Source organism: Kribbella sp. NPDC048928 (assembly GCF_043197975.1).
Classification (GTDB): domain Bacteria; phylum Actinomycetota; class Actinomycetes; order Propionibacteriales; family Kribbellaceae; genus Kribbella.
The window spans coordinates 1-114945 of record NZ_JBICUC010000002.1 but is presented as its reverse complement, the minus strand read 5'-3'; the positions used below and the strand labels follow the sequence as shown (position 1 = coordinate 114945).

At 68.6% G+C, this 114945-nt stretch carries 102 protein-coding genes, 3 tRNA genes and 1 riboswitch (1 of these 106 only partly in view); of the genes, 62 read left to right on the top strand and 43 right to left on the bottom strand.

Annotated features, from left to right (window positions below):
• The 3 genes from ACGFI6_RS07335 to ACGFI6_RS07325 form a co-directional block, all read right to left on the bottom strand.
• On the bottom strand, window positions 1-246 hold the start of the coding sequence (locus ACGFI6_RS07335) for a ricin-type beta-trefoil lectin domain protein (protein ID WP_393115926.1). The gene continues 522 nt to the left of window position 1, outside the view; only the first 246 of its 768 coding nucleotides appear in the window; it begins with the start codon at window positions 244-246; the stop codon falls past the left edge of the window.
• Window positions 247-565: 319 nt separating this feature from the next.
• Entirely contained in the window at window positions 566-964 is a 399-nt protein-coding gene (locus ACGFI6_RS07330; protein WP_393115924.1) for a hypothetical protein, read from the bottom strand.
• A gap of 65 nt (window positions 965-1029) precedes the next feature.
• Window positions 1030-3339 carry a DEAD/DEAH box helicase gene (locus ACGFI6_RS07325; protein WP_393115923.1) on the bottom strand — a complete coding sequence of 770 codons (2310 nt, stop codon included), beginning with the start codon at window positions 3337-3339 and terminating at the stop codon, window positions 1030-1032.
• A gap of 237 nt (window positions 3340-3576) precedes the next feature.
• On the opposite strand from ACGFI6_RS07325, the gene ACGFI6_RS07320 reads away from it, so the two are divergent.
• The 5 genes from ACGFI6_RS07320 to ACGFI6_RS07300 all read left to right on the top strand — a co-directional run bounded on the left by ACGFI6_RS07320 (window position 3577) and on the right by ACGFI6_RS07300 (window position 9817).
• Window positions 3577-3906, top strand: coding sequence for an STAS domain-containing protein (locus ACGFI6_RS07320; protein ID WP_167217803.1), 330 nt, complete (start codon window positions 3577-3579; stop codon window positions 3904-3906).
• Between the two features lie 257 nt (window positions 3907-4163).
• Entirely contained in the window at window positions 4164-6467 is a 2304-nt protein-coding gene (locus ACGFI6_RS07315; protein WP_393115921.1) for a sodium-translocating pyrophosphatase, read from the top strand.
• A gap of 118 nt (window positions 6468-6585) precedes the next feature.
• The gene (locus tag ACGFI6_RS07310) at window positions 6586-7785 is read left to right on the top strand and encodes a DUF4142 domain-containing protein (RefSeq protein WP_393115919.1); all 1200 of its coding nucleotides are present in this window, start codon (window positions 6586-6588) and stop codon (window positions 7783-7785) included.
• A gap of 287 nt (window positions 7786-8072) precedes the next feature.
• Window positions 8073-9053, top strand: a complete 981-nt coding sequence (locus tag ACGFI6_RS07305; protein ID WP_393115917.1) for an ABC transporter ATP-binding protein — start codon at window positions 8073-8075, stop codon at window positions 9051-9053.
• The gene (locus tag ACGFI6_RS07300) at window positions 9053-9817 is read left to right on the top strand and encodes a hypothetical protein (protein ID WP_393115915.1); all 765 of its coding nucleotides are present in this window, start codon (window positions 9053-9055) and stop codon (window positions 9815-9817) included. Before ACGFI6_RS07305 ends, ACGFI6_RS07300 begins: the two co-directional genes overlap by 1 nt.
• Window positions 9818-9949: 132 nt before the next feature.
• Here ACGFI6_RS07300 and ACGFI6_RS07295 read toward each other — a convergent pair whose 3' ends face one another.
• Window positions 9950-10798: a hypothetical protein gene (locus ACGFI6_RS07295; protein ID WP_393115913.1), complete on the bottom strand. Its 849-nt coding sequence runs from the start codon at window positions 10796-10798 to the stop codon at window positions 9950-9952.
• Window positions 10799-10991: 193 nt separating this feature from the next.
• Between ACGFI6_RS07295 and ACGFI6_RS07290 the strand changes: the two genes are divergently transcribed.
• The 4 genes from ACGFI6_RS07290 to ACGFI6_RS07275 all read left to right on the top strand — a co-directional run bounded on the left by ACGFI6_RS07290 (window position 10992) and on the right by ACGFI6_RS07275 (window position 17432).
• Window positions 10992-11786 carry a DUF2785 domain-containing protein gene (locus ACGFI6_RS07290; RefSeq protein WP_393115911.1) on the top strand — a complete coding sequence of 265 codons (795 nt, stop codon included), beginning with the start codon at window positions 10992-10994 and terminating at the stop codon, window positions 11784-11786.
• Between the two features lie 331 nt (window positions 11787-12117).
• Complete coding sequence (locus ACGFI6_RS07285) at window positions 12118-13422, top strand: cytochrome P450 (protein WP_393115909.1); 1305 nt, start codon at window positions 12118-12120, stop codon at window positions 13420-13422.
• Between the two features lie 854 nt (window positions 13423-14276).
• Window positions 14277-15848 (top strand): diguanylate cyclase domain-containing protein, encoded by a 1572-nt coding sequence (locus ACGFI6_RS07280; RefSeq protein WP_393115907.1) that lies wholly within the window; start codon window positions 14277-14279, stop codon window positions 15846-15848.
• A 12-nt stretch (window positions 15849-15860) separates the two neighbouring features.
• On the top strand, window positions 15861-17432 hold the full coding sequence (locus ACGFI6_RS07275) for a diguanylate cyclase (protein WP_393115905.1): 1572 nt from the start codon (window positions 15861-15863) through the stop codon (window positions 17430-17432).
• A 37-nt stretch (window positions 17433-17469) separates the two neighbouring features.
• On the opposite strand, the gene ACGFI6_RS07270 is transcribed toward ACGFI6_RS07275, so the two are convergent.
• The gene (locus ACGFI6_RS07270; protein WP_393115903.1) at window positions 17470-18906 is read right to left on the bottom strand and encodes a methyltransferase; all 1437 of its coding nucleotides are present in this window, start codon (window positions 18904-18906) and stop codon (window positions 17470-17472) included.
• 136 nt (window positions 18907-19042) lie between these two features.
• Window positions 19043-22696, bottom strand: coding sequence for an NPCBM/NEW2 domain-containing protein (locus ACGFI6_RS07265; protein ID WP_393115901.1), 3654 nt, complete (start codon window positions 22694-22696; stop codon window positions 19043-19045).
• A gap of 155 nt (window positions 22697-22851) precedes the next feature.
• Here ACGFI6_RS07265 and ACGFI6_RS07260 point away from each other — a divergent pair, with 155 nt between their 5' ends.
• The 5 genes from ACGFI6_RS07260 to ACGFI6_RS07240 all read left to right on the top strand — a co-directional run bounded on the left by ACGFI6_RS07260 (window position 22852) and on the right by ACGFI6_RS07240 (window position 32370).
• Window positions 22852-24228, top strand: coding sequence for a hypothetical protein (locus ACGFI6_RS07260; RefSeq protein ID WP_393115899.1), 1377 nt, complete (start codon window positions 22852-22854; stop codon window positions 24226-24228).
• A 73-nt stretch (window positions 24229-24301) separates the two neighbouring features.
• A complete protein-coding gene (locus tag ACGFI6_RS07255) occupies window positions 24302-25546 on the top strand; it encodes an alpha/beta hydrolase family protein (protein WP_393115897.1) in 1245 nt (414 codons plus the stop codon).
• A gap of 249 nt (window positions 25547-25795) precedes the next feature.
• The gene (gene topA, locus ACGFI6_RS07250) at window positions 25796-28495 is read left to right on the top strand and encodes a type I DNA topoisomerase (protein ID WP_393115895.1); all 2700 of its coding nucleotides are present in this window, start codon (window positions 25796-25798) and stop codon (window positions 28493-28495) included.
• Between the two features lie 186 nt (window positions 28496-28681).
• A complete protein-coding gene (locus ACGFI6_RS07245; protein WP_393115892.1) occupies window positions 28682-29119 on the top strand; it encodes a Fur family transcriptional regulator in 438 nt (145 codons plus the stop codon).
• Between the two features lie 476 nt (window positions 29120-29595).
• Window positions 29596-32370: a glycoside hydrolase family 2 TIM barrel-domain containing protein gene (locus tag ACGFI6_RS07240; RefSeq protein ID WP_393115890.1), complete on the top strand. Its 2775-nt coding sequence runs from the start codon at window positions 29596-29598 to the stop codon at window positions 32368-32370.
• Window positions 32371-32459: 89 nt separating this feature from the next.
• On the opposite strand, the gene ACGFI6_RS07235 is transcribed toward ACGFI6_RS07240, so the two are convergent.
• The gene (locus tag ACGFI6_RS07235; protein WP_393115887.1) at window positions 32460-33872 is read right to left on the bottom strand and encodes a PLP-dependent aminotransferase family protein; all 1413 of its coding nucleotides are present in this window, start codon (window positions 33870-33872) and stop codon (window positions 32460-32462) included.
• Window positions 33873-33935: 63 nt separating this feature from the next.
• Here ACGFI6_RS07235 and ACGFI6_RS07230 point away from each other — a divergent pair, with 63 nt between their 5' ends.
• The 8 genes from ACGFI6_RS07230 to ACGFI6_RS07195 all read left to right on the top strand — a co-directional run bounded on the left by ACGFI6_RS07230 (window position 33936) and on the right by ACGFI6_RS07195 (window position 43653).
• Complete coding sequence (locus ACGFI6_RS07230; RefSeq protein WP_393115886.1) at window positions 33936-35033, top strand: pyridoxal phosphate-dependent aminotransferase; 1098 nt, start codon at window positions 33936-33938, stop codon at window positions 35031-35033.
• A 44-nt stretch (window positions 35034-35077) separates the two neighbouring features.
• Window positions 35078-37063 (top strand): dTMP kinase, encoded by a 1986-nt coding sequence (tmk, locus tag ACGFI6_RS07225; protein WP_393115883.1) that lies wholly within the window; start codon window positions 35078-35080, stop codon window positions 37061-37063.
• Window positions 37060-38268 carry a DNA polymerase III subunit delta' gene (locus tag ACGFI6_RS07220; RefSeq protein WP_393115880.1) on the top strand — a complete coding sequence of 403 codons (1209 nt, stop codon included), beginning with the start codon at window positions 37060-37062 and terminating at the stop codon, window positions 38266-38268. Before tmk ends, ACGFI6_RS07220 begins: the two co-directional genes overlap by 4 nt.
• Window positions 38269-38411: 143 nt before the next feature.
• Entirely contained in the window at window positions 38412-39080 is a 669-nt protein-coding gene (locus tag ACGFI6_RS07215) for a DUF4190 domain-containing protein (protein WP_393115877.1), read from the top strand.
• Window positions 39081-39107: 27 nt separating this feature from the next.
• On the top strand, window positions 39108-40034 hold the full coding sequence (locus ACGFI6_RS07210) for a DUF4190 domain-containing protein (RefSeq protein WP_393115874.1): 927 nt from the start codon (window positions 39108-39110) through the stop codon (window positions 40032-40034).
• A 102-nt stretch (window positions 40035-40136) separates the two neighbouring features.
• A complete protein-coding gene (locus tag ACGFI6_RS07205) occupies window positions 40137-40745 on the top strand; it encodes a DUF4190 domain-containing protein (protein WP_393115871.1) in 609 nt (202 codons plus the stop codon).
• A 170-nt stretch (window positions 40746-40915) separates the two neighbouring features.
• Window positions 40916-42076 carry a regulatory iron-sulfur-containing complex subunit RicT gene (gene ricT, locus ACGFI6_RS07200; RefSeq protein WP_393118074.1) on the top strand — a complete coding sequence of 387 codons (1161 nt, stop codon included), beginning with the start codon at window positions 40916-40918 and terminating at the stop codon, window positions 42074-42076.
• 65 nt (window positions 42077-42141) lie between these two features.
• The gene (locus ACGFI6_RS07195; RefSeq protein WP_393115869.1) at window positions 42142-43653 is read left to right on the top strand and encodes an alpha/beta hydrolase; all 1512 of its coding nucleotides are present in this window, start codon (window positions 42142-42144) and stop codon (window positions 43651-43653) included.
• A 6-nt stretch (window positions 43654-43659) separates the two neighbouring features.
• On the opposite strand, the gene ACGFI6_RS07190 is transcribed toward ACGFI6_RS07195, so the two are convergent.
• Window positions 43660-44289 carry a hypothetical protein gene (locus ACGFI6_RS07190; protein WP_393115866.1) on the bottom strand — a complete coding sequence of 210 codons (630 nt, stop codon included), beginning with the start codon at window positions 44287-44289 and terminating at the stop codon, window positions 43660-43662.
• 89 nt (window positions 44290-44378) lie between these two features.
• Here ACGFI6_RS07190 and ACGFI6_RS07185 point away from each other — a divergent pair, with 89 nt between their 5' ends.
• Window positions 44379-44717 (top strand): sterol carrier family protein, encoded by a 339-nt coding sequence (locus ACGFI6_RS07185; RefSeq protein ID WP_393118072.1) that lies wholly within the window; start codon window positions 44379-44381, stop codon window positions 44715-44717.
• A gap of 200 nt (window positions 44718-44917) precedes the next feature.
• On the opposite strand, the gene ACGFI6_RS07180 is transcribed toward ACGFI6_RS07185, so the two are convergent.
• Window positions 44918-45727, bottom strand: coding sequence for a hypothetical protein (locus ACGFI6_RS07180; protein ID WP_393115864.1), 810 nt, complete (start codon window positions 45725-45727; stop codon window positions 44918-44920).
• A 192-nt stretch (window positions 45728-45919) separates the two neighbouring features.
• Between ACGFI6_RS07180 and ACGFI6_RS07175 the strand changes: the two genes are divergently transcribed.
• Together ACGFI6_RS07175 and ACGFI6_RS07170 are read left to right on the top strand one after the other, a co-directional pair.
• Window positions 45920-47206 carry an MFS transporter gene (locus tag ACGFI6_RS07175; RefSeq protein ID WP_393115861.1) on the top strand — a complete coding sequence of 429 codons (1287 nt, stop codon included), beginning with the start codon at window positions 45920-45922 and terminating at the stop codon, window positions 47204-47206.
• A gap of 11 nt (window positions 47207-47217) precedes the next feature.
• A complete protein-coding gene (locus ACGFI6_RS07170; RefSeq protein WP_393115858.1) occupies window positions 47218-48210 on the top strand; it encodes a hypothetical protein in 993 nt (330 codons plus the stop codon).
• Here ACGFI6_RS07170 and ACGFI6_RS07165 read toward each other — a convergent pair.
• On the bottom strand, window positions 48190-49761 hold the full coding sequence (locus tag ACGFI6_RS07165; RefSeq protein WP_393115856.1) for a PLP-dependent aminotransferase family protein: 1572 nt from the start codon (window positions 49759-49761) through the stop codon (window positions 48190-48192). The genes ACGFI6_RS07170 and ACGFI6_RS07165 overlap by 21 nt on opposite strands.
• 28 nt (window positions 49762-49789) lie before the next feature.
• Here ACGFI6_RS07165 and ACGFI6_RS07160 point away from each other — a divergent pair, with 28 nt between their 5' ends.
• From ACGFI6_RS07160 to ACGFI6_RS07140, 5 genes are all read left to right on the top strand, one after another.
• Entirely contained in the window at window positions 49790-50590 is an 801-nt protein-coding gene (locus tag ACGFI6_RS07160; RefSeq protein ID WP_393115854.1) for a methyltransferase, read from the top strand.
• Window positions 50587-50727, top strand: a complete 141-nt coding sequence (locus tag ACGFI6_RS07155) for a hypothetical protein (protein ID WP_393115851.1) — start codon at window positions 50587-50589, stop codon at window positions 50725-50727. Before ACGFI6_RS07160 ends, ACGFI6_RS07155 begins: the two co-directional genes overlap by 4 nt.
• Window positions 50728-50747: 20 nt before the next feature.
• Window positions 50748-52238 (top strand): CHAD domain-containing protein, encoded by a 1491-nt coding sequence (locus ACGFI6_RS07150; RefSeq protein ID WP_393115848.1) that lies wholly within the window; start codon window positions 50748-50750, stop codon window positions 52236-52238.
• Window positions 52239-52276: 38 nt separating this feature from the next.
• Complete coding sequence (locus ACGFI6_RS07145) at window positions 52277-53107, top strand: AraC family transcriptional regulator (protein ID WP_393115846.1); 831 nt, start codon at window positions 52277-52279, stop codon at window positions 53105-53107.
• A 67-nt stretch (window positions 53108-53174) separates the two neighbouring features.
• Complete coding sequence (locus ACGFI6_RS07140) at window positions 53175-53756, top strand: dihydrofolate reductase family protein (RefSeq protein WP_393115843.1); 582 nt, start codon at window positions 53175-53177, stop codon at window positions 53754-53756.
• Between the two features lie 71 nt (window positions 53757-53827).
• Here the strand turns inward: ACGFI6_RS07140 and ACGFI6_RS07135 are convergent, their stop codons facing one another.
• The 8 genes from ACGFI6_RS07135 to ACGFI6_RS07100 form a co-directional block, all read right to left on the bottom strand.
• The gene (locus ACGFI6_RS07135; RefSeq protein WP_393118070.1) at window positions 53828-55459 is read right to left on the bottom strand and encodes a cation acetate symporter; all 1632 of its coding nucleotides are present in this window, start codon (window positions 55457-55459) and stop codon (window positions 53828-53830) included.
• A gap of 11 nt (window positions 55460-55470) precedes the next feature.
• The gene (locus ACGFI6_RS07130) at window positions 55471-55803 is read right to left on the bottom strand and encodes a DUF485 domain-containing protein (RefSeq protein ID WP_393115841.1); all 333 of its coding nucleotides are present in this window, start codon (window positions 55801-55803) and stop codon (window positions 55471-55473) included.
• 226 nt (window positions 55804-56029) lie between these two features.
• Window positions 56030-57577, bottom strand: a complete 1548-nt coding sequence (locus ACGFI6_RS07125) for a cation acetate symporter (protein ID WP_393115839.1) — start codon at window positions 57575-57577, stop codon at window positions 56030-56032.
• A 41-nt stretch (window positions 57578-57618) separates the two neighbouring features.
• The gene (locus ACGFI6_RS07120) at window positions 57619-57999 is read right to left on the bottom strand and encodes a hypothetical protein (RefSeq protein ID WP_393115837.1); all 381 of its coding nucleotides are present in this window, start codon (window positions 57997-57999) and stop codon (window positions 57619-57621) included.
• 13 nt (window positions 58000-58012) lie between these two features.
• Window positions 58013-58756, bottom strand: a complete 744-nt coding sequence (locus tag ACGFI6_RS07115; RefSeq protein ID WP_393115835.1) for a LytR/AlgR family response regulator transcription factor — start codon at window positions 58754-58756, stop codon at window positions 58013-58015.
• Window positions 58757-58766: 10 nt separating this feature from the next.
• Entirely contained in the window at window positions 58767-59897 is a 1131-nt protein-coding gene (locus tag ACGFI6_RS07110) for a sensor histidine kinase (protein WP_393115833.1), read from the bottom strand.
• Window positions 59898-59914: 17 nt separating this feature from the next.
• A complete protein-coding gene (locus ACGFI6_RS07105; protein WP_393115831.1) occupies window positions 59915-60652 on the bottom strand; it encodes a metallophosphoesterase family protein in 738 nt (245 codons plus the stop codon).
• A 56-nt stretch (window positions 60653-60708) separates the two neighbouring features.
• Window positions 60709-61872: a hypothetical protein gene (locus ACGFI6_RS07100; RefSeq protein ID WP_393115828.1), complete on the bottom strand. Its 1164-nt coding sequence runs from the start codon at window positions 61870-61872 to the stop codon at window positions 60709-60711.
• A gap of 109 nt (window positions 61873-61981) precedes the next feature.
• On the opposite strand from ACGFI6_RS07100, the gene ACGFI6_RS07095 reads away from it, so the two are divergent.
• The gene (locus tag ACGFI6_RS07095; RefSeq protein ID WP_393115826.1) at window positions 61982-63394 is read left to right on the top strand and encodes a serine/threonine-protein kinase; all 1413 of its coding nucleotides are present in this window, start codon (window positions 61982-61984) and stop codon (window positions 63392-63394) included.
• Here ACGFI6_RS07095 and ACGFI6_RS07090 read toward each other — a convergent pair.
• Complete coding sequence (locus ACGFI6_RS07090) at window positions 63391-64326, bottom strand: hypothetical protein (protein WP_393115824.1); 936 nt, start codon at window positions 64324-64326, stop codon at window positions 63391-63393. The two genes, ACGFI6_RS07095 and ACGFI6_RS07090, sit on opposite strands and share 4 nt — an antisense overlap.
• A gap of 119 nt (window positions 64327-64445) precedes the next feature.
• On the opposite strand from ACGFI6_RS07090, the gene ACGFI6_RS07085 reads away from it, so the two are divergent.
• Genes ACGFI6_RS07085 through ACGFI6_RS07070 form a run of 4 tightly spaced genes read left to right on the top strand, consistent with a single transcriptional unit; the run spans window position 64446 to window position 68617 of the window.
• A complete protein-coding gene (locus ACGFI6_RS07085) occupies window positions 64446-65780 on the top strand; it encodes a dipeptidase (protein WP_393115822.1) in 1335 nt (444 codons plus the stop codon).
• Window positions 65781-65823: 43 nt separating this feature from the next.
• A complete protein-coding gene (locus tag ACGFI6_RS07080) occupies window positions 65824-66948 on the top strand; it encodes an NAD(P) transhydrogenase subunit alpha (RefSeq protein ID WP_393115820.1) in 1125 nt (374 codons plus the stop codon).
• Window positions 66945-67250: an NAD(P) transhydrogenase subunit alpha gene (locus ACGFI6_RS07075; protein WP_393115818.1), complete on the top strand. Its 306-nt coding sequence runs from the start codon at window positions 66945-66947 to the stop codon at window positions 67248-67250. Before ACGFI6_RS07080 ends, ACGFI6_RS07075 begins: the two co-directional genes overlap by 4 nt.
• Entirely contained in the window at window positions 67247-68617 is a 1371-nt protein-coding gene (locus ACGFI6_RS07070) for an NAD(P)(+) transhydrogenase (Re/Si-specific) subunit beta (RefSeq protein WP_393115817.1), read from the top strand. Before ACGFI6_RS07075 ends, ACGFI6_RS07070 begins: the two co-directional genes overlap by 4 nt.
• 819 nt (window positions 68618-69436) lie before the next feature.
• On the opposite strand, the gene ACGFI6_RS07065 is transcribed toward ACGFI6_RS07070, so the two are convergent.
• Both ACGFI6_RS07065 and ACGFI6_RS07060 read right to left on the bottom strand, forming a co-directional pair.
• Entirely contained in the window at window positions 69437-70423 is a 987-nt protein-coding gene (locus ACGFI6_RS07065) for a hypothetical protein (protein ID WP_393115815.1), read from the bottom strand.
• Between the two features lie 4 nt (window positions 70424-70427).
• Window positions 70428-71447, bottom strand: coding sequence for a LuxR C-terminal-related transcriptional regulator (locus tag ACGFI6_RS07060; protein WP_393115813.1), 1020 nt, complete (start codon window positions 71445-71447; stop codon window positions 70428-70430).
• Window positions 71448-71673: 226 nt separating this feature from the next.
• Between ACGFI6_RS07060 and purF the strand changes: the two genes are divergently transcribed.
• Window positions 71674-73236 (top strand): amidophosphoribosyltransferase, encoded by a 1563-nt coding sequence (purF, locus tag ACGFI6_RS07055; RefSeq protein WP_393115812.1) that lies wholly within the window; start codon window positions 71674-71676, stop codon window positions 73234-73236.
• Window positions 73237-73391: 155 nt separating this feature from the next.
• On the top strand, window positions 73392-74465 hold the full coding sequence (gene purM, locus ACGFI6_RS07050; protein WP_393115810.1) for a phosphoribosylformylglycinamidine cyclo-ligase: 1074 nt from the start codon (window positions 73392-73394) through the stop codon (window positions 74463-74465).
• Window positions 74466-74662: 197 nt separating this feature from the next.
• Here purM and ACGFI6_RS07045 read toward each other — a convergent pair whose 3' ends face one another.
• From ACGFI6_RS07045 to ACGFI6_RS07035, 3 genes are all read right to left on the bottom strand, one after another.
• A complete protein-coding gene (locus tag ACGFI6_RS07045; RefSeq protein ID WP_131293116.1) occupies window positions 74663-74848 on the bottom strand; it encodes a DUF3073 domain-containing protein in 186 nt (61 codons plus the stop codon).
• 204 nt (window positions 74849-75052) lie between these two features.
• Window positions 75053-75859: an ABC transporter permease gene (locus ACGFI6_RS07040; RefSeq protein ID WP_393115807.1), complete on the bottom strand. Its 807-nt coding sequence runs from the start codon at window positions 75857-75859 to the stop codon at window positions 75053-75055.
• Between the two features lie 147 nt (window positions 75860-76006).
• Window positions 76007-76891 carry an ABC transporter ATP-binding protein gene (locus ACGFI6_RS07035; RefSeq protein WP_393115806.1) on the bottom strand — a complete coding sequence of 295 codons (885 nt, stop codon included), beginning with the start codon at window positions 76889-76891 and terminating at the stop codon, window positions 76007-76009.
• A gap of 142 nt (window positions 76892-77033) precedes the next feature.
• Here ACGFI6_RS07035 and ACGFI6_RS07030 point away from each other — a divergent pair, with 142 nt between their 5' ends.
• Window positions 77034-78221 (top strand): sensor histidine kinase, encoded by a 1188-nt coding sequence (locus tag ACGFI6_RS07030; RefSeq protein WP_393115803.1) that lies wholly within the window; start codon window positions 77034-77036, stop codon window positions 78219-78221.
• The gene (locus ACGFI6_RS07025; protein WP_393115802.1) at window positions 78218-78874 is read left to right on the top strand and encodes a response regulator; all 657 of its coding nucleotides are present in this window, start codon (window positions 78218-78220) and stop codon (window positions 78872-78874) included. The genes ACGFI6_RS07030 and ACGFI6_RS07025 overlap by 4 nt, the downstream gene beginning before the upstream one ends.
• Window positions 78875-79022: 148 nt before the next feature.
• On the opposite strand, the gene ACGFI6_RS07020 is transcribed toward ACGFI6_RS07025, so the two are convergent.
• Together ACGFI6_RS07020 and ACGFI6_RS07015 are read right to left on the bottom strand one after the other, a co-directional pair.
• Window positions 79023-79886 (bottom strand): NlpC/P60 family protein, encoded by an 864-nt coding sequence (locus ACGFI6_RS07020; protein ID WP_393115801.1) that lies wholly within the window; start codon window positions 79884-79886, stop codon window positions 79023-79025.
• Window positions 79886-80077: riboswitch (cyclic di-AMP (ydaO/yuaA leader) on the bottom strand. (Overlaps the previous gene by 1 nt.)
• Window positions 80078-80348: 271 nt before the next feature.
• The gene (locus ACGFI6_RS07015; RefSeq protein ID WP_393115800.1) at window positions 80349-81311 is read right to left on the bottom strand and encodes a pyridoxal-phosphate dependent enzyme; all 963 of its coding nucleotides are present in this window, start codon (window positions 81309-81311) and stop codon (window positions 80349-80351) included.
• A 96-nt stretch (window positions 81312-81407) separates the two neighbouring features.
• Between ACGFI6_RS07015 and ACGFI6_RS07010 the strand changes: the two genes are divergently transcribed.
• Window positions 81408-81770 carry a YciI family protein gene (locus ACGFI6_RS07010; RefSeq protein ID WP_393115799.1) on the top strand — a complete coding sequence of 121 codons (363 nt, stop codon included), beginning with the start codon at window positions 81408-81410 and terminating at the stop codon, window positions 81768-81770.
• A gap of 64 nt (window positions 81771-81834) precedes the next feature.
• On the opposite strand, the gene ACGFI6_RS07005 is transcribed toward ACGFI6_RS07010, so the two are convergent.
• Together ACGFI6_RS07005 and ACGFI6_RS07000 are read right to left on the bottom strand one after the other, a co-directional pair.
• Window positions 81835-82020, bottom strand: coding sequence for a YegP family protein (locus ACGFI6_RS07005; protein ID WP_393115798.1), 186 nt, complete (start codon window positions 82018-82020; stop codon window positions 81835-81837).
• Window positions 82021-82088: 68 nt separating this feature from the next.
• Complete coding sequence (locus ACGFI6_RS07000) at window positions 82089-82754, bottom strand: TetR/AcrR family transcriptional regulator (protein WP_393115796.1); 666 nt, start codon at window positions 82752-82754, stop codon at window positions 82089-82091.
• Window positions 82755-82847: 93 nt separating this feature from the next.
• Here ACGFI6_RS07000 and ACGFI6_RS06995 point away from each other — a divergent pair, with 93 nt between their 5' ends.
• From ACGFI6_RS06995 to ACGFI6_RS06980, 4 genes are all read left to right on the top strand, one after another.
• Entirely contained in the window at window positions 82848-84272 is a 1425-nt protein-coding gene (locus ACGFI6_RS06995) for a DHA2 family efflux MFS transporter permease subunit (RefSeq protein ID WP_393115795.1), read from the top strand.
• Window positions 84273-84312: 40 nt separating this feature from the next.
• Window positions 84313-84936, top strand: a complete 624-nt coding sequence (locus ACGFI6_RS06990; protein ID WP_393115794.1) for a tyrosine-protein phosphatase — start codon at window positions 84313-84315, stop codon at window positions 84934-84936.
• Between the two features lie 215 nt (window positions 84937-85151).
• On the top strand, window positions 85152-86204 hold the full coding sequence (locus tag ACGFI6_RS06985) for a serine hydrolase domain-containing protein (RefSeq protein WP_393115793.1): 1053 nt from the start codon (window positions 85152-85154) through the stop codon (window positions 86202-86204).
• 117 nt (window positions 86205-86321) lie between these two features.
• A complete protein-coding gene (locus tag ACGFI6_RS06980; protein WP_393115792.1) occupies window positions 86322-86795 on the top strand; it encodes a GNAT family N-acetyltransferase in 474 nt (157 codons plus the stop codon).
• On the opposite strand, the gene ACGFI6_RS06975 is transcribed toward ACGFI6_RS06980, so the two are convergent.
• Together ACGFI6_RS06975 and ACGFI6_RS06970 are read right to left on the bottom strand one after the other, a co-directional pair.
• Entirely contained in the window at window positions 86748-87944 is a 1197-nt protein-coding gene (locus ACGFI6_RS06975) for a hypothetical protein (protein WP_393115791.1), read from the bottom strand. The two genes, ACGFI6_RS06980 and ACGFI6_RS06975, sit on opposite strands and share 48 nt — an antisense overlap.
• Window positions 87941-89068 carry a hypothetical protein gene (locus ACGFI6_RS06970; RefSeq protein ID WP_393115790.1) on the bottom strand — a complete coding sequence of 376 codons (1128 nt, stop codon included), beginning with the start codon at window positions 89066-89068 and terminating at the stop codon, window positions 87941-87943. Before ACGFI6_RS06970 ends, ACGFI6_RS06975 begins: the two co-directional genes overlap by 4 nt.
• A 323-nt stretch (window positions 89069-89391) precedes the next feature.
• Between ACGFI6_RS06970 and ACGFI6_RS06965 the strand changes: the two genes are divergently transcribed.
• The 6 genes from ACGFI6_RS06965 (at window position 89392) to ACGFI6_RS06940 (ending at window position 93913) form a co-directional block, all read left to right on the top strand.
• Window positions 89392-90171 carry a hypothetical protein gene (locus ACGFI6_RS06965; protein WP_393115789.1) on the top strand — a complete coding sequence of 260 codons (780 nt, stop codon included), beginning with the start codon at window positions 89392-89394 and terminating at the stop codon, window positions 90169-90171.
• A gap of 208 nt (window positions 90172-90379) precedes the next feature.
• Window positions 90380-91648 (top strand): hypothetical protein, encoded by a 1269-nt coding sequence (locus ACGFI6_RS06960; protein WP_393115788.1) that lies wholly within the window; start codon window positions 90380-90382, stop codon window positions 91646-91648.
• Window positions 91649-91816: 168 nt separating this feature from the next.
• On the top strand, window positions 91817-92140 hold the full coding sequence (locus ACGFI6_RS06955; protein ID WP_393115787.1) for a hypothetical protein: 324 nt from the start codon (window positions 91817-91819) through the stop codon (window positions 92138-92140).
• Window positions 92141-92157: 17 nt separating this feature from the next.
• The gene (locus ACGFI6_RS06950) at window positions 92158-92568 is read left to right on the top strand and encodes a hypothetical protein (protein ID WP_393115786.1); all 411 of its coding nucleotides are present in this window, start codon (window positions 92158-92160) and stop codon (window positions 92566-92568) included.
• A 1-nt stretch (window position 92569) separates the two neighbouring features.
• Window positions 92570-92722: a hypothetical protein gene (locus ACGFI6_RS06945; RefSeq protein WP_393115785.1), complete on the top strand. Its 153-nt coding sequence runs from the start codon at window positions 92570-92572 to the stop codon at window positions 92720-92722.
• Between the two features lie 12 nt (window positions 92723-92734).
• Complete coding sequence (locus ACGFI6_RS06940) at window positions 92735-93913, top strand: hypothetical protein (protein WP_393115784.1); 1179 nt, start codon at window positions 92735-92737, stop codon at window positions 93911-93913.
• Between the two features lie 79 nt (window positions 93914-93992).
• Here the strand turns inward: ACGFI6_RS06940 and ACGFI6_RS06935 are convergent, their stop codons facing one another.
• Together ACGFI6_RS06935 and ACGFI6_RS06930 are read right to left on the bottom strand one after the other, a co-directional pair.
• Window positions 93993-94328 carry a hypothetical protein gene (locus ACGFI6_RS06935; RefSeq protein ID WP_393115783.1) on the bottom strand — a complete coding sequence of 112 codons (336 nt, stop codon included), beginning with the start codon at window positions 94326-94328 and terminating at the stop codon, window positions 93993-93995.
• A 90-nt stretch (window positions 94329-94418) separates the two neighbouring features.
• Window positions 94419-94940, bottom strand: coding sequence for a nucleotidyltransferase domain-containing protein (locus ACGFI6_RS06930; RefSeq protein ID WP_393115782.1), 522 nt, complete (start codon window positions 94938-94940; stop codon window positions 94419-94421).
• Window positions 94941-95357: 417 nt separating this feature from the next.
• On the opposite strand from ACGFI6_RS06930, the gene ACGFI6_RS06925 reads away from it, so the two are divergent.
• The gene (locus ACGFI6_RS06925; RefSeq protein WP_393115781.1) at window positions 95358-96026 is read left to right on the top strand and encodes a Type 1 glutamine amidotransferase-like domain-containing protein; all 669 of its coding nucleotides are present in this window, start codon (window positions 95358-95360) and stop codon (window positions 96024-96026) included.
• Between the two features lie 111 nt (window positions 96027-96137).
• A complete protein-coding gene (locus ACGFI6_RS06920; protein ID WP_393115780.1) occupies window positions 96138-97409 on the top strand; it encodes a Fic family protein in 1272 nt (423 codons plus the stop codon).
• 154 nt (window positions 97410-97563) lie between these two features.
• On the opposite strand, the gene ACGFI6_RS06915 is transcribed toward ACGFI6_RS06920, so the two are convergent.
• The 3 genes from ACGFI6_RS06915 to ACGFI6_RS06905 all read right to left on the bottom strand — a co-directional run bounded on the left by ACGFI6_RS06915 (window position 97564) and on the right by ACGFI6_RS06905 (window position 97894).
• Window positions 97564-97639: transfer RNA gene (locus ACGFI6_RS06915), tRNA-Phe, on the bottom strand.
• Window positions 97640-97685: 46 nt separating this feature from the next.
• A tRNA-Asp gene (locus ACGFI6_RS06910) sits at window positions 97686-97762 on the bottom strand.
• Between the two features lie 59 nt (window positions 97763-97821).
• Window positions 97822-97894 (bottom strand) — tRNA-Glu (locus ACGFI6_RS06905).
• Window positions 97895-97987: 93 nt separating this feature from the next.
• Between ACGFI6_RS06905 and ACGFI6_RS06900 the strand changes: the two genes are divergently transcribed.
• The gene (locus ACGFI6_RS06900; protein ID WP_393118068.1) at window positions 97988-98329 is read left to right on the top strand and encodes a metallopeptidase family protein; all 342 of its coding nucleotides are present in this window, start codon (window positions 97988-97990) and stop codon (window positions 98327-98329) included.
• A 99-nt stretch (window positions 98330-98428) separates the two neighbouring features.
• Here ACGFI6_RS06900 and ACGFI6_RS06895 read toward each other — a convergent pair whose 3' ends face one another.
• Entirely contained in the window at window positions 98429-99157 is a 729-nt protein-coding gene (locus ACGFI6_RS06895; RefSeq protein ID WP_393115779.1) for a polyprenol monophosphomannose synthase, read from the bottom strand.
• 63 nt (window positions 99158-99220) lie between these two features.
• Window positions 99221-99604: an STAS domain-containing protein gene (locus ACGFI6_RS06890; protein WP_393115778.1), complete on the bottom strand. Its 384-nt coding sequence runs from the start codon at window positions 99602-99604 to the stop codon at window positions 99221-99223.
• 185 nt (window positions 99605-99789) lie between these two features.
• Between ACGFI6_RS06890 and ACGFI6_RS06885 the strand changes: the two genes are divergently transcribed.
• The gene (locus ACGFI6_RS06885) at window positions 99790-100515 is read left to right on the top strand and encodes a DNA alkylation repair protein (RefSeq protein ID WP_393115776.1); all 726 of its coding nucleotides are present in this window, start codon (window positions 99790-99792) and stop codon (window positions 100513-100515) included.
• A 9-nt stretch (window positions 100516-100524) separates the two neighbouring features.
• On the opposite strand, the gene ACGFI6_RS06880 is transcribed toward ACGFI6_RS06885, so the two are convergent.
• Together ACGFI6_RS06880 and ACGFI6_RS06875 are read right to left on the bottom strand one after the other, a co-directional pair.
• Window positions 100525-101994: an MFS transporter gene (locus tag ACGFI6_RS06880; RefSeq protein ID WP_393115774.1), complete on the bottom strand. Its 1470-nt coding sequence runs from the start codon at window positions 101992-101994 to the stop codon at window positions 100525-100527.
• A 118-nt stretch (window positions 101995-102112) separates the two neighbouring features.
• Window positions 102113-102841, bottom strand: a complete 729-nt coding sequence (locus ACGFI6_RS06875; protein ID WP_393115773.1) for a hypothetical protein — start codon at window positions 102839-102841, stop codon at window positions 102113-102115.
• A 237-nt stretch (window positions 102842-103078) separates the two neighbouring features.
• Between ACGFI6_RS06875 and ACGFI6_RS06870 the strand changes: the two genes are divergently transcribed.
• The 3 genes from ACGFI6_RS06870 to ACGFI6_RS06860 are packed head-to-tail and all read left to right on the top strand — an operon-like array spanning window position 103079 to window position 105172.
• On the top strand, window positions 103079-103882 hold the full coding sequence (locus tag ACGFI6_RS06870) for a DUF4397 domain-containing protein (protein WP_393118066.1): 804 nt from the start codon (window positions 103079-103081) through the stop codon (window positions 103880-103882).
• Window positions 103883-103890: 8 nt separating this feature from the next.
• A complete protein-coding gene (locus ACGFI6_RS06865) occupies window positions 103891-104532 on the top strand; it encodes a sortase domain-bontaining protein (protein ID WP_393115772.1) in 642 nt (213 codons plus the stop codon).
• 22 nt (window positions 104533-104554) lie between these two features.
• A complete protein-coding gene (locus tag ACGFI6_RS06860) occupies window positions 104555-105172 on the top strand; it encodes an L-threonylcarbamoyladenylate synthase (protein ID WP_393115771.1) in 618 nt (205 codons plus the stop codon).
• Between the two features lie 4 nt (window positions 105173-105176).
• Here the strand turns inward: ACGFI6_RS06860 and ACGFI6_RS06855 are convergent, their stop codons facing one another.
• Complete coding sequence (locus tag ACGFI6_RS06855) at window positions 105177-106271, bottom strand: NAD(P)/FAD-dependent oxidoreductase (protein ID WP_393115770.1); 1095 nt, start codon at window positions 106269-106271, stop codon at window positions 105177-105179.
• Between the two features lie 92 nt (window positions 106272-106363).
• Between ACGFI6_RS06855 and ACGFI6_RS06850 the strand changes: the two genes are divergently transcribed.
• Both ACGFI6_RS06850 and ACGFI6_RS06845 read left to right on the top strand, forming a co-directional pair.
• Window positions 106364-106819, top strand: coding sequence for a MarR family winged helix-turn-helix transcriptional regulator (locus ACGFI6_RS06850; RefSeq protein WP_393115769.1), 456 nt, complete (start codon window positions 106364-106366; stop codon window positions 106817-106819).
• A gap of 32 nt (window positions 106820-106851) precedes the next feature.
• Window positions 106852-107499 carry a nitroreductase family protein gene (locus ACGFI6_RS06845; protein ID WP_393115768.1) on the top strand — a complete coding sequence of 216 codons (648 nt, stop codon included), beginning with the start codon at window positions 106852-106854 and terminating at the stop codon, window positions 107497-107499.
• Between the two features lie 79 nt (window positions 107500-107578).
• On the opposite strand, the gene ACGFI6_RS06840 is transcribed toward ACGFI6_RS06845, so the two are convergent.
• The gene (locus ACGFI6_RS06840) at window positions 107579-108088 is read right to left on the bottom strand and encodes a DNA polymerase ligase N-terminal domain-containing protein (RefSeq protein WP_393115767.1); all 510 of its coding nucleotides are present in this window, start codon (window positions 108086-108088) and stop codon (window positions 107579-107581) included.
• A 127-nt stretch (window positions 108089-108215) separates the two neighbouring features.
• On the opposite strand from ACGFI6_RS06840, the gene ACGFI6_RS06835 reads away from it, so the two are divergent.
• A complete protein-coding gene (locus tag ACGFI6_RS06835; protein WP_393115766.1) occupies window positions 108216-108392 on the top strand; it encodes a hypothetical protein in 177 nt (58 codons plus the stop codon).
• A gap of 22 nt (window positions 108393-108414) precedes the next feature.
• Here ACGFI6_RS06835 and ACGFI6_RS06830 read toward each other — a convergent pair whose 3' ends face one another.
• Together ACGFI6_RS06830 and ACGFI6_RS06825 are read right to left on the bottom strand one after the other, a co-directional pair.
• Complete coding sequence (locus tag ACGFI6_RS06830; protein ID WP_393115765.1) at window positions 108415-109476, bottom strand: serine hydrolase domain-containing protein; 1062 nt, start codon at window positions 109474-109476, stop codon at window positions 108415-108417.
• 30 nt (window positions 109477-109506) lie between these two features.
• Window positions 109507-110406, bottom strand: a complete 900-nt coding sequence (locus ACGFI6_RS06825) for a TIGR03564 family F420-dependent LLM class oxidoreductase (protein WP_393115764.1) — start codon at window positions 110404-110406, stop codon at window positions 109507-109509.
• A gap of 87 nt (window positions 110407-110493) precedes the next feature.
• Between ACGFI6_RS06825 and ACGFI6_RS06820 the strand changes: the two genes are divergently transcribed.
• Together ACGFI6_RS06820 and ACGFI6_RS06815 are read left to right on the top strand one after the other, a co-directional pair.
• On the top strand, window positions 110494-111336 hold the full coding sequence (locus ACGFI6_RS06820) for a LysR family transcriptional regulator (protein ID WP_393115763.1): 843 nt from the start codon (window positions 110494-110496) through the stop codon (window positions 111334-111336).
• A gap of 309 nt (window positions 111337-111645) precedes the next feature.
• Window positions 111646-114207: an MFS transporter gene (locus ACGFI6_RS06815; protein WP_393115762.1), complete on the top strand. Its 2562-nt coding sequence runs from the start codon at window positions 111646-111648 to the stop codon at window positions 114205-114207.
• Window positions 114208-114945: the final 738 nt, after the last annotated feature.

Genomic DNA, 114945 nt, shown 5'->3' with positions numbered 1-114945 from the left:
GCCCTCCTTGCCGGGCGCGCACGCCATCATGACCGCCATCGGGACCTTGTCGGCCGCGACGAACGTCAGGCAGTAGCGGGTGTCGGACCGGACGGCGATCTGCTGGGCCACGCCGACCGTGACGCCCGGAGACTTCGAACCGCCGGGTGCGGGGTTCGCTGCCTGGGCCGGTATGGCCGTGGCGATGGCGACGCTGACCGCGAGCACCACTACGCCGGTGCGGCTGAACAGCTTTCGGATGATCAAGACAACCTCCAGAGGTCGTGCTATCTCACGGCGTCAGGTCGTCGGGACCCGTGGCGCGAGCCGGTATGCCGGCAGTGACTCAGCGCGACGTTGACGCCACAACAAGTAATGCACAGGACCGGCCGTGGAGGTTATGCCGATTTCGCGAAACTTGATGCCAATGGCAACTAACTGCCAGGCAAACGTCGTTGCGCGAGGCATCGATATCGACTCGCCGGGTCGCTGTGCGATCACCGTGTGGAGGCTGTGAAACGTTCGAGATATTACAGCAATGCCAGGGATTTCCGGCAATGGCTGATGCCAACGGCAACGAGTGGGATCAGTGCGGCTGGTGGGTCTCCGAGGGGTCCTCGGCACGCTGTTGCGGCAACTCCGGCCGCTCGTCGGCGGGTACTTCCGCGCGCTCCGCCGGCACCTCGGCGGGCGTTTCGACGCGCTCCGCGGGCACGTCGGCGGTGGCCTCACCGTCGGTGACCTTCGCGCGCAGGTCGCGCATCTCCTTGCGCCGCCGCAGTCCGCGGCCGAGGCCCTTCTTCAGCAGCCACAGGCCGGCGACCAGGGCCGCGCCGGTGATCGCGCCGAGGAAGAACACGGTCGACACCGAGACGCCGAAGTCGACGCCGAACACCTCGAGCGTGGTGGACGCGCCCGACGTCACCGAGACGCCGAGTCCGAACAGCACCGCGAGGGCGATCAGGACGATTCCGAGAACGGCCATGGTGACCTGCCTCTCTGCCGGCCGGCGCCGGCCCTTCAGGCCTCACTGCTCAGAACTACTCAGAACTACTCAGAACTACTCAGCAATGCGGTGAGCAGCGCCACCGCGCCGCTCTTGTCCAGTGGGTTGTTCTGGTTCCCACATTTCGGTGACTGTACGCACGACGGGCAGCCATCCGTACATTCACAGTGTGCAATCGCCTGGCGTGTCGCAGTCAACCACTCGCGCGCCGCTGCGTACCCGTGTTCGGCGAAACCGGCTCCGCCCGGGTGGCCGTCGTACACGAAGACCGTGAGGCGGCCGGTGTCGGCGTGCTTGGCGGTCGAGACGCCACCGATGTCCCAGCGGTCGCAGGTGGCGAAGAGCGGGAGCAGTCCGATGGAGGCGTGCTCGGCGGCATGAGCCGCTCCCGGTACGTCAGCCAACCCGAGCGCTTCGACAACGCTGTCAGGGATAGTCCACCAGACCGCCTTGGTCTGCAGCGTCCGCTCCGGCAGGTCCAGAGGCTGTTCGTCGAGTACGTCCCCGGTTGCGATCAGCTTGCGCTGGTACGAGATGACCTGGCTCGTCACCCGTACCCAGCCGCGGGACAGCTCCGCCGTACCCCAGGTGCAGGTCTCCTCGGTCGCGAGGATGCTGATCTCGGTGACGTCGCGCGCGAACGTCGTGTAGTCCGGCGACGCCTGCTCGACGACCGCGGCGTGCTCCTCGAGGTCGAGCGAGCGCACCAGGTACGACTCGCCGGCGTGGACGTACACAGCACCCTCGTGGACCGACGAGTGCGCCGAGCCGCCGTCGACGGTGCCGAGCAGCCGCCCGGTCCGGTCCTCGACGATCTGCACGGTCTTCCCGCCCGCGGACCGGATGTCGATCGCGTCGACGGCCCGCTCCCGCCGGGTCCAGAACCATCCATGCGGTCGCTCGCGCAGCAGCCCCTGCCGGACCAGTTGGGCGATCACCTGCGGCGTCGTGCTGCCGAAGATCGCGTAGTCGTCGGCCGTCAACGGGACCTCCTGCGCAGCCGCGCACAACTGCGGCCCGAGGATGTACGGGTTCTCGGGGTTGAACACCGTGGCCTCGACGGGCCGGCCGAAGATCGCCCTTGGGTGTCGCACGAGGTAGGTGTCCAGCGGGTCGTCACGGGCGATCAGCAACGCCACCGCGTCCCCACCGGCCCGGCCGGCGCGTCCCGCCTGCTGCCACAGCGATGCGCGGGTCCCAGGCCAGCCGGAGAGCAGTACGGCGTCCAGCCCGGCAATGTCGATACCCAGCTCGAGAGCGTTCGTCGCGGCCACCCCGGTGAGCTCCCCGCTCTGCAGCATGCCCTCGAGCCGGCGGCGTTCCTCAGGTAGATAACCGGCGCGGTAGGCCGACACCTGGTCGATCAGCGACGAGTCGACCTCGGCCAGGTTCTCCCGGGCGGTGATGGCGACCGACTCGGCACCCCGTCGTGAGCGCACGAAGGCGACTGTGCGGACGCCCGAGACAACCAGGTCGCTCAGTAGGTCCGCTACCTCGGCTGTTGCGGACCGTCGTACCGGGGCGCCGTTCTCACCGTGCAGGGAGGTCAGGGGCGGCTCCCAGAGGCCGAAGGAGATACCGCCGCGCGGAGAGCCGTCCGCGACGACCTCCTCCATCGGCAGCCCGGTCAAGCGTTCGCCTGACACCGCGGGCTCCGCCACAGTCGCCGATGCACACACAAAGATCGGGTGGGCGCCGTACTGCGCGCACACCCGGCGCAGTCGCCGCAGCACGCCGGCCACGTGCGCGCCGAACACCCCGCGGTAGTGGTGGCACTCGTCGACGACGACGTACTGCAGACAGCCCAGGAACCGTGCCCAGCGTTGATGATTGGGCAGCACGGACCGGTGCAGCATGTCCGGATTGCTCAGCACGTACGTCGCGTGGTCGCGCGCCCAGTCCCGCTCCGTCAGCTCGGAGTCGCCGTCGAGCGTCGTGGCGCGCAGGCCAGGCACGGTGTACGACGAGACCGCTCGCAACTGGTCGTGCGCCAACGCCTTGGTCGGCGACAGGTACAGCACGCTCGCCGCGCGGCGATGTGGTGACGCGGCCTGCGCGATGCTCAACGTGGCAAAGGCGGGCAGCAGGTAGCCGAGCGACTTGCCCGACGCGGTCCCGGTCGCAACGACGACATGCCTCCCGCCGTACGCGGCCTCAGCGGTCGCGACCTGGTGGGTCCAAGGAGCCGTGATGCCGGCGTCCCGCAACTGGTCGAGGACCTCCGGCGGGACCCAGCGCGGCCAGTCGCACGTCTGCCCGGGACGCGGCGGGACCGACTCGACGTGCGTCAGCCGGTCGTCGCGACCGGCGGCCAGGCGCTTCAGAACGGCCGCTGCCTCACCACCGGCACGCATAAGCCGCCTCACCAACCGCACGCATACCGGGAGCGTAGCCGTCGCCACGGACAGCTCTTCGCCCAGTCTCGGCCCAGTCTCAGCTGAGTCCCCGCTGAGAATGCACGTTCCGATGCACGCGGCATTTTCCGGAGGGGAATCGACTTCCCCGGGCCGAGATGAAAGAGTTTTCCACAACGGGTCTACTCACGGTCCGTACATGGTTGAATGCAGCAGTTCACGGGATCGGAGGCCGAAGTGGATCTGTCGCTGACCGCGCGCGCCGAGGGCGGGCGGACCGTCATCGAGGTCGCGGGGGAGATCGACGTCTACACCGCACCGAAGCTCCGCGAGAAGATCGCCGCGCTCGTCGACGAAGGGGTCTTCGACCTGGTCGTCGACCTGGAACGCGTGGAGTTCCTGGACTCCACCGGCCTCGGCGTCCTCGTCGGCGGGCTGAAACGAGTGCGTACCCATGACGGATCCCTGTCCCTGGTCTGCACCCAGGAACGGCTGCTGAAGATCTTCCGGATCACCGGCCTGACCAAGGTGTTCGACATTCACCCGGACGTCGCGTCGGCCATCTGAACGGGTCCGAAGGCGCCTGCGCAAGCGAAAACGTAACTCCGATACTACGTTGAGTGACTCCAGTGCCCGAGTTCCGGCACGGGACTTGCCGTTCCGGTCCGGTATGGCGTAGACCACCCTGTCGTCAGGTCTGGTCGGGAACCGGTTAGAGTAACCCACCGCGCCAGTCCCCTGGCGCTGTGTCGTATTTCCCCAACCCTTCGGTTGCGGCAGACGGGGGCCGTCATGCCTGGATGGGTTGCCTACAAGGAGGACGGATGTCCGCGCTGCTTGCTCCACAAGCGGTGGATCTTTCGTCGAGCAACACCACACTGGTGATCGTTGTCGGGGTGATCGCGATTCTTGCGGTCGTCATCGCGATGGTCTTCCGGGGCCAGGTGCTTGCCGCGAACGATGGCACCGAGAACATGAAGACGATCGCCGCGGCGGTGCAGGAAGGCGCCTCGGCGTTCCTGAACCGGCAGTTCCGGACATTGTCGATCTTCGCCGTGGTCGCGTTTCTGTTGCTGTTCCTGCTGCCGGCGCACACCGACGGCGGCAACGAGACCACGCTGAAGATCTTCCGCTCCGTGTTCTTCCTGGTCGGCGCGGGCTTCTCCGCTGCGATCGGCTACCTGGGTATGTGGCTCGCGACGCGCGCCAACGTCCGGGTCGCCGCGGCCGCTCGCGACGAGGGCCGGGAGCCGGCCATGCGGGTCGCGTTCCGTACCGGTGGCACCGTCGGCATGATGACCGTCGGCTTCGGCCTGTTCGGCGCCGCGCTCGTCGTGCTGCTGTTCAAGGACGACGCCCCGACCGTGCTCGAGGGCTTCGGCTTCGGCGCCGCGATGCTCGCGATGTTCATGCGGGTCGGCGGCGGTATCTTCACCAAGGCCGCCGACGTCGGCGCGGACCTGGTCGGCAAGGTCGAGCAGAACATCCCCGAGGACGACCCCCGGAACGCGGCGACGATCGCCGACAACGTGGGCGACAACGTCGGTGACTGCGCCGGTATGGCGGCCGACCTGTTCGAGTCGTACGCCGTGATGCTGGTGGCCTCGCTGATCCTGGGCAAGGCCGCGTTCGGCGAGCAGGGCCTGATCTTCCCGCTGATCGTGCCGGCCATCGGCGCGCTCACCGCGGTCATCGGTGTCTTCCTGACCCGCCCGCGGGTCGGCGAGAACGGCCTGCGCACGATCAACCGCGCCTTCTACATCTCGGCGCTGGTCTCCGCGATCCTCTGTACGGTCGCCGCGTTCGTGTACCTGCCGAGCAGCTTCAAGGACCTGACCGGCGCCACCGACGCGATCGCCGCCTACGACGGCGACCCGCGACTGATCGCCACCGTCTCGGTGATCATCGGCATCGTGCTGGCCGCGATCATCCTGGCGCTGACCGGCTACTTCACCGGTACCGAGGACAAGCCGGTCAAGGACGTCGGCAAGTCGTCGCTGACCGGTGCGGCCACGGTCATCCTGTCCGGTATCTCGGTCGGCTTCGAGTCCGCCGTCTACACCGCCGTGGTGATCGCGGCGGCCGTGTACGGCGCCTTCCTGGTCGGCGGTTCCGGCGTGGTCGCGCTGTTCGCGATCGCGCTGGCCGGTTGTGGCCTGCTGACCACCGTCGGCGTCATCGTCGCGATGGACACCTTCGGCCCGGTCTCCGACAACGCGCAGGGCATCGCCGAGATGTCCGGCGACGTGGACGGCGAAGCGGCCCAGATCCTCACCGAGCTGGACGCCGTCGGCAACACCACGAAGGCGATCACCAAGGGCATCGCGATCGCGACCGCCGTACTGGCCGCGACCGCCCTGTTCGGTTCCTACACCGACGCGATCCGCATCTCGCTCGCCGACAACTACGCCAAGTTCGAGGCCGACGCGCTGGTGTTCAACCCGGGCACGCTGGTCGGCCTGATCCTCGGTGCCGCGGTCGTGTTCATGTTCTCCGGTCTCGCGATCAACGCCGTCGGCCGCGCCGCCGGTGCGGTCGTCTACGAGGTCCGTCGCCAGTTCCGCGACATCCCCGGGATCATGGAAGGCACCGGCAAGCCGGAGTACGGCAAGGTCGTCGACATCTGCACCCGGGACTCGCTGCGGGAGCTCGCGACGCCGGGTCTGCTGGCGCTGACCGCCCCGATCGCCGTCGGCTTCGGCCTCGGCGCCGCGGCGCTGGCCGGCTACCTGGCCGGTGCGATCGGCGCCGGCACGCTGATGGCGGTCTTCCTGGCCAACTCCGGTGGTGCCTGGGACAACGCCAAGAAGCTGGTCGAGGACGGCAACCACGGCGGCAAGGGTTCGGACGCGCACGAGGCCACCATCATCGGTGACACCGTGGGTGACCCGTTCAAGGACACCGCCGGTCCGGCCATCAACCCGCTGATCAAGGTGATGAACCTGGTCTCGGTGCTGATCGCGCCGGCGGTCGTCGGGATGTCGTCGATCGGCGACAACACCAACACCGCGCTGCGGATCGTGATCGCGGTCGTCGCCGTGATCATCCTGGCCGCGGCCGTGTACGTCTCCAAGCGCCGGGAGTCGGTCATCGCCGACACCCCGGCGGAGGCGAAGGCTGCTGCCTGACGCACTGCTGCAAACGCAACGGCCCGCCGGTCTCACCGGCGGGCCGTTCCGCATCTCTGGACCCGCGCCGCGTGCCCGTTTACTGTCGACGTACGACGGAATGCGGGGAGGTACCGTGATGTCTCGACGGCTACCGGCCTTGCTGTTCCTGGTCCTGGTAGGACTGCTGGCGACGGTGCAGCCGGCGAACGCGGCGACTCCGCAACCGGACTCGGCCTATCTCTACGCCGCGCATCAGCACAACCTGACGATCATCGCGGCCGCCCACGCGGCCACGACCCATGGCAGTACGTCGTGTGTGCGCAAGGCCGCCGCGCAGCTCGAGCGCGATCATCGCAAGCTCGCCGCGCAGGAGCTCGACATCGCCACCCGCTTCAGCATCGTGCTGGTGACGGTGCCCTCGCTGGCGCAGCGCAAGCAGCTCGAGGCCCTCGGTGCGAAGGCCGGGAAGTCCGGGTACGACGCGGCGTGGATGGCCCTGCAGCGGCAGGAACACCAGCAGTACCTGACGCTGGTCGAGGGCGACGTACCGAAGAACGCGTCGCCTGCTGTCGAGTCGATCGCCGACGGCGCCAAACCGGTGATCGAGATGGATCTGCGCCTGGTGGCGGGACCGTGCCGTACCGGGACCGGTACGCCGGTGGTGTCGACCGGGGAGGGCGGTCAGCACGCCGACCAGCAGAAGGCCCGTTCGCGGGCTGCGCTGATCCTGCTGGCGATCGGCGTGATCCTGCTGCTGGTCGGCAAGTCGATCTCGTTCCGGCGGCGCCTGCTCGGTATCGCGGCGCTCGCGGCCGGCCTTGTGATGCTGTTCGGCGGGCAGTCCTCCAACACCGGCAAGGTGCCTGATCAGGGCAAGCCGGCGTCCGATCGGGAGGCCGCCGTGCCGCCGGTGAAGCTGAAGCTGCCCGGATACCTCGAGGCGACGGTGCGTCCGGTCGCGACGGCCTCCAACGGGCAACTCGACGTACCGAAGTCGGCCGACGTCGGGTGGTGGGCCGCGGGTGCGGCGCCGGGTGCGTCCGGCGGTACGGTGCTGCTCGCCGGTCATGTCGACACGACGCGCGGGCTCGGGGTGTTCGCGCCGCTGTCGGAGGTGCCGGTCGGCACCAGGGTTGCCGTCACGGCGGGGACCGGTGACGTGCACTGGTACCGGATCGTGGCGCGCAAGACGTACCTGCAGAGCGCGCTGCCGGCGGACCTGTTCCAGGGAGCTGTGAAGCCACGGCTGGCGTTGGTGACCTGTACAGGCGCGTACAACCACAAGACCCATCGCTACAGCGAGAACCTCGTGCTCTACGGCGTACCGGTGGATTGAACCGTTTGGTGGTGACTTCCAGGTTCGTAGCCGGAAGTACGACGCCCGTCGACTTTCGGCTGATGTGCCGGGCCGCGGGATCGGGGATCGTCGGGGTTGTGGTCAGGGTTTCAACCGATGGCGACGGCCGCCGGGCGGACGGCAGAATCAACCCAGGGGTGGACACACCGGATCCGTCCGGGGTCCGATGCCTGGCCCCCTGTGGACCTGGATACTGATCTCATCAGCACCGACCCGCCCGCCCGGGGGAACGATTTTTCACGCCACACCGAACGAGGAGTACGGCGATGATCGAGGCAAAGGGCCTCACCAAGCGATACGGCGAGACAGTTGCCGTTGACAACCTGTCTTTCGAGATCAAGCCCGGCAAGGTGACCGGTTTCCTCGGTCCGAACGGTGCCGGCAAGTCCACCACGATGCGGATGATCCTCGGCCTGGACGCCCCGACGGGCGGGTCTGTCACGATCGACGGCCAGCTGTACCGCGACCTGAAGCGGCCGCTGACCAAGGTCGGTGCGCTGCTCGACGCCAAGTGGGTGCACCCGAACCGCTCGGCCCGCGCCCACCTGACCTGGATGGCGGCATCCAACAAGCTGCCGAAGGGCCGCGTCGAGGAGGTGCTGGGCCTGGTCGGCCTGACCGAGGTGGCCGGCAAGCGGGCCGGCAACTACTCGCTCGGTATGTCCCAGCGGCTCGGTATCGCCGGCGCCCTGCTCGGCGACCCGGAGATCCTGCTCTTCGACGAGCCGGTGAACGGTCTCGACCCCGAGGGCATCGTCTGGATCCGGCAGTTCATGCACCGGCTCGCCGACGAGGGCCGGACGGTCTTCGTCTCCAGCCACCTGCTGTCCGAGATGGCGCTGACCGCCGAAGAGCTGGTCGTGATCGGCCGCGGCAAGCTGATCTCCCAGTCCAGTACGACGGAATTCGTCGACCGCGCCAGTGGCAGCAGCATCAAGGTCCGCAGCCCGCAGCTCGACGAACTGCAGAGCGTCCTGCAGCAGAACAGCCTGAAGACCCGGATCGACGACGTCGAGGGTCAGGGACGGGTGCTGTTCATCGACGGCGAGGTGACCACCGACCAGATCGGTGAGACCGCCGCCGCGAAGGGCATCACGCTGCACGAGCTGAGCCTGCAGCGCGGCTCGCTGGAGCAGGCGTTCATGCAGATGACCGGTGACTCGGTCCAGTACCACGCGACCGATGCGACGCAGGTCCCGGCCGTCACGCAGACCGAGGCGATCGTCGCGCAAGAGGAGCAGATCTGATGTCCCTGATCACCGTGGAGCGGATCAAGCTCTTCAGCACCCGGTCGCCGTGGTGGTGCATGGTGCTCGCGCTGGCCCTCGCCGACGGGTTCGTCACGCTCGGCTTCATCTTCGCTCCGGACAACATCACCCGGGACTTCCGGCCGGTCGACACCATCAGTACGTACAACTTCGGCCTGATGGTGATGATGGTGATGGCGGCCCTCGCGGTCACCACCGAGTACCGCTTCGGCACCATCCGGACCAGCTTCCTGTCGGTCCCGCAGCGGACTCCGGTCCTGCTCGCGAAGACCGGCGTCGCGGCCGTGCTGAGCGGCCTGATCGGCCTGATCTCTGCCTTTGTGGCTCTGGGGCTCGGCAACATCCTGGTGCCGGACGCCGACCTCGGGCTGTCGACCGGCGCCGACTGGCGGGCGATCGTCGGTGTCGCACCGGTCTACCTGCTGTCCGCGGTGATCGCCGTCGCGGTCGGCATCATGGTCCGGCAGAGCGCCGGCGCGATCGCGATCGTGATCTGCTGGCCGCTGCTGATCGAAGGCATCGGCCGCGCGATCCCGAAGGTCGGCGACTTCATCGGCGACTGGGGCCCGTTCTCCCGCGTCGACTGGTGGCTGACCGGCGACCAGAAGCCTGGCGGGAACGCCGGTGCGCCGTCGGCGCACGCTGCGGTGATGGGTCCGACCTGGTCACTGGTGTACTTCGCCGCCTGGGCGATCGGCCTGCTCGTGATCGCCCTGGTGATCGCCAAGAAGCGCGACGCCTGACAAGAACGACCCCGGCCGAGGTTGAGGGGCCTCGGCCGGGGCCACGTGCCCGGCCGGGCTGAGGGGTCCTGGTCGCACCCGGCCCGTGGAGTTCCGGTACATCACCGGACCTCCACGGGCCGTTCTGTTGTGTCAGCCGCGACAGTTCTTTCCGTCGACGATCTTCCAGCCGCCCTGATTCGGCACAATGCGTTTCTGATAGCACGCATAGGCATTGATTTCGCCCAGACTCTTCAAGGCGTTCAGAACATTCTTGATAGTCGCTGCGGCGGCGACCGCCGGGACCTTGCAGAGCAGTTCGACGACCTTCTTCACTTCCGACGGAAGCTTCGCCAGACCCTTGCAACTCAGGTACGCGGCCGCCCCACCGCCGGCGATCAGGAACGCCAGCATGCCCTGCACCTCGACGCCGCTCAGGTTCAGGTAGATCCCCCGGCCGAAAGTCAGCCTCGGGTCGGCCGTGATCGGGTACGCCGCCCCCGCTGTGCCGACACGCTGCACGAGCCGGTTGCCCGGCGCTGTCTCGTACCAGGTCGGCAGCGAGCGTCCCGCCGCGTCGATCGCCCACGGAGCCGCCACGCTCCCCACGAGGTCCGTACCCGGTTTGGTGATCAGGAGCCCCGCGCCGGCCTTCTGCAGCGTCCACCCGGGCGCGAGCGCCACGTCGTACCGAATGCTGTCCCCGTGCCGCAGGACCGTGATGACCTGACCGCCGTCAGCCAGTCGGCGAACCTCCGAGTTCCGCCGGTCCGTTGCCCCGATGGTGTGCGTCACCCCACCGGCCACCACGCTGACGCTCTTCGCCCCGTCATCGATCCGGACCCCAGGACGCGCCTGACCAACCACTTCCGGTCCGCGAACCCCAAGCGCCTGCCGAACCACCTGCCCGGTACTCCGCGGCGCAGCCGCCGCTGCCTGAACGCCGGTCGCGGCGACCGCGAATGCAACGGCCGCGACAATTACATGCCGAATGATTTTCATCATTCCCCCTTTGTCGAAATTGACGATTCGAGATTAGGCCTGCGCTCGATTCGGGTGGCAAGGGTAATTGCAGCAACCTGCAATGAATCGCGGTACGGCGGTGCAATCGTGTCGCGTTCGCAATGCTGCTGGGATTGCGGTTGCGGCAGATGTGGGTAGCCAGGTGGGGTGGTGGGCGTTTAGCCTGCCGCGCATGACGGACTGGGCGCAGGTGTGTGAGGCAGGTTTCGCCGTACCCGAGGGGCGGCCGCTGGGCGAGTTGGTGGCCGAGCTGGTGGGGATGCTGCGGTCGCCGGATCCGGTGGTGCGGGACCGGCAGGCGTACTCGATCCTCGCCACCTGGGCCGGCCGCGGGGTGCTGTCCGAGCAGGAGTTGCGTGAGCTCGGCGACCAGATGATCCCGCGGTTCGGGGATGCCGAGCCGCAGGCGCGGACGTTCGCGCCGCTGATCCTGGACGTGATCGTCAGTTCCGGCGTCTACGAGCCGGAGTGGGTGCCGCCGTTCGAGCGCTGGTACGTCGCGGAGCAGGACCTGCGCGGGTACGACGAGAAGCTCGGCTGGCTGCATGCGGTGGCGCACGGGGCCGACCTGCTCGGGACGCTCGGGCAGCACCCGGCGGTCGAGCCTGTCCAGATGCTCCGGCTGGGGATCGGGCGGTTGCTGACGCCGACGCCGTACGTGCTCCGCGACCTCGAGGACGACCGGCTCGGGTACGCGCTTGCTGCGACGCTGACCCGGCCGGACCTGACCGACACCGACGCGACCGACTGGCTCGACCCGGCGATCCGGATCCTGGCGAACCCGCCGACCGAAGGGTTCCCGCCCGAGGTGACGAACACGCTGCGCACCTTGCGGGTCCTGTACGTGCTGGCCGACCACGGTCTACGGGTCGGCGATGCGAAGAAGCTCACACGGATCCCGCAAGCCGAACAGGTCAAGACCAAACTGATGGACGTGTTCCGGGTCGTCACGCCGTACTATCTCTGAGCTGACCGGCGTCGCCGTCGTCACGGGCAACAAACCGGTCGTTGCGGCCGTCCGATGAGTATGGCGCATCCGACTTTCGTCTGGACTTTCCCTGAATCCTCCCGGAGGAACGGCATGTCGTGATCCAGGGCGGAGTACAGGTGGTGTCAGGTGGCAGTCGGGGCTCGGTCCGTGGCAGGGTCTCTGCTGGCACGCCATGGCCCCCTCCCATGGTGGTGCCAACGCCACTACCCGAGTAGTGCCAACACCATCAGTTCTGGTCCCTGACGACGTTAACTTTGAGCTACAAGAGCCGTTCGGGGGCGCAGTCGAGAGAGGGCGCGTAGAAGTCATGGTTGCGACATACCTGAAGCGTTGGGTCGGCAACCGGATCCTCAACAGGACCACCCGTAAAGGTGGTCTCGATCTGTCGAAGATGCGGATGTTCCCCAGCGCGGTCTCGATGCCGCTGCGCAGGCAGGGTCTGGACCCCGTGCCCGAGCTCGGCGCCGTGCGGGAGACCGAGCCGGTGCACAAGCTGGCCCACCTGTTCGGGCTGAACGTCTGGGTCGTGAGCGGGCATGCCGAGGCCAAGTACGTGCTCTCCAACGAAGAGGACTACAGCCACGACATCCGCCCCCTGGTCGGCTCGGATCCGAACAAGCCGTCCGAGGGGATCGGCGGCCTCGGGTTCACCGACCCGCCGGACCACACCCGGCTGCGCAAGCTGCTCACCCCCGAGTTCACCAAGCGCAAGCTGGCCCGCCTGGAGCCGGCGATCGAGAAGATCGTCAACGACCAGCTGGACCAGATGGAGGCCAAGGGCTCGGTCGTCGACATCGTCTCGGACTTCGCGTTCAACGTACCGTTCCTGCTGATCGCGGACCTGCTCGGCGTCGAGGAGCAGGACCGGGACCGTTTCCGGGCGCTCGGGCCGGCCCGGTTCGACATGTCCGGCGGTGGGATCGGGCTGTTCGGGTCCGCGAGCGAGTCCCGCGAATTCCTGTTCGAGATCGTCCGGAAGCAGCGCGCACACCCGGGTGACGGGCTGATCGGGTCGATCATCCGCGACAAGGGCGACGCGATCGACGACGTCGAGCTCGGTGGGCTCGCCGACGGCGTGTTCCTCGGCGGGTACGAGACGTCGGCCAGCATGCTCGCGCTCGGCACCCTGGTGCTGCTGCGCGACCCCGAGAACTTCGAGCGGATCCGGAACGAGCCGGGTGCCGTCGACGTGATCGTCGAGGAGCTCCTGCGGTACCTGACCGTGGTGCAGGTCGCGTTCCCGCGGTTCGCCCGGCACGACCACGAGCTGTTCGGGCAGCAGGTGAAGAAGGGCGACCTGGTCGCGGTGTCGTTGTCCGGCGCGGATCGGGACAAGGGCCTGTTCGGTGCGGACGCCGAGGAGTTCTACCCGCGCCGTACGGTGTCGTCCGCACACCTCGCGTTCGGCCACGGCATGCACCGCTGCGTCGGCGCCGAACTCGCCCGGATGGAGCTCCGCGCAGCGTTCACCGCCCTTGCGCACCGCTTCCCGGACCTCGCCCTCGCCGTCCCGGAGGAACAACTCCGCTTCCGCGACTTCTCGATCGTCTACGGCATCGACACCCTCCCCGTACGCCTCCGAGCCACCACCCCCGAACAAGCCGCCGGCTAACCGCCCACCCCCACCCACCCGCACCCCCGCCCGCTCCGAACAAGCCGCTCTCCTCGCATCGCGGCGCACCCACCACGTGCGCGGTCAACCTCTGACCTTGTGGGTTGGCACTGGGCTTGCAGGCCGCCAACCCACAATCTCGGGGGTCAACCTCTGAGCTGGTCGGCGCGGCCCGACCCACGCCAGCCGGATGTGCCGGCCCCGGCCCGCGCCAGCCGGATGTGCCGGCCCCGGCCCGCGCTGGCCGGATGTGCCGGCCCGGGCCGGCCGGAGATGTCAGCCCCGGCCCGCGACCACGCCGGCCGGTACTTTCGAAGACCAACGCCCAACTCCCGACCCGCCATGGCCTGGATCAACCCGCTCCCGTCGCATCGCGGGCGAACCCACCGTCTCGGAGGTTGGCCTCTGCGTTTGCGGGTTGGCGCTTGGCATGCGCCTCGCCAACCCGCCACCTCAGAGGTCAAGCTCTGAGACGGTGGGCCTGGCGCGCGGGTCGGCTGACTCGAGCGGCCCCGAGATCGCGGCTAGCCCCCCGGGGAATGGCGATAGGCCATTGCTACTCGTAGGTCGCCGTCTGGTGATACCGGTGAGCGACGACGGCGCAGTTGGCGGTGCGGGCGCGCGCGGGTGCGGGTGCAGGCGTTTGGTGCGGGTTTGGGCTCGGCGGAGGGATTGGATGCGGGGTGGTGTTCGAGCGCTGTGATGGGGGGTGAGGGCGTACACCCTGTGCGGTAGTTGTGGCACTAGGTGGTCGTTGGCCGGATCGGGTCGTGACAGGACGCGGGGTGGGTGGTCACAATGGGCGGTCCGGCCCGAGGTACGGGTGTCGGATCAGGGAAGGGCCGTCGGCGGGTATGGGCAATGGCGAGATGGCGGTGGGTGCCGCACTGACCGCCCGGATCGCCGCCGCGATGACCGCGGCACAGTCGGGTGGGCACGAGAGCGCGGCCGCCGAGATCGACGCGATCCGGGCCGAGTTGGGCGGCGTACCGAGCTACGCGCTGGCGGCTGCGGAGTACGTGCGTGGTGTGACGGCGCACCACGCCAGCGACGCGGACGAGGCGCTGCGAGCCGTCGACGCCTGTGTCGAGATCGCCCGCGCGATCGACGAACCGGGCTGGGAGGCGAACGCCCTCCCGGTCCGCATCATCAACCTCGCCCGCAGCGGCCGCGGCGGCGACACCGTGAACGACCTGGTCGCGGCCGAGGCGGCGTTGAACCGGACGAAGGACGCCGGCCTGATCGCCTGGGCGCACACCGGCCTCGGTTACGCGTACGACGTGCTGCGGCTTTTCGAACTGTGCATTCCGCATTACGAGCTCGCCACCCAGTTGGACGACGACGTGTTCGACCTGGCCGAGTCCGAGGCGATCGACCGCCTGAACCTCGCCGAGACGTACCTGCGCTGGGCGCACGAGCTCGAGCGCCTCGGTGATCCCTTGTATACAAAAGAGATCGAGGAGCGCCTGGCCTCCGCGGCGTACTGGTCGCGGGAGGCCGAGCGGGTGATCGTCGACGACGAGAGCCAGGAGTTCTGGCGGCTCAGCGCGCGGCTCTGGCTCGCGGCGGCCGTCACCGCGGAGGATCCGGAGCAGGCGGTCTCGGACCTGACCGCGATCCGCGACGAGATCAGCAAGCTCGGCGAGACCGAGCGGCTCGCGATCGCCGGCGCCTACCTGGCCAGGGCGTTGCGCGCGCACGGGAAGACCGACGAGGCGAAGGCAGCCGCGGACCGGGCCGCCGACGACCTGATTCCGTTGGCCGATCCATCGACGCACATCCTGGTGCTGCAGACCCGTTCGGAGATGGCCGCGATCGACGGTACGCCAGGATCGGCCGCTGGGCTGGCGTACGCGCGTTCGGTCGCCCAGGGTTGGTGGAAGGAACGGCAGCGGGCGCTCAACGCCGTACGGCATGCGCTGGCGGCGCACGATCTGCCGGCCCGGCACGACGCCGAGTGGCACGCCGCGCGGCAGGATCCGCTGACCGGCGTGGGGAATCGTCGCGCGCTCGACGAACGACTGACCGCGGCCCGGGACTCGGGCCGCGCCGTGACGCTGCTGGCGATCGACGTGGACCGGCTGAAGGTCGTCAACGACACGTTCGGGCACGCCTGCGGGGACGAACTACTGCAGGTTGCTGCAAATCTGCTCGTAGAACAAGCGCGAGCGACCGATGCCGTGGTTCGATCGGGTGGCGACGAGTTCTTCGTGGTGCTCGACCAGCCGGACGCCAAGGGCGGTGCGCAGCTGGCCGAGCGGATCCGGGTCGCGGTCGAGGCGATCGCGGCGACGACGGACAAACCGTGGTTGCGCCGGCTCGGGCTGAGTCTCGGGTACGCCGCGACCGCCGAAGGACTCGGTGTCGAACAGCTGATCAACAGGGCCGACCTGCGGCTGTACGAGGACAAGCGCCGGAAGAGCTGAGAGGGGGGTGTGGTGCGCGAGACGTCGGGGGTGACGGCGCGAATCGCGGCGGCGATGACGCGGGCCCAGTCGGGCCACGCGGTCGAGGCGATGGGCGACATCAACGAGCTGCTCGCCGAGCTCGATCCGGATCCGAGCCACGAGCGGGCCGCCGCGGAGTACGTCCGCGCGGTCGCGGCGCATCACGCCACCGACTCGGTCGAGGCCCTGGATGCGGTCGACGGCTGTATCCGGGTCGCCCGCGCGATCGACGAGCCCGGCTGGGAGGCGAACGCGATCGCGCTGCGGATCGTCACGCTGATCCGGACCGGCGAGGGCGGTGACTCGGTCGCGGACCTGGTCGCCGCCGAGAATGCGCTTTCGCGGACCAGGGACCTCGGCCTGGCCGGCTGGGGACACACCGGCCTCGGGTACGCCTACGACCTGCTCCGGCTGTACGAGCTCTGCATCCCGCACTTCGAGCTCGCCGCCGCGGGCGACCACGATCCGCTGGGGCTCACCGAGTCGCCGGCGATCACCCGCCTGAACCTCGCCGAGTCGAACCTGCGCTGGGCACACGAGCTCGAACGGCTCGGCGACACGTCGTACGACGAGGAGATCCGGGAACGCAAGCGCGCCGCGCACCGCTGGGCGGGGGCGGCGGTCGAGGTGATCGTCGCGTCCGACCTGCTCGGGTACTGGCCGATGGCCGGACGGATGTGGCTCGCCGCGAGCAACGACGACAGCGACGCGGCCGGAGCAGCGGTGATCCTCAAGGACTGCCGCGATCAGCTGGCGAAGCTCGGTGACCTCGAGCTGGCCGCGATCGCGGGAACGTACCTGGCCAAGGCATACCTGACGCTCGGCCGGACCGGTGACGCGATGGAGACCGCCGATCGGGCCGCGAGCGACCTGCCGCTGACGTCGGATCCGCCCGTGGAGGCGCTGGTCCGGCACACCGTAGTCCAGGTGATCGCGGCGTCCGGGGACGACGGCGCGGCGACCGGCCTGCAGTACGCACGGGCGATCAGCCGCGGGTGGTGGGCGGAGCGGCTGCGCGGCCTGTACGCCGTACGCAGCGCCCTCGCGAACCACGAGCTCTCGATCCGGCACGACGCCGAATGGCGGGCGGCCCGCGAGGATCCGCTGACCGGTGTGGGGAATCGGCGCGCGCTCGACGAGCGGATGGCGGCCGCGCAGGCCTCTGGCCGTTCGGTCGGGGTGGTCGCGATCGACGTCGACAATCTGAAGGTGATCAACGACAGCTTCGGGCACGCCAGCGGCGACGAAGTCCTGCGCCGGGTCGGGTCGCTGCTGGTCGAGCAGTGCCGCGCGGAGGACGTGGTGGCACGCGCGGGCGGGGACGAGTTCGTCGTCGTACTGGACAATCCGGACGAGCGTGGTGCGCGGGAGCTGGTCGAGCGGATCAAAAGCGCGGCGGATCGGGTGGCGGAGCAGGCCCAGGCGCTCGGAAGCACGCCGTGGTTCGCGATGCTGCGGCTGAGCGTCGGGCAGGCGAGCAGCGTCGACGGTACGCCGATGGCGGAGCTGCTGCGCGAGGCCGATCGACGAATGTACGCCGACAAGCGCCGCCGCCGAGGTTAGGGCGCCTCTGCTATCCCGCGCCTACTGCGCTTGGCACTCAGTAGTTCAGAAAGCCTTCTACGACGAGGTTTCTGATCTGTGGGAGGTAGTCGGCGAGGACGTCGACGATCGGACGGTCCATCAGGTCTGCCAGTGCGGCGAGGATCTGGCCGGTGCTCAGCTCGCCGTCACACGCCCCGACGAAGCCGGCCAGGACGGTGTCGACCTGTTCCGCGCGGCGCATCCCGCGCTGCCGCCGGAGCACGATGGTCGCGGGGTCCTCGGCGCCCGGTTGGCCGGTCGTCTCCTGGATGACGTCGTCGGCGACCCGCAGATGCAGGGCGGTCAGGTCGGCCGGCAGGCCTTCGCGGCGTTCGAAGCGGTGCAGGACATGCGGGCCGATCGGGCGTTCGATCTCGTACGGCCAGGACTCGGCGTCGAGCGATCCTTCGACGTTGTGCAGGGTGATCCAACCCATACCGATCGCCTCGACGTTCTGCTCGTCGAGGTAGCGCGTCCACTCGTCGTACCTGGTCGTGTACTGCGGCGTGCCGTGCAGGCCGGCGTCGCGGAGCCAGAGTTCGACGTACTCCGACGGGTCGAGTTGCTCGCGCTGCACGGCCCACGCGGACCGGTCCGCCGTCCACGCGGCGATGCGCTCCTGCCAGTCTTCGCCGCGTACGCAGGTCCAGTTGGCGAGCAACTGGCACCAGCCGCCGTCGGTCAGGTGCTCGGGGGCCTGCCGGACGAGCTGCTCGACCACGGCGTCGCCGGTGAACTCGGTCTCGCGGTACGTGAGGCCGCCGCCCGGTGGGGAGATGACGTACGGCGGGTTGCTGACGATCAGGTCGAAGCGCTCGCCGCGGACCGGCTCGTACAGGCTGCCGTCGCGGAGGTCGAGGTCGATACCGTTGAGTGCCGCTGTCGCCGCCGCGAGTTGCAGGGCCCGCGGGTTGACGTCGGTCGCGACCAGTTGGTTGACGCGATCCGCGAGGTGCACCGACTGGATGCCGCAGCCGGTGCCGATGTCGAGCGCCCGGTCGGCCTTGACCGGCACGGTCAGGTGGATCAGGCTGAGGCTCGCGGGCGCGATGCCGAGCACGTAGTCGGAGCGCATCGGCTCGCGTCGCCCGTCGAGGCCCGGGGTGAGGTCGGCAACCACCCACCACTCCCGCTCGTCTTCCGCGAACGGCCGGACGTCCAGCAGCGCCTTGACGTCGGATCCGCTGCGCTCGAGGATGCCCAGGGCAACTAGATCGTCGGCCGGAAATGCTTTACTGACAAGATTTTCCGGGACAGCACGTTGCAGCAAGAACAGCCGGATCATCGTGTCGAGCGCATCGCCCGAGCCCGTCCGCCGCGCCGCCGGCGCCGTCTCGTTCCGCGCCAGCGCCGCATTCGCCCGCTCCCCGAGCCGCTCGGCGACCCCGTCCACGGTGTACCCCGCCCCGGCAAACGCCGTCCGCAAACCCTCCACAGCATTCCCCGTCAACATGCACCCATCCTCCCACCCACCGCGGCCGCAGCTCGACAGGTAGAGCACCGCGAGACACCGTACGCGGGCTGAGCTTTCACGCTCAGGTGCACTACCCGCGGGGTCCACACATCCTGTCGAGCTGCCGATCGCGAGGTTATGGATTGCAGGTGAGCTTGGCTTCGGCCCAGTCGGCGTGGTCGCTGGTGTTGCCGTCGCCGCCGTCAGTGACCTGGAGAGTCAGGGTCTGGGCGCCGGTGACGTCGACCGAGGTCGAGGCGGTGGGAGATGTTCCGGTCAGTTGATCGGAGGTGTATCTGGCGGTGCCGTCGGTGAGGACCTTGAACGTGACCTTGCCGCGGTCCTCCATCTCGTCGTCGATACCCAGCTTGCTGGTGAACGTCGTGCAGTTCCCGCCGAGCCGCACCGAGACCGATGAGGGCGCGTGGGCGCCGAGTCCCTTCGCGTACTGGGTGCCGTCGAGTGTGATCGGCGCACCGTCGCCGGCCGCGTCCTCACCGTTGCTGTGGTCGCGTTCTACCGGTCCCCAGCCGTTGGTCGAGTCGAGGAACTCCAGGTCGCTGACCCAGTTCTCCCCAGTAGGTGCCGGCGGCAACGGCTTGTCCGCGATCGTCGCCGCGAAGAATCCGAGTCCGCCGCCGGGCAACTCGATCGCCTTCACCGTCTTCCCCGGATCCAGTGGCACGGCGGTGTAGAACACCCGGTAGTCCGTCGTCGTATTACCCAAACCGCTCGGTGTGTAACGCCCCTTGACCGAAACGGCAAGCGCGGCGCCACCGGTGGTCGGGTCCTGGCAACACCAGTTCGGCAACTGGAAGGTGCCTTCGGACGTGGTGCCGTCGGTGTAGATGATCGTGACGGTCCCACGAGCGTTGAGGCTCGCGCCGGCGCCGAGTAGTGCGAGGTGCGAGCCGGTGCCCGAGACCAGGATCGGCGCGGACTGGTTCTTCACCACGTTCGGTGTACCCGGCGCTCCGGTCGGCCAGGTGAAGTCGGCGCCCTGGACCGTTACCTTGGCGCCCGGCGAGTAGCCGGCGGCCGCGAGTGCTTCGCCATTGAAGCTGTCACCGGATCCGTCGAAATTGCCTTGTGTATAGGTGTTTGCATCGCTGATGCCGACCAGGTTGGCTGCCTGGGACAACGATGCGTACGGCAGCTCGGCAGTGGCCGAAGCAGAGCTCGAGTAACTCTTGCCTTGAGCAACGTAACTTGCCTTGAGCTGCAGAGTGAAGCTCGCAGGCTTGACGTCCGCGCCGGGCGTCACCTGCAGCTTGGCGGTGACAGTCCGGCCGGAGCGGACCGAGGCGAACTGGTCGGCGCCGCTGACAGTCCAGCCGGCCGGAACCTGCACGGCCAGGGCAACGTTGCGGAGGGTGCCGGGCGTGTTGTTGCGGAACGTGGCGGTCACCTCCGTTGCCTGGCCAGGGGCGTTCCAGAGCGACGGTGTCATGAGCTCCGGGGTGCCGAAGGTGTTGCTGACATCCGGTCCGCCGACCGAAGAGGTGCCGGAGAGGCGAACCACGGCAGACCGTGAGGTGGCGATCGACCCGGTCTGTACGGTGACGACGCCGTTCGCGAAGCTCCACTTGGCGGGATGCCCGTCGATGGTGACGTCGTGCGGCGCGGTGCCGGTGTGCAGAGTCAACTCGTACGGGCGCGCCGTCGGCTTGCCGTCGTACGAACCGTTGCTGCGACCGATGTTCACGGTGATGTCGCCGCGGCCGCTGGTCGGCGCGTCGACCGCGAACGTCTGCGTCGCGGACTTCGTCGAGCGGGTCACGCGGTCGTCCTCATAGAGGTTGAACGACGACTTGCCCGACGGGTAGATGTCGACGCTGACCGGGTCGCCCGGCTTCTGTTCGGCGGCGTTGTTGATCCCGGACTTCCACATCGGCACCACCGCGCCCGCCTTCACGAACAGGGGCAGCGTGTCGAGCGGTGCGTGGTACCCGTTCACGGTCGTCGGGCCCTGGTACACCCGGCCGCTCCAGTAGTCGACCCATCGGCCCTTCGGCAGGTAGATCCCGTTCTTCACCTCGTCGGCGCCGTACATCGGCGCGACCAGGAACTCCTTCCCGGCCAGGAACTCGTACTTGGTCGTGTCGTCCCAGGTGTGCGGGTCGTCCGGGTACTCCAGTACCAGCGACCGGTTGAGCGGCGCGCCGGTGCGGTGCGCCTCGGCGGCGTACGTGTAGAAGTACGGCAGCAGCCGCTCGCGGAGCTTCAGGTACTTGCGGTTGATCGAGGTGTACGGGTCGCCGTACGCCCAGGGCTGCTTGTACGCCGGCGTCGACCAGCCGGACATGCTCATGAACGCCGGGTTGAACACCTTCCACTGCAGATCGCGGACGTACGAGGTCGCCGAGCCGCCGAAGATGCCGTCGATGTCGCCCGCGCTGTAGGCGATCCCGGAGTTGCCGGAGCCGGTGATCGCCGGGATCTGCCACCTGATCGCATCCAGCGAACCGCTGTGGTCACCGGTCCACTGCACCGCGCACCGCTGCGCGCCGGCCCAGCCCTCGACCATCCACGCGAACCCGCGGGCGTTGCTGTACTGCTCGATCCCGTCGTGCGCGGTGTCGCAGGCGCTCAGCGCGTATCGGTACCCGGGGCCGACCCAGGCGACATCGAGCTTCCGGACCCGTACACCGGCGTCGCCGACCTCGGCCTGCTGCCGGTCGAGATTGGACTGCGTCCACAGGCCCATCTGGAGGTTCCGGGCTCGCAGTTCGTCACCGGTCTGCTTCAGGGCGGGGATGTCGCGCTTGCCCCACCAGGTGCCGTCCACCTGCTCGGAGTCGGTGGTGGCGGAGTACCCGCAGCCGTAGTCGTCGTTGACGAGCATCCAGCCGCCGGGCATGTCCTCGTCGTGGAACTTCTGCGCGACCTTCACCGCGTCGAGCGTGGTGACCTTGTCCGGGTTGACCTTCCAGTCGTTGCTCGGATCCGGGTCGGTCGCGTAGTGACCGCGGTTGTAGCAGTCGGAGTCGCCGTACTCGAGTCCGTAGATCGGCGGCATGAACGGCCGGCCGGTGAGTTCGGTGTAGCGGTCCAGCGACGTCTTCAGGTCGCCGACGAAGTAGTACGCGTCGAAGCGCTTCTCGTCGTGACTAGTTACAACCGGACTAGTGAAGGTGTAACTACCCGGGCTGAACGTGTTCCGGAGAACGCCGTACCCGGCGGTGCTCATGTAGTACGGCGACGCGTTCGGGTTGCCGCCGTCCTCCCAGTTGAAGTCCTTGGAGATCTTGATCGTCTGGTCGCGGTGCGAGAACCGGCCGTTCTGCATCCCGCCGCCGAAGAACTGCTCGTTGGCGGCGCGGCCGAGCGTCTGGGTGGTGGAGGTGTCGGTCCACGACAGCGGTGCGGTCTCGGACCACACCAACTGCCCGTTGGAGCGGTAGAGCGAGAATTTCAGCGGGTGCTTCTGCGCCCGTACCTCGATCTTCCCGGTGCTCAGCGAGTAGTACGTGCCGCGGTCCCGCCACGTGGTCCGGGGCGTCCCGTAGTCGGTCTTGGTGACGATGTTCGACGCCGGAGCGCCCGGATCGGTCGGTGGGGTGTTCGCGGGGTCGGTGAAGTTCCCGTCCGGGGCCATCCACAGGCGGAACACGTCGTCCTTCAGGAACACGACGCGCACCTTCGCCGGACCGGCGCTGAGGGTGTACGTCGCGTGGTCGGCCGCGAACCCGGTCACGTCACCGAGCGTGGTCGCGGCTGCCTGGGCGGCAGGCGCGGTGTACACGAGTGCGCCTGCCAGCAAGGCCAGTGCGACTACTGAACGTTTCATGCGGACAAAGATGCTCATGATTGCCTCACTTCACGCACCAATGAACAAGATGCCCACAGTGAAGCTCACCGGCTGCGGATTGTCATCAGGTCAGCTTCATCAAGTTGAGACGGTGTCTCCATCACGGAGTGAAACAGGGCAATGACGATGAGCGCATGGTGAACTTGCGTCCCACGAGCCCCACTGACCCCGTTCTCACCAGGCGTCACCTGCTGACGGCGGGTCTGGCGGCCGGCCTCGCGGCAGGAGTGACAGCAGGCGCGCCGGGCCTGGCGCACGCGTCACCGTACGACCCAGGAACCTCCCTCGACGTGGGGAGCGCCGCCACCCCGGACGGGATACACGCTGCGGGCGACCCGGACTTTCACCCGGTGAAGTTCCGGCTGCCGGCGCCGACCGGGCGGAAGGCACTCGGGACGACCACGCTGCACCTGATCGACCGTTCCCGCCCGGACCCGTCGATGCCGAGCGGCCAACGCGAACTGATGATCAGCCTCTGGTACCCCGCGGAGATGTCCAGATCGCCGTACGCGACCTATATGCCGGCCCGCACCGCGGTCGCGGTCGACGACGTGTGGACAGGCGAGTACGGCCTAGCGCTGCCGCCCGGCTCCTTCGACTTCGGTAACACCGTGACGCATGCACGCGTCGACGCGCGCATGCAGCGGCTGCCGCACCCAGTCGTACTGTTCTCGCCCGGCTATCAGTACAGCCGGTTCGTGAACACTGCGCAGGTGGAGGACCTGGCCAGCCGCGGGTACGTCGTCGTGACGATGGACCACCCACACGAGACGCCGGTCGAGTACCCGGGCGGCCGATTCCTGCCGGGTCTCGTCTCGGACGAACCGCCACAGCCGTCGGACATCCGCGCGGCGGTCGAGACCCGGACCGCCGACGCGCGGTTCGTCCTGGACCAGCTGGAACGGATCGCCGACGGACAGAATGTCGATGCCGAGGGCAAGGAGTTGCCGGAGGGCGTAGCGGAAGGCCTGGAACTGCGCCGGACCGGGATGTTCGGCTTCGCACTCGGCGGCTACACGGCCGCGAACACGATGCTCGCGGACGAACGGGTCCTGGCCGGCGCGGACCTGGACGGCACCTTGCAGGACGACCGGCTGAGGGGCCCGCTCGGCGATGTCGCGGAGCACGGGCTGGATCGGCCGTTCCTGCTGTTCGGCTCCGGCGAGACCCAGCGGACCGAGCCGGGCAAGGACTTCTACGACAAGTCGTGGGCAACCTTCTGGCAGGCGCAGCAGGGCGGGAAGCTCAACCTCGCGCTGACGAACACCAAGCAGAAGGCCTTCACCGACTTCCAGTTCATCTTCTCCCAGCTGTTCCACGAGATCTACGGGACCGATCCGATCATCACCTCGGTGATGAAGGCGCTCGTCGGCAGTGCGAAGCCGGCCCGCAGCGTGCTGGCGCAGCGCGAGTACCTCGGGGCGTTCTTCGACCAGACGCTGCGGCATCGCCCGGAGCCCTTGCTGCGCGGCGATTCCGCGCGGTATCCGGAGGTGCGGTTCGTCCGGTGAATCCCTCGGGAGAGGAAGGTACTTCCCTCGCGGGAGTGATCCGCTCGAGGAGACGGTTGGACAGGGTTTCAGCATGACCACGATGACTCGCCGTACGATGCTCGCCCTGCTCACCGCCGGCGCCACCTCGGCCGCTGTCCCGCAACTGGCTCAGGCGGCGCAGACCACAGCCCGTACGGCCTATAGCCCAGTACTGCCCGAGCCGACCGGTGCGTACCGGATCGGAACCACCGAGCTCCACCTGGTCGACAAGTCTCGCCGGGACCCGTGGGTACCGGAGCGGGTGCGCGAGCTGATGATCAGCATCTGGTACCCGGCGCTGCCCGTCCTCGGCGGTCCTCGCGCCCCGTACGCCCCGGCGCACGCGGCCGGACCGCTGGCGGACCAGATCGGCGACGTACTCGAGCTCAAGCCCGGCAGCATCGACCTCGCCCGTACGCTGACGCACGCCCGGACCGGCGCACCGGCGCTCGGACGGCACCCGGTCCTTCTCTACTCGCCGGGCATGGGGACGTCCCGCCTGATGGGCACAAACCACGTGGAGGAGCTCGCCAGTCGCGGGTACGTCGTCGTCGCGATGGACCACACCGGTGAGGCGCCGGTGGAGTTCCCCGGCGGTCGTGTCGTACCGCTGACCATGCCCGCCTCCGAGGACGTGATCAAACCTGCGACCGCGGTCCGGGTCGCCGACACGCGGTTCGTCCTCGACACCCTCGACCGGCTCGCGGCCGGCGCGAACCCCGACGCCGAACGGCGGCCGCTGCCGATCGGTCTTGCCGCGGCGCTCGACCTGCGCCGGACCGGGATGTTCGGCTACTCGCTCGGCGGGTTCACCACCGGCGAGACGATGCTCGTCGACCGCCGGATCGCGGCCGGGGCGAACCTGGACGGCACCCTGCAGTACGGGCATCCGGCCCTGGAGCTCAGCGACGTCGCCAAGAGCGGTCTGGACCGGCCGTTCCTGTTGTTCGCCAGCGAGCACCACACCCACCTGCCGCAGCCCGGCTCGCCGTACGAGGACGGATCCTGGATCAGCTTCTGGAATCATCAGCGGGGCTGGAAGCTCGATCTGCGGTTCCCTGAGGGAACGCACGGTGCCTTCGCGGACTACCAGTTCATGATCCCGGCGATCGCGAAGGCGTCCGGCGTACCGCAGGCGAAGGTCGAGGAACTGCTCGGTAAGGTCGATCCGGAGCGCAGCGTGGCGGCGCAGCGGGCTTATCTCGGTGCATACTTCGATCAGTTCCTGAAGGGGCGGCCGCAACCGCTGCTGCGGCGCGAGTCACCCCGGTTCCCGGATGTGGAGTTCGTCCGCTGAGGGGGTTGACGGCGGTGTCTTCGGCCACTTTCTGAAACCCTGGGAGGCGCGCAGGCGGCTGCACCGGTTACCGTGCGTTGAGAGACGCGATGCGAAATGCGTTGCCGTCGGCCGTACTCTGTCCTCGGGCAGGTCGGTCTGTGCTCGGGGGAACAGACGTCGGGACAGGGGCGTTTCGTCAGGACGAGAACAGTAGGGAGCGCAGTGGCAGGGGCAGCAGGGACAAAGACAGCGGCAGGGACCCGTTTGGTGATCGTCGAGTCGCCGAAGAAGGCGCGGATGATCGCCGGCTTCCTCGGGTCCGGGTACGTGGTGGAGTCCAGCTTCGGCCACATCCGGGACCTGCCGAGCGGGGCGGACGAGATCCCGGCGAAGTACAAGGGCCTGCCCTGGGCACGGCTCGGGGTGAACGTCGACGAGCACTTCGATCCGCTGTACGTCGTACCGGCGGACAAGAAGGCGCAGATCCGTAAGCTCAAGGATCTGCTCAAGGGCGCCGACGAGCTCTTCCTGGCGACAGATGAGGACCGCGAGGGCGAGGCCATCGCGTGGCACCTGCTCGAGGAGCTGAAGCCGAAGGTCCCGGTCAAGCGGATGGTCTTCCACGAGATCACGCCGAAGGCGATCCAGGACGCGGTCGGCAACGCCCGGGACATCGACGAGGACCTGGTCGACGCCCAGGAGGCGCGCCGGATCCTCGACCGCCTGTACGGGTACGAGGTCTCCCCGGTGCTCTGGAAGAAGGTCATGCCGCGGCTGTCGGCGGGCCGGGTGCAGTCGGTCGCGATCCGGATGGTGGTCGACCGCGAGCGCGAGCGGATCGCGTTCCGCAGCGCCTCGTACTGGGACCTGGACGCCACCCTGGACGCCGGCGAGAACCGGAACCCGCGACTGTTTCCCTCCCGCCTGGTCTCGGTGGACAGCAAGCGGGTGGCACAGGGCCGCGACTTCAGTTCGATCGGTGAGCTCAAGGGCGCGAACACCGTCCACCTGAACGAGGCCGCCGCGACCGCGCTGGCCGGCGCGCTGCGGGACTCGCAGTTCACCGTCCGGTCGATCGAGTCCAAGCCGTACACCCGCAAGCCGTACGCGCCGTTCCGGACCACCACGCTGCAGCAGGAGGCCGGCCGCAAGCTCGGCATGTCCGCGTCGCAGACCATGCAGGTCGCCCAGCGGCTGTACGAGAACGGCAACATCACCTATATGCGTACCGACAGCGTCACGCTGTCGGACACCGCGATCACCGCCGCCCGGGCGCAGGTCCGCGAGCTGTACGGCGCGTCGTACCTGCCGGACAAGCCGCGCGTCTACACCTCCAAGGTGAAGAACGCCCAGGAGGCGCACGAGGCGATCCGGCCGGCCGGCGAGACGTTCCAGACCCCGGCACAGACCGGGCTGAGCGGTACCGAGTTCCGGTTGTACGAGCTGATCTGGATGCGGACCATCGCGTCGCAGATGCGGGACGCGATCGGCAACAGCGTCTCGATCAAGATCGACGCGACCGCCTCGACCGGTGAGAAGTGCGAGTTCACGTCGTCCGGCCGGGTGATCACGTTCCACGGATTCCTCAAGGCGTACGTCGAGGGTGCGGACGACCCGTCCGCGGGGACGGACGACCAGGAGACGCGGCTGCCGGACGTGTCCGAGGGTGACGTACTGCCCGCGTCCGAGGTGGTCGCTTCCGGGCACGAGACCAAGCCTCCCGCGCGCTACACCGAAGCCACGCTGATCCGCGAGATGGAAGAGCGCGAGATCGGCCGCCCGTCGACGTACGCGACCATCCTCGGGACCAACGTCGCCCGCGGGTACATCTACAAGAAGGGTCAGGCGCTGGTTCCGGCCTGGCTCGCGTTCGCGGTCGTCCGGTTGCTCGAGGAGCACTTCACCCGGCTGGTGGACTACGCGTTCACCGCGACGATGGAGGACGTGCTCGACGAGGTCGCCGCGGGTGACCTGCAGCGCGAGGGTGTGCTGGCGCGGTTCTACTTCGGCGACGACAACCTCGAGGGCCTGAAGTCGATGGTCACCGACCTCGGCGACATCGACGCCCGGCAGATGTCCACCTTCCCGGTCGGCGGTGACGACTCCGGGATCGTGCTCCGTGTCGGCCGCTACGGTCCGTACGTCGAGGACAAGGACGAGCGCCGCGCGAACGTCCCCGAGGACCTGCCGCCGGACGAGCTCACGGTCGAGAAGGCGCAGGAGCTGCTCGAGCAGCCGTCGGGCGTCGAGCACGAGCTCGGCAATGCGCCGGACACGGGCCTGAAGGTGGTCGCGAAGGCGGGCCGCTTCGGTCCGTACGTGACCGAGGTGCTGCCGGAGGACGCGCCGAAGGGTGCGAAGCCGCGGACCGGTTCGCTGCTGAAGTCGATGACGCTGGACGCGATCGGGCTCGACGACGCGATGAAGCTGCTGTCGCTGCCGCGCGTGGTCGGGAAGGACCCGGAGTCCGGTGACGAGATCACGGCGCAGAACGGGCGCTACGGACCGTACCTGAAGAAGGGCACGGACTCGCGGTCGCTGTCGACCGAGGAGCAGATGTTCGACATCACGCTCGAGGAGGCTCTTCGCATTTACGCCGAGCCGAAGCAGCGTGGCCGGCGGGCTGCGGCGCCGCCGCTGAAGGAGCTGGGCGAGGACCCGGAGTCGAAGAAGCCAGTGGTCGTGAAGGAGGGGCGCTTCGGTCCGTACGTCACCGACGGGGAGACCAATGCGACGCTCCGCAAGGACGACTCGGTGGAGACCATCTCGCTGCTCCGCGCGGCCGAGCTGCTGGCGGACAAGCGCGCCCGTGGCCCGGTGAAGCGGCCGGCCAAGAAGGCACCCGCCAAGAAGACCGCCGCCAAGAAGACTGCGGCTGCCAAGAAGACGACTGCCAAGAAGGCGACGACCAAGAAGGCCGCCGCCAAGAAAACCACCGCAAAGAAGGCACCCGCAAAGAAGTCCTGAGGACCTCACCACTTCCCGGAACGCCGGACGAACACAGGAGCGCGGATGACGAGTGCGGTGCAGGTCGGCGCGCTCCGGCTGGGGGAGCGCAGATGACTAGTGCGGTGCGGGTCGGCGCGCTCCGGCTGGGGGAGCGCAGATGACTAGTGCGGTGCGGGTCGGCGTGTTGCGGGTGGGGGTGCGCGGATGACTAGTGCGGTTGAGGTCAGTGCGCAGCGGTTGCGGGAGCGGGGGGAGCGGGTGACTCCGGCGCGGCTTGCGGTCGTTGAGGTGCTCGCGGGGACCGAGGAGCATCTGAGTGCGGAGCAGATCGGCGAACGGGCCGAGCAGCTCCGCCCGGGAATCCACCGCGCCACGGTCTACCGCGCCCTCGACGCGCTCGGGGAGTTCGGTCTCGTCACGCACGTCCACCTCGGTCGGGCCGGCACGACGTACCACCTGGCCGGCGACCTCGCCCCCCGGCACCTGCACCTGCGCTGCTCCGAGTGCGGCACCGTCTACGACGCCCCCGGCGACACCCTCGAATCAGCCCGCAAAAAGCTCGCCCGCGACCTCGGCTTCCACCTGGCCCCCGAACAAGTAGCCCTAGTAGGCACCTGCAAAAACTGCCAACCCCCAACCTAAACCCCACCCCCCGCCCCCGCGCCCGCGCCCGGGCCCCGCGCCCGCGAGCTCCGCCCGCGCGCGCCCCCCGCGCCGCGTTTCCGCTCAGCTCGGGTGGATATCCACTCGAGCTGGGGGTTCTTCGGTGGTGTACCGGTAGAGAACGCTCAAGGGGCGTGGATATCCGCTCGTGTTGGAGACCCGCGCCGCCGCGCCCCGCACCGCCGCGCCCGCACCCCCGCGCCGCCCGCGCCCGCGCCCGCCCCGCGCCGGCCGCGCTCTGCGCCGGGCCGCGGCGCCGCTCCCGCGCGGGTGGATATCCACCTGTGTTGGGGGTTCTTCGGTGGTGTGCGGGTAGAGAACGCTCAAGGGGTGTGGATATCCGCTCGTGTTGGGGACGTGCGCCGTCGTGCTGGGAGGATGGCCGGCGGGTGGGGTTGTCCATATCTGTTCATCGGTGTGGAGTTGTGAACAGTTTGGGCTTAGGGTCGACTTCTGTGACTGACTACGTCGAGGACTTTGGGTCCGGGGCGAATGTGCTGCCCCCGCGTTCGTGGCTGGATGACGACTCCGGGCGGGTTGCCCTCAGCGGGGACTGGAGCTTCCGGCGCTCCCCGACCGTGGCCGCCGCACCGGACGACCTCGACAACCCGGACACCTCCGGCTGGGACACGATCGTGGTGCCCGGCCACTGGCAGCTGAACGGGTACGGCAAGCCCGCGTACACGAACGTGGTGTACCCGTTCCCGCTCGAGCCGCCGTACGTGCCGACCGACAACCCGACCGGCGACTACGTCCGTACGGTGACGGTGCCGGACGACTTCGCCGGCGCCCGGATCGTGCTGCGCTTCGAGGGCGTGGACTCCCGGTTCGCGGTGTACGTGAACGGCGAGCAGGTCGGCTGGTCGTCGGGTTCGCGGCTCGCGTCCGAGTTCGACATCACCTCGTTGGTTGCTCCGGGCAAGGAAGCGCGGATCGCGGTCCGCGTCCACCAGTGGTCGACCGGCAGCTACGTCGAGGACCAGGACATGTGGTGGCTGTCCGGGATCTTCCGCGAGGTCAACCTGCTCGCGCTCCGCCCGGACGCGCCGACCGACGTCTTCGTCAAGGCCGCCTGGGACCACATCGACGGCGCGGGCACGCTGCTCGTCGAGTCCGACGTACCAGGCACGGTCAGCATCCCCGAGCTCGAGCTGGAGCTGCCCACCGGCGAGCACACCCGGATCGACGGCGTGCAGCCGTGGAGCGCCGAAGTACCTCGCCTGTACGACGCCGTACTGCAGACCGCCGGCGGCGCGGTCCGGCTGCGGATCGGGTTCCGTACGGTCGCGATCGTCGACGGGATCTTCACCGTCAACGGCAACCGGGTGCTGTTCAACGGCGTGAACCGGCACGAGTTCCACCCGGATCGCGGGCGGACCGTGAACGAGCAGGACATGCTCGACGACGTACTGATCATGAAGCGGGCCGGCATCAACGCGGTCCGCACCAGCCACTACCCGCCGCACCCGCACTTCCTGTCGCTCTGCGACGAGTACGGGCTGTACGTGATCGACGAGTGCGACCTGGAGACGCACGGCTTCGGGTACGAGCCGCAGCCGCCGAAGCTGCCGAACCCGGTGATGGATCCGCGCTTCCGCGACGACATGGTGCAGCGGATGCGCCGGACCGTGCACCGCGACAAGAACCACCCGTCGATCGTGATCTGGTCGCTCGGCAACGAGTGCGGGATGGGTTCGAACCTGAAGGACATGTACGACCTGGTGAAGGAGCTCGACCCGTCGCGGCCGGTGCACTACGAGCGCGACACCGAGGCGGAGTTCGTCGACATCTACTCGCGGATGTACACCTCGCCGGAGGGCTGCGCGGAGATCGGCGCCGACACGTCGAAGTACCGGAACCTGCCGTTCATCCTGTGTGAGTACGGGCATGCGATGGGGAACGGGCCGGGCGGGCTGCTGGACTACCGCGAGGTGTTCGAGAAGTACCCACGCTGTCAGGGCGGGTTCATCTGGGAGTTCATCGATCACGGTCTGCGGACGACGATCGACGGGCGCGAGGTCTACGCGTACGGCGGCGACTTCGGGGAGACGATCCACGACGGGAACTTCGTCTGCGACGGGCTGCTGTTCCCGGACCGGACGCCGTCGCCGGGCATGCACGAGTACGTGAAGGTGATCGAGCCACTCCGAATCGTTGCCGACGGCAACCGCGTGTCGATCACCAACCTGTACGAGGTGCTCGACACGAGCCACCTTCGCCTCCAGGCCCGGGTCGAGGCCGAGGGTGAGATGGTGGCCGACGGCAACCTGCCGTTCCCGGTGATCGCGCCCGGCGAGACAACCTCGATCGAGTTGCCGCCGGGGGTGCTGAAGCAGAGCGAGCGTACTGAGGCCTGGCTGACAGTCACGGCCGAGTTGGCCGAGGCGACGCCGTGGGCCGAGGCCGGTCACCGGATCGCCTGGGGCCAGATCCGCCTGGACGAGCCGGCGCCTGCTGCTCCTGTGGTTGCTGGTACTCCGGCTGAAGGTACAGCTGGTGTTGACGGGATCTCCGTTGCCGGTGTGCGGAATGCTCGGGTGGAGGTGTGGCGGGCGCCGATCGACAACGATGCGATTCCTGGGGTTGCGGCCAAGTGGCGTGAGGAAGGGCTGCACCGCGTGCAGCACCGGATCGTTTCGCAGGGCGAGCGCGACGGTGCCTGGGAGGTCGTGACGCGGACCGCGCCGCCGCAGCTGCAGTGGGGTCTGCGCAGCACTTGGCGCTGGACCGCGGTCGACGGCGCGGTCGTGCTGGAGCTCAGTGTCGTACCGGAAGGCCTGTTCCCGGAGGTGCTGCCGCGGTTGGGCATCACGTTCGAACTGCCGAAGGCCGAGCGCGTCGAGTGGTTCGGAACCGGCCCGAACGAGGCGTACGTCGACACCCGCGCCGCCGCCGCGGTCGGGAAGTACTCCGCAACGGTCGCCGAACTGCAGACGCCGTACGTCCGCCCGCAGGAGAACGGCCACCGCATCGACACCCGCTGGGCGACGATCGACGGCCTGCGCATCGAGGCGGTCGACCAGCTCTTCGGCCTCACGGTCCGCGACTGGACGACCCAGGACCTCGAGAACGCCAAGCACACAGCAGACCTGGTCGCCGGTGACACCACCTACGTCACGATCGACCTCGCCCAAACGGGCGTCGGCACCGCCGCCTGCGGCCCAGCCCTCCCCGATCGCGACAAACTCAAGACGGCCCCGGCCAACCTCACCCTCCGCTTCACCTCCTGACCTGGACCGCCACGCAGGCACAACCCCCGTTTTCGGCCCCGAAACCGGCCGAAACCGGGGGTTCTGCCTGCCTGGAGATCCGCCGCCGCTCAAATGGCGATGGTTGGGCGGGGGTGGGGGTGGGTGGCTGATGGGTTGTAGGTGGTCCAGGCCTGGGCCAGGCGGTGGACGGCTTCGGTGAGGGCGTTCGGGTGGGCTCGGTAGTGCAGGCGGATGTGGGCGTTGCTGGTGCCGGTGATGTCGAGGCCTGCGCCGGGAAGGATGGCCAGGCCGTGGCGGAGGGCGGTCTGGGCGAAGGACGTGCCGTCGCCGTACGGGAGGCGTACCCACAGGCACTGGCCGCCGTGGACGGTCGGGATCTCCCATGTGGGGAGCGCCTGGGTCAGCTGCTTGTACAGGTGGTCGTGGCGGGTCTTGAGGGTCTCGCGCAATTCCGGAGCGTCGAGCAGCGGTAGTAGGTGGACTGCGGCCAGCTGGGTCGGGATGTTGCCGCCCAGGTCGTGTACGGCGCGCAGGCGGGCCAGGCGGTTGACCAGTGGTGTCGCCGCGCGCACCCAGCCGATCCGCAGACCGCCCCAGATGCTCTTGCTCAGTGAGCCGATGGAGATGACCGCATCGCCGTACGCCGCGATCGGCATCGGCTCCGGCTCGCCCGGGAACCCCAGGTCGCCAGGCACCTCGTCCTCGATCAACGGCACCCCCGCGCCGGCCAGCCGCTGACGAGCCAGAGCGGACAGCACCGAGCCAGTCGGGTTCTGGTACGTCGGGATCACGTACGCCACCGCGGGACGCCGCTCCCGTACAGCCGCCTCGAAGCCGTCCAGCCCCACTGGCAACCCACGCAGTACAGCGCCCTGCTCCCGGAACACCTCCAGAGCACCTGGGTACGTAGGCGCCTCCACGAGCACCTGGTCGCCGGGCGACACCAGCGCGTGCGCCAGCAACGAGAGCGCCTGCTGGCCGCCGTTGGTCACCAGGATCTGCTCAGGTCTCGTAGGAACCCCACGAGCCGTGTAGCGCTCCGCCAGCGCCTGCCGGAGCGACGGGTGCCCGTACGGGTAGTACCCGATGTCGTCGTCCACGTGAGCCAACTCCGGCGCGATCCGTGCGAACGCCTCCGCCAGCTGCGGCGGCGGATCAACCGGTGCAGCACAGACAGCCAGCAGTACGCCGTCGTCGCGGGCCTCTAGCGAGTCGAGGAAGAGCGGGTCGACCGGGGCGTCCTCCTGCTGTCCGTCCGTCGCCACGCCGGCCACGCGGGTGCCACTGCCCTGGCGGCGGGTGATGCGCCCCTCGGCCCGGAGCAGGTCGTACGCCGCGACCACGGTCGTACGGCCGACTGCCAGTGCGCCGGCGAGCGCGCGGTCCGGTGGCAGCAGTACGCCGGGTGGGAGCTCACCGTCGTCGATGAGCCCGCGGAGCCGGGCCGCGAGCAGCACGTACAGCGGGCCGCGGCCGGACGACCAGCGGCCCAACCGGTCCACAACCTCGATTGGCCTCATCTGCGAACCAATTCTGCCGGATTGGCTCTCCAGTGGCGAGCGGATGCGCTGAACGATGGAGGCATGCCGACCTTTCCGCGCCACCAGATCATGTCCCTGACCGCCGAGCAGTCCCGGCACGAGCTGGGCGAGAGCTACGGACCGGACCTGCGGCTCGCAGACCTGCTGGGGTCGGAGCTGGACGGTCTCGAGCTCGGGTACGGCACCGCGGCCGGTGATCCGCGGCTGCGCAGCGCGATCGCCGAGCGTCACGGCGTACGGCCCGAGGAGGTGGTCGTCACCGTCGGAGGGATGCACGGAATCTTCCTGCTCGCGTACCTCCTGGTGGACCAGGGCGAGTTCGTCACGACGGCCCCGCTCTTCCCGATGACGCAGAGCATCTTCGACACGGTGGGAGCGTCGGTTCGCGTTGTACCGCTGGGGTTCGACGACGGATACCAGCTGACCGCCCAGGCAGTCCGGGCGCAGCTGACGCCGCAGACCCGCCTGGTCAGTCTGGCCACGCCGCAGAATCCGTCCGGTGTCGCCGTACCCAGGCAGGTGCTGCGCGAGATCGTCGAGGCGATGAACGAGGTCTGCCCGGACGCTTGGCTGATGGTGGACGAGACCTACCGCGTCGCGTCGTACGGCGAGGAGCCGATCGCGGAGACCGCAGCGACTCTAGGGCCGCGCGTGGTGGTCGCCGCCTCGTTGTCGAAGTGTCATGGGGCGGCAGGGTTGCGGATCGGATGGGTGATCAGCACGGATGCGGCGCTGGTGGAGAAGTTGACGACGGCTAAGTTCAGTACGGTCGTTTCTGCTTCCCCGGTGTGCGAGGCGCTGGCGGTGCGGGTCTTCGCGCAGGAGGACGAGATCCTCAGCCACCGCAAGAACTGGCTGGAGGAGAACCTTCTGATCACCCAAGACTGGGTTGCGGCCAACAGCGAGGTCGTGGAGTGGGTCCGGCCTGACGGGGGCGCGCTGTGCGTCGTGCGGCTGAAGGCGGGGCTCGACCTGGAGCGGTTCAAACGGGCCGCTGTCGAACTCGACGTACGGCTGGCGGACGGGGACTGGTTCGGGGACGATCCGCGGGTGTTCCGTCTCGGCTTCGGGTTCCTGCCCGCAGGCGAGCTGAAGGCCGCCCTGGATGCCCTGCGCGAGGCGCTGCACACTGCGCACTAGATGCAGTGCAGTGGGCTGTCCATGCCTCCTACTAGGCTGGCGCTGTGCCGGAGGCCTATGACCCGTTGACCGATCCTGCACCGGCGCACGACGTGCGCGCGGTGTTGCGGATCCGGGCGTTCCGGCGGCTCTGGATCGGGTTCGGGCTGTCCAGCCTCGGTGACTGGATCGGGCTGCTGGCACTGACCGCGATGGCGAAGTCCTTCGCCGGTGACAACTACCAACTGGCGAACTTCGCGATCGGCAGCGTGCTGTTCCTGCGCGTCCTGCCCGCGCTGGTGATGGGCCCGGTGGCCGGCTGGATCGCGGACCGCCTCGACCGGCGCTGGACGATGATCCTCGGCGACCTGATCCGGGCCGCGTTCTTCGTCACGATCCCGATCGTGCACACGCTCACCTGGCTGCTGGTCGCGACCGTGCTGATCGAGGTCGTCAGCCTGATCTGGGGCCCGGCCAAGGACGCCAGTGTGCCCAACCTGGTGCCCCGGCACCGGCTCGAGGCCGCGAACCAGATCAGCCTCATCACCACGTACGGCTCCGCGCTCCCGGCCGCCGTGATCTTCACCGCGATCACGCTGGTCACCCGCTGGGCCGGCGACTTCTCCATCGACCTGGCCGTGTACGTGAACGCCGCCACCTTCGCGATCTCCGCGTTCGCGATCGTGTCGGTCGCCGAGATCGGCCGCGCGGTGCACGACCACGAGGACCATCCGACGCTGTGGCGGACGATGGTCGAGGGCTGGTCGTACGTCACCGGTACGCCGGTGGTGCGCGGCCTGGTCGTGGGCATCTCCGGAGCGTTCGCGGCCGGCGCGGTCGTGATCGGCCTCGGCCGGACGTACGTCGAGGATCTCGGCGCCGGCGATCCGGGGTACGGCCTGCTGTTCGGTGCGGTGTTCGGCGGTCTCGCCCTCGGTATGGGGTTCGCGCAGCGGATCTTCTCCGGGCTGTCCCGGCGCCGGCTGTTCGCGGCCGGGCTGGTCGGGTCCGGCATCTGCCTGGCCGGGCTGGCGCTGATCCAGCAGATCGAGATCGCCACGATGATCGCGATCCTGCTCGGGTTCTGCGCCGGCGGCTCCTGGGTGTCCGGGTACACGCTGCTCGGTCTCGAGGTGCCGGACGCGGTCCGTGGGCGGACGTTCGCGTTCGTGCAGTCCGCGGTCCGTACGGTGCTCGCGGTCACGCTGGCGATCGCGCCGTTCGCCGCGGGCGCGATCGGCCGTCACACCTGGACGATCGGCGGCCGTTCGGCGACGTACAACGGCGCCTCGATGACGATGGTGATCGCTGCGGTGGTGGCCGGCGTGATCGGCCTGCTCGCCTGGCGGCAGATGGACGACCGGCCGGGCGTGCCGTTCTGGCGCGACGTCCGGCGGAGCTTCGGCAAGACCCGTGGCGACTACCCGACGACCGGGCTGTTCATCGCGCTCGAGGGCGGCGAAGGCGCCGGCAAGTCGACCCAGTCCGCGCTCCTGGTGAAGTGGCTGGAAGAGCAAGGCCAGCAGGTGCTGCTGACCCGCGAGCCCGGCGCCACCGACCTGGGCAAGACGCTGCGCCAGATCGTCCTCGACCCGGCGACCGGCGACATCTCCCACCGCGCCGAGGCACTGATCTACGCGGCGGACAAGGCCGAGCACGTCGACTCGGTGATCAAGCCGGCGCTCAAGGCAGGTGCCGTCGTGATCACCGATCGGTACGTCGACTCCGCGCTGGCCTACCAAGGCTCCGGGCGGGACCTCGATGTGTCCGACGTCGAGCGGGTGAATCGTTGGGCCACCAACGATCTCCGCCCGAACCTGACGATCCTGCTCGACCTGCCGCCGAAGAGCGGGCTCGGCCGGTTCAAGGAACGGGACCGGATCGAGGCGCAGGGCGACGCGTTCCACGAGCGCGTCCGGCACGCGTTCCTCGAGCTCGCCGCCGCCGAGCCGCAGCACTATCTCGTCCTCGACGCGTCCCAGGACCGCGAGGACATCGCAAAGCAGATCCGCGCCCGCCTCCAACCGATCCTTCCGAAGGTGACTCCATGAGTGTTTGGGACGATCTGGTCGGGCAGGAGCCCGCTGTGGCCGTGCTGCGGCGGGCCGTTGACGGAGCGGCCGCCGTGCTCCGTGGCGAGGGCGGAGCCGCAGTCGCCGGCATGACGCACGCGTGGCTGATCACCGGCCCGCCCGGGTCCGGCCGGTCCAACGCGGGTCGAGCGTTCTCCGCCGCGCTGCAGTGTGCGAACGACGGCTGCGGCGAGTGCAACGACTGCCGGACGGCTCTCAGCGGCGCGCACCCAGACGTGTCCTTGATCCGTACGGAACTGTTGTCGATCCGGGTCAGTGAGGTCCGCGAACTGGTCCGCCGCGCGGCGATGAGCCCGACGCAGGGCCGGTGGCAGGTGATGGTCGTCGAGGATGCGGACCGGTTGACCGAGCAGGCCGCCGACGCGTTGCTGAAGAGCATCGAGGAGCCGGCGCCGCGGACCGTCTGGGTGCTGTGCGCGCCGACGGTCGAGGATGTCGTACCGACGATCCGATCGCGCTGCCGGCTGCTGGTGCTGCGGACGCCGCCGGCCGCCGCGGTCGCGGAGATGCTCACCCGGAAGCTCGACGTGGATCAGGACCTGGCCTGGTTCGCGGCGCGGGCCGCGCAGGGGCACATCGGACGGGCGCGGGCACTGGCGCGGGACGCGGAGGTGCGCGAGCGGCGTACGAATGTGCTGCAGGTGCCGTTCGCGCTGCGGGACCTCGGGTCGTGCCTGAAGGCGGCGCAGCAGTTGCTGGACGCTGCCAAGGTGGAGGCGAAGGCCAGCGCCGAGAAGGTCGACGAGAAGGAACGCGCTGCCCTCGAGCAGGCGCTCGGCGTCGGCACGAAGGGCGCCAAGCCGCGGGAGGCGAACGCGGCGCTCAAGGAGCTCGAGGACCAGCAGAAGGCCCGCGCCAAACGCTGGGAGCGCGACGTGCTCGACCGCTCGCTGGTCGATCTGATGGCGCTCTACCGCGACGTACTGGTGGCGCAGACGCGGTCCGGGAGCGAGCTGATCAACGCCGAGCTGCAGCGCCCGATCGAGCAGCTCGCGGCCCGCACCACGGCCGAGCAGACCGTCCGCCGGATCGACGCGATCGGGATGTGCCGCGAGGCGATCGAGGCGAACGTGGCTCCGCTGGTCGCGCTCGAGGCGATGACGGTTTCGTTGTTCGAGGGCCGCAGCGACGGCTTCAAGATCCCGCGCCGCGTGCTGCGCTGAGCCTCCGGCGGTGAGCGGGTCGGGCGTGAGGCGTGCCTCACGTCCGATTACTGGGCGATCGGTGTAACACCGAGACCAGCGAGTCCGATGACTGGGTGTCCGGGCGAAGTGGACCGCCCGGCATTACTTTCGAACGGACAGCGATGGACCAGCCGCCCTCACCGATCCAGCCGGCACGGCAACCGTTGCCGTCGGCGGAGTCGTGGCTGGAGGGCGTCCCGGATCCTGTGCAGCAGCGACAGGACGGGTACGCGATCGCCGCGTTCGCGGTCAGCCTGCCCGGACTGGTGCCGATCGCGGTCGTACTGGCCGGGGTCGCGTTGCGCCGGATCAAGCGGCTGGGCAGGCGTGGCAAGCGGCTCGCGTACGGCGCGTTGCTCGTCTCCCTGTGCTGGGTACTCGCGATCGGTACCGCCGTCACGCTCAACCTGGTCGCCGAACACCGTCGCGGGATCGGCCGGACCGTGTCGATCTCCCAGGTCGACGTCGGGCGCTGCTTCGACGCGGACCTGGAGTCGCAGGCGCTCCGCCTGGTACGGATCGCGGACTGTGCGCAACCGCATACCGGCGAGGCGTACGCGAAGGTGCAGGCGGCCCTGGTCGGCCTGACCGCCGCGCAGACCGGCGCGACCGCGACCCAGCAGTGCGCCGACGCGTTCGTCGATTTCGTCGGGAAGCCCTACGAACGGTCGGAGCTCGACATGTATTACGTGGTCCTGGAGGACCGCGCGGTTGCTGACGGCAACGTCCTGTGCCTGTTGGGGATGCCGGGCATGCACCTGAGCGGTACGATGCGCGGATCGCAGCGTTAGCGCCCGCGGGGGATGTGGGGGGACAGCGTGACTCAGCCACCGTACGAACCGGGGCCTGTCGAGCCGAGGCCTCTTGACTCGGGGCCCGTTGAGCCGGGGTCGGTTGAGTCGGCGCGTCCGCAGGACATTCCGCACGATCCGACCCGCGGTTTCCCGACCTACGGCCGCCCCCAACCGCCACCGGCGCAACCGCAATACGGACAAGGGTCTTGGCAACCGCCGTATGGACCGGGCCAGTACGGGCAGCCGCAGTATCCACCGCAGTACGGGCAAGCGCCGGCCCCGTACGGGCAGCCGGCGGCATACGGCTACGGCTATGGGTACGGGCAGGCGCCGAGCGGGACGAACGCGCTGGCCACGGCGGCGCTTGTCTGCGGCCTCGGCGGGATCGTCTTCGGGCTGTCCGCGCCGGTAGCGGTCGGGCTCGGGATCGCGGCGCTCGTCCAGATCGGCCGGCGGCCGCAAGGCGGCAAGGGGATGGCGATCGCCGGGATTGTGGTCGGGGCGTTGGTGACGCTCGGCTACGCGCTGCTGATCGGGCTCGTGATCGCGATCGGCACCTCCGACAGCTCCTCCGGTGCACCCGACCCGGGTTCGTCCAGCGTGTACATCGACGAGCTCGACATCGGCGACTGCTTCGACGACACCAGCTCGGACGACGAGGTGACCCCGCGCGACTGCCCAGACCGGCACGACGCCGAAATGGTTGCGATCGTCAGCCTGCCGGCGGGTGCGTACCCGGGCGACAACGCCATCGAGAAGGCCGCCGACCGTGCCTGTGCGCCGCCGTTCGGCGCGTACGTCGGCAAGTCGCGCGACGAGTCCGAGCTCTATCTGTCCTGGTGGACGCCGGACAAGTACACCTGGAACTCCGGCGATCGGCGGGTGTTCTGCGTCGCCTACGGCCCGGACAACGACAAACTCGTCGGCACCGTCAAGAACAGCCATCGGTAGCGCGGTTGCCCGCGGCAACGTCGGCCGCCCGGGAACCCGCTGGACCGGTACGATGCGCGAAGCACAGCGTTCAACGGCCCGCTTGGTACCACTGGGAGTAGCGTGACTCAGCCACCGCACGGTTCGGAGCCAGAACGGCCGCAGGACCGGCCGCACGACCCGACCCGAGCCTTCCCGACCACCTCGGGCCAGAACCTGCCCGCCGTGCCGCAGTACGGCCAGCCTGGGCAACCCGGGCAACCCGGGCAACAGCAGTACGGCCAGCCTGGGCAACCCGGCCAACAGCAGTACGGCCAGCCTGGACAGTCGCAGTACGGACAGAGCCAGTACGGGCAGGCGCAGTATCCGCCGCAGTACGGGCAGGCGCCGGCCCCGTACGCCCAGAGTGGGTATGCCGGCTACGGCTACACCGGCTCGGGTGGCACCAACGGACTGGCGACCGCGTCCTTCGTCTGCGCCCTCGGCGGCCTCATCATCGGCCTCTCCGCGCCGGTCGCCATCGGCCTGGCCATCGCGGCCCTCGTCCAGATCAAGAAGCGCAACCAGGACGGCAAAGGCATGGCGATCGCCGGCCTCGTGATCGGCTCGCTGATCACCCTGGGTTCGATCCTGCTGTTCGTCTTCCTGATCGTCCTGGGCACCTCGTTCAGCGACACCAACTACGACGGTGCCCCCACCGCGCCGCAACCCACCAGCACCACAACCACCTAATGCCGCGTCAGCCCACGTCCTGGACGTAATGCCTTCGCGGGGACAGATCTGTGGGCGAGGAGCGGCCGGGCGAGAGCGTGAGGGCAGTGGTCTTACGACGCGTCCGTTTCTTGACGAAGCACTAGCCCCCACCCAGGTGGGGCTGGGGGAAGTAGTGTGGCGGGGTGGGCATGGTCATGGCGGTGTCGTTCGAGCGGTACGGGCGGCTGTATTACCTTGATCCGGGAGAGTTTCGGCCCCGGGTAGGGGACAAGGTGCTCGTGCCCACCGACGACGGACCTGAGGTCGCGGAGTGCGTGTGGGCGGCGCAGTACGTCACCGAGGAGGTCGGCGGGCTGCCGCAATGTGCGGGGATCGCGAGCGCGGGTGACCTCGAGCGGGACGAGCAGAACCGGCAGCGGCGTGCCGACGCGCGGGTGATCGCGAAGCGGACGATCCGGCAGCACGACCTGCCGATGAAGGTGGTCGGGATCGACTTCGTCGACCGGCGGCCGGACATCGACCAGTTGGTGATCGTGTACTTCTCCGCACCGCACCGCGTCGACTTCCGCGAACTGGTACGCGATCTGGCCCGCGCGCTGCGGGCGCGGATCGAGCTCCGGCAGGTCGGGGCCCGCGACGAGGCGCGGTTGCAGGGTGGGATCGGGCCGTGCGGGCGGGACCTGTGCTGTGCGACGTTCCTGAAGGACTTCGAGCCGGTCAGCGTACGGATGGCGAAGGACCAGGACCTCCCGTTGAACCCGCTGAAGATCTCCGGGGCGTGTGGGCGGCTGATGTGCTGCCTGAAGTACGAGCACCCGCTGTACCAGGAGTTCAACGCGAAGGCGCCGGCGCTCGGATCCGCGGTGGAGACCCCCGCGGGTGATGGAGTGGTGGTCGGGCACAACGTGCCGAGCGACACCGTCGTCGTCCGGCTCGCGGCCTCGGGACGGCGCTGTGCGTGCAGCCGGGCGGACGTCTGCTCCCCGCGGCAGCAGTACGAGGCCTCCGGTACGACGACCCCGGACGCCCCACCCGTCGTCCCAGAGAAGCCCGCCGCACCCGAACCACAACAGAACGCCGCCACACCCACCGCAATACCCGAGCACCGCTCGGAACCCGAGCACCGCTCGGAACCCGAGCACCGCTCGGAACCCGAGCACCGCTCGCAAACCGAGCACCGCTCCGAACCCGAGCACCGCTCGCAAACCGAGCACCGCTCGGAATCTGAGCAGCGCTCGGAGCCCGAGAAGGGTGTCGGCGAGCCGGAGAGTCGGGAGGAGCGGCGGGCCCGGAAGCCGCGCCGGCGCCGCCGGCTGCATCACGACGACGAGGGAGACACCGCCCAGTGAGATTCCGCACTCAGCCCACCCCTCGCTTCGCTCGGGGCGGGGTAGGTGGGTGGCCGACCGTACTGGTGGCAGCTTTTGCGGTGCTCGCGAGTGGGTGTGGGGTGGCGAGCCGCGCGCAGAACGCGGGCGACGGTGCGGTGCCGAGCATCGGCAGCAACCCGCCGAGCGGACCGGTGGGGCCGATCCCGGCCGGGCTGGAGAAGTACTACCAGCAGAAGCCGGACTGGGAACGCTGCGGCACCAACCAGCAGTGCGCGACCATCTCGGTCCCGCTGGACTACACCAAGCCGGCCGGTGAATCCATCGAGCTGCGCGCGCGGAAGGTGCTGGCCAAGGACCGCGGCGGCCGGATCGGCACGCTGTTCATCAACCCGGGCGGGCCGGGCGCGTCCGGGCAGGAGTTCGCGGCGCAGGTGCCGATGCTGTTCGGGTCGCCGCTGTTGCGGAAGTTCGACATCATCGGCTGGGATCCGCGGGGTGTCGGCGAGTCGACGCCGGTGAAGTGCCTTGACACGGCGGGCCTGGACGCGATGATCGCCTCCGACGGCAGCCCGGACAACGCCGCCGAGGTCGCGGACCTCGACAAGCAGGCCAAGACGTTCGCGGCCGCCTGCGAGCAGCGCTCCGGCAAGCTCCTCCCGCACGTGAACACGAAGGACGCGGCGCGCGATATCGACGTACTGCGCGGCATCGTCGGCGACCCGCAGCTGTACTACCTCGGCATGTCGTACGGGACATACCTGGGAGCGACGTACGCCGAACTTTTCCCGAAGAACGTCGGCCGGATGGTCCTGGACGGCGCCGTCGATCCGGCGACCACGTCCGAGCAGATGGGGATCGCGCAGGCGAAGGGGTTCGACAAGGCACTGGACGCGTTCGCGGAGGACTGCGCGCAGCGGTCCTGCAAGCTCGGCAGCAGCAAGAACGAGGTGCTCGCGAAGGTCGACCAGCTGATCAAGAACAGCGACGAGCACCCGCTGCCAGGTGACGGTCAGCGTCAGGTGACGCAGGCGCTGGTGATCCTCGGTCTGGTCTACCCGCTGTACCTGAAAGAGTTCTGGCCGCGGCTGGAGGATGCGGTCGCCGACGGGCTCGCCGGGAACGGTTCGCGGCTGCTCGCGCTCGCGGACGAATACACCGACCGCAAGCCGTCCGGGTACGCCGACAACTCGAACGAGGCGCAGATCGCGGTGAACTGCAGCGACCGGCCGGACTTCACGTCGATCGCGCAGATCCAGGCGAAGGCGCCGGAGTTCAAGGCGGCGTCACCGCGGTTCGGCGAGTTCATGGCCTGGTCGTCGGCGGCCTGCCTGAACTGGCCGGTGAAGCCGACGAGCAAACCGCACCCGATCAAGGCGGCCGGTGCGAAGCCGATCATGGTGCTCGGGACGACCCGGGACCCGGCGACGCCGTACGAGTGGGCGGTCGGCCTGGCGCACGAACTGGAAAGCGGTGTCCTGGTCACGCGGGACGGCGACGGACACACGGCGTACCTGTCCGGAAACGCCTGTGTGAAGAACGTCGTCGAGAGCTACCTGGCCCAGGGCAACACGCCCGCTGCCGACATCAAGTGCTGACCCGAGCTAGTTCGGGCGGTTGTCGCCGGGCGCCACGGGGAGCTTGAGGGTGTCGGTCGCGTGCTGCAGTACGGCGCGCAGGCCGGCCTCGTCCTGCGGGCGGCCGCCGACGGTGATCTCGACGGCGGTCGACTTGCCGTTGTCGAGCGAGATCCAGCGCGACAGCCCCATCCGCGGCCCGCGGGCCTTGTCGGTGTAGGTGTAGACGAGCAGGCCGTCGTCGCGGTTCAGCACCCGCAGGTCCTTCTCGTCGATGCTGCGCTCGCGGTTCTTGACCAGCTGGTCCGGGCTCTGCTTGCTGCCCCGGGTGTCGAATCGGAGCTGCCAGACCCCGGTCGGGTCGACGTACTTCGGCCGGGTCCCGCCCTGAGAGCTCTTCCAGCCGGTCGGCACCTCGGCCGACACCGGGTCGTCGTCGGTGCCGAAATTCTGCAGGACGTACTGCAAATTGTCGCCCGCCAGCCCGTCTCCGTGGCTCGGCGTACTCGACGGGCTCGGACTGACGATGCTCACCGGCGCATCATGCGCTGCGAACGGATTACCGCCGTTGACGGCGACGACGGTGCCGAACGCGACCACGCCGACGGTCATTCCCGCCAGCGTCATCAGCAGTGCCTGGTGCCTGGGCGTGAGCATCCCGACCTCGCTTCCCTCTCTCCCGCCCGATTATCGCCGACGAGAGGGGCGTCTCCGCAAACCGCCGCGTACGCTGGCACGTCGTGGAGATGTCAGACACCGCTTTCCAGCAGGCTTTGCAGCATTACGACGCCGGTACGGCCGAACGTGCCGAGCTGAAGCTGCTCACCAAGGAACTGCTGAACCGCCTGGTCGCGAAGGCGCCAGGGCATGCGGTAGAGGTACGGATCCCGCCGTACGGCGCGGTGCAGTGCATCGAGGGCCCGCGGCACACCCGCGGTACGCCCGGCGCGGTGATCGAGATGCCGCCGGAGCTCTGGATCGACGTCGCGCTCGGCCGGATCACCTGGGCGGATGCGCGGATGAGCGGCAAACTCCGCGCCAGCGGCGAACGCACCGACCTCACAGCCCTACTCCCACTGCTCTGACATTTGCCTGGCAGACCCACCAATTTGCCTGGCTGACCCATGAAATCGGGGGTTCCACACCCGGGCTGCGGGTGTAGAACCCCCAATTTGCTGGGTCTGCCAGGCAAATGGGTCTGCCGGGCGGAGGGGTCGGCCAGGCGAAGGGGGTCTGCCGGGCGAAGGGGGTCTGCCGGGCGAAGGGGGTCTGCCGGGCGAAGGGGTCAGCGGCCGCTGGTGTTGCTGGACCAGATGGGCGTACGGCCGTAGACGACCACGAGGTTGCCGTCGTCCTGCATCTGCAGTACGGCGCCGTGGCGGACCGTCTTCGTCGACCAGAGCGGCTTCTTCGCGGCGCTGTAGACGACGAAGTTCCCGTCGGTCTGCATCGTGGCGTACCCGCCCTTGCTCGTCGTCTTGGTGCTCCAGATCGGCGTCGTGGCGTTCTTCACGATCACCAGGTTGCCGTCGGACTGCATCTGCAGCCGGTAGCTGCGGTTGTGCGAGTAGAGCGCCGACGGCCAGGTCAGGTTGCGGCCCGAGCCGAGCGTGACCATCACCATGTAGCGGTTCCAGGCCGCCTTGTGCCGGACGTTGTAGATCACCAGGTTCGAGTCGTTCTGCACCTCGAGGTGCGCGCCGGTGCTGCCGTTCGTACCGGTGGCCCACACGGGCGTACGGCCGGAGATGATCACCAGGTTGCCGTCGGGCTGCATGATCAGCGTCGAGGCCTTGCGGTTGGTCATGCTGGCCCAGATCGCGGTCCGGCCCTTGATCAGGACCGCGTTGCCGTCGGTCTGCATGACCAGGGTGTACAGGTTGTTCTTGGACCGGCGGTACTGGCCGGGCTTCAGGTACTGCCCAGGCAGCAGCATGTCCGAGACGGCGGTCGCACCGGAAGCCGCCGAAGCAGTAGAGGCGGCCGCGGGAGCGGCGTGCGCGGCCGTCGGCACAAGCAGGGACGGAACAAGCAGGGTGGCACCGGCGGCGAGCGAGGCGAGCATCCGGGAACCGGCCGACTTGATCGAGATCATGCGGGGTGTCTTCTTCCTGTCAGCGAGAGGCCGGCCACAGGCGTTCCGGGCCGGCGAGATCGGCGCCGTGGGCAACCAATCGGTTCCACGCTAGGACGGAACCGGGTCCGGTCCGGATCCATTCGATACTGATGGAAAAGGTGGCGGACAATAAGGTTCGTCCAGGCCGGTCGGACCTGTCAGTATGTGACGGTGGCAGCAAGTCTCCGCACGCGTCTGGCCCGGTTGCGTGTCGATCTCACCCCGTGGCGCGGTTCCCGGGATTTCCGCATCCTGCTGGTCGCCGGCTCGGTCTTCTTCCTCGGCGGCATGGTCGGGTACGTCGCCCTCCCGTACCAGCTCTACCAACTCACCGGATCGAACTTCGCGGTCGGCGCGATGGGTCTGGTGACGATCGCGCCACTGATCGTGTTCGGCCTGTACGGCGGTGCGCTCGCGGATCATGTGGAACGCCGCAAGCTGCTCGTCGGCACCGGCCTGGCCCAGGTGCTGATCTCGGCGCTGATGGTCGTGAACACCCTGCTCCCGCACCCGCAGGTCTGGCTGATCTACGTCTGTGGTGCCCTGAATGCGGTCGCGTCCTCGCTGCAGCGGCCGTCGCGGGAGGCGCTCCTGCCGCGGGTGGTGAAGCACGCGGAGATCCCCGCCGCGGTCGCGCTGAGCTCACTGACCTCGCAGGTCGGCCAGCTCGCCGGACCGGCGCTGGGCGGTGTGCTGGTGGGTTCGGTGGGCGTGACCTGGGCTTTCTCGGTCGAGCTCACCGGCATCGTGTTCGCGACACTGCTCTACGCCCGCCTCGGGTCGTACCGCTCGCGCGAGCACGCCACGGCGCCGAGTCTGCGGGCGATCGGCGGCGGGATCGTGTACGCGTTCCGGCGCAAGGACCTGCTCGCGACGTACCTGGTCGACATGGTCGGGATGTTCCTGGCGATGCCGATCGTGCTGTTCCCGGCGTTCGCGACCGACGTCCTGAAGGAACCGAGGCTGCTCGGGCTGCTCTACAGCGCCGAGGCGATCGGGGCGATGTGCGCCAGCCTGACCAGCGGCTGGGCGAAACATGTCCACCATCAGGGACGGGCGGTGGTGCTGGCCACGATGGGCTGGGGCGCCGCGGTCGGGATCGCCGGGCTGGCGCCGAACATCTGGTTCGCGATCGGGTTCTTCGCGCTGGCCGGCGCCTTCGACATGGTGTCGGTGCTGTTCCGGTCGGTGATCTGGAACCAGACCATCCCGGACGAGATGCGTGGCCGGCTGGCCGGGATCGAGATGCTCGGGTACTCGCTCGGCCCGCTCGGCGGTCAGGCCCGCTCCGGTCTGGTCGCGGACCTCACCACCGTCCGGACCGCGATCGTCAGCGGCGGCGTGCTGTGCGTCGCGGGCGTGATCGCCACCTCGGTCTGGTTGCGCGAGTTCTGGCGGTACGACGCCCGCACCGACGAACACGCCGTCCGCGAAAGAGAGCTCCGCGCCGCGAGCTAGTCTCTGTCATCATGCGTATCCGCCGTGTAGTGACCGCTTCCGGGCTGGCCGCCGTACTGCTCGCGGGCTGTGGGAGTCCTGGGCAGGAGACCGCGCCGAGCGTGCCGCCGCTGGTCTCGGTCAGTACGCCCGAGGACACCCCGTCGGAGACGCCCTCGCAGACCCCGTCGCAGACTCCTTCAGGGACCCCGAGCGATCCGTCGAAGATCGCGGACACCCTCTGCGTACGGATGGATGCCACGCTCGTACGGACCACGCTCGCGACGCCTGTCGCGAACATCCAGCCCACGACGCCACCGGTCGACTTCGGCCTCCCGACGTACGACGTCTGTCAGTTGACGCTCAGCGCAAGCCGGAACGGTCCGGTGCTGAACGTCGAGACCTCGGTGCTCCCGGCAACAGCGGCGACACTGGCGGCGAGCCAGAAGGCGTACGCGGCGACGAAACGCGAGAAGGCGTTGCCTGCGGTCGTCGGCCAGGGCGGGTACGGGACGAGCACGTTCGTGGTGTTCTTGCTGGGCGGGAAGCTGTACAAGATCGCCGGGCCGAAGGCGACGCTCGCGAAGTACGTCGTCATCGCCCAGAACGCCGTCTCCCAGGTGTCCGGGCTGCCCGATCCGGGACAGTCGATCACTCGCCAGGAATGCGATCGCGGATCGTCCGCGGCCGAGAAGGTGATGGGTGCGCCGGCGATGTCGCGTCGCGACAGCCAGACCATCCTCGGCGACATCGTCTGCGGCTGGATCACCTCGACGAGCGTGCTGTCGACCTCGGTCCGCCGGACGCCGAACGCGAAGGCCCTGATCGCCCCGCTCGGCAAGGCCGCCACGTCGCAGTCCGTACCGCTCGGCGACGAGGGCTACGTCGACACCGCCACCGGCCGCACGACGATCCGCGTCGGCGACGACAAGCTCGTCGACCTGGTCCCGCTCCCGGCACGCGCGATCAACCCCGACCTGATGACCCAGTTCGCCCTCGCGATGTCATCGCTCTACACGCGCTGAGCTCAGCTTGCCGATGGTCTCGATCGCTTCGGTGATCTCGGTGGGGGTGCGGGCGGCGTAGCCGAGGACGAGGCCGGGGGTGTGTGGGAGCTGGCAGTGCCAGGAGAGCGGGTGGCATTTGACGCCGGCCTCCAGGGCTGCGGCGGCGAGGGCGGCGTCGTTCTCGTTCCCGGCAAAGGTGATCGTGAGGTGCAGTCCGGCGGCGGCGCCGTGGATGGTTGCTGTTGGCAAATGTTCGCGGATCGCGGCGACCATTGCGTCGCGGCGGGTGCGGTGCCGGCGGCGGAGGAAGCGGAGCTGGCGTTCGAGTTCGCCGGACTCCATCAGGTGCGCGAGCGTGAGTTGCGGGAGGCTTGCGTTGCCGAGGTCGGCGAGGCGCTTGCGGGCGATCAGTTCGTCCGAGTACTGCGGGGGTGCGAGCATCCAGCCGATCCGGAGCGCCGGTGCGAGCAGCTTGGAGACGCTGCCCAGATAGATGACTCGGTCGGGGAGCATTGCGCGGAGGGCCGGCACCGGCGGGCGGTCGTACCGGTGCTCGGCGTCGTAGTCGTCCTCGATGATCAGGCCGCCGTCGGTCGCCCACTGGATGAGTTCGCGCCGGCGTTCACCGTCGAGCACCACGCCGGTCGGGAAGTGGTGGGCCGGGGTTGTCATCACAACGGGTGCTTTGGACTCGCGCAGTACGTCGACGCGCAGCCCGCGGTCGTCGACGGGGATTGGTGGCGTCTGCATGCCCCAGCCCTGCAGGTGCTGGCGGGAGCCGAGCGAGCCGGGGTCCTCGACAGCGATCTCGTGGAAGCCGTGCCGATCGAGCACCTGCGCCAGGATGCCGATCGCCTGCGCGACCCCGGCGACGACGATCAGGTCCTCCGGGTCGGCCACGATCCCGCGGTAGCGCGCCAGCCACGCCGCCACTGCTCGCCGTAACGCCGGAGTCCCGGCGGGATCGCCGTACCCGAACTCTGCTGACCGCAGCTCCGTCAGCACCGCCCGCTCGGCGCGCAACCATGCTGCACGTGGGAACGCCGCCAGGTCCGGGACCCCCGGCGTCAGGTCGATCCGCGCCGGCGCCGACCGCAGGCTGTCGAAGATCTGGAGGTCATCTGCAGGAGGACAGGAGGTGTCGGTGAAATCGGCGCTCCCGGCCGCGGTCTCAGGCGTGCGAGCTCGTATACGTAGACGACTACGTCCTGTCGAGCGGTCCGCGACCGACGCGGCGCCAACGACTGTTGCCGGCCGGCTGCGGCTGGGGGTGATCGGTGCGGCGAGGACTACTGTTCCGGAGCGGCCGTGGCCGGCGACCTGGCCGTCTTCGGTGAGGCGTTGGTAGGACTCGGTGACTACGCCGCGGGAGATGCCTAGGTCGGCGGCGAGCGTGCGGGTCGCGGGCAGGCGGGCGCCGATCGGGAGGTGGCCGCTCGAGATCGCCGTCCGCAGGCGGTCGGTCAGCCAGTCGGCGAGGCCGCCTGCGGGTGCCTCCGATGGGTCGAGCTGAAGGAAGTCTGCGCCGCCTATGGACCTGCCACTTCCACCCGGATTGGACCTGTTCACAGGACCATTGTGGCGCGACCGTGGAGGTATGGGAACCGACTACGTCCACGGCTACACCCCGGCGGAGACCCGCCGGCTCACCGACCAGGCCGGTACGCTCGCCGACCTCCTGCACGGCGGCACGACCTATCCGCCCGGCAGCCGCGTACTGGAGGCCGGTTGCGGCGTCGGCGCGCAGACCGTCCAGCTGGTGACGCGCAACCCCGGCATCGAGCTGGTCTCGATCGACATCTCCGAGGAGTCGCTCGCCCAGGCGAAGGCCAGAGTCGCCGAGCACGCGCCGGACGCGACCGTCGACTGGCGGCACGCGGATCTCCACGACCTGCCGGACGAGAAGTTCGACCACGTCTTCGTCTGCTTCGTCCTCGAACATCTCGTCGACCCCGTCGCTGCCCTCACGCGGCTCCGGGGATTGCTGAACCCCGGCGGCACGATCACGGTCATCGAGGGCGACCACGGGTCGGCCTTCTTCCACCCGCGCAGTCCACGGGCGCAAGCGGTCGTCGACTGCCTTGTCGACCTACAGGCTGCGGCGGGTGGCGACTCACTCATCGGGCGACGGCTTCAGCCGCTGCTCGCACAGGCCGGGTACGACGACGTACAGGTCGGGCCGCGCACCGTGTATGCCGACGAGAACCTTCCGCACCTCGTCGACGGATTCACCCGGAAGACGTTCATCGCGATGGTCGGGTCGGTCCGCGAACGCGCGATCGCCGCCGGGCTGCGGACCGGGCCCGAGTGGGACGCGGGCATCCGCGACCTGGAGCGATCCGCCGAACCCGGCGGCACCTTCCACTACACGTTCTTCAAAGGAGTGGGCCGCACATGATCGGACTGGTGATCCTGATCGCGCTCGTCTGCTGGGGACTGAACCGCAACCGGCGCCGCCAACTCCGTCCTCCCGCCGGACCGGTCGCCGATCGCGATCTACAACGATTGGCAGACGAACTCAGGGAGTGTTCATGAACGGCTGGTAAACAAGGGGGATGGGAGCGACCGAGCAGCTCGAGATCGAGACGAAGTACGACGTCGACGACAGTGTGGTGCTGCCGGCGCTGCACGAGCTGCCCGGTGTTGCGAGCGTCGCGCAACCGGTCGAGCTGCATCTCGAGGCGGTGTACTACGACACCGCCGACCTCGACCTAGCCGCCCACAAGGTGACGCTCCGGCGCCGCACCGGCGGCGAGGACGACGGGTGGCATGTGAAGTTCCCCGGTGCGTCCGGCCGGCTCGAGGTGCATCATCCGCTCGGCCGATCCGTCCGTAAGGTGCCGATCGCCGTCGTCCGTACGGTCCGGGTGCACGTCCGCGACCGCGAGCTGCTCCCGGTCGTGACGTTGCAGACCTGGCGCATCGTTCACCGGCTGCTAGACGCGGAGGGCGATGTGCTTGCGGAGGTTGCCGACGACCAGGTGACGGCGACGGTCGAGGGCGACGAGCCGCAGACCTGGCGCGAGTGGGAGGTCGAGCTCGTCGGCGGTGACAACCTGCTGCTGGACGACGCGGGCGAGCTGCTCCGGTCCGCCGGGGCCCGTCCCGCGAGTGGTCCGAGCAAGCTGGCCCGGGCGCTCGGCGATCGTGTACCGGCGTACGACGATTGGGCGCTGCCGAAGAAGCCGCGGACCTCCGACCTGTTCCGCGCGTACGCCGGCGCGCAGCTGCAGGCGATCCGCGATCGCGACCCCGAGGTACGGCGCGACGTGCCGGACTCGATCCACAAGTTCCGGGTCGCGACGCGGCGCCTGCGGTCGGCGCTGGCGACGTACCGCCCGGTGATCGACCGCACCGCGGGCGACGAGCTGCGCGCGGAGCTGAAGTGGCTCGCGGGTGAGCTGGGTGCCGCGCGGGACGCCGAAGTGCAGCGCGAACACTTCGCCGCCGAGGTCGCGGAGCAGCCGGTCGAGCTGGTGATGGGCCGGGTCGCGGGACGGATCGACGATCATCTGCGCGCGGTGTACCGCGACGGACGCACCGCGGCGCTGGCCGCATTGGAGAGTACGCGCTACTTCCGGCTGCTCGACGCGCTGGACGAGCTGGTCGCGCAGCCGCCCGTCACGAGCGACGACCTGAAGGCCAAGCGCCAGGTGGGAGAGCTGCTCGCGCACGACTACCAACGGATGCGGAAGGCGGTCCTTCGCTCGCAGGACGCGGACACGGTCGCGGAGCAGGACCACGAGCTGCACGAAGTACGAAAGGCCGCCAAGCGCCTGCGGTACGCCGCCGAGTCCGCCGTACCGGTGCTGGGCGACGATGCGTCCGCTCTGGCCGCCCGCTCCGAGGAGGTCCAGGAGATCCTCGGCGAACACCAGGACTCCGTCGTCTCCCGCGAGCTCCTGCACGCCCTTGCCCTCGAGGTCTACGCCGAAGGCGGCAACCCCTTCACGTACGGCCGCCTGCACGCCACCGAGGAAGCCCGAGGCAACGCCTCCCGCAACGCCTTCTACGAACTCTGGCCCACCCTCGAATTCACCCTGTAGCACTCGATGGCGTCTGCGATGCTGTTGGCGTGGAGTACGTGTCCAGAGTGCCCCGGCCGCCGCTGGACGGGTTGATCGACGACCTCTACTACCTGGAGGGCGCGCCGCCGTACGCCCGGCTGATGCTGCCGCCGACGCCGTCGGCGTTGCTGATCGTCAACCTCGGGGCGCCGTTCCGGATCCGCGGCGGCCGCGATCTCGAGGCGGCCGAGTACGCGGACGGTTGTGTGATCACGATGCCCACCCATGCGTACGAGTTCAGCTACCCAAACCCGACGCGGTCCGTCGGCGTGCACTTCAAGCCGTGGGGTACGGCACCGTTCCTGCCGATGCCCGTGGGCGAGCTGTGCGACCGGCCGGTGACGATCGAGCAGGTTTGGGGCCGGTATGTCGTTGCGGAGCTGCAAGACAGGCTGGCCATGGCAGGCGGGCCGCACGAGATGCTGGCACTGCTCGAGGAGGAGCTGAGCCGCCGGCTGTCCGAGACCGCCGGCCTGGGGCTGGTCCGCGAGATGAGCAGCGTCATCGCGTCGACCGGTGGGGCAGTGGCGATCAGCGACCTGAGCGTGGCGGCCGGTGTCAGCAGTACTCATCTGGCACAGCGGTTCAAGGAGGTCATCGGCGTCACGCCGAAGCGGCTGGCCCGCTGCTACCGGTTCACCGCCACCGTGTTCGCGATCGACCCCGCTGGACCGATCGACTGGGGCGACCTGGCGGGTCGGGCCGGCTACTTCGACCAGGCACACTTCGGCCACGAGTTCCGCGAGTTCACCGGGCTCACTCCGACCCAGTACGTCGAGGTCCGGCGCCGGTTCCTGCGCGAGCATCCCGGCAGTGTGCTGAACAGCTGGTCGCTGCCGGCCGATTGATTTCTTACAAGAGCGACGGCTCCCGACGCGCTACTTTTTGGGACATCCCCAAGCTGAGGAGAGTTCCGTGGGCAAGGTTGTCATGTACAGCTCGGTATCGGTGGACGGCTTTGTCGCGGACGAGAACGATCAGCCTGGACCGCTGTTCGAGTGGCTGTCCAACGGTGACGTCCCGTTGGACGACAGCGGATTCGTGAGGGTGTCGCAGGTGTCGTACGACTACACCCGCCCGTACTGGGACCAGATCGGGGTGACGGTCGCCGGTCGGCACGTGTTCGACCTGACGGACGGCTGGGACGGGAAGCCGCCGGCCGGGATCGATCACGTGATTGTCGTGACGCACCGGCCGGAGCCGGAGGGCTGGGACCTCGAGGCGCCGTTCCACTTCGTCGACGGCGTCGAGGCCGCCATGGCGAAGGCGCAGGAGCTTGCAGGCGACCGCGTGGTCGAGGTCGCGGCCGGCGACGTCGGCGGCCAGATGCTGGCCGCGGGTCTGGTCGACGAGGTGCGCATGGACGTCGTACCGGTCGTGCTCGGGTCCGGCAAACGCTACTTCGGATCGGTCCAGGCGCAGCATCTGCTGGAGGACCCTGACGTGGTACTCCAGGGCAATCGGGTGCTGCACCTGAGCTATCGCGTACGCCGATAGTTGGGGCTGTCAGGCAGGACCGCGTCACTTCAGCAGGGCCTGCCTGACAGGTCTTCAGGGTAGAACACCTGCTAGTGCTGGACCGCCTTTTCGGCGCCGGCACCGGTGAGGGAGCGGACCTCCATCTCGGCGAACTTGTCGACGTCGACCTTCTCCTTGCTGGTCACGGTGCCGAGCCAGCCGAGCAGGAACGCGAGCGGAATCGTGACGATGCCCGGGTTGTCCAGCGGGAACCAGTGGATGTCGATCCCGGTGTCGGTGATCATCGACAGGCTCGCGCCGGTCTTCTTGTCCACCTTGCCGGAGACGACCGGGCTGAAGATGATCAGGATGATCGTCGAGGCCAGGCCGCCGTAGATGCTCCACAGTGCGCCGCGGGTGTTGAACCGGCGCCAGAACAGCGAGTACAGGATCGTCGGCAGGTTCGCACTGGCCGCGACCGCGAACGCGAGCGCCACCAGGAACGCGATGTTCTGCCCGTTCGCGAAGATGCCGCCGAGGATCGCGACGATGCCGATCACGACCGCGGTGTAACGCGCCACCCGGACCTCGCCGTCGCCGGTGATCTGGCCCTTCTTGATGATCTGGCCGTAGATGTCGTGCGCGAACGACGTACTCGCGGTGATCGTCAGCCCGGCCACCACGGCCAGGATCGTCGCGAACGCGACCGCCGAGATGACGCCGAGCAGCACCTCACCACCGAGCTCGAAGGCGAGCAACGGGGCGGCCGAGTTCGCCTTGCCGGGAGCTGCCTTGATCCGGTCCGGCCCGACGATCGCGGCTGCGCCGTACCCGAGGACCAGCGTGAACAGGTAGAAGATGCCGATGATCCAGATCGCCCAGCTGACGCTGCGACGCGCCTCCTTGGAGTCCGGCACGGTGTAGAAGCGCATCAGTACGTGCGGCAGGCCTGCGGTACCGAGGACGAGGGCGAGCGCGAGCGAGATGAAGTCCAGCTTGGTGATGCCGGTGACGCCGTACTGCAGGCCCGGGCCGAGCAACTTGTCGCCGGCGGCCGGGCTCTTGTCGACGGCCGCGCCCATCAGGCCGGAGAGGTTGAAGGTGTACTTCGCCAGCACCCAGAGCGTCATGATCCCGGCGCCGATGACGAGCAGTACGGCCTTCACGATCTGCACCCAGGTGGTGCCCTTCATGCCGCCGACCAGTACGTACGTGATCATCAGGATGCCGACGACGGCGATCACGAGTCCCTGACCGGTCTTGCCGTCGACGCCGAGCAGCAGGGCGACGAGACCGCCCGCGCCGGCCATCTGTGCGAGCAGGTAGAAGAAGCAGACGACCAGGGTCGAGATCGCCGCGGCCATCCGGATCGGCCGCTGCTTGAGCCGGAACGACAACACGTCGGCCATCGTGAAGCGGCCGGTGTTCCGGATCAGCTCGGCGACCAGCAGCAGCGCGACCAGCCACGCCACCAGGAAGCCGATCGAGTACAGGAAGCCGTCGTAGCCGTTCAGCGCGATCGCGCCGGCGATGCCCAGGAAGGACGCCGCGGACAGGTAGTCGCCGGAGATCGCGATGCCGTTCTGCGGGCCGGTGAACGAGCGGCCGCCGGCGTAGAAGTCGGCCGCGGTCTTGTTGTTCCGCGAGGCCCGGAACACGATCGCCAGCGTGGCCAGCACGAACAGCGCGAAGATCACGATGTTCACGGTCGGGTTGCCGATGTCTGTTGCCAGCGGCAACATCAGGGGGGCGGTCACTGCGGTTCTCCCTCGATCTGGTGGCGCAGCTTCTCGGCGTCCGGGTCGAGCCGGCGGTCCGCCCAGCGGACGTAGATCATCGTGATCGCGAACGTCGAAACGAACTGGCCGAGGCCGAACAGCAGCGCGACGGTGATGTTGCCGCCGACCTTGTGCGACATGAACCCGTGCGCGTAGTCGGCGAGCAGGACGTAGACGAAGTACCAGACCAGGAACAGTGCGGTCATCGGGAACACGAAGCGGCGGAACCGGCGGCGCAGCTCGGAGAAGTCCGGTGACAACTGGACATCCCGGTACGTCGACAGGTCCGGATCGCGGGTATCACTCATCGCGTGGGACCTCCAAAGGGGAACGAGCCGGGCGGAGTCGAGGCCGGCGAGGTTGCTGGCTCGTACTGTGGCCTGGGTCACGGCCGCTCGACAGCACCGGCGCGCACCGGTCGCTCAGCGGAGCAGACCAGTCGACCGGTGGATCACCCCGCTGCGACGAGCGGTCGGAACCACACGACGAGCGGCGGACGCCCAGCACTCACCAACGTCCGGCGGGCGGCGGTGTTCAGGCGTGCGGGGGCGGCCGGAGGGGGCCTGTGGCGCGGTTGATGAGTGCTGCAGGTCCGGGTCCGCGATCCACGTCGACCGCTTCCGGGGTGTGCAGGCGCACCATGCTGCGCTTGGCGCCGGCCGGGATGCGGTGCGGGGTCAGCTTGGAGACCACGATGACGGTGAGGAACGCGAGCGGCATCGTCCACGCGGCCGGCTGGCCGACGAGCGCCCGCGGCCAACCACCCTGCGGTCCACCGGACACGTTCACCAAGGCGGCCGCACTGGCAGCGATTCCGCCCACGACCAGCCCGGCCGCTGCGCCGGTCGTCGACATCCGTCGCCACCAGATCCCGAGCACTAGCAGCGGGCAGAACGTCGACGAGGCCAGCGCGAACGCGAGTCCGACAGTGTCCGCGAGGCTCAGCGCGCCGGTGCCCGTGAACGCGAGGTACGGCACGATCATCGCGAGCAGTGCCGCGATCCGGAAGCTGTTCACCGCGACGTAATCCCCACCGGTCCACCGGTGCAGCCTGCTCCGCAGCAGGTCCTGGTCGATCACGCCGGCGATCGCGACGGTCAGCCCGGACGACGTCGACAGGAACGCCGCGAACGCGCCCGCCGCGACCAGTGCACCGAGCAGATCCCCTGCTGTACCAGGGAAAACTCGCCCGGGCAGCTCGAGCACCACGGTGTCGCCACCGGTGGCTACGAGGTCCGGCGCGAACGTCCGGCCAAGTACCGCGTACATCGGTGGGAAGAGGTAGAACAGCCCGAGTAACGCCAGGACGACGACAGTTGTACGCCGGGCCGCGCGGCCGTCCGGGTTGGTGTAGAAGCGGACCAGTACGTGCGGGAGCCCCATCGTCCCGAAACAAAGGGCCAGGAGCAACGAATAGGTCGCGTACAACGGGTGGTCGCGACCACCCGCGCGGGACAGCGGCTCGGCCCACTCGGCGGCCGCTCCGTGCAGTGAGTCGAGGACACCGGTCGGCTGGTGCCAGAGGAGCAGGATGATGAAGATCGGCGCGGCCAGTGCGGTCAGCTTGAGCCAGTACTGGAAGGCCTGCACGAACGTGATCGAGCGCATCCCGCCCGCGGCCACGTTGATCACCACGATGACTGCTACGACCGCGGCTCCGACCTGTGGTGACGCCCCCGTGACGGTCTGGACGGCCAGACCGGCGCCCTGCAACTGCGGCAGCAGGTAGAGCGTTCCGATGCCGACGACGAGGCCGGCGCAGATCCGCCGTACGGCAGCTGACTCGAAGCGGATCTCGGCGAAGTCCGGCAACGTGTACGCGCCGGATCTGCGCAGTGGCGCCGCGACCAGGATCAGCAGCATCAGGTACCCGACGGTGTAGCCGACCGAGAACCACAGCATGTCGGCACCGTTCACCAGTACGAGTCCGGCGACGCCGAGGAACGACGCGGCGGACAGGTACTCGCCGCTGATCGCTGACGCGTTCCACCGCGGTGAAACCGCCCGGCTGGCCACGTAGAAGTCGCTAGTGGTCCGGGAGATCCGCAGCCCGAACAACCCGATCCCGATCGTCGCTGCCACCACCAATCCGATAGCAGCCACACTGATCGCCGGAGACATCTCTACTGCCTCCCTACGAACTCGGTGAACTCGGCTTCGATGCGTTCGGCGTTGCGGACGTAGATGCGCGCCGCGACGTACACCACGGGGTACACCAGGATGCCGAGGATCACCCAGGGGAGCGGCAGGCCCAGGACGGACAGCGTGCGCGTCGGTGGGACCAGCCAGAACAGCAGGGGGATGCTGCCGAGGACCAGTACGACACCGCCGATGACTGCGAGCGTGAGGCGCAGCTGCGACTGGATCAGCGACTGCATGTACACCTGGCCGAGACGGGTCTGCTCGTCGATCTCTCGCGTACCCGTGGGGGTGAGCGGGCGACGGGCGGCGCTCGCGCGCGGGCTGGTGACGCGGACCCGGCGCGGGCCCTCCGGGGTACTCATCGCGGCCGCCGTCTCATCGCAGTGAGGTCGAACGAACCAGGAGGTCGCGGAGCTCCCGCGTGTGCCGTCGACTGACCGGGAGCCAGTCGTCGCCCACCCTGACCGCGCAGCGGCCGCCGTCCACCCTCATCTCGTCCACGTGCTGCAGCGCGACCAGTGTGCTCCGGTGGATGCGTGTGAAGCCCGCATCGCTCCAGCGCTCCTCCAGTGTGCTCAGCGGGATCCGTACGAGGTGCGAGTTCTGGCCGGTGTGCAGGCGGGCGTAGTCGCCCTGGGCCTCGACGTACCGCACTGTGGAGCGCTGGATGAACCTGGTGACGCCGGCCAGCTCTACCGGGATCACCTCATCCTCTGTCTCGTCCGGTGACTGCAGTGCGGTCGGAGAGCCCTGTGTGACCACGCGGCGTACCGCTTCAGCCAGTCGCTCCTGCCGGACCGGCTTCATCACATAGTCCGTAGCCTCCAGGTCGAACGCCGCGACCGCGTGCTCGTCGTACGCCGTCACGAACACGATCTGCGGCCGGCTGGCGAACTTGGAAAGCACTCTGGCCAGGTCGATGCCGTCCAGACCAGGCATCTTGATGTCGCAGAACACCACGTCCAGGTCGGTCGCCTGCAGGATCTTCAGCGCGTCCGGCCCGTTCGAGGCCGTGCGGATCTCCCCGATCCGGCGGTCCTGCCCCAGCAGGTACACCAGTTCGGCCAGCGCAGGCTCCTCGTCGTCCGCAACCAGCGCGCGCAGGGGAGAGTCGGCCATAGAGCGCACTCTAAGGGGACGCATGCACTCCTGAGGAGTATTTGGGGATCCGGAACGTCACCTTGGTCCCGGCGTCCACGGCGGTCTCGACAACCAGCCCGTACGCGTCGCCGTACACCTGCCGCAGCCGCGCGTCGACGTTGCCGAGGCCGACCGAGTCGCTGCTGGACTCGCCGGACAGCGCCGCGCGGATCACCTCGGGGTCGCTGCCGGCGCCGTTGTCCTCGACGCTGATCTCCGCCTCGCTGATCCGGTCATGCGCGCGGATCGTGATGTTGCCGACGCCGCTCGTACCTTCCAGACCGTGCCGTACGGCGTTCTCGACGAGCGGCTGCACGACCAGGAACGGGATGACCACCGGCAGCACCTCAGGAGCGATCTGCAACGACACCTTGAGCCGGTCCCCGAATCGGGCCTGCTCCAGCACCAGGTACCGCTCCACGTTGCGCAGCTCGTCCGCCAGCGTGGTGAACTCGCCCCCACGTCGCAGTGCGTACCGGGAGAAGTCAGCGAACTCCAGGAGCAGCTCACGCGCCCGCTCCGGATCAGTGCGCACGAACGACGCAATAGCGGCGAGCGCGTTGTAGATGAAATGCGGGCTGATCTGCGCCCGCAGAGCGCGCAGCTCGGCCTCCATGGCGCGGGTGCGCTCCTTGTTCAGCTCTGCGAGCTCTACCTGTCCTGAGACCCAGCGAGCGACCTCATCAGTCGCCCTGACCAGTGCGGCCGACGTGCTGTTGCTGTAGGCGACCAGTACGGCAACGACTCGCTCCTCCGTGACGATCGGTGTGACCACCGCAGTACGGATGGGGCATTGCGGGTCGCCACACGCCACGTCATGCGCACCCAGTACCGCAGTACGGCCCGAGCGGAGCGTCGGCGCGGCCAGGTCCTTGGCGTCGCGGCGGTGGTTGCTCTCGTACGGCCCGCCGACGCCGTCCCAGGCCAGTACGCCGGAGGAGTCGCAGATGGCGATGGCCGCGGTACCGAGGAGGTCCCTGAGGTGGCGGCTGGCCTTACCGGCCGCGGCGGGCGTCAGGCCTTCGCGCAGGTGCGGGCTGGCCAACGAGGCGGTATGCAGGGTCGCATACGTCGCCTTGTCGGCCGGAGTCCCGAAATGCTTCCGCCGGCGCGCGAACACCCCCTGACGGTAACCGCTCAGACCTCCGCACGCGGCCTGAACGCCTCCAGCGCCTCCGTGTCGGAGTAGGTGCTCAGGAGGTACTCCTCCACCCAGCCGGTACGTCCTGGGTAGGTCGACTCGCTGACGGTCCGCTGTGCTGCCTTAGACGCGTCAAGCGCAGCCCTTCGCAGCTGTACGCCGTTTGACGTCAGGAGCGCCCAGGACGGACCAGGTGCGCCGTACGGCATGCCGACGCTGCCCGCGTTCACCACGAGCCGCCGGTCGACCTGACGGGCGAACGGCATGTGCGTATGCCCGCACACCACCGTCCTGACCTCGTCCGGCAGCCCGGTGAACACCTGTTCCCATCGGGAGATCGGACTGTCGACGAGCACCATCTCCTCGTCGTCCCGCGGAGTGGCGTGGCAGAACAGCACGTCCCCGATCGTCACCGTGGTCGGCAGCGCAGCCAGTAGTTCCACGTGGTCCGCATGCAACTGCTCAGCCGCCCACGGGCTCACCGCGTCCGGCGGCTCCGCGGCGTACGTCCCGTGAGCCATCTCCACGAGCTCCCGGTCCGCGTTGCCCCGTACCCACACCACGCGGTCGCCCAACGAGGTCAGGAGGTCCAACGTCTCCACGGGCTGTGGCCCACTGGCAATGTCCCCGGCCAGCACGATTGCATCGGCCGACCGTACGTCGTCCTCCGCAAGCACCGCCTCCAACGCAGGCAGTACCCCATGAACGTCAGCAAGCACAGCGATCCGCTCCATGCGCGCCAGTCTGCTGCCAAACCCCTTGTTCTGCTGGGACATCTGCTCAGGGCAGATCAGGCGCCGATCCGCAGGTCGCCCTTGGCGAGCGGGGTCGCGAGCTCGCAGGCGCCGCTGGAGATCGTGCAGCGAATGATCGACGCCGGGGTCTGTTCGCCGTCGTCGGCGAGCAGCAGAAGGTGCTGGTCGTCCTCAGGAATCGCCTGCCGGAACACGCCGGACCACTCGTGCAGCGGTGCGCCGTTCTTCGCGTCGAGAACAGCCGCGATGCCGTCGCCGTAGCCGTCCTGGTACTTCGGGCCGGCGATCACGGTCGCCGCGTCCGGCGTGAAGCCGGTGATCATGTAGTCGCAGGTCCGCCACAGACGCGTGCCAGCCGGAACGGCGAGGAGGCTGCTGCAACTGTTCTGGTCGGACAGCGTGGTCAGCGAACCCGCCGTACCCGCGCTGGACATTGCCAGCGCATTCGGGATGCTCTTGATCGCGATGGCCTTCGGTTCGCCGGGCTTCCACCGATAGAGAACGGTGGCCCCGGACTGCGTCGGTGCCGCGTCGAAGTAGACCGTGCCGTCGAAGTAGCCGTGGATCCTGGCGTTCCAGACGCCTGGGACGGTGATCGTCCGCGGCCAGACGTCGCTGTTGGCCTCCTCGGCGTAGACGGTGGCGCCGGCCGTCTCCTCACCGGTCTCCTTCACGTGCGTGGCGATGTACGCCGCGGCGCTGCCGTTGTCGGTGGTGACGATCTGGGTGACATCAGGCGTTCGGCGGGTGACTTCGCCGGTGACGTTGTTCAAGGTCAGCAACTCGGTGCCGAACTTCTTGGTGACGACGGCGAAGGAGGAGCCGCCGAGGCGGGCGACCGCCTGGATCTGGGCGGTGCCGGGGACCTTGACGTCCTCGCCGGCGCCGCCGCGGATCGTGCGGCCGGCCAGGTACGTGATCTGGGGTGCCCTGCCCTGGGTCAAATTCTTCAGGACGATCTTGGTCTTCACCAGGCCGGTCGGTGTTGTGGAGGGCGGCACCTTGGTAGGCGTCGGCTTCGCCGTGGTGGTGGTCGGTGCCGGCGTACTGGGGGCGGTCGACGGGGACGTCGAGAGCGGGGTTGCGGAGCCGTTCGCGTCGGCCGGGCCCTGGCGGGAAGCGAGGGCGCCGCCGCCGGTGATGGCCGCGACGGCGACAGCTGCGACCAGGGCGACCAGGCGGCCGTTCTGCACGCTCATCGGTGTTCTCCTAGGAAATTCCGTCGGTACTTCCTGGTCGGACGCCGGAAAATGCTCCTTTGTTCACTCCAGCGAACCGGTCGCAGAACGGATCGAGCATAATTGCGCCATGGACCAGCCACCCCGGATCGGCCGGTACTCCCTGGTCCGCCGGGTGGGTGCCGGAGGTTTCGCGACCGTCTGGCTGGCCCGCGACGAGCAACTGGACGCCGAGGTAGCGGTCAAGATCCTCTCCGAGAACTGGGTCGAGGACGAGGATGTGCGCCGCCGGTTCCTGGCCGAGGGCCGGTTCCTGCGCAAGGTCGACTCGCTGTACGTGGTCGGCGTCCACGACATCGGTGAGGCCGACGACGGCCGCCCGTTCATGGTGCTGACGTACGCCGACGGCGGCACGCTCGCGGACCGGATCAAGGCCGGGCCGCTCGAGTTCGGTGAGGCGGTCCGGATCATCGGCCAGGTCGGCCGCGGCCTGAAACACCTGCACGCGCGCGGCGTCCTGCACCGCGACGTGAAGCCGGCCAACGTCTTGTTCCGCAGCGATCCGAACGGCGACCGCGCAATGCTGTCCGACCTCGGGCTGGGCAAGTCGCTGGCCGAGGTCTCCCGGATCACGATGCCCGGCGGCACCCCGGCGTACGTCGCTCCGGAACAGGTGATGGGCGAGCGCCTCGACCACCGCGCCGACCTGTACTCGCTCGGCGCGGTCGCGTACGCCGCCTTCACCGGCCAGGCCCCGCACGGTGTCGCCACGCTCGGTGCCGTCATGCAGATCGAGAAGCCACCGCCCTCGATGAGCACGCTGCGCGAGGACATCCCGGACGCGATCGACGTCGTCGTACGGCGTGCCCTCGAGCCAGACCGGGACCAGCGCTGGCCGGACCTCGACAGCTTCCTCAACGCGCTGCGTGAGGCGTACTCCACCGGCAAGGTTCCAGCCAGGCTGGTGCCGGCCGCAGAGATGCCCGCGCCGACCGGGACGACCGCACCGGTCGACCAGGCGACCGCCCTGGCCGGCTCCAACGAGCCAACGGTCGCCGCGAAGCCCAAGCGTTCCCGCCGAGCCGGTGTCCTCACAGCACTGGCCGCCGTGGTCCTGGCTGCGGGCGGTGGGTACGGCGGCTACGAGTACGTCCTGACCCGTCCGGTGAAGGTCGAGAACCCACCACTGTCCGTGAAGGTCCCTCGCGAGTGGGACGAGAAGGCCACCGGTGACCAGTCGTTGCTGGTCAGCACGGACGCCGCCGACTGGCAGTCGGGTACGCAGACCGAAGGCGTCTACCTCGGAGTCGTCAACGCCAACCAGCTACCGGTGAACCCCACGGTCCCCGAGGGCTGCAGCTCAGCCGACCGGGAGCCGTCCGGGAAGGTCGTCACCTTCACCTACACCTGCGACAACCTCTCGCCTGTTGTGGAGCAGTACGAGCTGGTGAAGAACGACACGCTCCTCCTCCGGATCCAGGTCCGGGCCAAGGACGACAAGACCCGGCAGCAGGTGCTGGACTCCGCGCAATACACCCCCTAAGGGACCAGGGACGTCAGCGAGGAGATGGTTGCCTTGTGCATGCGCGGGATGACGTTCAACGTGGCCGGGTCAGACGCGTACAGGTGCGACCCGGACTCGTAGACGACGTACGCGGTCCCGTTGTACTCCGTGATGCCCTCGGTCATGCTCGGCGCGCGGAAGCAGCTCAGTGCGGCCGCGTCGAGGTCCTTCTGACCACGCTTGACCACGTAGATGTTGCTGCGATTCCCACGCCCGTACGAGGTGCTGTAGATGAAGTGGTTCGCGGTGACGGTCAGGCCCTGCGTCTTGGTCGGGATCTCCCAGGCGCCGGCCATGGTGGTCAGTGTGCCGTCGTCGGCGATCTTGTACTCGTACATGGTCCCGCGGCCGGTGTCGTTGAACGTCCCCGCGAACAGCGAGTCGCCGTAGCTGCCGATGAACGACGAGCCGGCCACGTCCCGTGCAGTACCGACCTGTCCGAGGTACGGCGTACCGGCGGCCTTCAAGGCGTCCCGGAGCTCAGTCAGCCGGTACTTGCGGATGCTGCTGCCGGCGCCGGACACGAACGCCCAGCCCTTGCTCACAGTGATCCCGCCGACGTGCGACTCCGCGATTGCGACCACACCGACCGTGGACCCGTTGGCCGGGTCGATGCCGTAGATCTCGGAGTCGGCACCGGCGCGGTACGCCGCGACCAGCAGCAGGTTCTTGCCGGAGCCGTCCCAGTTGTACCAAGTACCGGCGCCTTGTGGGGTGTACGTACTGAGGTTGGGGATGCTCGCGCTGTTGCTGAAGCGGGCGTCGTACTTCTTCGACGCGGACGGTCCGTCGTAGAACGTGGACCCGCCGGTGGTCGCGGTGTCGCAACTGATCGCGGCGTACGACGGTGTGGCGGCGGTGAGTCCCGCGGCCAGGACCGTGACGACGATGGCAAGGGGGCGGTTGACCATGGTGATCCTCTTCGGTTGTGGGCGAAAACCTACGAGAATTTCAGAGTAAATCGGTAACGAGTAACGCGCGAGGGCCAACTGGGCGTCAGCTCCGCGAACGGACGCCGTACGGTTGTCGCATGACCGATCTGTCAGCGGCGATCGACCGCGTTCTGCCCAGCGTCCGTGCCGACCTCGAGGACCTCATCCGGATCCCCTCGGTCAGTTACGAACCGGCCCGTGCGGCCGACGTCCAGCGGTCCGCGGAGGCGACCGCCGCGTTGTTCGAGGCCGAGGGCTTCACCGTGAAGATCGTCCGGGCCGGCGACGGTGCCCCGGCCGTGATCGCGAAGAAGCCGGCCCCGGCCGGGAAGCCGACCGTCCTGCTGTACGCGCACCACGACGTCCAGCCGACCGGCCCGGTGGAGCAGTGGACCTCCGACCCGTTCGTCCCGACGGAACGTGACGACCGCCTGTACGGGCGGGGCGCGGCCGACGACAAGGCCGGGATCGCCGCGCACCTCGCCGCCGTACGGGCCTTCGGCAACGATCTGCCGGTGGGCGTGACGGTGTTCGTCGAGGGCGAGGAGGAGATCGGCTCGCCGACCCTGCTGCAGCTGCTCGACGAGTACACCGAGGAGCTCGCCGCGGACGCGATCGTGATCGCCGACTCCGGCAACTGGGAGGTCGGGCACCCGGCGCTGACCGTCTCGCTGCGTGGCCTGGTCGAGGCGTACGTCGAGGTTCGAACGCTTGATCACGCAGTGCATTCGGGCCTGTTCGGCGGCCCGATCCCGGACGCGCTGTCGACGCTGTGCCGGCTGCTCGCGACCCTGCACGACGACAAGGGCGACGTCGCGGTCGACGGCCTGCACGCCTCGCGCGCGGCCGACGTCGTGTACCCGGAGGACCGGCTGCGGGCCGAGTCCTCGGTGCTCGACTCCGTTCGGCTGACCGGCTCGGGTTCGCTGGTCGACCGGCTCTGGACGCGTCCGGCGGTCGCCGTGGTCGGCATCGACGCACCGTCGGTGGCCGAGGCGAGCAACACGCTGGTGCCGGTCGCGCGGGCGAAGGTGAGCCTGCGGGTGGCGCCGGGTGACGACGCCGCGAAGGCCAGTGACGCGTTGCGTGTCCACCTGGAGAACCACGCGCCGTGGGGCGCGCAGGTCACCGTCACCGAGGGTCAGAACGGCCAGCCCTGCAGCGTGAACGCGCGCGGCGCCGGCTACGAAGCGGCCCGTTCGGCGTTCCAGGAAGCCTGGGGAGTGGCGCCGATCGACATGGGGATGGGCGGCTCGATCCCGTTCATCGCCGAGTTCCAGCAGGCGTTCCCGGAGGCGACCATCCTGGTCACCGGCGTCGAGGATCCGGACACCCGCGCACACGGCATCGACGAGGGCCTGCACCTCGCCGAGTTCCGCAAGGTCTGCCTCGCCGAGGCCCTGCTGCTGCAGAACCTCGCAAACCAGTCATGACCGGGCTTTCCGGCGACCCAGTGTTTGGCATAGGTTTCGGCGAGTGAAGATCGCAGTCGTACGGGAGACCAGACCGGCCGAGCGCCGGGTCGCACTGGTGCCGGAACAAGTCGCGAAACTGATCGAGCTCGGCTACGAGGTCGCGGTCGAGCCGGCCGCCGGCGAACGCGCGCTGTTCTCCGACGACCAGTACCGCGACGCCGGCGCCGAGGTTGCCTGGGGCGCCGACCACGCGGCGACCATCGTGGCGTCGGTGCAGCCGCTGGAACGCGAACGCCTGCTGCGGTTGCACGCCGGTACGGCGCTGATGTCCTTCCTGCCGACGAACCCGCCGGATGTGGTCCGCACCGCAACGCGGGCCAAGCTGACGGCGTTCGCGATGGAGCTGGTGCCGCGGATCTCCCGGGCCCAGTCGATGGACGCGCTGTCGTCGCAGGCCCTCGTCGCCGGCTACCGCGCCGCGATCGTCGCCGCCGAACGCCTGCCCCGGTTCTTCCCGCTGAACATGACCGCCGCCGGTACGGTCCCGCCGGCCCAGGTCCTCGTCCTCGGCGCGGGCGTCGCGGGCCTGCAGGCGATCGCCACCTGCAAGCGCCTCGGCGCGGTCGTGAAGGCGTACGACGTCCGGACGGCCGCTGCCGAGGAGATCGCCTCGATGGGCGCCGTACCGATCGAGCTCGAGCTCGGAACCCTCGACGGGCCCGGCGGCTACGCCCGCGAGATGACCGCGGAGCGTGCGCAACTCCAGCGTGAGCTGCTCACGCCGTACGTCGCCGCGGCGGACGCGCTGATCACCACCGCCTCGGTCCCGGGCCGGACCGCCCCGATGCTGGTCTCGCGCTCGATGGTCGAGCAGATGAAGCCCGGCTCGGTGGTCGTCGACCTCGCGTCCGAGCAGGGCGGCAACGTCGAGGGCTCGGTCGCCGGCACCGAGCTGACGATCGGCGACGCACTGGTCTGGGGCGGCGCGAACGTACCGTCCCAGATGGCCGGCCCGGCCTCCCGCCTGTACGGGCAGAACATCGCGAACCTGATCCGGTTGATGACGCGGAACGCCGCCTTCGACCCGGACTTCGACGACGAGATCGTCCGCGGCTGCTGCGTCACTCACGACGGCGCCGTACTGCACGAGCCAACCCGCGAGCTCCTGAAAGGAACGGCCTCGTGAGTGAATCGATCGCGTTGCTGACGATCTTCGTCCTGGCGGCGTTCGTCGGGGTCGAGGTGATCAGCAAGGTCTCCTCGACGCTGCACACCCCGTTGATGTCCGGGGCGAACGCCATCCACGGCGTCATCCTGGTCGGCGCCATCATCGTCACCGGCGCGACCGACTCGGTGATCGTGATGATCGTCGGGCTGCTGGCCGTCGTGCTGGCGACGGTGAACATGGTCGGTGGATTCGTGGTGACGGATCGGATGCTGGAGATGTTCAGGGGTCCGGCGGCACGCAAGAAGGAGCTGCACAAGTGATCCCCACCTGGGCCCAGATCGGCTATCTGGTCTCCGCGGTCTGCTTCATCGTCGCGCTGAAGGCGCTGTCCTCGCCGCGGAGCGCCCGGACCGGCAACCTGATCGGTGCGGCCGGCGCGGTGCTCGCGGTGATCATCACGTTCGCGGCGTACAAGCCCGACCACCTGGCGCCGATCCTGATCGCGCTGATCATCGGCACCATCGGCGGCGTGATCGGCTCGCGGCGGGTGCAGATGACCCAGATGCCGCAGCTCGTTGCCTTGTTCAACGGTGTCGGCGGCGGTGCTGCCGCGCTGGTCGCGCTGCTCGAGCTCGACGAGGTCTCCGCGGACGCTACCGTTGCGGCGATCGCCACGGCGTTCACGATCCTGGTCGGCGCGATCAGCTTCTCCGGTTCGGTGGTGACGTTCGCCAAGCTGCAGGAGTTGATGACGACCCGGCCGGTGACGTTCCCGGGGCTGCCGGTGCTGTTCGTCGCGTCGTTGCTCGGCGGTATCGCGCTCGGGGTGTGGCTGGTGTCGGACCCGCGCGTGTGGGTCGGCGTACTGCTCTGCCTGATCGGTCTCGCGATCGGCGTGATGCTCGTCCTGCCGGTCGGCGGTGCCGACGTACCGATCGTGATCTCGTTGCTGAACGCCTTCACCGGTCTGACCGTGGCCGCGGGCGGTTACGTCCTGGGCAACACGCTGCTGCTGGTCGCGGGCACGCTCGTCGGCGCGGCCGGTACGTTGCTGACGAAGCTGATGGCGGACGCGATGGGGCGGTCCGTGTTCAACATCCTGTTCGGGGCTGTGCGTGGCGGGTCGACGTTGGGTGCCGGTACGGCGTCGGATCGGCCGGTGATCTCCGCCGGGCCGGAGGACGTCGCGATCCTGCTCGGGTACGCGAACAAGGTCATCATCGTGCCCGGGTACGGTCTCGCCGTGGCGCAGGCGCAGCACACGCTCCGCGACCTCGTTGAGGAGCTGCAGGGCCGGGGCGTGAAGGTCGACTATGCGATCCATCCGGTGGCGGGGCGGATGCCTGGTCACATGAACGTACTGCTGGCAGAGGCCCAGGTCCCGTACGAGCAACTGCGCGAGATGGACGACATCAACGGCGACTTCAAGACCACCGACGTGGTGCTCGTCGTCGGCGCCAACGACGTCGTCAACCCCGCCGCCCGCACCACCCCCTCGGCCCCCATCTACGGCATGCCGATCCTGAACGCCGACGAGGCGCAACGCGTCATCTTCCTCAAACGCTCCATGCGCCCCGGCTTCGCCGGCATCGAGAACGAACTCCTCTACGACCCCCGAACCACCCTCCTCTTCGGCGACGCCCGAGACTCCCTAACCAAACTCCTAACCGCCCTAAAAACCGTCTAACCCCACACCCCCGCCCCGCGCCCGCGCCCCGCACACTCGGGGCGCAGCGCACCCGGCGCCTCGCGCGACCAGGTACCCGCCCCACGCGTCCCGGGGGTACCCGCCCCCAACGCGTCCTTGGGAGCACCCACCCCATGCGCTTCCGGGGTGCCCGCCCACGCCTCCGGTGGTCCCGGGACATCGGCCCCGCGACCCACCGGCGCTCCCGGGGGTACCCGGCCCAGGCGCTACCGGGGTACTCGCCCCCACTCCTCGCGCTCCCGGGGCCTCGCTCTCGTCCAGCGCAGCCGGGCCAGGCGCACCGGGGCTCGCGGGCCCGCGCCCGCCTCCTGCGCCCGTACTCGCGCCCTGGGGGCCTGCGGTTTGTGCGTCCTGCTCGGGCTTGTGCGGCTCCCGGTTGGGTGTTGGGTTCTCGGGTGGGGGATGGGGATCTTTGCGGAAACTTTTGTGCGTCTGCTGGCAAGAATGTTCCGCAAAGGCGACCTGGGCGGGGGCGGGGTGTGGTTGGTGCGCTTGGCGGGTGGGGTGTGCAAGGTGAACAGGACGTATACGTCTACTGGCGGGCAATTGGGATGGTGCTCAGGCGGGCGAACAGCAGGTGCCAGTCATATACGTCCTGTCCACCCTGCAGGCACCTGGCCGCCCCCGGCCAACGACCTCCCCCGGCCAGGGCGCTCCGTTGCCCGCACCCTGATTCATCTGTTTGACTTCGATACCGAGAGTCCGGGTGGCGCACCCATTCCTCTCGCCCTTCCCGCGCCCCAAGGAGAACACTTTGTCCTGCCATGCGTTGTCCCTTTCCCGAGCCTGGGACTGGGGCTAATCCACCCACCCGCGCTGCGCCGCCCGAACCCCCAACTCGAACCGCCCCGAAGCCCCCACCTGCTCACTCAACTTAGCCGCAATCCGCCGCACAGTCCGCAACGAAACCCCCAACTTCCGCCCCACCTGCTCATCAGTAGCCCCATGCACCAGCAGCCGCAAAAACTCAGCCTCCTGCCCGCTGATCCCACCCTCGCGAGCCCACTGCTCGCCCGCAAACGGCGTGAACCCCTGGTCCCACAGCCCGAGGAACAGTTCTTCCGCCATCCGCACCACAGCCCGGCTGTGATGAACGACAGCGCCGACAGCGTTGTCTTCCGGATCGATCCCCATCACCGCCGACTCGTTGTCGAAGATGATCAGCCGGAACGGAATCGACGGGGCGATCCGGATCTTGCCGCCCAGGCCCGCGATAAACTCCAGAATCTCCCGGGCACCCGGCCGCTTCCAGTACGACTCCGCGTAGATATATCGCATCTCTACGCCGTTCTCAAGATGATTCCTATCGGGAAAAGCCTCGGGATTCCAGTTAGCTGTGCTGCCATCTTGCATGAGTCCCCACATTGACTTCGTGGGGCGGAATCGTTGCATTCTTTGATTCGCGAGTTCGCGTCCTTGAAGAATCTCGACGTCGCGCGTCGTCCGTTGGACCAGGAAATTCGCAAGGTTGGCGGTGAACTTGCTAGCGGCGAGTTGATCGGTGCGAAGTTGCGCAGTCAGCTCGTCAATCTCCTGCTGCCGGTCAGCTGCCAGCTGACCGAAGGTAACCGCCGGATCCAGCGGGTACTCAAAGCCCTCAATCATGCTCGGGACAACGAAACCGAGGTCCCGCAATCTCTGCAGATCCCGCGAGGTCTTCTCGACGGTGAGTTCGAGCTCGGATGCGAGCTCGTCCAGGTGCTTTGCGTGACCGAGGTCCGGTCGTTGCAGCAGGACCCGGTACACCGCAAGCAGGTCCTCAGTCAGACCCGACGAGTCGAACAAGGCGTTAGACCCAGCCGCGTTTGGCTGCGGCTACTCCGAGTTCGAAGCGGCTGGCGGCGTCCAGGCGTTCGGAGAGGTTGGCGGTGATGCGGCGGGCGGTGCGGAGGGAGATGCCTAGGAGGCGGGCGACCTGTTCGTCCTTCGCGCCACCGGCGAGGAGGCGCAGTACTTCGGACTCGTGGGGCGTGAGGGGGGTTTCGTCGTCGCGGTCCTCGGGATCGAACATCTCGCTGGCACGGGACCAGTAGGAGTCGAAGAGGGCGAGGGCGACGGAGACAACTGCCGGCGTGCGGTGGATGACTGCGCCGGCGGTCGGGTTGTCCGGGTCCATCGGCATGACCGCGATCTCCTGGTCGAAGAGCAGCAGCCGCATCGGGAGTGTCGGAGTCACCCGAACTTCGCCTCCCAGACGGTGCATCGTCGCGGCGTACTCGATTGCCAGTTTCGACGCTGTCATGCTCTGGAGGTAGACAGTTCGCATCTTGAGGCCGCGGCCCAACAGCTCGAAGTCAGGCGATCGCTCCGACTTCGGCAGCGAGTCGTCGAAGTGCGCAGGAACCAGACCCCAGAAGGTGTCCTTGGCTTTTAGCGCCAGCTCCTCGATCCGGCGCGCCGCGTTCGCGCGGCCTTTGAGTACCTCAACGTCTCCGCTGCTCCGGGACGTCAGCAGCTCGTTGTACTGCTCCGCGATGATCTCTGCGGATGCTTCGGCCTCTTTGAGTTCGCCGAGGGCTTTGGTCAGCTCGGTGCGGCGGCGCTCAGCCAGACCGCTCAGCCCGACGCGAGGGTGAACTGCGTGCTCGCCATCGGGATTCGTCCAGGTCGGGACCAGGAGCTCCAGCCTTCGGAGCCTGTCCATCAACTCCTCGACTTCGCCGGTCGAACGCTCTACTAGCGCTGCTATCTGCTCGGGCGTACTGTCGGGACGGCTGAGAAGGGCGTGATAGACCGCGAAAGTGGCTTCGTCCACCCCCAGCGGTTCAAGCACGATCCCTCTTCTCCAGAACTTGTCGGAACCGACCATATACAGACAGCGTCGACAAAGTGCACACGATGGGCGGTTCCGGATTGTTTCGAAGGGAAGAATTGTGATCAAGAAGTTGCTGACCGTAGCCGCGATCGCGGTACTCGGGATTGTCGTCCCGCCGTCGACGGCGTCGGCCGTCGGTGCGAATCCAGCCTGCCAGCTGATTCAGACCTGCTGGTAGACGTTGGTCGTTGGGCGGTGTGGCGTCCCGTAGACTGCGGGGGTGGCTCGTGGCGATGGTCGGCTTACTGATGAACTCGACCCGCAGGATCTGGGTCCGCAGGACGCTTGTGGCGTCTTCGGGGTCTGGGCGCCGGGTGAAGAGGTTGCCAAACTGACGTATTTCGGTCTCTACGCCCTGCAGCACCGGGGGCAGGAGTCGGCCGGGATCGCGGTCAGTAACGGGAACCAGATTCTTGTCTACAAGGACATGGGGCTGGTCAGTCAGGCGTTCGACGAGGCGACGCTGGCGTCGCTGCGCGGGCATATCGCGATCGGTCACTGCCGGTATTCGACGACCGGGTCCAGCGTCTGGGCGAATGCGCAGCCGACGTTCCGGTCCACCGCGACCGGTTCGATCGCGCTCGGTCACAACGGGAACCTGACCAACACCAGCGAGCTCGCCGCCAGCCTGAACGGTGAGGGCGACCTGGATCTCGGGCTGGACGCCGACGTCGATCACGCGAAGGCGAACGCCAAGCACGGCGCGTCCTCCGACACCGACATCCTCACCTCGATGCTGGCCGGCTACCCGGACCTCACCATCGAGCAGGCCGCGGCCAAGATCCTTCCGAAGGTCAAGGGCGCGTACAGCCTGATCTTCATGGACGAGAACACGCTGTACGCCGCCCGCGACCCGCAGGGCATCCGCCCGCTGGTCCTCGGCCGGCTGGAGCGCGGCTGGGTGATCGCGAGCGAGACCGCCGCCCTCGACATCTGTGGTGCGAGCTTCATTCGTGAGGTCGAGCCGGGTGAGATCGTCGCGATCGACGCGGACGGCCTGCGGTCGACGAAGTTCGCCGAGCCGGACCCGAAGGGCTGCCTGTTCGAGTTCGTGTACCTGGCCCGCCCGGACACCCAGATCTCCGGCCAGCGGATCTACTCGACCCGGGTCGAGATCGGCCGCAAGCTCGCCAAGGAGCACCCGGCCGAGGCCGACCTCGTCATTGCCACCCCCGAGTCCGGTACGCCGGGCGCCATCGGGTACGCCGAGGCGTCGGGCATCCCGTACGGGTCCGGCCTGGTGAAGAACGCCTACGTGGGCCGTACGTTCATCCAGCCGAGCCAGACGATCCGCCAACTCGGCATCCGCCTGAAGCTGAACCCGCTCCGCGAGGTGATCGAGGGCAAGCGCCTGGTGGTCGTCGACGACACGATCGTCCGCGGCAACACCCAGCGCGCCGTGATCCGGATGCTGCGCGAGGCCGGCGCGAAGGAGATCCACGTCCGGATCACCGCGCCGCCGGTGAAGTGGCCGTGCTTCTACGGCATCGACTTCGCCAGCCGGGCCGAGCTGATCGCGAACGGGCTGAACACCGAGGAGATCTGCCGCTCGCTCGGCGCCGACTCGCTCGGGTACATCAGCCTGGACGGCCTGGTCGAGGCGACCACCGTCCCGATGGACCGGCTCTGCCGGGCCTGCTTCGACGGGGTGTACCCGGTCGCGCTGCCCGAGCCCGAGCAGCTCGGCAAGCACCTGCTCGAGGAGCCGGCGCGGACCGACGCGGACGGTTTGGCGACGATCTCCGGCGGTGCCGGCGCGGCGGACGCGCTCAGCCGCCCGTAGCCGCCCGGAAGCGCTGGAGCCGAAGGAACCGAACCGGGACCGGGCGAGCTGCAAGCCGGAGGAATCGGACCGGGCGCCGCGCCGTGGGGATCCGTCCGTCAGACTGGATGCCGCCAGGAGGATGTCGTGACAGGCCGTGACAGGGAGACAGAACAGTGAGCGAAGGGGCGAGCTACGCCGCCGCCGGGGTCGACATCGAGGCCGGTGACCGGGCCGTCGAGCTGATGAAGGAGTGGGTGGCGAAGGCGACCCGCCCCGAGGTGGTCGGTGGTCTCGGCGGTTTCGCCGGGCTGTTCGACGCGACCGCGCTGACGTCGTACCGGCGTCCGCTGCTGGCGACCTCGACCGACGGGATCGGGACCAAGGTCGCGATCGCGCAGCAGCTCGGCAAGCACGACACGATCGGGTTCGACCTGGTCGGGATGGTCGTCGACGACCTGGTCGTCTGCGGCGCCGAGCCGCTGTTCATGACCGACTACATCTGCACCGGCAAGGTGGTCCCGGAGACGATCGCGCAGATCGTGAAGGGCATCGCGGAGGCGTGTGTCGAGGCCGGTACGGCGCTGGTCGGCGGCGAGACCGCGGAGCACCCGGGCTTGCTGGAGCCGGACGAGTACGACGTCGCGGGCGCGGCGACCGGTGTGGTCGAGGCCGACGAGGTGCTTGGCGCGGAGCGCGTCACAGCGGGTGACGTCGTCGTGGCGATGGCCTCGTCGGGTCTGCACTCGAACGGCTACAGCCTGGTGCGGCATGTGTTCTTCGACCGGGCCAAGTGGACGCTGGACCGGGTGGTGCCGGAGCTCGGTACGACGCTCGGCGAGGTCCTGCTGACGCCGACCCGGGTGTACGCGAAGCACTGCCTCGAGCTGATCCAGGAGCTCAACGGCGACGACGACAAGCCGCTGCACGCGATGTCGCACATCACCGGCGGTGGCTTCGCATCGAACCTGGCGCGAGTGATCCCCGACGACCTGTCCGTACGGATCGACCGGTCGACGTGGACGCCGGCGCCGATCTTCGGGCTCGTCGGACTGCTCGGCGACGTGGCGCTGCCCGAGCTCGAGAAGACGCTGAACATGGGCGCCGGGATGGTGGCCGTATTGGACCCGGCGTCCGCGGACGCCGCGATCCGGGCACTGGCTGCCCGTGACATCCCCGCCTGGGTCTGCGGCGAAGTCACCGCAACCGCCGGCGGCACCGTCACCCTCGAAGGCACCTACGCCAAATAGCGCGGCAGTCCACCTACGCCAAGAAGTGCACCGCGGCCACCTGTGGGCGGGTCTCGATCGGGCAGTCCGACGCCTCGGGCTCCCCGGTCTGATGATCCGCCACAGGTGGTGCTGGTGTGATGGAACACGTCGGGCGCACGGTGAACTGCTCAGCCACCCGCTAGGGGGCGCCTGAGCAGCTCAGCCGGGCTGATGTCTTACCGACGGGGGTGGTAGTCGTCGGCGTCGTCTCCGTCGCCGTCGTTGTCACCGTTTGCAGAACGGTCGCCACCCTGGTCACCGGACAGCTCACGCTTGAGCTGGTCCAAGTCGGTGTCCCAGGTGCGGTACTTCAGGTCGCGTGCGACCTTCGTCTGCTTGGCCTTTGCACGGCCGCGCCCCATAGCGTCGACCCCCTCGCACAAGTCAACCGGGTACGCTGCGTGGCGCCCACGGATCAGTCGTCAGTAATCGTGGTTCAAGGATACCCGGAGCGGCGGATCGACACACGCACCGCCCCCTGCCGAACCCCCGGAGAGGTCCGATCACAGCATCGGCGGGGTGGGCCGATCCCCTCAAACCGGCCCACCCCGCCGCGTCCGACCCCGTTACTTGACCTCGCGACGTGAGCTTGCCCACAGTCCGACGACGGTCGGGAGAACGATCCAGACGCCGACCGCGACCAGCGTCTCCGGCACCATCCCGTGCAGGTCACGCTCCGCGATCCGGCCGAGCGCCCCGAACACGTCCAGCCAGTTCGCGTTGTCCTTGAACAGCGCCGGCCCGGCCAGCGACCAGGCGGTCGGCGCGATGAAGTACGCGAGAATCGCGACCGCCGTCTGCGGGATCACCGCACCGAACGCGGCACCCATCACGACGTTCAGCGCGACGGCCAGGTACGCGCCGGCGAGCTGCCCGCCGAGTCCCGCGTACGACGCTGTGTGGTCGGTGAGCGCACCGGCCAGCGCCGTGCTCGCCAGCGCCAGCGCGACGACAACGGTCATCACGACCGCGGTCAGGACCACCGCGGAGACGAACTTGGCCAGCTGCACGCGGATCCGCCGCGGCGACAGCGTGAACGTGGTCAGCGCCGTCCGCTGCGTCCACTCCGACGTCATCGCCATCACGCCGATGACAGGAAGTAGCAGCAGTACGCCGGTCGACGCGGCGCCGATGAAGCCGTCGAACCCGGCCGGGCCCTTCGGCAGGTGGGTGAGCTGCCACGCCAGCGCGGCGAGTGCGATCAGCAGGATGGCGGCGATCAGGACCCGGCCGCTGCGGGTGTTGACGGACTTGCGGAGCTCGATCGCGACGAGCTTCAGGAACGACTGGCCGCGTGCGGGCGGCAGGCTCGTCGCCACCTCGCTGCGGTGCTTGGCGGTCGTCGCGGGCGCGACGTCGGTCACGGTGGTCATCGGGCCTCCTGGCCTGGACTGAGGAGCGTAGGGAGCGAAGCGACTGGAGCGACGAGGGGAGGCCAGGAGGAAAAGCCCGATGGCCCGCCGCGACGGAGTCGTGGCATCAGTACTGTCATAGAAGTCTCCCGGAAGAAAGTCGGTGGGTCAGGCGGCAACGGGCAGTTCGGTCAGCTGGAAGAACAGGTCCTCCAGGCCGGCGCCGTCGCTCTGGCGAAGCTCGAGAAGGATCTGACCGGCAGCGGCGGCGGCGCGCCCGACCTGCTCGGCGGTGGCATCGACGCGCAGTGCGCCGTCCTGGGCCGGCTCGACCGGCAGGCCGGCGGCGGTCAGCGCCTGGCTCAGGCCGGCCGGGTCGAGCCCGCGGACGAGCGTGCCGGAACCGGCCAGCAGCTCCTCCAGTGAGCCGTTGGCGACGATCCGGCCGCCGCCGATCACGACCAGCCGGTCGACGGTCGCCTGGACCTCACCGAGCAGGTGGCTGGACAGGATCACGGTGCCGCCGCGGGCCGCGAAGTCGTGCAGCAGCCCGCGCATCCAGCGGATGCCCTCCGGGTCCATGCCGTTCGCGGGCTCGTCAAGGATCAGTACGGCAGGATCGCCGAGCAGTGCGCTCGCGATGCCGAGCCGCTGCCGCATACCGAGCGAGTACTGTCCGACGCGGCGCTTCGCGGCGTGGTCCAGGCCGACCGCTTCGAGCATCTCGTCGGCGCGCGCCTTCGGCACCCCGAGCAGGCTGGCGTTCAGCAGCAGCGTCTCGCGGCCCGTACGGCCCGGGTGCTGCGCGGCGGCGTCGAGCATGACCCCGACCACGCGACCCGGGTTCGGCAGGTCGGCGTACCGCTTGCCGGTGATGGTGGCGGTGCCGGAGGTCGGCGGCGTCAGCCCGGTGAGCATCCGCAGCGTGGTGGACTTGCCGGCCCCGTTCGGCCCGAGGAAGCCGGTGATGCTGCCCGGCTGGACGGTGAACGAGACGTCCTGGACAGCCGTGGTGCTGCCGTAGCGCTTGGTCAGGTTCTCGACGGTGATCATGGCAACGAGTCAACCGTGCGTGACCCCTGCCGCACATCGGACGACCGGCTGCACCGACCCCCTACGAAAGTTGTCGATCGGGGTCTGGAACCTAGCCGCAAGAGGGAGGAGATCACGCCAGGCGCCGAACTACAGTGACGGAATGCGACGGTTGCGCCGGTGGTACGCCTGGTGGGTCAGGCATGCCCCGCGCCTCCGCGACATCCTGTACGTCTGCTTCAGCTTGCTGACGATCGTCCTGCAGGCGGCGTCCGGTCCCGGAGGCTGGAGCCCGCACGACTGGTTCGTGCTGGCGGCCGGAGTGGTTGCCTCGGGCGCCCTGTTCTGGCGCCGGCGCTTCCCGGTCACGGTCACCGCGATCACGGTGCTCGCGATGCTGGTCGCGTCGATCTTCGTCCCGATGGGCCTGGCCCTGCTGACGCTGGCGATCCGCCGCCGCGACCTCGCGCTGGCGATCCTCGGCCTGGCCGCGTACGTCGCCTACGTCCTGAACAGCTGGGGCGGCGACGGCCAGCTCTGGGTCTCCCTGTTCACCGGTCCGTTCCTGGTCGGGACGTGGATCGCGATCGGTGCGTACGTCGGTGCGCGCCGCGACCTGATGGCGTCGCTGCGGGACCGCGCCGAACGGGCCGAGGCCGAGCGTGAACTGCGCAGCGAGCAGGCCCGCCTCGGCGAGCGCTCCCGGATCGCCCAGGAGATGCACGACGTTCTCGCCCACAAGGTCTCGCTGATCGCGCTGCACGCCGGCGGCCTCGAGGTGAACCCGACCGTCGGCCCGGACCGGGTGGAGGGCTCCGCACGGCTGATCCGCGAGACGGCGCGGCAGGCGATGGAGGACCTCCGCGAGGTTCTCGGCGTACTGCGGACCGACGTCAGCGTCGACGGCGCCGACCTGTCGCCGGTCCCGAAGGCGGCGGACCTCGAGCGGCTCATCAGCGCCTCCCGGGACGCCGGCGTGACCGTCGGGTACGTCGGTACGCTGCCGGACGACGTACCGCCCGCGGTCGGACGGACCGTCTACCGGGTTGTGCAGGAGTCGCTGACCAACGTGCACAAGCACGCTCGCGGCGCCGCGACCGACGTACGGGTCCAGGGCGCCCGTGGCGAGGGAGTGACGGTCAGGGTGACGAACGTCCGGCCGGTGGCTGCTGGTTCACTGCTGCCAGGTGCCGGTGCCGGGCTGGTCGGTCTGCGCGAACGGGTGCAGCTGGCCGCCGGCCGGTTGACGACCGGGCCGACCGCGGACGGCGGGTGGCGGGTCGAGGCGTGGCTGCCGTGGGACGACCATCGGCAGGACAGCGAGCCTGTGCTCGTGGAAGGAGAACGATGACACGGCTGCTGATCGTGGACGACGAGGCGCTGGTCCGGGCGGGACTGAAGATGATCCTCGAGTCCGACGACGACCTCGAGGTGGTCGCCGAGGCGGGCGACGGCGCGGACGCCGCGGCGATGGTGAAGGAACACCGCCCGGACGTCGTACTGATGGACATCCGGATGCCGCGGCTGGACGGCCTGGCCGCGACCCGAGAGGTGCAGGCGCTGCCGGATCCGCCGAAGATCGTCGTCCTGACGACCTTCGACCTGGACGACTACGTGTTCCGGGCGTTGCAGGCCGGGGCGAGCGGGTTCCTGCTGAAGGACACGCCGCCGCGCGAGCTCGTACAGGCGATCAAGGTGGTCGCGGCCGGGGACGCGATGCTGTCGCCGGCGGTCACCCGGCGGCTGATCGGGCACTTCGCCGGCGACCCGCGCGCCGACCGGCGACGGACGGCGCAGGCGCGGATCAGCAAGCTCACCGACCGGGAGCGGGAGGTGCTCGTCGCGGTCGGCCGCGGTCTGCAGAACGCCGACATCGGCCGGAGGCTCTTCATGAGCGAGGCGACCGTGAAGGCCCACGTCTCCCGGGCCCTGGTGAAGCTGGACGCGACGAACCGTGTCCAGGTCGCGATCCTCGCCTACGAGGCCGGTCTGCTCGACGACTGAGGAGCGGGCAAAGGAAACCGGCCCGTGCCGTCGGAGGGGTGGGGGGGTCGACGGCCCGGGCCGGTTCCGGGAGTCAGCGTGCCTGGGGGAGAGGACGCTGACGACCGGCCGGCGCCCAATGGGGGGAAGGGCGCCGACCGGTCAGGACTCAGATGCGGCCGAAGGCCACGCTGCTGGTCCAGATCTTCGCCTTGGCAACCGGGCGACCCGGCTTCGAGGCGTGCCACAGCATGTTCCCGCCGGCGTAGATGCCGACGTGGTACACGCCGCCGCCACCGTTGCGGAAGAACACCAGGTCGCCGGGCTTGGCCGAGCTGCGGCTGATGTGCTTGGTGGCGCTGTACTGCTGGCGCGACGTACGGGGCAGCTTGTGGCCGGCCTTCTTGTACACGAAGCCGGTGTAGCCGGAGCAGTCGAAGCCGCGGCTCGTCGTGCCGCCGTAGCGGTACGGCGTGCCCTTGAGCTTGGCCGCCTCGCGCAGCACCTTGGTGCGGAACGTACCGACCGAGCCGCTGGACTTGCCGTACGGACCGTAGAGCACCTTGTGCTTCGCGGCCCAGGTCAGCCGGCCCCAGGTCTTCTTGTCGGTGTAGCCGGTGGCCTTGAGACCCCAGGAAGTCTGGAACTTCTTCAGGATCCGGACGGTGCTGTTGCCGAAGTAGCCGTCCGGACCGAGGTGCAGGGCCTTCTGGACGTACTTCACGGTCGGGCCGCGGTCGCGGAACCGAAGCAGCGGCCGGCTCGGAATGCTCCAGTACCCACGCGGGACGCTGGTCGCGGCCGTGGTGGAGCTGGTCGCCGCCTGAGCGGTCGGCGTGGTCGTCACGGAGAGCGCGGCTCCACCGCCAACAGCGAGACCGACCGTGAGAACGGCGGCTGCGGCCCGGGGAGCACCCGGACGGTTGGACTTGCGGTGCTTCGCCAGGGTCCGGCCGATCGGCCGGTCGGTACTGGATTCAGCGGGCTGGCTGACGGCGCGCGAAAGCGACGTCCGTCGGGCAGTGACGGGCATGGTGGTCTCCCGACGCCTGTGAAGTTAGCTGTCGGGTTCGGGCTGGGATTCATGGCCCGGTCCGCTCCCGCGGACTTCACCCCAGGGTTTCGACCACTCACGGTCGAGACCCAACTTCCTGGGTCCCCCACCTCTGCCATTGGTATTCGAGGGGAGCACACGGGCCTGGCAGAGCTCGGCGTTGACTCGCGTGCGGTTCGTGTTATTTACCGAACCGCCGACGACTGTATAACAGGATGATCACGACGCAAACCCTTAGATCGGCAGACTCGTTGCTGAATGGGCCTGAAAGGCTCGCTGACGGATCAGCGAGCCCGGGTGAACACCAGGTGTCCTGAGCGCGTCTGAGCGGGGCGCAGGGGTCGACTGGCGGCTTCGATGTGGCCTCGGTCACATTCGACGGTGGCTTTCTGTGACAACCGGCACAGAGGGTGGTCAGGGCACCCTAAAGTCCTTGCGAATTCAGCTACTTCCGAGCAGCTCGCGGAACCGCTCCAGGCCGACGTTCCCGCCTGACAGCACCACTCCGACGCGCTCCGGCAGGCCGTGGATCCGCCCGGCCAGCAAGGCCGCCAACGCGGACGCCCCGCTCGGCTCCAGGACGATCTTCAGCCGCTCGAACGCGAATGCCATCGCAGCCACGATCTCCTCGTCGCTGACCAGCTCGAACGACTCCACCAGCCGCCGATTCACCGCGAACGTCAGTTCGCCCGGCGTCGCGATCGCCTGACCGTCCGCGATCGTCCGCGGGATGCCGATCTGGACCCGCTCGCCGGCCGCCAGCGATCTGGCGTGGTCGTCGCCCGCGGCCGGCTCGACCCCGATCATCCGGATCCCCGGCGACATCAGCGTTGCGGCGGTCGCGCAGCCGGCCATCAGTCCGCCGCCGCCGACCGGAACGAGCAGCGCACCGAGGTGCCCGACCTCCTCGATCAGCTCGAGTGCCACCGTCCCCTGCCCGGCCATCACGTCGTAATGGTCGTACGGCGGGATCAGCGTGCACCCACGTTCCGCGGCGAGGGCCTCGCCCAGCGCGGTCCGGTCCTGGGTGTACCGGTCGTACGTCACCACCTCGGCGCCGTACCCACGGGTCGCGGCGAGCTTCGTCGGCGGCGCGTCCTCGGGCATCAGGATGACCGCGGGCGTACCGGCGAGCCGTGCCGCCAGCGCGACCGCCTGCGCATGGTTCCCGGACGAGTACGCCGCGACGCCCGCCGCGAGCTGCTCCGGGCCGAGCCGGCTGACCGCGTTGTAGGCGCCGCGGAACTTGAACGCACCGATCCGCTGGAAGTTCTCCGCCTTCAGGAACACCTGCGCGCCGACGCGCTCGTCGAGCGTCCGCGAGGTGAGGACCGGCGTCCGGTGTGCGACCCCGGCGAGCCGGCCTGCAGCGGCCTGGACATCTGTGAAACTCAGCCCATTCATGGGAAGAAAGTTAGAGCATGTCAAGACGCACCGGACTGCTCCGTACTGATGGATGAAGGCGCCCGATCCGCGGGGGCCGGGTCTGAAGGAGACATCGTGAAGTACCTACTGGTCCTGAATGTGAACCCCGACGTGATCGCCGCGCTGCCCGAGGCGGAGCAGCAGGCGATCGGTACCGGTCACCAGAAGTTCATGGACACCATCAAGGCGTCCGGCGAGTTCCACAGTACGGTCGCGCTGCAGCAGCCGGCCGACTCTGCGGTGGTCCGGGTCCGCAACGGCGTACCGGCGGTCACCGACGGACCGTTCGTGGAGTCCAAGGAGTTCCTCGGCGGCTACTACCTGATCGACGTGGCGTCCCGGGAGCGGGCCTGCGAGCTGGCCGCGATGATCCCGGACGCGAGCATCGAGGGGCTCGGCGTGGAGATCCGCGGGGTCGAGTTCGCGGACGGTCTCTGAGCTCCCGGCAGGCCAAGGGGGTTTCTCCGGTACGCCGGCGAAACCCCCTTGTTTTCTTGGGTTCTCAGTCGGTCTGGTCGTCGACGTTGGCCTCGGCCGCGTTCCGCTTGATCGAGTCGATCCCGTTCATCGCGGAGGACTTGGTCTTGTAGCTTTCGCTGCTGGTCGCGATGACCTCGCCGTTCCCGGCCTTCAAGCGGAACCGGAACTCCCCGGACTTGTCCTTGTACAGCTCGAACTTCCCCGCCATCGGTGTACCTCCATATGCAGTGGTATCGCTCCGTTCCGGAGCGTAGTCCTCTCCTGCCGTTCAGGCACTCAGGACACGAGCAGGCCGCGAATTCCGGCAACGGCGAGCTCCACGCCGATCAGGTAGTACCGGTCCTGCGACGCCGGGCAGATCAGTGCGCCGGCGGCCGAGGTGATCAGCGGGTACTGCTCCGGGGAGAGAGCGGCGAGCCCTGCGCGCTTGCGGCGCAGTGAGGCCTCGCGGGCCTCCGGGTCGCTCACCTCGCGGGCGACCGGGTCGGTGGTGACGAGCGCGATCAGCGAGCAGATCGACTGCCGGCCGATCTCGGCGGCGTCGTCGACCGGGAATCCGCCCTCGATCAGCAGTTCCAGCGCACGCTCGGCCAGCGCGAGGCCCGGCTCGGTGACCAGAATCCGCGCCAGGGTGAGGTCCGCCAGCCGCGGATGGGCGCGGAGCGCATCGACGAAGGCGGTCAGCAGCGCGTGCAGCTGCATGTCCCACGGCTCGTCGGTCGGCTCCGGCAGAACGATGTTGGCCAGCACGCGGTCGCCGAGCGCCGCCAGCAGGTCGTCCTTGTCTTTGAAGTGCCGGTACAGCGCCATCGGCGTGACGTCGTGGTGCGCGGCCAGCTTCCGGAACGAGACGGCGGCCGGTCCCTCGTCGTCGGCGATGGCCAGCGCGGTCTCCACGACCCGCTCCGGATCGAGCCGGCGGGCGGTCTCTTTGGTGATCACGTTGACAAGTCTACACCGTAGACCTACTGTCTACTCCGTAAGCTTACAGCGTATACATACACCGTAGACAAAACTTCCGAATGAGGTACGGCGATGCGACGCAGTCCTTGGGCCACCCTGGCGGTACTGGCTCTCGCGCAGTTCATCGTGGTGCTCGACGTGACGATCGTGAACGTCGCGCTGCCCCACATCCAGGCGGACCTGAACTTCTCCGCCGACTCCCTGCAGTGGGTGATCAACGCGTACACCCTGCTCTTCGGCGGCTTCCTGCTGCTCGGCGGCCGGATGGCCGACCTGCTCGGCCCGCGCCGGGTGTTCACCGCGGGCCTGGTGCTCTTCGGCGCCACCTCGCTGATCGCGGGGCTGGCCAACTCACCTGAGTTCCTGATCGCGGCGCGGGCCGTTCAGGGTCTCGGCGGCGCGCTGCTGTCGCCGGCGGCGCTGGCAATCCTGACCATGACCTTCGCCCACGGTCGCGAGCGCAATATCGCGATGGGCGTCTGGGGCGGTCTGGCCGGCCTCGGCGGCACGCTTGGTGTGGTCGCGGGCGGTGTGCTCGTCGACTCGCTCAGCTGGCAGTGGGTGTTCTTCGTGAACGTTCCGATCGTGATTGCACTGATCGCGCTGATCCCGGTCTTCGTACCCGATCTTCGGCACAGTGCCGGTCGCCGGACGTTCGACACTCTTGGGGCTGTTCTGGGTACAGCGGGGCTGATGGCGGTTGTCTACGGCGTGGTGCGCTCGGAGCCTTCCGGATGGGGTTCGTTCGAGGTTGTCGGCGTACTGACCGCGGGGGTCGTGCTGCTGGCCGCGTTCGTCTTCGTGGAGACCCGTTCGGCGGCGCCGCTGGTTCCGCTGCGGTTGTTCCGGTCGCGGGCGCTGAGTGTGTCGGGTGCGACGCTGGCGCTGAATGGTGCCGGGTTCTTGTCGATGTTCTTCCTGACGGCCATCTACCTGCAGCAGGTGCGCGGCGACAGTGCGCTCGACGCCGGCATTCACTTCCTGCCGATGGGCGGCGCGGCGATCGTCGGCGCGGTGCTCGCGTCGCAGCTGGTGCAGCGGCTCGGTACTCGTACGGTGCAGTTGATCGGCGCCGTACTGAGTGTTGCGGGTCTGCTGCTGCTCTCGCAGGCCGACGCAACCGGCAGCTATGTCAGCCAGCTGCTGCCCGGGCTGATCGTCTTCGGCTTCGGCATCATCGGCGTCGGCGTACCAGGGCAGATCAACGCGGTCTCCGAGGTCCGTCCGGTCGAGGCCGGCGCAGCGTCGGGTGTGGTGAACGCGATGTACCAGGTCGGCGGTGCGCTCGGGCTGGCCATCGTCACCACGCTGTCCATCACGCACACCACGAACGAGCTCACGCATGGTGCGACTCAGCTCCAGGCACTCCAGGCCGGGTACGAGCGAGGTCTGTTCGCGGCCGCGGTGTTCGCCGTCGCCAACGTCCTGCTGACTCTCGCCACTCCGCAGCTGCAGCCGACCTCGGAGCAGCTCACCGAGGCGACCGCCGCCGCATAACTTGCCGACGGCAACCTCTCCTCGTCCTAGAGTGGTTGCCGTGCGCAAACTGAACTGGCCGGACTGCAGCAATGTCAGGGATCTCGGTGGACTGCCTGGAGCAGCCGGCGAGGTGCAGGTGGGGAGGCTGGTTCGAAGCGACAACCTCGACCAGCTCACCCCCGCCGGCCTCGCCGCCATCGAGGAGTACGGCATCACCAGGTTCGTCGACCTGCGGAGCGTCTGGGAGTGCGAGAAGTACCCCTCCCCGTACGGTGCGGACCCCCGCTGGCGGAACCTCCCGCTGTGGGATCCGGCGGACGAGGACGTTTCCGGGTTCGACCTGTACGAGCAGTACCGCATCCTGATCGACGACTTCGCCGATCGGGTCGCGCCCGCGGTCGCAGCGATCGCCGACGCGCCGCCTGGCTGCGTGGTGGTCAACTGTCACGCGGGTATGGACCGCACCGGCATCGTCGTTGCCCTGGCCCTGGATCTGATCGGCGTACCGCTCGACCTGATCACCGCCGACTACGAAGCCTCCGGCTCCCCAGGGGACCACATCCGCCGCCTGCTGACCCACATCCGCCAGCAGTACGGCAGCACCGAGGAATACCTGCTCGGGTCCGGAATGACTGCCGAACAAATCGAAGCAATACGTCGCCGGTTGCTCCTTGTTTCGTGAATCCTCGAAGTGTTCGAGAAAATCTCTGCGCCCGCCGGACGCGAACCCTGATGGCTGTTTCGGGGTGCGACATGCCTGCCGGGCCCTGCGATCCGGCTCCCCGGGTGCCGATCGAGTTCGGCACTCCCTGAGGTGAGCCAGGGGCATTCCTGATGTGGTGGGCCGTTCGGTGCCCTGATGCTTGAGGCAACGGATGGACGACAGAGGAGATCGGGATGTTGATGGCATGGGTGACTGCCGCGGCGCTGGCGGTGGGACCGGCGGTTCCGGCAGGCGAGCTGCAGAAGGGGCTCGACGGCGTCGTGGCGATCGGGGCGGTTGCCGAGGTACGGGACAACGGCAAGGTCTGGCGGGGCAGTAGCGGGGTCGCGGAGCTGGGCAAGACGCGAAAGGCTCCGGTGGCGGGACGCTTCCGGGCCGGCAGTATTTCGAAGACGTTCGTCGCCACCGTCGTACTGCAACTCGTTGCCGAGGGGCGGATGCGGCTCGACGATCCGGTGGAGCGGTACCTGCCCGGTGTCGTACCGAACGGCGAGAACATCACCGTGCGGCAACTGCTCAACCACACCAGCGGTTTGTACGACTTCAAGAAGACGCTGGTGATGCCGCCGGGCGCGGAGTTCTACACCTACCAGTACCGGACCTGGACGGCGGCCGAGCAGATCGCCCGCGCGGTCGCCAACCCGCCGGTGTTCAAGGAGCCCGGTTCGCAGTTCGACTACTCGAACACGAACTACCTGGTGCTCGGCGAGATCATCGAGAAGGTCACCGGCCGGACGTACGGCGAGGAGATCGAGCGTCGCCTGATCCGCCCGCTCCGGCTGCACGGTACGTCGATGCCCGGTACGTCGACGCGGATCCCTGGACCGCACATGCACGGGTACGTACCGAAGGACGACGAGATGCTCGACTTCACCGAGATGAACCCGTCGCTGTTCGGGGCGTCCGGCGAGCTGATCTCGACGACGCACGACCTGAACACGTTCTTCGGCGCGCTGCTCGGTGGGCGGCTGCTCCCGGCGCAGCTGCTCGCGGAGATGAAGGAGGCGGGTACCGAGGACGGCACGTACGGGCTGGGGCTGTCGTGGCACGACACCGCCTGCAAGGTGCGGGTGTACGGCAACGACGGTGACGCGCTCGCGTACCAGGCCTACGCGTTCTCCACCGAGGACACCCGCAAGCAGGTCGCGGTGGCGGTGACCCCGAACCTCCCCGCGAACCCGGACGACTCCGTCGACGCGCTCGTCGACCGGGCGATCTGTGGCTGAAACCAGACACCGGGCGTGACTTATTGTGACATTGTCGACGCGGCGGTTTGGTGATCGGGCGAAACGGCGACACTGGTATGGATGCCTTGTTGCCATCTCCCGAAGGGGTCCGGGACCTTGGAACTCGCCTTGCTCGGTGCCGATGACTGGCCGCTCGCCCGGGAGGTTCGCCTCCGGGCTCTGAAGGATTCACCGACGGCCTATCTCGCGGACTACGAGATCGAGGTGACCGTCGGTGAGGACGGCTGGCGGGAGCGGTTCACCCGGATGCACTGGGTCGTCGCCCGGGACGCGGAGCGGGTGATCGGGATGGCGAGTTCGGTACGGGTGGTCGGCCGGCCACCGGACGAGCGGCACGTCGAGTCGGTGTGGGTCGACCCGCGCTACCGGCGTACCGGTGTACTGCGCGCGCTCCTCGGCCAGCTGGCGGCCGAGGAGCCTGCGGTCGGCGAGTGGCGGGTGTGGGTGCTGGACACGAACACGGTCGCGTTCGAGGTGTACGACCGGCTCGGGTTCAGCCCCACGGGAGAACGCCAGCTGCTGTCAGACGGCTCCGGCCGCCGCGAAATTCGTCTCCGATGCGGCCGGTAGGCCGTAACCACAGGACGCCCACTGGGAGAGCTGCAGCTCGGTCAGCGCGTCGCGGTTGCTCAGCCCGGACGGCAGGTTGCAGAGCATCTTCTGCCACATCGTCTCGTCCTGCTGCCAGCTGTCCACGAAGTCGGCGCAGAGCTCGGGTGAGATGCGGTTCGCCCACTCGTTCGCGGTGTCCAGCGACTTCTTCATCTTGGCGTACTCGACGACGTCGAGGCGTCCACCGACCCGGTCGAGCCGCTGGATCGTCTCCTCGATCGTCTGCAGCCGGTCGTCCTTGAAGTCCCGCCACAGGCGCGGTTTCGTCGCGGCGGTCAGATGCTCGTCGAAGCTCTCCGGACCGCGTTCGAGCTCGGCGTACAGGCCCTCGGCGAGCAGGTCGCCGAACTCCTCCCGGGCGGCCCGTTCATGATCCGCGAACGGGTCGTACTCCTGCTGCAGGGCATCACCGATCCTCGGCAGCTGTCGCTCCGCGGCGTGCCGGGCGAAGAAGAACCAGTCCTCGTTGTAGACGTCGGCGAAGAACGACAGCTCCGGATGCTTCAGGTTCACGCCGAGCGTGGCGCCGCTGACGAACACGTCCTGCCTGAACCCGACGATCCGTCGTGCGTGACAGACCACGGAGTTGTCCGGGAACTTGGTGCTGGCCATCGACGCGACCGGGTGCCGGTCGAGGTATCCGGCCAGCCGGCCGATGTCGCGCGGGCCGAAGCCGTACACGTCGTCGTCGAGGAACAGGATCTTGCTCCAGCCGCGCAGCCTGCCGAGCAGCAGACCGATGTTGCGCTTGGCGCTGAGATCGCTCGACCGGCCCGCCGAGGCGAGCTGAAACCTCTCGGCCGAGGTCAGCGGAGCGGGACACGGCGGCCGGTAGTCGTCGGGGACCTGGACGACCAGGGCGCGGGCGCCGAACGTCCTCTTGACGCGGTCGACGACCTGCGTGAGCTGTGCCTGCCTACTGCACAGGATGACGAGCGGTACGTTCAGCCGGGCGGACAGCTTGATCACCGGCAGGAGTGCGGACGCGGGCCGTGCCGTCGGTACGACGATCGCGTCCAGCCGGCTGTTTGCACTGGTGGCAACGGGTGCCGAGCCGTTCAGCAGCAGGCCGGCGTGGGAGAGCGCTTGGGTCTTTCTGGGGCTCATGTGTCTGCATCCTCGGGAGACCACTCGAAGAGGCGGTTCTCCGAGATTTCCAGGTCGGGAGTGACAGCTTCACCATTGATCACTGGAACCCGCATGAGTAGACCGAAGATGCCGTTGGGGAACCTGTTGGCCAAGTAGGCCTCGTTCCGCTCGCGGACGGAGTCGTCGGTGAGCGTCCGGACAGCGCCGAGGACACCCCGGCTGTAGACGCCGTTGCAGATCGTGATGGTGCGGCTCTGATTAAAGGGGTTTGGAAGCCGGGCGAGCAGGGCGACGTCCTCAACGAGCTCCCGCGGTGAGTCGCCCTTCCAGGCATCCTGGGCCTGATCCGCCTCGAGCTCGGCCTTGGACGGCGCGTCGGGGTCGGCGTCCTTGATCGTCTCCCAGACCGGCAGGTACTCACGTCCGTCGCGGGACTTGAAGATCTCGCCGTCGGCGAGGTCGGGCACCTGCAGTTGCCGGATCGGCAGATTGTCGAGGACGCGAAGCAGCCGGCTGGTGACGTTGTTCCAGGCGATGCCGCCGATCAGGATGAGATGGCCGGACAGGTGGTCCGCGCTCACCTCCGACGGCAGCCGGTGCCGCACGCGGAGCTCCGGATTGGAGGCGCGTACGTGACCCCACATCTCGATCAGAGCATCGAGGTCGGCGTACTTGTAGAGACGGGTGTGGTTCGGGTTGGCGAGGTCCGCGAGCGGCGAACGCCCTTCTTCGGGGACTTCCGGGCAGATCAGTGTGATGCGACCGGACTCGAAGTCGAACGTGTAGGCACCGCCGGACGACGGGGCGGTACTGGTCTGATGATGGCGGATCTCGTCGCGGAAACCGACCAGTTCGCGGTGCAGGGAGGTGAAGCGTTCCCGCTCGTCAGCCGCCAGATCCTGCTCGCGCGGGATCCGGTTCGGCAGCGGGGACACCGCGAAGAGCAGGGCGTACGACCGCAGCCGCTCCTCCGGGGGGAGTTTCGGGTTGGTGTGCGACTCCCAGGAACTGATCGTCGCCACCGCGACCCGGCTGTCCGGGAGCGTCAGCGCGCGGGACAGATCCTTCTGGGTCAGGCGCGCGGACTCGCGGAGGTCGCGCAGGCGCCTGGCGAGTCGTACGGCCTCTGGTGAAGGGGCCACTCTCACTCCCGAAAATGGTTGATCATCGGTGCGGGCGGCGGACCCGGGCGATCCTACACCCAGCTCTACCGACTTCACCGAGCCCTGTTGTACTTCGGCCTTCGGGGGTCGCCCGACCGCCTTGCCGCGCATCGATCGGTACGTCCGCCTGCGCTGATCCCATCGTCGTTACTCTTTACAAACTGACGATTGACCCTGGTTACACCGTAGCTCTACCGTAGTACTGAAGTCGACCTGAAGCCAGTTGAAGTCAACGCGTGGCGCTGACAGATCGGAGAAGCCGAGGATTCGGACGGGGTTCGTTCAACCTGAGCAGGTGCCCGATGCGCAGATCATCAGCCACACCGACGATCGCCGCAGGCGATCTCGACGCGATCGGCGCATTGGAGTCAGGGAACTGGCGAGCGGCCCTGCGGATGCTCGGTCCGGGCCGGGTCGGCGATGCGTACGTCGGCGCGAACCTGCGGACCGTGGCGCGCGCGATGGCGTACCGAGCGGCCGGCGACCACAGCGGCGCCTGGGCGGCGCTCGGAGTCGCGGCGGCATCGATCGTCCGGGTTCGCCCCGGGATCCCGTTGGTCCGATCCTCTGCTCCTGGGGGGATGCCCGGCGGGGTGGTCAGGCTGGCGTTGCCGCCGGAGCACGACGGGTCGGCGTACCGGATCGTTCGGCTGGTCTGGCGTGAGCAGAGCGAGCTCGGCCGCCTGCATCGGCTGGCAGCGGATCGGCCGAGCGGGATGCCGCAGGACCGGCACATCCTGGTGCTCGCCTTCATCGAGTACCTGTCCTGGCTGGAGCTCGACCTCGAGACCGGCCTGACCGAGCCGGCCGAGGACGAAGGGCAGGTCTTCGAGCTGCGCGAGCGCCGCCGGGACGGGTTCCTCCGGAGTGCGACCGACCTGCGGCACCTGCCGCTGCCGCGCGCGGGATCGATGACGAAGACGGTCTGGGACCGCGCCGGCGGGTACCACGGCCTGCGCCGGCTGGCCCTGCTGGAGCTGGGGGATCGTCCCGAGCCGCCGTGGACCGACTCGCCCGCGCCCGCCTCGTGCCCGGCGCGCAGCGGTGCCCGGCTGGCCTGGATGCTGGCTCGGGCGAGCTAGGGCACGTCTCCCAATTCCACGCCTACTGCGCGGCACTCGGCGGGCACCTCGCCGAGCGCGTGCTCGCTACGGCTTGGAATTGGGAGACGCACCCTAACTGCTTTACCAGGGGATGTTGTGGTCTTAGTCTTTTGGGATCGTCTTCATCCTCAGGGATCGTTGACTTCGACAACGATGTCGAGCGGCGCGAAGGAGGGGGTCAGCCCTGATGCTCGCCCTTCAGACTGCGCCCGGGACCGACGTACGGCTCGCCTCACCGACCGCCGCCGACCTGGTCCGGACGACCGAACTCGCGCCCGGCCTGACCGTCGAGATCGACCTGGCGGATCCGTCGCGCTGGCATGCCGTCGAGGTACGGGACTGGGCCGCGGCGGATCCTGCGCTCCTCAATTCGGTGCTCGGACGGCCCGCAGTTCGGCTGCTGTCTTCGGGGATGCCGCACATTGGTGAACCCATCGACGTCGTTCCCGCACCGGCGTGGCGGCGGCTGGCGGTTCTGGATGCGTTGGACTGGTGGCTGCAACTGCCTCTGAACCAGGGGCTGCTCGATGCCGAGCGGGCGATCGCGCGGGCCCGTGCGGCGGCGTCGCTCCCGGCCGGGCTACTCCGGCATTCGCTTGTCGACCGCGCCGTCGTCCACGCCCGGCGATCGGCCGACGACGTGACTTTGTACCTGAACGGCCTCGGCGACTCTTCGTTGCCCAGGGCCCTCTTTTCCGGTTTGGCGCGCTTGGCGACCGGCTATGCCGCCTTACGACAGGAGGTCGACGGCCCGGACGCTGCATTGAGCGCTGTACTGACAGCCTGGAACCGCGTGAAGTCCACCGACCCAGTCGGTCATCCGTCGACCTTCGAGCTTGATGACGTCCGGTTGGCGGCGTCTGGGCCTGCTGTTGATCCGCGGCAGTTGCGCGCTCGCATCGCCGGCGACGTACAGCTGACTCCGGACCCGTACGGTACGTCGGTGCGCGTTGTCGTGCCGGCCTTCGTGCCGATGCCGTCGGCGCTTGTCGCGGATCGGGTGATGGTACGGCTGGTCGACCAGCGATCGGGCGAGGCGCAGGAGCCGATGCTACTGACGTTGCGTTCCGGCGCATTCACCGAGACAGTCCCGCTGCATGGCACGCCGGTGGAGTATGTGCGGGCGGACGTGTTCGATCCCGACAGCGCTGTGCAGCCCGCACAGCCGGCCGATCTCGTACGGGCACGGCGAGCGCAGCTCGTACTGAGCGAATGGCGGCGAGCGGTAGCGGAGTCGCGTCTGTCCCGCAGCGTGCGTGTGCGTAACCGGCGGATGGTGCGGCTGGCCGACGTGCCGTCCGAGGAGCCCTTGTTTTACGGGGGTCCGTCGACCGTGGATATCGCGCGCTTGATCAAGGGGCGGGGCGAGCACGCGTGGTTCCGCAGTACCAGCAGGGCCGGCGAGCCGCTTGTCGCGGAGCTCGCCGCCGTCTACGATGCCGCGGCGGCATCGTAGCTGGATCTGCCTGCATCGCCCGTCGCGTAATGGGGTCAGCCAGTTAGTGAGGAGCCCGACCCCATGGCCGTAGTAACCAGAAGAGCGCCCCGCCGCCACCTGACACCGGTCATCTCCGAAACCCCACGTCCGGTGCTGATCCCACGCCCACGCGTGAAACCACCCGTCATGCTGTGGTTCCTGATGTCCGCGGACCTGGCCACCGTGATCTGGATGTACACCCTCGGCCCGTGGCTCGACCACACCTCCAAGTTCACCGCGACCGCCACGCTCGGGGGCCACCACGTCATCCTTCTGGTCATCGCCGCCGTAGCCTTCCTCTCCCTGGCAACGGTCGCCGTCCTCACCGACGGCTTCACGACGTACGACACCCGCCTCTCCCTCGCCAAGAACCTCGCCTGCGTCATCTCCGTCATCGCCCTCACGGGCCTCGTAGCCCTCATCCTCGGGGCCCTCCTCAGCCGGCTTCTCTTCGGCGCGCTGCGCCCTTGACTGACTACGCTTCGGTTGTGGACTACGAGACTCTTGACGCCGAGATCCGGGCCCTGTCCGACCGGATGGAAGATGCCGACGAGGCCACGATCGCGGCCGAGGTCGAGCGGCTGAAGCGACTGGCGGCCCAGATTCCCGACGAGCTGGGCCGGGCCCGCGGCCTCGCCAGGGCAGAGAGACTCCCGGAACTGATCGTCGGCCCGGCCCCCGGCACCAGCGAGCAGTACCTGCGGGCGACACATCTGCTCGGCATTGCAATGGGCTCCGACGGTACGCCTGCGGAGCGTATCGACCTCGCCGAGCGGACAGCCACGGAGATCGCACTGCTCGCGGAGGCGGCGCCGTACCGCGAATCGAACACCATCCTCCGGATGAACTCCGCGCTGGCCCGCCTGATCCACGAGCTCAGCGCAATCCCGGAGAGTTGACATGGCGGTCGGCCCCGAGCTGACGCCGTCGTCACCGGAGTACCAGTGGGTCCAGTCAGTGATCCAGTCCGTCGAACGCCGTACCGGCACCTGGTCCCGCTGGAACGGACGCGTCTACGAAGAGCCCAACCCGAAGTACCTGGGTACGGCCTAGCCGGACGGCTCGATGACTGTCAGCCCTACGAAGGTGCTGGACCCGATCCGGATGGCGCACACGGAGCAGCGCGCGTTCACCCCCGACGAGGCCTTCGGCATCCGCGACGCCGCGGCCACCGTCACCCACGAGGCCGTCCACCTCACGTCCCACTTCGGCGACCAGACCGCCCCCGGCCGCCACCCCGTCGGCGACAACTCCGACCGCGCCCTCGAGGAGGGCCTCGCCGAGCTCTGGACCCACCGCAACCTCGATGACGTCCTGGCCGACGTCGGCCTCGACCTGGTGGCTCCGGAAGTGCGCACCGAGGAGACCGGAAACTCGTACCCCGCCTACATGGCTGCCGCGTCCAGATTCACCAAAGGCATCGCCACCCGCACCGGATCAACAAGCGACGACGTAGCGCAAGCTCTCATCTCGACCTCGAGAGCCGACCGCTGGAACAAAGCAGCCGACCTCCTCCTCGACTCCCACCTCCCCAACCGCATCCCTGAACCCGACCGCCAGTCCGCCCGCGACCAACTGATCGACGCGAGCCGCCCCGACTTCGCTCCCCTGGTAGCCATCACAGCCGACACCGCCCGCGACTTCCCCACCCAAGAATCCGCCGGCGCACAAACAGCCACCCAAGCCCTGACCCACCTGGACACAGAACTAACCACACTAGAAACCACCTATCCCCCCGACCCAGAGCCCGACCCGGACCCAGAGCCGGACCCAGAGCCAGAACCCGAGCCCGAACCTGAGCCGGAACCTGAGCCCGAGCCCGAACCTGAGCCGGAGCCGGAACCTGAGCCCGCGCCGGAACCCGAGCCGGAACCCGAGCCCGCGCCGGAACCCGCGCCGGAACCCGAGCCCGCGCCGGAACCCGCGCCGGAACCCGAGCCGGAGCCTGAGCCCGCGCCGGAACCTGAGCCGGAACCTGAGCCGGAACCTGAGCCGGAACCTGAGCCGGAACCTGAGCCTGAGCCCGCGCCGGAACCTGAGCCGGAACCTGAGCCGGAACCGGACCCGGAATCTGAGGCCGGTGCAGAATCAGAGGGCGCCGACACATACGAGGACCAGGCAACGTACGACGATGCGCGAGTCGCGGAGTCAGTGGAGTCAGAGGAAAGCGGCGGGTACGACGAAGGCGACTACGACTCCAGCAGCTACGAAGCCTCCTCCGACTCCGACATGGACTCCGCCTAACCCCAGCCCGCACCGCGAAACCCTCGGCCAGTTCCGCCGCAGGTTCCGACGCCCGAACGCCCCAACCTCAGGCCCCGGGTCAGGTCGCGGTGTGCCACTCGATGTAATCGGGCTCCGGATCTTCCTGAAAGCGGACCGCGTCGATCGCTGTCAGCCCGTTGAGCCAGGCCTTGGCGATGCGGTGACCACCGTCCATCAGCCGCCCGTCCGCCGACAGGATGACCGGATAGCTGAGATCGGCCTTCTGGATGCGACCGGCATGCCGAGCAACCATCCGGCACGTCACCACCGACCCGCCGAACCAGCAATCCTCGTCGAACTCCGCGATCGCATCGATCGGCACCCGCTCAACCGGAAGCCCGCGAGCCAACCCCCAAAGCCGCTCCGTCAAAAAGAACGCCCGCCCACCAGGCACCGCCCGCGAATGTCGCTCAACCATCCCGACAGCATCCCGCGCTCGCCCCACCCACCGCACACCCTTTCCCGCGGGGCGCCGGCCATACTTCTAGCGGAAGCCCTCCGGCAACTGAAGCCCGAAGTGTTCGCACAACACAGCGACATCGTGTCGATCGACCTCACGCTGCTGGTAGCCGGTGTGATTCTGCAACGCGAACTCAGCACGCTCGCATCGAACGGAAAGACCGGCAATCTCACCCTCGCCCGAGAGGTCCTCCTCGGCGAACAGGAACGGCGCGTTGACACTGCCGTACTGAAATCGGCCGTCGCTCAAAGTCTCGTACAGGTGCAGATCCACGCGCCGACTGTCCCCGTCATGCAGCACGAAGTTCCAGGGCCGGTCGCCGGGCCACGGGTAAAGCCGATCGACCCCGTGATCGACAAAGGCCGCGACAAGCCCTTCGAACTCGACCGCCTCCACCCAAAGATCCAGATCCGAATGCCGCCGAGTCTGCCGCCCAACCAACGCATCGACAGCCCACCCACCACCGACACAAGCATTGACCCCGTACGCCTGCAACTCCGCGATCAACGCACGCGCAGTCTCCGCCGGCATGGCGTACTCGGTCACGCCCTAACCCTCCCAGACAATGCAAGCAGATTCCTCACCACGCTCGACCACCCCGACGTCACGCCGGCCAACCGACCCCCGCCCGGCCCTTCCCGCCCGACCCCACGCCCCACGGCCCGGCCCGGCCCCGTCCCACGGCCCGGCCGGCCCCGTCCCACCGCCCGGCCCGTCCCACTGCCCGGCCCCCGCGTCCCTACGCGAGCGGATATCCGTTCGTCCGGTGGGTTCTCCACTCGCATACGAGCAGAGAACCCACCACGCGAAGGGATATCCCCGCACGGGGGTGTCGGATCTGGGACGTACCGTTCGTAGGACTTGTGAACGGTAGTCAATCGAGGGCAGGACAAGGAGTTAGGCGATGGTGCGTTCGCGGTGTCTGTGTCACACGAATCTGGCGGACTCGACTCGGGAGGCGTTGTGAAGCTTCTTCTTACATCTGGTGGCGTTACGAACGAGAGCATCCGTGATGCGCTCGTCGAACTGCTGGGCAAGCCGGTCTCCGAGGCCCGCGCGCTCTGCATCCCCACAGCTCAGTGGGGCCACCCGATGCTCGGGCCAACCACGGTGCGGAACACCATCACCGCCGAGCCTCCGTTTCACCGGATGACCGGTCTGGGCTGGGCGTCCTTGGGCGTACTGGAGCTCACTGCGCTGCCCAGCATCGGCGAGGACCGGTGGGTCCCGTGGGTCCAAGAGGCTGACGTACTGCTGGCAGACGGCGGTGACGCGACATACCTGCATCACTGGATGCGGGAGTCAGGCCTCGCGCAACTCATGCCGTCGCTGCCCGACACCGTCTGGGTAGGAATCAGTGCCGGCAGCATGGTGATGACACCGCGGATCGGCACCGACTTCGTCCGCTGGCCTTCCGCGCCCGACGATCGCACGCTCGGCGTCGTCGACTTCTCGATCTACCCGCACCTGGACCACGAACAAATGCCCGACAACACCATGGCCGACGCCGAACGATGGGCCGCCGACCTAGCGGCCCCCGCCTACGCCATCGACGACGAAACCGCCATCAAAGTAGCCAACGGCACCATCGACATCATCTCCGAGGGCCAATGGAAAGCCTTCCCCGCCTAACCATCCCAGCGGCCCGCCGGGAACGGTCAGGGTCGGGGATTAACCTGGACTAGTATTGCTGTAAGTCCAGGTTAGGTGGTTAACCTGGACTTAGCGACGAGGAGATCCAGGTTGAGTCAGCAGATCACCGCAGTCTGGCAAGCCAATCCAGATGCCTACGGACCGCGCAAGCACAGGCGCCCGTGCGAGTACACAGCGTACGTGCCCGACCTCCTCAGCGCCCACGCGTTGGATCTCAGTGCTGAACTCGCGGCGGATATCGTCGATGCCGAACGAGCCTTGGCAGCGTTTGGCGGACCCGGCGAGCACCACCTGGAGCAACTGGCGCGATTCTTGCTTCGAGCCGAGGCTGTCGCTTCGTCCAAGATCGAGGGCCTGCAGGTCAACAGCCGCCGGCTCGCCAGACATGAAGCGAGAGTCGCCTCCGGAGTGCAGGACAAGGATGCGACCGCCGACGCTGTTCTAGGCAACGTCAAAGCTATGAACCACGCAGTGCAGTCGGTTGCGGTGCTCGACAGCGTCGAGGTGAAGGATCTCCTCGATATCCACCGGGCTCTCATGGAGCACTCGGATCAGCCCGAGATCGCCGGTCTGATCAGAACCAAGCAGAGCTGGATCGGTGGCAACAACTTCAACCCGTGTCAGGCGGCTTTCGTGCCACCGCCACCCGACTACGTCGAAGCCCTGCTCGAGGACCTGTGCGCGTTCGTCAATCGCGACGATTTGCCCGGCACGGTGCAGGCCGGAATGGCTCATGCACAGTTCGAGACGATCCATCCCTTCGCGGATGGGAACGGCAGAACGGGTCGCGCCCTGATCCACGTGATCCTCAAGAGGCGAGAGCTGACAAAGGACTTCATCCCACCGATCAGCCTTGCGCTCGCGACTCGAGCATCAGCGTACGTCGACGGCCTCTCCAGCTTCAGATATATAGGTCCCCCCGACGGACGAGCGGCTCTCGATGGCCTCCGCGACTGGCTCGACCTGTTCCTGACCGCAACTAGGCGGGCCACCAATGACGCCGCCGCTCTGCAGGCAAGCCTCGCGGAGTTGGAGTCGGATTGGCGAGCAACACTCAAACCACGCAAAGGTAGCGCAGCCGAACGCCTGCTTCCTGAGTTGATCGGGCATCCAGTGATTGCCGCAGAAGACGTCATACAATTGACGGGGGCGAGCAGATCAGCCGCGTTCGCGGCCATGGAGAGTTATGTCGGCGCCGGAATCCTCCAGCCGATCGGTAACCAGCAGCGCGCTCGTCTGTACGAGGCTCCGAGGGTGTTCGCGATCCTCACCGACTACGAGCGTGCGTCCGCCACCGAGTCAGGCAGTACGCGGGGCGAGCAGCCGAAACGAGCGGTCCCTTATCGCCAGAACCATCCCTGAGCGCAGATAACTGAACGCAGCCACGAAGCCCCGCCGCCGCAAATCAGGCAGCCGCGTCAGCGCGGGAGTGGGGTCGTCGCCGGCGGCTCAAGCAGCGGAACAGGGCGCCGGCGCGTGGAAAGACAAAACCCTCCCCGGTGCGCGGAGAGGGTGGTGGTGGTCAGGGGCGGTCTCGAACCGCCGACCTTCCGCTTTTCAGGCGGACGCTCTACCAGCTGAGCTACCTGACCGGGGAGAAAGCTCGGCGGCGGTGTTGTGGACACCGCCGCCTTCTCCTGGCGACCCAGACGGGACTCGAACCCGCGACCTCCGCCGTGACAGGGCGGCACGCTAACCAACTGCGCTACTGGGCCAAATGACTCGATGATCCTACAGCATCTTCGAGGTACTTCTTGCACCGGCCTTTCGGCCGTATCCCCAACGGGATTCGAACCCGCGTTACCGCCTTGAAAGGGCAGCGTCCTAGGCCACTAGACGATGGGGACTCGGACCCGCGGGAGCCGAAGCTCCAGGGACAGCCGTAAGCATAGAGGAGACCGCGCCAGCTTCCAAAACGAGATACTGGCCGGGTGATCGAGATGAGCCGGGACGATTTCGAGCTGCTCGTGTCGCAGGCGCTGGACGAGGTTCCGCCCGAGCTGGCGCAGCTGATCGACAACGTGGCGGTGTTCGTCGAGGACGATCCGCCGGCGAGCGATCCGGACCTGCTCGGGATCTACGAAGGCGTCCCGCTGACCGAGCGCGGGCACTATTACGGCGGCGTACTGCCGGACCGGATCACGGTCTACCGGAACCCGACGCTGCGGATCTGCGAGAGCGTGGACGACGTGGTCGAGGAGGTGCACATCACAGTCGTCCACGAGATCGCGCACCATTTCGGCATCGACGACGACCGGCTGCACCAGCTCGGTTACGGCTGAGGCAGAGGGCCAGGCCGAGGACATGACCGAGGGCAAGGCTGAGGGCAGGCTGAAACCGCCGTACGGCGAGCCGGTACGGCGGTTGGTGCTACCCAGCGCTCAGGAGCGCCCGAAGAGGAGCTTCCACGGCATCAGCGCGGACTCGAGCTGGACCTTGAGGGACATCTTCGAGACGCCCTCGGTACGTTCCTCGAAGCGGATCGGGGTCTCGGCGATCTTCAGGCCGCGCTTGACGGTGCGGTAGTTCATCTCGACCTGGAACGAGTACCCGTTGCTGGCGATCGAGCCGACGTCGATCCAGCGCAGCGTGTCCGCCTTCCACGCCTTGAAGCCGGCTGTGGCGTCCTTCACATGCAGCCGCAGGATCGCGTTCACGTAGAAGTTCGCGAACGCGGACAGCGCCCGCCGGTGCCAGCCCCACTCGTCCGCGGCCGAGCCGCCCGGGACGTACCGGGACCCGATCACGACGCCGGCGTCGGTGGTCCGCAGCATGTCCACCATCGTCGGCACGACCGAGGCCGGGTGCGACAGGTCGGCGTCCATCTGGATGACGATGTCGGCGCCCTCGTCGAGCGCGCGGGTGATGCCGGCGATGTACGCGCGGCCGAGGCCGTCCTTCGCGGTCCGGTGCAGTACGCCGACCTTCTCCGGCGACTCCTTCGCCAGCTCGTCGGCGACGTCGCCCGTGCCGTCGGGGGAGTTGTCGTCGACAACCAGGAGCTCCAGGCCGGGCAGGTTCAGGTCGGACAGCAGTCCGGCCAGCACGGGCAGGTTCTCCCGCTCGTTGTAGGTCGGTACGACGACCACGATCTTCGCTAGCTCACCCATGACTTTCCTTCGTCGGAGACACCGGAGGCTACCGCACCGGGCGGCCCCACCGGTTCAACGACCTCACAAGTCCGCGAGTGCCTCAGCGGCGGTGCCGTAGATGCGGAACTGGCCGCCGAGACCGGTGACGGTGAGCGGGCGGTCGACCGGTCGACCGACTCCGACCAGGGCCAAGGGGATGTTGTGCCGGCCGGCGAGGTTGCGGGCCTCGACCAGGTTTCCGAGGCCGGCGGAGCTGCAGAACGTCACGGCGGAGACGTCGATCAGCACGAGCCGGGCGGGCGGCGCGACTGCCGCGCGGATCGCCTCGGCGGCGAACTCGGTGCTCGCGATGTCGATCTCACCGGACATCCGGACGAGCAGGACTCCGGGCTCCAGTTCCTCGGTGACGGCAGCGAAGGTGGTTTTGATCATGTCGCCGTCCCGCGGCTCTGGCTGGCTTGTCACGCGGGTGTCTCCCCCGGGTTTGCGCCACGAACGCGGGTCCTGGCGGAAATGGAACTGCCGTGCACTCACACCGTATGCCTGATCGCTCAGCAGTCACAACGGGTCTGTGGGCGATGGGCCCCGGAGCGTGACCTCAATCCTGTAAGCGCTGCCAGCACAAGGCTCCGACTGGTAAACATGGCGCTATGAGTACGGAGCAGTTGCTCGCCGACGTCGACGCAGCCGCGGATCCGGCGACGGCCGCGGTGCTCGCGCGCTACTTCAAGCTCGGCCCCGGTGAGTACGGCGATGGCGACCGCATGATCGGCGTGAAGCTGTCCACGATCCGCGGCATCCTCAAGCCGTACCTGCGCGCCGACCTGCCGCTGCCCGAGCTCGAGCAGGCCCTGACCAGTCCGGTGCACGAACATCGCCTGACGATCCTCTGCCTGCTGGCCGATCGGGCGTCGCGCGCCCTCAAGCCCCGGACCGCAAACCCGGCCGAGCTCGAGGCCATCTATCAGCTCTATCTGCGCAGTACGGCACACATCAACAACTGGGATCTGGTCGACTGCAGCGCCCCGCAGATCGTCGGTGGCTACCTGCTCGACAAGCCCCGGGACCCGCTCTACGTACTGGTCCGCTCTGCCTCCCTCTGGGAACGCCGGATCGCCCTCGTCGCCACGCAGTTCCTGATCAACCAGGGCCAGACCGCCGACACCTACAAACTGTCCGCGGAGGTCCTCGGCGACCGCGCAGACCTGATCCACAAGGCCTCCGGCTGGATGCTCCGCGAGGCCGGCAAGCGCGTCTCCGAGGACGAGCTTCGGACGTTCCTCGACCGGTACGCGACCCGCATGCCGCGCACCATGCTCCGCTACTCCATCGAGCGTCTCGACCCGGACAGCCGCCGGCACTACCTGCAAAGATAAGTCGACAAATCAGTTCTTGCTGTCGGCGAACGGCGGCGCCTCGAGGGCGCAGTGCGTGTGGTGCCGGACGACGTGCTGGAACGGCCGGCCGCGTTCGCCGAGCGTGACCCAGGCGATCACACCACCGGCCGCGGCGAGGACGGCGGAGATCCACAGCGCCTTGCCGAATCCGTTGTGGAAGGCAACAGGATCGCGATAGCTGTCGCCGGTGATGCCGGCTGCCATCGGGATCGCTGCGACCGCCATCAGCTGGGCCGACCTGGCGACGGCATTGTTCACGCCGGACGCGATCCCGGCGTGATGGTCCTCGACCGACGACAGTACGGTCGCGGTCAGCGGCGCCACCGTCGAGACCAGGCCGAGTCCGAGCAGTACGACGGCCGGCAGCACGGCGGTGAAGTAGTTCGAGTCGATGTTGATCCGGAGCATCAGCAGGAAGCCGCCGGCCATCAGTAGCGGTCCGACCGTCATCGGGATGCGCGATCCGATCCGATCCGACAGACCACCGGCGTACCCCGACAGCGCGAGCATCAGTACGGTCATCGGCAGCAACGATGCGCCTGCCCAGAGGGCGGAGTAGTGCAGTGCGGTCTGCAGGAAGACGACGACGAGGAACGTCGCCGTACCGAGCGCTCCGTACACGACGACCGTCACCAGGTTCGCGCCGGTGAAACGGGCGTTCGCGAAGATGTTCAGCGGCAGCATCGGGTACCGGCTGCGTCGTTCGACCTCGATGAACGCGGCGAACGCGAGCACACCGATCGCCAGGCTGGACAGGATCACCGGGTCACTGAAGCCGTGGTCGCCCGCGCTGATCAGTCCGTACGTGAGTCCGGCGAGACCGACGGTCGCTAGCAACGCTCCGTTGATGTCCAGCCGGCCGCCGGCCTGCTCGTCGCGGGTCTCGGGCACATGTCGCAGCGTGACGAGCACGGTCACGAGCGCGAGCGGCGCGTTGATGAGGAAGATCAGTTGCCAGTAGCCGCTGTCGACCAGGGTGCCGCCGACGAACGGGCCGACCGCGGCCGCGACCGACGTGAGGCCCGACCAGGTGCCGACCGCCTTGCCGCGATCGGAGTGCTGGAACGTGGTCTGCAGGATCGCCAGGCTGCCCGGAGTCAGCAGCGCGCCGCCGATGCCCTGCAGGATCCGGCCCGCGATCATCACCTCGAGGGTCGGCGCGATCGCGCAGACGATGGACGCCACCGCGAACCAGATCACGCCGACGACGAACGTCCGCCGCCGCCCGAGCCGGTCGCCGAGCGAACCGCTGAGCAGCACCAGCGACGCGAGCATCAGCATGTAGCCGTTGACGATCCACTGCAGCCCGGCCATGCCGGAGTTGAGGTCCGCCCCCATCGCCGGGAGTGCGACGTTGACGACCGTCCCGTCCAGGAACGCCATCCCCGACCCCAATGACGTCGCCGCCAGCACCCACCGGCCACGGGCCGTGCCTAGAGCAATTCGATCTTCGGTCATGGGGCCTCCCGGTCTGGACTGAGGAGCGTAGAGAGCGTAGCGACCGGAGCGACGACGGAAGACTGGGAGTCACCGCCCATGACCACGCCGGCGCCGAAGGCCCGGCCGACAGCACAGCTCAGCGTGGCAGATCGAGTTGCAGGACGACGAGGGCCTTGCCTGCTGGGATGCCGGACTCGATGGTGAGGTGGGGTGGATCGCCGGCGGCGCAGCGCGGTTCGGGTAGTAGCGGGCAGATGGCGTTCAGCAGGCCACTGGCCACCTTGACGTCGGTCGGCAGGGTGCTCGAGGCGTTCGCGGTCAGCGGCCGGATCGCGGCTCCGGCGCGGACCGACTCGGCCGGGGTGGCGAGGACGGTCGACCCGGACAGCCGGTACGTCAGCCGGATCCTGGTGGCCGCGACGCTCAGCGGTATGTAGTCGGCGCCCGGCACCGTGGTGTTCTCCAGCGGTACGGACTGGTCGTCGGCGAGCACCTTCAGGTTCGTCACTCGCGGCTCAGTCGCCGCCATCATCCCCGGGAGTTGGTCGCCCGACGGCGGCAACTGCAGCGGGAGCATGTCCGCGGGCGCGGACAGCATCACGTTCTCACTGACGTCGAACGAGCCGTCCCGATGCGGTACGACCGTGAGCTCGATCCCCGGGACGGTCGTGCCGGGACCAGGCGTGACCGTGGTCCCCACGCCGACCGGAGCGGCGGGCCGGGTCGTGTTCAGCCCCGGGCTCGGAGCCGTCGGTAAGGCGGAGTCGCCCGAGCAGCCGACAGCCGCGCTGTACCCCAGCAACAGCGCGGCCACCGCCACAGGCCTGGTCCCGGAACGCCGGCGCTCCTCCACCCCAGCACTCACCCCCCAGCGAGCCGATCAGGCCGTGCATTACAAGACCGCCGCGTCCCCTGGCGGCCGGGCCCAACAGTTGTTTACGATACGCCCGAATTCGTGGGGACGAACGTTTCTTTCACTATTTTCCGGTGAACTCCGAGGGGGAGAACAATGCGGAGACGGAGTGTGCCCGAGCAATTCCGGGCAGTGTACAAAAATGTTTCGAGAATTCGGGGTCCGGTAATTCGGAAGGTACTGCCGGTGATGCTGGCGGCACTCGTCGCGGCGGGCCCGGCGCTGGTCGCGGTGCCCGCCGAGGCCGCGGCCGGCGCGAACCTGTACTTCGTCCAGGGGCTGCCCGGTCGCACACTGGACATCAGTGTGGACGGGCGCCAGGTTGCTGCCGGTGTTGCCGGTGGCAAGCTGGTCGGGCCGTTCGCGGTCGGAGCCGGGAAGCGGATGATCACCGCGGAGCAGGGTGGCAAGGTGGTGATCCGGCGTGCGGTGACGGCGGGGTCCGGGGCGAGCCTGGACGTCGTCATTCATCAGCCGGTGTCGCCGACCGGCGCGCCGCTGCTGACGACGTACGCGAACAAGTTGACCGCGGTACCGAAGGACAAAGCCGGATTGCGGGTCGCACATGACGCCGCGGTAGGTCCGGCTGACATTCGGGTGAACGGAAAGGTACTTTTCCAGAACGTCGCGAACGGGGAATCACTCGATGTGGTTGTTCCGGCGGGGACGTACAAGGTCGACATCGTGCCGACCGGTGCCACCTCGCCGGTCGTGCTTGGCCCGCTGGATCTGCCGGTGCAGGCCGGCTACCTGACCCGGGTGTTCGCGATCGGAGCACCGAGCCAGAAGACGATGACCGTCGCCCTCGGCACCATCAAGGTCCCGGCGGCCGGGTCTGACAAGCCGGGCCTGGTGAACACCGGTACCGGTGGGCAGGCGGCAGGGCTCGACCAGGTGCAGAGCTCCGCCGGACAGTCCGGTCTGTTGATCATGGTGCTCCTCGGCGCGCTCGGGGTCGCGGTCGTCGCCGGCCGGAAGGTGGTCCGTCGCTGAAACGGTGTTTGCTCGCTACGACGCTGTGCTGTCTCGCCCTGGCCGGTTGTTCGGCCGGGGCGGGCAGCGCGCTGCCGACGCCGACCGCAACGTTCAGCTTCCAGACCACCGGCACGCCGTCGCAGCCGCCCGCGCCGACGACGCCGTTGTCCGCGCCGCCGGGACGGATCGGTACGCCCGCACCCAGCCAACGGATCCGGTTCGTCCCGCAACAGGTCGTACTGCCCGGCGGCGCGCACGCATCGGTGCTCACGGCAACTACTGTCGCGGGTCAGCTCCAGGTGCCGGCGAAGGCCCAGAACGTCGGATGGTGGGACGGCGGCGCCGAGGCCGGTGACCCGTTCGGTTCGGTCGTGCTCGCCGGACACGTGGACACCAAGACCGAGGGTCTCGGGTACTTCGCGCGGCTGCTCGACGTACGGCGCGGTGAGGTCGTCGTACTGAACGGATCCGGGCACACGGCGTCGTACCGGGTCGTCTCGATCGTGTCGGTACGGAAGGACGCGCTGGCGACCAGGAGCGGTGCGTTCGACCAGACCGCTGACCATCGGCTCGTGCTCATCACCTGCACCGGTGCGTACGACGCCTCCCGTGGTGGTTACGAGGACAACTTGGTGGTGACCGCTCTGCCGATCGGCCTGGCCAAGTAGCAGCGCAGTAGGCTCGACCGTCATGGCCAGGTATTTCGACATCCATCCCGAGAACCCTCAGCGGCGGTCGATCGGGCAGGTGGTGGACCTGCTGCGCGGAGACGGACTGATCGCGTACCCGACCGACTCCTGCTACGCGCTCGGCTGCCAGCTGGGCAACCGGGACGGCATCGACCGGATCCGCACGATCCGGCACCTGGACGACCGGCACCACTTCACGCTGGTGTGCGAGAACTTCGCGCAGCTCGGGCAGTTCGTGCACATCAGCAACGCGGTCTTCCGCTCGATCAAGGCGGCCACGCCGGGCAGTTACACGTTCATCCTGCCGGCCACCAAGGAGGTCCCGCGGCGGCTCCTGCACCCGAAGAAGAAGACCGTCGGCGTCCGCATCCCCGACCACATCATCACCCAGGCACTGGTCGCCGAGCTCGGCGAGCCGCTGGTCTCCAGTACGTTGCTGCTGCCCGGCCACGAGGAGCCGATGACGCAGGGCTGGGAGATCAAGGAAGAACTCGACAACCAGATCGACGCGGTCATCGAGGGCGAGGTGGGCATCGAGCCGACCACCGTCATCGACTTCTCCGACGACGCCCCCGAGATCGTCCGCGTCGGCGCCGGGGACCCCGCACCGTTCGAATAGCAGCTCAGCGGAACCGCTCGGCGAATCGTGCGGTGAACAGGTCGGATCCCTTGCGCTCGATGACCGCCTCCAGCGGCGCCGCCATGGCACCGCCGTCCGGGCGCGGAAGCTGGCCGACGCCGGCGCGGGTGCCCAACGGCAGCAGGATTCTCGGTACGTCGGCCGGCCGGTAGACGGATCCGGGCTGCTCGCCGCGGAGCTGGGCCCGGATGTTCTCGATGACGACCGGCGCCTGCGTCTGGGCGTGGGTCGCCATCTTGGCATCGGGCAGATCGGCGATGTCTCCGAGCGCGTAGACGTTCCGGCGGCCGGCCACGTTCAGATGCTCGTCGACCGGTACGGTCCTGCGCTCGGTGAGTTCGACCAGAGCTCCATCGTCCAGATAGCCGGTGTTCACGCGCGCGCCGAAGCAGCGGAACCAGATGTCTGCGGTGATCGATGCGCCGGTGTCCGTGGCGACGGTGAAGGTCGACGCGATCCCGGCCCCGACGGGCGGTGCGGCGATCAGGTTCGTTCCGAGGCGCAACTCGATCTTCAGCTCCTCGAGTTGGCGGTGGAGCTCCGCGCGGACTTCGGGGAGGAAACCCGGGAGCAGCTCCGGCGAACGGCCGACGACCGTGATGTGCCTGTCCGGCCACACCTCCCGGATCTCGCCCGCCAACTCGAGCCCGACCGGGCCGGCGCCGAAGATCAGCACCCGCTCGGCGCCGGCGAGCTGGTCGTTCGTGAGGCGCAGGTCCGCGATGGCCTGCGTGGCGCTGGTGGCTGCGCGCTGCGGATGGACCGGGTGCGCGTAGCTCGATCCGGTGGCCAGGACGAGATAGTCCGCCTCGACGCGGGCGCCGCCGGCCAGTGTCACGCCGGCGGGATCGGCCGACGTGACCGTGTCCCGGATCAGGTTCCCGTGCTCGAGCAGGGTTCCGTAGTCGAAGAACGGGTTGTGGGCCCACTCGGGTCGCACCAACGCCCGCAGCGAACCCGCGAAGTTCACGAACGCGTCCCGCGGATCGATGAGCGTGATCCGTGCGTCACTGTCCAAGGACTTCGCGACGAGAGTGCCGGCGTACCCACCACCGACGACCACGACAGCTGGGCTCATGGGCATGCCTTTCTGCTGCAATCAAGAGTTGATGTGACAACTCTATGAGTGATGAGTTGTCTCGTCAACTCTTACTCGCTAGAGTTGCAGTCATGGTCGAGACCGGGTCCCTGTCGCCGGACGAATGGGCGTTCTGGGACATCTGGATGCAGGCACAGCGGCTGCTGGCCAAGGAGGTCGACCGGGTCCTGCAGCGCGACTTCGGGATCTCCAAGGCCGAGTTCGGCATCCTCGTGAAGCTGCACGCGGCTCCCGACGGGCGGATGCGGGTCACCGACCTGGCCGACACGCTCGACTGGGAGAAGAGTCGCGTTGCACACCAGCTCACGCGGATGGAGCGCCGCGGGTTCCTCGAGCGCAGCGAGGCGGGTGCCGCCGGCCGTCGGACCGGGATCGCGCTGACGGCGTCCGGTACGGAGTTGGCCGCGCGCGCGATCCGCGTCCACGCAGACAACATCCGCCGGCTCGCCTTCGACCGGCTGTCGCCGGAGCAGGCTGCGGCGATCGCGACCTGGAGCGAGGACCTGATCGACCACCTCGCGCCCTGAGCCCGCGGCGTACTGCCTGTAGAAATGGTCGTGTGACCGAGACTTTGGACTTGAGCCCGGACGAACTGCTGACCACGACGCGGACGGTGCGGAAGCGGCTGGATCTCGAGCGGCCGGTGCCGATGGAGCTGATCCGGGAGTGCATCGAGATCGCGCTGCAGGGGCCGTCGGGGAGCAATCGGCAGACGTGGCACTGGCTGGTGATCACGGACGCCGAGAAGCGTGCCGCCGTCGGTGAGTACTACCGGCGCGCGGTGGAGTCGTACCTCGCCGGTCCGGGCGCCGCTGGGAAGCTGCATGCGGACGACCCCGATCGCGGCCCGGTGCAGCGTCGCGTGGGGGACAGCGTCGCGTACCTCGGCGAGCGGATGGGAGAGGTGCCGGTGCTGGTCATCCCGTGCCTCCAGGCCCGCACCCTGCCGGCTGGGAACCAGTCCGGACTGTGGGGTTCGATCCTGCCATCGGCGTGGAGCTACATGCTCGCCGCACGGGCCCGCGGCCTCGGTACGGCCTGGACGACGCTGCACCTGGCCTACGAGCAAGAGGTCTCGGAGCTGCTAGGTCTCCCCGAGGAGATCCGTCAGACCGTACTGATCCCGACGGCCTACTCGATCGGCACCAACTTCAAGCCCGCCGCCCGCCAGCCGGTCGACGAGGTCCTGCACATCGACGGTTGGTGAGCCGTAACGACAGGAGGTAGTCGCCTCCGAAGGTCCGAGTCCGCCGTGCTCAGGCGGGAACGGGTCTATACGTACACGACTACGTCCTGTCCTTAGGGACGGAGTCCGCCATTTCCTCGATGGTCAGGCCGCTGAGCACCGAGCGGGGTTGGGTGGCGGTGACGTCCAGGGCGGGGTCGGCGTCGGCGTCCTTCACCTTGACCAGCAGCCAGTCGGCTCCGGTCCGGGTGAACGCCCACGCGCCGTTCAGCTTCACGCCGTGCAGTTGCACCTTCAAGTGCCCGCGCTCGATCGCCTCGGCCGGGTCGACGAGCTGGTGCCGGTCGTCGCGGGTCAGGTTCGTGTAGACGCCGGCGTCCCAGACGATCACCGCTCCGCTGCCGTACTGCGCGTCGCGGTGCACGCCCTCGTACGACGCGTACTCCAGATCGTGGTCCGTGGTGAATACCGCGAGCCGCTTCACGATCGGGTCCAGCGACGGCCCGCGCGGCACCGCCCACGACTTCAGCACCCCATCCACCTCGAGCCGTACGTCGTAGTGCAGCCGCCTGGCATCGTGCAGTTGCACTACGAAAATCGGCTTCCCCACGGGGGCTCCTGACGAATAAGAGTTACGGCTAACGGTCTGTCACGTTGCGGTTGTAGGCTTGCCTCTGGTTGGGCAACCAACCTCCCAAACCCTCTCCATCATCCGCCCCTGTCCAGAAGCAGGTGCCATGCCCGTAGCCCCATCCCCGGCGCGGCCGATCGCCGTCCAGATCCGCATCGGCGGACGCTGGATCGCCGGCCAGGAGCTGGGTCGGCGCACCGGGACGGCCGGGACCGACGAGGTTCTCGTCAGTCACCACGGCCATCTCGTCTGGGTCGATCAGAGTTCCGTGCGCGAAAGCTGAAACCCTTTACCGCAAAGGCTTTTCAGCAAAGAGTTTTCGCAACCAGGTTGCCGATCTCGACCGCCGAGCCGGACCCGGTCGGGTCGAACAGCGCCCTGGTCAGCGCGAACGTGACGCCTGCGCGCGTGTCCGCCCAGGCGACGCTGCCACCCATGCCCGGCCAGCCGAACGATGCCGGGCTCTCCTCCGCGCTCGACCCGAGCCGCCCGATCGCGTAGCCCATCGCCAAGGTCGCGGGGTTGCCGAGCAGTTCGTCCTGCGCGGTGAGAGCCGGCCTGGTTACGCTCGGTACGGACTCCGGGCGGAGCAGCCGGACACCGTCTACCTCGCCGATCAGGCCGGCGTACAGCTTGGCGATCCCGTGCGCGTTCAGGATCCCGCTCGACGGGTCCTCGACCGCGAGTTGCTCAGGCTGGTTGAGTACGGCGGCGCGCGGCTGCATCGCCGGCGGCATCACCTTGGCGAACATCCCGGCCAGCGTCGTGAACGTCTCCTCCGCGTCCGCGGGTTCGACCAACGGAACGAGCCGGTGCCGTTGATCGGCCGGCAGCGCGAAGAACACGTCGTCCTGGATCCCGAGCGGGGTCGTGACCTCTCGCAATACGTCGGAGATCGTCCGACCGGTCGCGCGCCGGACGATTTCGCCGACGAGCAGCCCGAACGTCTCCGCGTGGTACGTCATCTTCGTCCCCGGCTCCCACCAGGGCTTCGCGGCCGCGAACCAATCCGCCTTGCCGGCGAGCGTCTCGCGGGTGGTGTCCGGCGGCAACGCGGGCAGGCCGACGGTGTGCGTCAGTACGTGCCGCAGCGTCGCCTTGTCCTTCCCGTGCGCGCCGAACTCGGGCCAGACGTCCACGATCGGCCGGTCGTAGTCCAGGACGCCTCGGTCCACCAGGACGTTCGCGACCGTCGCGGACGCGCCCTTGCCCGTGGATGCGGCGTAGTACAACGAGCCCGGCGTGACGCCGTCGCCGGCCACCGCATCCACCACCAGCCGACCATGCCGGTACGCCGCGACCTGCATCCCGAGCTCGGTCTCCACCAGTTCGTCGATCCGCCGCTGCACCACGTCCTGTAGCTCCATACCGGTACGTCGTACCAGAAGCTAAGCGCTCTACACGTATTCGAGGGCGAACCGGATCGTGCGTTCCCGATCCGCCTCGGTGCCGACCGGGCAGAACAAGAACTCCGTCGTACCGGCGTCCTTGAACTGCTGGAGCTGCTTCGCCACCGCCGCCTCGTCCCCGAGCACCGCGGTGTCCTCAGGGCCTGCGTTGCCGCCACGATCGAGCACTGCCCGGTACGCAGGCATGCCGCCGGCTGCTCCGTAGTTCGTCCGGATCCAGTCGCGGGCGCTCTCGGCGTCGTCCGTGACCACGACCGTCGCGCCCGCGATCACCTGTGGTTGCGGCCTCCCCGCCGCGGCAGCCGCCTTGTCGATCGTCGGGCGGATGAAGCTCTCGATCACGTCCGGCCCCGCCCAGCTGGTCGTCGTACCGGCGGTCAGCTCGCCGGCGGTCTTCAACATCCGCGGCCCGAGTGCGGCCAGGATGAGCTCCGGGGCCTCGGCGCCTGCGATGGTGATCTGGCCGCGGGCGGTCAGGCGTTCGCCGGCGTAGTCGGCCGGTTCACCGGCGAGCAGCGGACCGAGCGCCTCGACGTACTCGCGTACGTACGCTGCCGGACGCTCCATCGACTGCCCGAGCATCCCCTCCACCATGTGCGGGTGGCTCGCGCCAATCCCGAGCGTCAGCCGGTTGCCGATCAGCGCCTGCACGCTGAGCGCCTGCGCCGCGAGCGCCAGCGGATGCCGCGGGTACACCGGCACCACGCCGACGCCGAACTCGACACCCGACGTGTACGGAGCGACGCCGGCGATCAGCGTCAACGCGTCCCAGCCGAGCCGCTGACTGAACCAGATCCGGTCGATCCCGGCGTCCTCGGCGGCCTTCGCGGCGGCGCCGAGCTCGGGAATGCTCCGGCCTTCTTCGTCCATCCACAGTCCGATCCTCATGTCCACCAGTCAACGGTTCCGGGGCCCGCCAACCCAGACGCAGTTACGCTGTGCAGCGATAAGGAGTCGTGATCGCCGGAGGGTCCGATGGAGCTGCGGCAGCTGCGGTACTTCGTCACGGTCGCCGAGGAACTGCACTTCGGCCGGGCCGCCGAGCGACTGAACATCGTCCAGCCCGCGGTCAGCCAGCAGGTCGCCCGGCTCGAACGTGAACTCGGGCTCCAGCTCCTCGACCGGTCCTCGCGGCATGTTCGCCTGACCGGCGACGGTGAGCGGATGCTCCGCGAGGCCCGGGCCGTACTGGCCGCAGCGGACCAGGCGTCGGAGGTTGCCGCGGACCTCGCCTCCGGCCGGGACGGCTTGTTCCGGATCGGTGCCGCTCCGGGCCTCCGGGACCGTCTCGAACGCGGCCTCAGCACGCTCCGCGCCCGTACGCCCAACCTCGAGGTGCAGATCAGTTCCGCGTCGACGGCCGAGTGCCTGACCGCGCTGCGTTCGGGCGAACTGGATGTCGCGTTCGTGCGTGGTGAGGTCGCGGCGGCCGACCTGCAGGTCGTCGAGTTGTGGCGCGATCCGCTGTCGGTTCTGCTTCCCATGGAGTACCGGTGTGACGACGGGGTCAAGCTGATCGATCTGGCCGGGCTGCCGCTGCGGCTGGCCTCCGATCCGTGGTTGCGCGACGAGCTGGCGGCGGCCTGCCGGGCCGCCGGATTCGAGCCGACGATCGGACGGCCGGCGGACGATCTGGAGGCCGCGATCGTGGAGATGTCGACCGGAGCGCCGGCCTGGACGGTCGTCTACGGGACGGCGTGCGAGGCTGCGGAGGGCGCGCTCTGGATGGGGCCGTTCGCGCCTCCGATGAGTGCGCCGGGCCAGCTGGTCACAGGCGACGGCCACTGCCTCGACGAGCTGGTCGCAGCGTTCGGCTGAGGTTGGCTGAAGGGTTGGCTGAAGGTCTCCGGCGGGCCCTGACAGCTCCGCCGGAGACCGGTGTGTTGATTGCTCAACAAGCACCGGATCGTAACCGGGAAATCGTGTTCCGAGAAGTGTCCGTCTCATAATTCATCCGATGTCCGTTTGATGCCTCCCGGTGACGAGTTGCTGACAGCGCGGGATTAAAGTTGGTAGTTGCAACCAAATACTCGGGCTGGGTGAGGACCCAAGTCAGCCGTTTCCGCCTCGGGGCAGTGCACGCCACTGCCCCGGTCGATGCGTTCCCGCCGTACGAAACGGAAGCTGATGTCAGCCACCCAGACCACGCCGGCCACACCTCCCGGCACCACCTCACCCGGCGCCACACCTCCTGACGCCGAGTCACAGCGCTATCGATCCCGGTACGCTGAGCCGGAGACCTCACCGGCCACGCCGCCGCCACCCGCGCCGCCGTCGGCCGGCAATCCGGAGCTCTCGCACCGGGAGATCCTGGAGATCCTCGCCGGGCTGCTCGCGGCGCTGTTCACCGCCGTCCTGAGCTCCACGATCGTCAGCAACGCACTCCCGACGATCATCGCGGACCTCGAGGGATCCCAGACGCAGTACACCTGGGTGGTCACCGCCAGCCTGCTCGCGATGACCGTGTCGACGCCGGTCTGGGGCAAGCTGTCCGACCTGATCAGCAAGAAGCTGCTCGTCCAGCTCGCGATCGTCGCGTTCGTGATCGGCTCGATGCTGGCCGGCATCTCGCAGAGCGTGCCGTTCTTGATCGGCGCCCGGGTCCTGCAGGGCCTCGCGATGGGCGGGCTGATGGCGCTCGCGCAGGCGATCATCGGCGCGGCGATCCCACCCCGTTCGCGGGGCCGGTACTCCGGTTACATGGGCGCCGTGATGGCGGTCGCGACCGTCTCCGGCCCGCTCGTCGGCGGTGTCATCGTCGACACGTCGTGGCTCGGCTGGCGCTGGTGCTTCTACGTGTGCGTCCCGCTGGCCGTACTGTCGCTGATCATCCTGCAGAAGTTCCTGCATCTGCCGGTGACGAAACGGCGCGTACGGATGGACTACCTCGGGGCGATCCTGATCGCGGGTGCCGCGAGCCTGCCGCTGATCTGGGTCTCGTTCGCGGGCGAGCACTTCGCGTGGTGGTCCTGGCAGACTGGTGCGTACCTGGGCGGTACGGCGGTGCTGGCGATCCTGGCTGTCGTGGTCGAGACGCACGCGGCCGAGCCGCTGGTCCCGGTGCGGGTCGTCCGGCAGCGGACGACGGCGCTGGCGATCCTCGCCAGCCTCTCGGTGGGGATCGCGATGTTCGGCAGCGCGGTGTTCCTCGGGCAGTACTTCCAGGTCGCCCGCGGCTACAGCGCGACCGAGGCCGGGTTGCTGACGATTCCGATGATGTTCGGGTCGTTCCTCGGGTCGGTCGGATCCGGTCAGTTGATCACCCGCTTCGGCAAGTGGAAGCGGTACCTGGTGATCGGCGGGCTGTTCCTCACCGCGGGGCTCGGCGTACTCGGGACGATCGACCACGAGTCGCCGTACTGGTACGTCGGCCTCGGGATGCTCGGCATGGGCCTCGGGATGGGCATGACGATGCAGAACCTGGTCCTCGCGGTGCAGAACACCGTCGACGTCAGCGAGGTCGGGGCCGCGAGCGCGACCGTCACGTTCTTCCGCAGCCTCGGTGGTGCGGTCGGGGTGTCGGTCCTCGGGGCGGTCCTGGCGACGCGGGTCACCCACCTCATCACCGAGCACCTGCGCGAGCTCGGGGCGGGCGCCGCGACGCAGGGCGGGTCCGGCTCCGTACTGGACGTGAACTCGCTGCCCGGTCCGGTGCAGGAGATCGTGCGGCATGCGTACGGGGACGCGACCGGGCGGATCTTCGTGATCGCCGCGGGCGCTGCTGTGGTGAGCCTGATCGCGGTGCTGTGCATCCGTGAGGTGCCGCTGCGTCGTACGGTCGCGATGGGGGCCTCCGCCGAGGGCGCTGACGGGGCTGTCGGGGCTGACAGTGCTGACGGGCCTGGCGGTTCGGGTGCGGTGTCGTACCGGGAGACTGTGTCCGATGATCCGGCTGAGCGTGCGGCTGTTGTCGCGTTGGACGTGATCACCTCGGCCGAACGTACTGCGCGCGAGCGTGAACGTGAGGCAGCCGAGCGCGTCCAGGCGGCCGCGCACACGATCCGTCAGATGCGTACAGACGTGGCAGACCTGTTCACACGGGTCGACCAGCAGATCGCGGCGCTCGAGACCACGCTGCCGGACGCGGACATCCCGCAACCCGCGGCGGCGATCCTGGACTCGCAGCGGCCGGCCGGCGAACTGGTCGACGAGCTCCGGCGGTACGAGCTCAGCGTGCTGAGCGCTAGTCAGCGGACCGCGGACCATCTCCGCGAGACCGCGAAGACCGACGCCGAGAGCGTACGGACGACCGCCCACGCCGACGCCAATCGCCTCCGCACCACCGCCGAGGCCGAGGTCGACCAACTCCGTACGACAGCCCGTGCCGAGGCGGAACACCTGCTCACCGAGGCCCGCGCCGAAGAACACGAGATCCGCACCCGCATCACCGAACTGGAAGCCGTAGAAACCCGCCTCCTCGGCACCATCCGCGACAGCCTCTCCAACACCCCCCACCCACCCGCGACCCCCCACACCACCGGGTCGCACAGCGCCACCTCCGCGAGCTCCACGCCGACGCACCCCACCCCACCCGCCACCCCGCCCACAGCCGGCCCCGCCTCCCACGGCGCTCCGACCTCGGGCGTCGTCTCACACGACGTCTCGGCCACCGGCTCCCCGGCGAACGGCGCCACAACAGCAGGCAACGGCTACCCAGAAGAAGCCCAACACCGCCAACCCTTCGGCTAACCACAACTCCTCCACCGCGGCCCCATCGGTCCACCCAACCTGCCCCTCGGTCCGCCGAACCCGCCCCTCGGTCCACCGAGGGGCGGCCTGTTCTCCCCGAGCCGTGGCGAATGGTCCTGCCCCCTTCGCCGAGTCGTGGAGAACGGTCGGCCGAGCGCGCCAATATCCACGACTCGACGAACACCGAACAAAGCCCGCCACGAAGCGCGGACCGCCGGGCCGTACGACACTTAGCCGCGGGGCGTGGTGGGCCGGACCACGTCGACCCGCGGGCCGCGCCGACCCCGTGGGCCGCACCACATTTACCCGCGGGACGCGGCCGATCGCGCCAGGTCTAGCCGCGGGGCGCGCCGGACTCGTCCGTTGGCTGGCCGCGAGATGTCCGGTCGGCTGTGCGACCTGTCCCCTCGCAGGTCGTGGTGCGGGCCCGCTTGTGGCGAGTCGTGGCGAATGGTTCGGACCCCGTTCGCCGAGTCGTGGAGAAAGGTTGCCAGAAGTCGGTCTGGGGCGCCTGAATCCACGACTCGGCGGACGACCTGCGGTGGAGTGCCAGCAGGTGACGCGGCTCCCACCCCACCCTCGCCTAGGGCGGGCAAATCAGCTAGTGCGGTGGCGTGCAAGTGGCTGGGGGGGGGGGGGGGGGGGGGGGGGGGGGGGGTGGGGGGGGGGGTGGGGGGGGGGGGGGGGGGGGGGGGGTCGGGGGGGGGTGGCGGTTGGGGTGGGGGGGGGGGTTAGGAG

Bases quoted from the DNA above. Each gene is read 5' to 3' on its own strand.
- ACGFI6_RS07330 (WP_393115924.1), bottom strand. From the start codon at position 964: ATGGCCGTTCTCGGAATCGTCCTGATCGCCCTCGCGGTGCTGTTCGGA.
- ACGFI6_RS07325 (WP_393115923.1), bottom strand. From the start codon at position 3,339: ATGCGTGCCGGTGGTGAGGCAGCGGCCGTTCTGAAGCGCCTGGCCGCC.
- ACGFI6_RS07315 (WP_393115921.1), top strand. From the start codon at position 4,164: ATGTCCGCGCTGCTTGCTCCACAAGCGGTGGATCTTTCGTCGAGCAAC.
- ACGFI6_RS07310 (WP_393115919.1), top strand. From the start codon at position 6,586: ATGTCTCGACGGCTACCGGCCTTGCTGTTCCTGGTCCTGGTAGGACTG.
- ACGFI6_RS07305 (WP_393115917.1), top strand. From the start codon at position 8,073: ATGATCGAGGCAAAGGGCCTCACCAAGCGATACGGCGAGACAGTTGCC.
- ACGFI6_RS07300 (WP_393115915.1), top strand. From the start codon at position 9,053: ATGTCCCTGATCACCGTGGAGCGGATCAAGCTCTTCAGCACCCGGTCG.
- ACGFI6_RS07295 (WP_393115913.1), bottom strand. From the start codon at position 10,798: ATGAAAATCATTCGGCATGTAATTGTCGCGGCCGTTGCATTCGCGGTC.
- ACGFI6_RS07290 (WP_393115911.1), top strand. From the start codon at position 10,992: ATGACGGACTGGGCGCAGGTGTGTGAGGCAGGTTTCGCCGTACCCGAG.
- ACGFI6_RS07285 (WP_393115909.1), top strand. From the start codon at position 12,118: ATGGTTGCGACATACCTGAAGCGTTGGGTCGGCAACCGGATCCTCAAC.
- ACGFI6_RS07280 (WP_393115907.1), top strand. From the start codon at position 14,277: ATGGGCAATGGCGAGATGGCGGTGGGTGCCGCACTGACCGCCCGGATC.
- ACGFI6_RS07270 (WP_393115903.1), bottom strand. From the start codon at position 18,906: ATGTTGACGGGGAATGCTGTGGAGGGTTTGCGGACGGCGTTTGCCGGG.
- ACGFI6_RS07265 (WP_393115901.1), bottom strand. From the start codon at position 22,696: ATGAAACGTTCAGTAGTCGCACTGGCCTTGCTGGCAGGCGCACTCGTG.
- ACGFI6_RS07260 (WP_393115899.1), top strand. From the start codon at position 22,852: ATGGTGAACTTGCGTCCCACGAGCCCCACTGACCCCGTTCTCACCAGG.
- ACGFI6_RS07255 (WP_393115897.1), top strand. From the start codon at position 24,302: ATGACCACGATGACTCGCCGTACGATGCTCGCCCTGCTCACCGCCGGC.
- ACGFI6_RS07245 (WP_393115892.1), top strand. From the start codon at position 28,682: ATGACTAGTGCGGTTGAGGTCAGTGCGCAGCGGTTGCGGGAGCGGGGG.
- ACGFI6_RS07235 (WP_393115887.1), bottom strand. From the start codon at position 33,872: ATGAGGCCAATCGAGGTTGTGGACCGGTTGGGCCGCTGGTCGTCCGGC.
- ACGFI6_RS07230 (WP_393115886.1), top strand. From the start codon at position 33,936: ATGCCGACCTTTCCGCGCCACCAGATCATGTCCCTGACCGCCGAGCAG.
- ACGFI6_RS07220 (WP_393115880.1), top strand. From the start codon at position 37,060: ATGAGTGTTTGGGACGATCTGGTCGGGCAGGAGCCCGCTGTGGCCGTG.
- ACGFI6_RS07215 (WP_393115877.1), top strand. From the start codon at position 38,412: ATGGACCAGCCGCCCTCACCGATCCAGCCGGCACGGCAACCGTTGCCG.
- ricT (WP_393118074.1), top strand. From the start codon at position 40,916: ATGGTCATGGCGGTGTCGTTCGAGCGGTACGGGCGGCTGTATTACCTT.
- ACGFI6_RS07190 (WP_393115866.1), bottom strand. From the start codon at position 44,289: ATGCTCACGCCCAGGCACCAGGCACTGCTGATGACGCTGGCGGGAATG.
- ACGFI6_RS07185 (WP_393118072.1), top strand. From the start codon at position 44,379: ATGTCAGACACCGCTTTCCAGCAGGCTTTGCAGCATTACGACGCCGGT.
- ACGFI6_RS07180 (WP_393115864.1), bottom strand. From the start codon at position 45,727: ATGATCTCGATCAAGTCGGCCGGTTCCCGGATGCTCGCCTCGCTCGCC.
- ACGFI6_RS07170 (WP_393115858.1), top strand. From the start codon at position 47,218: ATGCGTATCCGCCGTGTAGTGACCGCTTCCGGGCTGGCCGCCGTACTG.
- ACGFI6_RS07160 (WP_393115854.1), top strand. From the start codon at position 49,790: ATGGGAACCGACTACGTCCACGGCTACACCCCGGCGGAGACCCGCCGG.
- ACGFI6_RS07155 (WP_393115851.1), top strand. From the start codon at position 50,587: ATGATCGGACTGGTGATCCTGATCGCGCTCGTCTGCTGGGGACTGAAC.
- ACGFI6_RS07150 (WP_393115848.1), top strand. From the start codon at position 50,748: ATGGGAGCGACCGAGCAGCTCGAGATCGAGACGAAGTACGACGTCGAC.
- ACGFI6_RS07135 (WP_393118070.1), bottom strand. From the start codon at position 55,459: ATGTTGCCGCTGGCAACAGACATCGGCAACCCGACCGTGAACATCGTG.
- ACGFI6_RS07130 (WP_393115841.1), bottom strand. From the start codon at position 55,803: ATGAGTGATACCCGCGATCCGGACCTGTCGACGTACCGGGATGTCCAG.
- ACGFI6_RS07120 (WP_393115837.1), bottom strand. From the start codon at position 57,999: ATGAGTACCCCGGAGGGCCCGCGCCGGGTCCGCGTCACCAGCCCGCGC.
- ACGFI6_RS07115 (WP_393115835.1), bottom strand. From the start codon at position 58,756: ATGGCCGACTCTCCCCTGCGCGCGCTGGTTGCGGACGACGAGGAGCCT.
- ACGFI6_RS07105 (WP_393115831.1), bottom strand. From the start codon at position 60,652: ATGGAGCGGATCGCTGTGCTTGCTGACGTTCATGGGGTACTGCCTGCG.
- ACGFI6_RS07100 (WP_393115828.1), bottom strand. From the start codon at position 61,872: ATGAGCGTGCAGAACGGCCGCCTGGTCGCCCTGGTCGCAGCTGTCGCC.
- ACGFI6_RS07095 (WP_393115826.1), top strand. From the start codon at position 61,982: ATGGACCAGCCACCCCGGATCGGCCGGTACTCCCTGGTCCGCCGGGTG.
- ACGFI6_RS07090 (WP_393115824.1), bottom strand. From the start codon at position 64,326: ATGGTCAACCGCCCCCTTGCCATCGTCGTCACGGTCCTGGCCGCGGGA.
- ACGFI6_RS07085 (WP_393115822.1), top strand. From the start codon at position 64,446: ATGACCGATCTGTCAGCGGCGATCGACCGCGTTCTGCCCAGCGTCCGT.
- ACGFI6_RS07060 (WP_393115813.1), bottom strand. From the start codon at position 71,447: ATGGTCGGTTCCGACAAGTTCTGGAGAAGAGGGATCGTGCTTGAACCG.
- ACGFI6_RS07045 (WP_131293116.1), bottom strand. From the start codon at position 74,848: ATGGGGCGCGGCCGTGCAAAGGCCAAGCAGACGAAGGTCGCACGCGAC.
- ACGFI6_RS07040 (WP_393115807.1), bottom strand. From the start codon at position 75,859: ATGACCACCGTGACCGACGTCGCGCCCGCGACGACCGCCAAGCACCGC.
- ACGFI6_RS07035 (WP_393115806.1), bottom strand. From the start codon at position 76,891: ATGATCACCGTCGAGAACCTGACCAAGCGCTACGGCAGCACCACGGCT.
- ACGFI6_RS07030 (WP_393115803.1), top strand. From the start codon at position 77,034: ATGCGACGGTTGCGCCGGTGGTACGCCTGGTGGGTCAGGCATGCCCCG.
- ACGFI6_RS07025 (WP_393115802.1), top strand. From the start codon at position 78,218: ATGACACGGCTGCTGATCGTGGACGACGAGGCGCTGGTCCGGGCGGGA.
- ACGFI6_RS07020 (WP_393115801.1), bottom strand. From the start codon at position 79,886: ATGCCCGTCACTGCCCGACGGACGTCGCTTTCGCGCGCCGTCAGCCAG.
- ACGFI6_RS07015 (WP_393115800.1), bottom strand. From the start codon at position 81,311: ATGAATGGGCTGAGTTTCACAGATGTCCAGGCCGCTGCAGGCCGGCTC.
- ACGFI6_RS07005 (WP_393115798.1), bottom strand. From the start codon at position 82,020: ATGGCGGGGAAGTTCGAGCTGTACAAGGACAAGTCCGGGGAGTTCCGG.
- ACGFI6_RS06995 (WP_393115795.1), top strand. From the start codon at position 82,848: ATGCGACGCAGTCCTTGGGCCACCCTGGCGGTACTGGCTCTCGCGCAG.
- ACGFI6_RS06985 (WP_393115793.1), top strand. From the start codon at position 85,152: ATGTTGATGGCATGGGTGACTGCCGCGGCGCTGGCGGTGGGACCGGCG.
- ACGFI6_RS06975 (WP_393115791.1), bottom strand. From the start codon at position 87,944: ATGAGCCCCAGAAAGACCCAAGCGCTCTCCCACGCCGGCCTGCTGCTG.
- ACGFI6_RS06965 (WP_393115789.1), top strand. From the start codon at position 89,392: ATGCGCAGATCATCAGCCACACCGACGATCGCCGCAGGCGATCTCGAC.
- ACGFI6_RS06960 (WP_393115788.1), top strand. From the start codon at position 90,380: ATGCTCGCCCTTCAGACTGCGCCCGGGACCGACGTACGGCTCGCCTCA.
- ACGFI6_RS06955 (WP_393115787.1), top strand. From the start codon at position 91,817: ATGCTGTGGTTCCTGATGTCCGCGGACCTGGCCACCGTGATCTGGATG.
- ACGFI6_RS06945 (WP_393115785.1), top strand. From the start codon at position 92,570: ATGGCGGTCGGCCCCGAGCTGACGCCGTCGTCACCGGAGTACCAGTGG.
- ACGFI6_RS06940 (WP_393115784.1), top strand. From the start codon at position 92,735: ATGACTGTCAGCCCTACGAAGGTGCTGGACCCGATCCGGATGGCGCAC.
- ACGFI6_RS06900 (WP_393118068.1), top strand. From the start codon at position 97,988: ATGAGCCGGGACGATTTCGAGCTGCTCGTGTCGCAGGCGCTGGACGAG.
- ACGFI6_RS06895 (WP_393115779.1), bottom strand. From the start codon at position 99,157: ATGGGTGAGCTAGCGAAGATCGTGGTCGTCGTACCGACCTACAACGAG.
- ACGFI6_RS06885 (WP_393115776.1), top strand. From the start codon at position 99,790: ATGAGTACGGAGCAGTTGCTCGCCGACGTCGACGCAGCCGCGGATCCG.
- ACGFI6_RS06880 (WP_393115774.1), bottom strand. From the start codon at position 101,994: ATGACCGAAGATCGAATTGCTCTAGGCACGGCCCGTGGCCGGTGGGTG.
- ACGFI6_RS06870 (WP_393118066.1), top strand. From the start codon at position 103,079: ATGCTGGCGGCACTCGTCGCGGCGGGCCCGGCGCTGGTCGCGGTGCCC.
- ACGFI6_RS06860 (WP_393115771.1), top strand. From the start codon at position 104,555: ATGGCCAGGTATTTCGACATCCATCCCGAGAACCCTCAGCGGCGGTCG.
- ACGFI6_RS06855 (WP_393115770.1), bottom strand. From the start codon at position 106,271: ATGAGCCCAGCTGTCGTGGTCGTCGGTGGTGGGTACGCCGGCACTCTC.
- ACGFI6_RS06850 (WP_393115769.1), top strand. From the start codon at position 106,364: ATGGTCGAGACCGGGTCCCTGTCGCCGGACGAATGGGCGTTCTGGGAC.
- ACGFI6_RS06835 (WP_393115766.1), top strand. From the start codon at position 108,216: ATGCCCGTAGCCCCATCCCCGGCGCGGCCGATCGCCGTCCAGATCCGC.
- ACGFI6_RS06830 (WP_393115765.1), bottom strand. From the start codon at position 109,476: ATGGAGCTACAGGACGTGGTGCAGCGGCGGATCGACGAACTGGTGGAG.
- ACGFI6_RS06825 (WP_393115764.1), bottom strand. From the start codon at position 110,406: ATGAGGATCGGACTGTGGATGGACGAAGAAGGCCGGAGCATTCCCGAG.
- ACGFI6_RS06820 (WP_393115763.1), top strand. From the start codon at position 110,494: ATGGAGCTGCGGCAGCTGCGGTACTTCGTCACGGTCGCCGAGGAACTG.
- ACGFI6_RS06815 (WP_393115762.1), top strand. From the start codon at position 111,646: ATGTCAGCCACCCAGACCACGCCGGCCACACCTCCCGGCACCACCTCA.